Here is a 115,343-nt window from a genome sequence, read left to right on the forward strand (position 1 = left end):
GGAATATTATAGAATCAATTTCTTTATATTTGCCTATCATTACTCCTGACTATAACGGTTATACGTAATCAGGTTAGCATTACGGTTAGCAATAAACGCTCACCACTCTAAAACACAGACTCTACAAAACATTACGAACATACGTGATACTCCCAAGGGGATCACTGGAAATTTTCAAAGCTCGCGCTGGTCGCGGGCTTTGTTGTTTTGATCTATTTGTTAGTCTATCAAAGTGCGGGTTCGCATTTCGGCTTACTCGGGCATAAAAAAGGACGCAGCACACTGCGTCCTTTTTATATGCTATAAAATAAAGTTATTCCTTAGGCTCTATCCTGATATTGCCATCCTTCAAACCGGTAGAGATGGAGATGTATTCTTTACCACGGACGATATAACTGCGTACAAAATTTGGGTCCTTAGGCGCAAATCTGCTGTTAAAAATCGTTTTATAAATCTGGGCAAGGAAATCTTTTTTGCCATAAAGGAGAATTTCCTCAACAAGCCCTGTTCCGGTATTGACAGCATACCTGATGTAGAAGTCAACACTGCTGCTGTCGGTAGCATTGTAAAATGAATACAAGTAAGTTCCGCCAGATCGCTGCTCAGGGTTGTCAGTAGCAAACAGATTGAGCATTTTGGTTACTTGTTCATTTAATACCAATGCCTCCTTGTAAGGGACTCCAATAAGCTTGTCGTTGTTAGTTTGTGCTTTTATGTTACTACAGATGAGTACAAACAATGCGGCCAACATAAACCGACATGCTACAGCGTAAAATTTCATTCTAAGTAAAAATTATATTAAGTATAAGATAATGGATAATTTATTAACAATGTACTATACTTAAAAATATCATTTCCCTTTTTCCTCTATCCTGATATTACCATCGTCGAACCCTGTGTTAATAGAGATGTATTCATTACCGCGGGTTACATGAGCGAGTACAGAATTAGGGTTTTTAGGTGCAAATTTTTTATCAAAAAGTGTTTTGTAAATCTGGCTGAGATAGTCTTTTCCACCATATAGATAGACTCCGCCAACGAGCCCTGTTTTAGGGTAAATTGCATATCCGATGCGCATGTTGACCCGGAGGCTGTCTGAAGTATTGTAAAATTCGTACTCATAATATCCTTTTGTTCTCTCTTCTGCTTCATTGTCAACAAGCAGGTTTAACATTTTTGCTACCTGCTCATTAAAGCTTAACGCCTCCTTGTAGGGAACGCCTATGAGTTTCTTATACGTTTGTGCTTTTACGTTACCACCCGTGAGTACAAACAATGCGGCCAACATAAACCGGCATACTACAGAATAAAAGTTCATTTTAAGTAAAAATTATATTAAGTAAAGTTAATGAATAATTTATTAACGGTATGGATACCGTTTTTATGAAATGTTTATGCGCGGAACAGAAACTCACTCCCTCCGTTAGTCAGTTCCTTCACTTTTTGAAAGTTCGTCGTCTGCCCATTCACCGTCTGCCTTTTTTAGAAGTGTATTTTGATAGCGCTTGTTCAATGTGTCAATCTTACCTATGATACTGGTGCTTTCCTACGGCCATTGTTTTATAAATGCGGGAATGCCCCGACTTACAATACTTAATACAGCAATAAAATCCAGGTATATACCACCATAATCAGCTAGAAAATTGGATAAGGGTTTTGGTATATCGATTAATCCATCTATCGTCATTTTGGATACAACGTAGCTCAATCTGGCAACAGGAGATTAATAATTCATGTGCAATTTTGTATTGTAAAATTCAAACAAGAATAGAAATCAAAAAAAATGAAAAAAACAATTGCATTATTAGGCGCAACCGGAAAGGTGGGGGGTAAGATTTCAGAAATCCTTTTGAAAGACGGATTTCATTTAAAACTAATTGCGCAAACGGAGAGCAAGTTCGAAAGGTTTAAGGATTTGGGTGCTGAAGTAATTCCGGCAGACATTATGGATGTGAGTGCATTAACTGAAGCATTTCGTAATGCCGATGGTGCGTATGTAATGACACCGCCTGATTTTGGTGCTGTCAGCTATCGGGCGTTTCAACGAAAAGTTGGAGATGCTGTTATTGAAGCCGTTAAAAAGTCCGGGATACAATATATTGTAAACCTAAGTAGTTGCGGAGGCCATATGCACGAAGGTAATGGGCTTATTGGCGGTCTTGCCGAACAGGAGGTAAAATTGAACCAGTTAGAAAATGTCAATGTATTGCATTTGCGCCCGGCTTATTTTTTGGATAATTCTTTGCTAAATGCGCCACTAATAAAACAACTGGGGATAAATGGTACAACCGCCGATGCAGACCACGAAATTCCAATGGTGGCAACAAAGGATATTGCGGCGGTTGCGGCAGCTTATTTGGCTAAGCTGGATTTCGAGGGGAAAAGCGTTCAGGCTATACTTGGGCAAAGAAATTACTCATTTAATGAAATAACAGAAATTATAGGCAATGCGATTGGGAAGCCGGACTTACAATATGTTCAATTCCCGGTTGAGCAGTCTATACAGGCAATGGTTGAGCAAGGCCTTTCCGCGGATGTCGCTAAAGATATAGCTGGTATGGAAACTTCTCTGAAAAGTGGCGTGATGAACTATGAAAAAAGAACTGCCGCAAACACATCACCAACATCGGCGGAGGTTTTTATTCAAGAGGCATTCCTGCCATGGTATAATTCTCTATAATTTTTGACAGCATAATTTTTTTACAATGGAAAAGAAAATAACTGAGCAGGGAAAAGTAGATAGAAATCATCCCGCATTTAATGAAAATTCAGAACCATTTTACAGAATTGTAATGGAGGGGTTGAAGGAAGAAGTTGACGGAGAGCATTTTTGGGACGCCGTGGCTGAAAATGCCGTGTTTGAATTTCTGTACTATATTCCTGGATTTACTAACAAGATTAAAGGACGCAATGCATATATGGATTGGTTTGGCGGATATAGCAATGTTCTTCGTTCTTCTGACAATTTACGGATATATAAATCTGCAAATCCTGAAAATGTAATCATATTAGAGTATCAGGTTCATGGAACTGTTCCATCGACAGGAAAGGCTTATGATAATCGTTTCTGTTCTATCGTAACCATTAAGGATAGGAAAATAATTCACTGGCGTGATTATATGGACTCGCTTGCGGTGATGCTTTCAGTTTCTCCTGATTAGGTTGTGAAAAAATGCAGGATCTATTGGCGAGTTTGGGCAATAATGTTTGGGGGTACTGGAAGAAATACCAATAACATTATTGCCAAATATTTTGTACATTATTAATGGTTACTTGGTATAGCTTATTCGTCATTTCTGGTACAACGCAACTCATTTTAGCAACAATGGACTTATAATTTCTTTAGAGATTTACATTGTAGAACAGAGACGGTGCATAAAACGCGAAAAACAGGCATATCATTAAATAATGTTCTATACAAATAGTTTAAATTTATAGTAATGAAAAAAGATACCAATATACCCCAAAAAATCAGTTCCATTTCGGAATTTCATAAGCTGTTGGGCCTCCCAAAACCACTACACCCATTGGTTAGTTTAGTAAATTATGCAGATATAAAAATACCTTATAATGAACTGCCCAAAATCCTACTGCTGAATTTCTATAAAGTTTCTTATATGGAAAGCACTCCGGAGAGAATGAAATACGGCCAGGATTATTATGATTTTGACGAGGGAGGTTTGTCTTTTGTGTCACCTAATCAGATTATATCATGTGCAGAAATAGAGGAAAGCTATTCTGGTTTTACTTTGCTTATACACCCTGATTTTATTCGTAATTATCCGCTTTTAACGAAGATGAAAAATTACGGTTTCTTTTCTTACTCGGCAAATGAAGCACTATTTGTATCTGACAAAGAAAAGCAGATTATTTTCTCCGTTTTTGATAACATAAGAGATGAGCTGAATACCAATATTGACGATTTTAGCCAGGATGTAGTTATTTCTTACATAGAAGTTTTGCTCAATTACAGTAAGCGGTTTTATAAACGGCAGTTCATTACAAGAAAGGCTGCAAACACCGATTTGGTTGTGCGGATGGAGAATATATAGAACTACCATTTTGAGCAGGTGGACACGTCACAGGATAGGCTTCTTACAGTTGAATATCTGGCAGGTAAGTTAAATGTTTCACCACGTTATTTAAGTGACATGTTACGCTCTCAAACAGGGCAGAATGCCCAACAACACATTCACGATAAATTGATTGAAAAGGCTAAGGAGTACCTGACAACGACAAATTTATCTGTTTCAGAAATTGCTTATCAATTGGGTTTTGAATATTCGCAGTCATTCAACAAGCTGTTTAAAAAGAAGACAAGCCAGACACCTATGGAATTTAAACAAACCTTCAATTAACGTTATGGATGCAAAATCACTCATAGTCCGCTAACGTTAATAGAAAATGTTTGTTTCCCGGTCGTTTTATCTTGGATTGCCATTGCTGTGACATTATTGCGCGCGAGCAAGTCTGTGGCAAAATCATTTTGCAGCCAGACGCACATAAAAAAATATAAGTAGAAATCGAATAAGATAGAAAAAAAATAGTATTTTCCAATAGGAAATCCGGTACGTTAAACCCGTCACCCCTTAATCTACTGGCATTCCTTAAAAAGGCTTGTCAGGCTTTGATTTTCCAATCTAAAGCGCGATAATAAATCATTGCGAAAGAAAGTACGGATAAGCCCTTCTTGTCTGTTCATTCTCCCTAAGTTTATAAGTATTAATATTTTGCATTGGAGCGCGAAACAGTGAATAATTACTAAATATGGTTAAAACTATGACAAACTCGATTGCACACAAAGAACTCACAGTGAACGATGTAGGCCTGCTTTCTCAGGATTGACCCTTCTTGAAAGTATATTGTATAGCATCGCATTAACAAACCCTATCAGCCATACGCTCATGCTGGTTAGAGGCTGGTATTTTATCAATCAATCTATTTCCACAACCCTAAGAACTTGTACCCTTATGATCAAAAAAACTATCCTTACAGCGCTATGCGTTGCAGTATTTCAATTTGCCCATTCACAACAAAAGGTTCAAACTAATTATGAAACCGAAGAGAATGAGCAACATGACCAGGAATTTAAAAATACCCAATGGTATAAATTAATGCAAAAGCCACATGCCAACTATTTCAGTATCCGGAAAAAGTTTGACCGGTACATGGAGCGGCATCCGCTGGGGGAAGGCCCTAAAGAAACAGGCGAAGAATGGTTCAGGAAAAATATTTATTACCTGGATAGTAAGGGCAGGGTACAAGCCCCTCCTGCCTTTAACTACGTGGGCCTTCGTGGAGGTATTGTCCCCACCTCAAATGTTACGGACACGATGGTGGGAGACTGGCGTATGATCGGCCCGCGTAATCAAACATTACCAGGTGGTGGTGCAGGTGTAAAGGGTGGATTCTCTTATTGCGTACGGATGGACCCCACCAATCTGCAAAAAATGTTCATCAGCTTTCAGACGGGTGGTCTTTGGGTATCGGCTAATGGTGGAATTGTATGGCATCTGGTAGATGGCAACATGCCTGATAACCCTTACTTTGATATCGTTGTTTGCCCCGTCAATACAAACATCGTATATGCCATTTCAAAATCCGCCGTTATCAAGTCTACCGACGGAGGCTACACCTGGGCGGTAACCGGACTTAATAGTACCGCTTATCCTTCAGGCCAGGGAGTCGATGTGGCAGTATCTCCTTCCGATGCCAATATTGTTGTGGCTCGTTGGGGCAATTCATTGTACCGGTCAACAGATGGTGGAACTTCATGGACTTCGATTGTATCTTCCCTGAATACCATTAATGCAGATGGTTATGTCAATAATACCGGAGGTATCCTCGAATGGAGCAATAACGACCAAAACCGGGTTTTCTTCATAGATGCAGCATGGGATGGCACCTCTGCGGCCATTTATGCCTCTGCTAATAAAGGAGCATCCTTTACGAAGTTGACAACAATTACTATTCCAACAGATATTCCGAGCCAATACCAAAACTTAAAGTTCATAAAAATTGCGACTGCAACAGACAACACCTCTGCTGTTTTTGCTTTTTTAAACTGTGGTTATAACTATATGCAGTTATATCAAACAGATGTGAGCAATGGAGCTACAACGCTTCTGCGGAAAAATATGGTTAATAATTCAGGAGCTGATGCCATAGCGATGGATATCAGTAATTCCAGTAACATTATTTATGGTACCTATGGCGAAACAAATGTTCATTACTCAACAGACAACGGGCAAACTTTTGCAACCTCCAACCCGATGCACTTCGATATCAGGTCGATACATATTGTCAATGGTAAAGTGATGGTGGGAAATGATGGGGAAACCGTGGTGTCGAACGACAAAGGCGCCACTTTTTATAATGTTTCCGGAGGTATTTCAAATATTGAACTCTGGGGTTTTGGTGCTTCTTTTAAGTCTGATATTCTGGCTGCCGGCTGTAACCACGGTCCTCTTACTATTCGTGACTATGCGGGGAATGGAGGCTGGTACACTGTATTCGGCGCCGATCAGCAAAATACGGATGTGAACCCGCTCGACAGTATTCATGTGATTACCCGGGGATATGGTACCTCTTTAGTATCAAGGACAGGGATTGGCACATTTACATCCGCTCCTACCCAGGTGGACCCTGGCAGGGAAGACTGGATCAATAACCTGACCTATCATCCATATCTGTTTAATACGATCGTAAGCCATACGGCGGGGGACTTCCCGGAAGATACTCCTGTGGCCACGCGGCAAATCTGGCGGAAATCCCTGGTCAGAAGCGATGACAATGGTCTTACGCTCAAGGTGGTGTATACATTCAACGACAGGTTAATGAGCGAAAAAATCTGTATGAAAGATACCAATCGCATTTATTGTATCGTTTCCCCTTCCAATAACCATTTATGGAAAACTTCCAACGGTGGCGTAAACTGGGCAGAAATAACGCCCAGTACATCAATAACCGGATCGGGTGTAACAAATATCAGTGATGTGGCAGTGAGCGATACCAATCCTGATGAGATATGGGTAACTTATTCGGGCGTGCAGGGTACCTGCAAAGTGTTGCATTCAACAGACGGTGGTGCCAGTTATACTAACCTTACTACCTCCACGCTTGGCACATATCCTATTTTCAAAATAATTTTTCAGCGCGGCACCAACGGTGGCGTTTATGTAGGGAATAAATCAGGTGTTTTCTACCGGAATAATAGCATGGCCGACTGGCAAAAACTGGGTACAGGACTACCGATGTTGGAGGTACATAACCTGTTTATCAATTATTATAAAGGAAAATTGTTGATCGGTACCACCAGGGGGGCCTGGGATCATGATCTCTACGAACATTCCTCCACGAAGGCACAAATATCTGCCAGCACAAAAAATCCCAGTTGCCAGTCCCCAACTGTACAATTCCGGGATTACAGTGTGGTGAGCAATGGAGGCACCGGCGCCACCTATTCCTGGAAATTCCCCGGAGGTACGCCCGCTACTTCTAACTCAGAAACACCGTTGGTCAGCTATGCAGGTGCTCCGGCAGGTAGTTATGATGTTGAATTAACCGTTACAGACCAGTATGGGACCAATACGCATAAACTTACCAGCTTTATCACTTATGATCCTGCCATTTGCTGTCAAAGCACTGCTCCGGGCTGGACATCGGAAGACATTGGGGGCCCGGCAATAGCCGGATCGACCTGTTATAATTCAGGCCTGAACCGTTTTACAGTGAAGGCATCCGGTACCGATATCTGGGATTATTCAGACCAGTTCAGGTTCAATGACACGGCACTGAACGGTAATGGACAAATTGTTGCAAAAGTAGTAAGCCTTAATGGTACCAGCGCCTGGACAAAGGCTGGCGTGATGATCCGGGAAACCACCAATGCTGATAGTAAACATGTGTACATGGCAATAACGCCAGGCTTCGGGGCTAATATGCAGTGGAGGGCTGTTGCTGGTAGTAATTCTTCAAATGTACAGGGTAATCCTAGCACGCCTACGCCATATTGGGTAAAACTTGTTCGCTCAGGTAGCCAGTTCACTGGTTACAGCTCGCCCGATGGAGTTAACTGGGATTCAGTTAGTACTATTAATATAACGATGAATGCTGCTGTAAGAATCGGGATTGCTGTTACCAATCATGATAACACCCAGCTCGCAACTGCTGTTGTCGACAATGTGAATGTCTCGTCTTCCTGTATAACGATCACGAAACAACCACTTTCGACAACCACTTGTCTTGGTAACAATGCCACTTTTACTACCACCGTATCAGGAACAGGTAATACCTATCAGTGGTTGACAAATAGCGGCGGTGGCTGGTACAATGAAGGTGATGGCAACTGGCCCAATGGTGCTGTTACAGGTTCTACTACCACAACGCTGGTGAAAACAGTGAATGGGTCTACTAATAATGGCCAGCAATGGCAGTTGAAAGTGACCAATCCTACCTGCGGTACCATCCTTTCCAATCCGGCAACACTTACCGTAACCGGGGCTGCTATCACATCACAGCCGGTGTCTGCAACAGTTTGCATGGGCAATAATGCTGTCTTTAGCGCAGCTACATCAGGAGCAGGCAATACTTACCAATGGCAATCCTATCAGGGTGGTAGCTGGATTAATGAAACCGATGGCCCCAAGTCTGATGGAGACGTTACAGGTTCAACTACACCCACCCTGACAAAAGTGGTGAATACTTCCACGCCAAATGGCCGGCAGTGGCGCCTCCTGGTTAACAATGGAACTTGTAGTGCGCTTACTTCTAATACCGTAACACTTACCGTTGCAGGTACAGCCATCACTACGCAACCTGTTTCTGCAACCGTATCCATTGGCGGTACAGCCACTTTCAATGCCATAGCTGCCGGTACTGGCAATACCTATCAATGGGAAACCAATCAGGGAAACAGTTGGTACAATGAAGCCGATGGCTCCTGGTCTGATGGCGCTGTTTCAGGGGCTACCACGCAAACGCTTACGAAAACAGTGAATGCCTACACGCAAAATGGCCGGCAGTGGCGCCTCAAGGTCACCAATGGCGCCTGTAAGGTTGTTTCCAATATCGTTGTTTTAACGGTTGCATCAACAGCACGGATAGCAAATACGCAAGCCTCCGCGATCAATGTAAAGGAAAAAATATCCTTGTATCCTAACCCTACGCATAATATGCTCACCATTACAGGAATGACCGGCAGAAAATTAATTGCTGTTTATAACAGTATTGGCGTGTGCATTTATTCGGCAACAATTACTGAAACAATGAAAACCATTAGTACAAACAACTGGACAAATGGTGCATATGTTATAAAAATCACAGGAACAGATGGTCAGATACAAAACTTTGAGGTCATTAAGAACTGATAATGACCAGTTATAATCTTTAAAAGCACAAAACCAGCTATAGTAGCTGGTTTTGTGCTTTTAAAGATTAGGTTGTATGTTAAAGTGCGGATCCGCTTAGTTTTACCGTATCGTATAATCCCTCACATCCACTTCCGATAACCTGAAATAGCCAAAAGCAAAGTTTTCGAAGTGGCTTTGATTAATGATATTTCCCCTCACCGAGCCCGGGGTTGTTTGAAACGGCCCGCTCTGTGATCCGGATGCCGCCAACAGTTTCCTGAAGTAATCGTAGTATCTCCTGGAAATCCCATACAGACTGATATGTATTGAGTCTCCGGCCTTCAGGTCTTTGTCAGAAAAATATTCCTGCATTAGGTTGCCTTGGCTGTTCTGGTCATCCTGCGCTTTATAATCCGGATACGCTGATACAGGTGATTCAATACGGTGCAGGTAGTAATTTTCCTCATTACCATTGTCCTGGTAAGCATATTTGATTTCCACTTCATCCCCTCCGAATCCGCCTTTGTCGTTCTGTTCAATATTATCTTCGATATCTGGTACGCCTATACAGGTTTCGGTGGCGGTATAGATCTCCTCGTTTAAAACTACTTTTAATGTATAGGTTTCCCCGATAACCGGATGGAAATTGGAGCAGATATATTCTCCCGTACCGGGCTTTTCCATAAAGCTAAAAGCGGTATTTGCTGAGTTTGTTATAACAATGTCCGCTCCCGAAACCGTTGGAAATGTGGAATTGTAATAGCCCGTGGTGGTGGAGAGTTTGATTTTCTGCTCATTGCCTGCCGTGCCTTTTATCCAATCGATGGATGCATCAATTACTAATTTCGGCGGGGCTGTTTCCAGATCCACTTCCACTACTTTTGTGCAGGACAGCAGAAAAAAGCAGCATGAAATAACCAGGTATTTAAGTATGTTTTTCATTTTTACACTATTAGCATTAGAATTTGAAATTGTAGGTCACACCGGGTACGATACCGAAAATGGAAATCCGTTTTGCTTCACTCAATCCTGTTTCCCTGTTTTGCTCAAACATAAGAGATGCGGCATTGTTTCTACCGTAAACGTTATAAATACTGAACACCCATTCACCTTTCCACCTTTTCTTGCTGTCAGGCTTGGGGGTATAGCTGGCTGATAAGTCCAGGTGGTGATAAGCCGGAAGCGAATTGGCATTCCTCCGTCCGTAATTTGCAGTCGTGATTCCCTGGTACTGGTATTTGCCGATGGGATAGGTGGCAGCTTTCCCTGTCTGGTAGGTAAAAATGCCGCCAAAGCTCCATTTTTTTGTCAGTTGATAGGCGGCGGTAAGCGAAAGGTTATGTGTTTTGTCGTAATTGGCTCGATACCATTGGCCGTTGTTAATGCCAGGTTCTGCTGCATTTCTTCCTGGGGTGCGCTGCTCTGCTTTTGAAAGTGTGTAAGAAAGCCAGCCTGTCATCCTGCCGGTATTTTTCTTTAACATTACCTCCAGTCCGTAAGCTCTTGCTTCCCCATTTAGCAATACCTGTTCTATGGCTTTTTGTGCAATCAGTTCGGCACCATCAATGTAATCTGCTTTGTTCTTAATTTTCTTATAGAAAGCCTCTGTTTCCAGGGAGTATTTTCCGTTAGGGAAATTTCTGAAATAGCCCAATGCGACCTGGTCAAGTATTTCGGGCTTCAGGTATTGATCGCTCGGGGCCCATATATCCAATGGAGATACGGAAGCGGTGTTAGAAATTAAATGGATATACTGGCTCATCCGGTTATAGCTCGCCTTAATGGATTGATCGTCATTTAAGGCATAAGAAACTGCCAGGCGGGGTTCTAAGTTTCCAAATTCAATGATTTTTTTATTTTTATTGTAATAGGTTATACTCGTTGGTTTTCCTTCTTCATAAATTTGTAGTTCAGGATTGAATAACACCGCCTGGCTATTGGCATAGTTATTTACATGCTGTTCCCCTAACCGAAGGAAATAGCTGTATCGCAGCCCATAAGTCAATGATATTTTATCCGTGAGTTTTTGATCGGCACTGATATATAGGGCATTTTCCCAGGCATATTTCTTTTCAATCTGGTCGGGATTGATAGCCGATGTGGAGTCCATGGGTTTTATGGTGCCTGGATTGAATTTGTAATAAGTGGAATTGATACCGTAATTCAGCACTAGTTTGTCCGACAGGTGATGGCTAAAATCATACTTAAAATTAAAATTGCGGATGTCCGATACCCAGTCAATGCCAACATATTTTATCTTCAGACCATAATCATACCTGCTGTAAATGATCGATGCATTGGAAAAGAATTTCTCAGAAAAAATATGATTCCAGCGAAGGTTAAAGAAGGAGTTCCCATAATTGTTACTGAAGAAATTGCTGAAATCCATTTTATCCTTGCCGAAATACCCCGAAAGAAAAATCCTGTTGTTGTCATTGACCTTAAAGTTCAGTTTAGCATTCAAATCATAGAAAGAAATGGAATTGGGATTGTCTGCCAGTTTCATAAATAAGTGAGCATAAGAAGTACGGCCAGCCACCACGAATGAGCTTTTATCTTTTACTATTGGTCCTTCTGCCAATAACCGGCTTGAAATTGCCCCAATTCCACCTGTTATATGAAACGTTTCGTTGTTTCCTTCTTTTTGATAAATATCTAAAACTGATGAAGTACGCCCACCGAAATTAGCAGGTATTCCACCTTTATACAATTTCAGATCTTTGATTACGTCTGCATTGAAAACGGATAGAAAGCCGAACAGGTGCGAGGTATTGTAAACAACCGCCTCATCTAATAATATCAGGTTGCCGTCTACCGAACCGCCCCTGACGTTAAAGCCTGTTGCTCCTTCCTGTGCAGTGGATATTCCCGGAAGCTGCAGGATAGCTCTCAAAATATCTACCTCGCCCATCACTGCCGGCATCTTTTTGATAGTGGAGATAGAAAGTTTATTTACACTCATTTCAGGTTTTCGGATGTTGTTGGCTGATCCATTGTATTTTATCACCACTTCATTTAGGTTTTTGCTTTTTTCAGGCATTGAAAAATTCTTCCTGGTGTTTGCTGCCAGGACGATATGTTCTTCAATGGTCTCAAATCCCACACAGCTGATAACGATGGTATATTCACCTTTGGGTAAGGTAACGGAATAAAAACCGTAAGCATTGGTGATGGTTGAAACTTTTGCTCCGGGAATGAAAATGCTTGCCCCGATGATCGTTTCGGTACTTGTTTTCATGTTGATTATTCCACTCAATGTGACTTTCTCCTGTGAATAGGCCCCAAGTGAAATGGTTATGAGCAGCAATGTATAAATGATCTTGTGTCTCATCCTTTAAAAATCGATTTAACAATTACAAATTCGACACAAAACTATTTCTTTGGATAACCGCCTTTTTGTAATTATACCAAACGCGGTATCTTTTATAGCAAAGTATGCCAGGGTACTACAAAATATATTGCTTATTTTATTCATTTTTTCGAGGCGCCTGTTTTCGTATAAAAAGCACACACTTTCGTATAAAAGCAGTGCAGACCACGGCATTTATTGCTAAGTTTGTACTATACAATTTGCTAAATGAATGATTTTACCCATCAACAGCTTATCAGCGAAAACGTGCTTTTCCGTTTCCTGATTTCACCAAACCTCAGAATATTACGGCACCTGCTGCTCATTGTTTTTATAGGTGCGGTTTTATACAATAGCACATCCGTCATTGATAAGCCGATCGCTGTATTTTTTTATTTTATTATATTGTTCTATGTAAATATGTATGTGCTGGTGCCCAGGCTTTTGTTCAGGAATAGAAATATCGCTTACTGCTTGTCTGTGCTCGGCATCCTTGCTGTGGTGGCTTTTTGTGGCTATTTTTTCAATCCGTTTAATAGAGAGAATGAGCTGAATATTCCGCTTTTTTCCTTCCTTACCGTGCTGCTGCTGGCATCTTCCGCTTCCATAAAACTGTTTCAGAAGGGTATGAAGGACAAGCAATTGATATACGAGCTAGAACAATCGAAAGCTTATGCAGAATTGGAGCAATTAAAGAATCAGATTAATCCGCATTTCTTGTTTAATATGCTAAACAATGCAAATGTTTTAACGAAGAAGGACCCCGAGAAAGCCTCGCAGGTTTTAATGAAATTGAGCGATTTACTTCGCTACCAACTTTATGATAGTGCAAGAGATAAGGTGCTGTTGACTTCGGATATTCATTTCCTGGAAGATTTTTTACTTTTGGAGAAAGTAAGGAGAGACAGGTTTGATTTCCTGATTTCAAAAGAAGGCGATTTGAGTGGCGTGCAAATTCCTCCTTTGTTGTTCATTTCGTTTGTGGAAAATGCGGTGAAACACAACAATGATGCAACAAGATCGTCTTATGTAAATCTGTATTTCGACGTTAGCAACAATGAGCTTTTCTTTAGATGCATCAACTCCAAGCCAATGCTTAAATCCGCCAATAATACAGGGGGATTGGGGCTGACGAATGTAAAACGAAGACTGGAACTTTTATTCCCTGCAGCACATAGTTTGAATATCGAAGATGATTTAGAAAGGTATTGTGTAACCTTAATCATAAAATTATGAACTGTATTATCATAGATGATGAACCATTGGCAAGAGAAGCCATAGAGATGTTGATTAACCAAAGTGGTGATTTGAATTTAATCGGTTCGTTCAATAGTCCCGAAGCGGCTATGGATTTTATAGCAAGTAATACAGTGGAATTAATCTTTCTTGATATACAAATGCCAGGAATTAGCGGGATTGAATTTGCCCGGACCATTCCGAAAGAAACATTTGTGATTTTTACAACCGCTTATGCTGAGTTTGCGAGCGACAGCTATGAAGTGGATGCGATTGACTACCTGATAAAACCCGTAAAATCAGCACGTTTTCAAAAAGCGGTTGAAAAAGCCCAGACCTACTCCAGATTATTCAAGGCTGATTATGCTAATAACAACATAGAACAGGTAGCAGACGACTTTTTCTTTGTGAAAGCTGACCGTAGAATTTTTAAAATCTATTTCAATAACATACTTTTTATCCAGGGGTTAAAAGATTATGTCGTGATGCACAGTGAAAATCAGAAGGTGATAACGGCAATGAATATCAAAACGATCTACGATCAGCTACCAAAGGATATGTTTGTGAGAGTGAGTAAATCCTATGTTATCAATGTTAAGCATATCGATGCTGTGGATAATAACACAGTATATATAGGTGTAAACGAAATTCCTATCGGGAGTATCTACAGGGATTTCTTTTTTAATGAATTTGTAACGAAGAAGATCGTGGGCAGGTAAGCTGACTTACGCGGGCTTAGTGCTGCAACGATAGGACACATTGGGCGTTCGTATGGCCATATGGTGAAACATTAAAAAAAAGCGTAAGTGGACATATTATATGTTTTCTGATGAGCGTACATTGTTATGGTTCAACCGGCAGGTGATCAGTCCGGAAAGGGCCAACAGGCAGACCTTCAGCAGAAAAAATATTGCCGATCGCAGTATTGGAAAAACTGTATCTCACCGACGCTGGTTTTGCTACTTTTTTGCTCCAAACAATCAATGCATCTTTTTCCACCTTTGCGGATGCTTCATAGAAAATATTGTCTGCTCCGGCTATATAAAGCGCTGCCGGTACTTTACCATTAATCCTGAGAGAAGTGGGAACGTTGCTGAAATGGAGCACAGCTTTGTTGCCATTGATGCTTATTTCTTTGAATGCCGGGCTTTTCCAGGTAAATCCTGTTTTGCCATAATTTTCGCCAAGCGCCCAGGCGGCAAGCCTGTTTCCAACTGTTCTCTTATCTTGTGGATGAATGTCTTTCACGTTATCAGTTACATCGGATATTACCACCATCCCGGTGCCGGCAAGGACGCTGCTGTGTGCCTGTGCCTCACGAAGCAGTGCGCTTTCGTTTTCTTTTTCGTAAGAAAACGGTGCTATCTGGACATAATAAAAGGGCAGCTGTTTGTTCCATGCAGCGCGCCAGGCGGCTATCATGCCGGTGAACAGTGGGGTGTAGGTAGCTGCTGTTTTCACATTTGCTTCTCCCTGGTACCAGATAACTCCCTTGATATTGAAGTTGAGAAGAGGGGCTATCATTGCATTGTAAGCATAACCAGGTTTGTGCGGCCACCAGGCGGCAGGGGCTAACCTGGCAGCAGCGGCAGAAAGTTCAGGCTGATCGGTAACAAGATGTTCCGGCGCCCATACCTCTGCCGGAGTTCCTCCCCAGCTGGCGTTAATGAGGCCCACCGGTACTCCCAACGATTGCTGCAGCTTGAGGCCGAAAAAATATCCCACTGCACTGAAAGATTTCAGGCTATTGCTATCACACACTTCCCAGGCTCCCGGGCAGTTGGCCTGCGGATAGGTGGCGGTAGTTTTTGGGATGTTAAAGAACCTGATGTTATTGTTACTGCAAACCGGCAGTTCTTCTGCTATTTGCCGTATGCCGTTATAATAGCTGAATTCCATGTTCGACTGCCCTGAACACAACCATACTTCACCGATCAGGATATTTTTCAGTACAATTTCGTTCGATCCTTTCAGTTTTATTTCATATGGTCCTCCTGCGGCAGGGGTATGTACTTTCAACATCCACTTTGCATCACCATTGGTGGTAGCGACAGCTGTTTTGTTGTCCCAGCCCGTGTACACGGTAACCTTTTCCATTGGGTTGGCCCATCCCCAGATCGCCACACTATCGTTCTGCTGCAGCACCATGTTACTGCCAACGAGTGCCGGCAACCTGATAGCGGCGTGAAGTAGAGTAGGCAGCAGCAGTGCGAGGCTGTAAAGGAGATACTTTTTCATAAACGTACGTGATATTTTTCGAGGTTAAATATAAAAACTATAGCCGTTTTTTTCCGTTTCTTTTTTGAAGGGGATTTCCTCTGCCTGTATACTACTGGAAATTTCCGGGTACAAGGACGGTAGCAGGAATACTACCGCCCCGTCCCGGAATAAGTGTTATACTATTTGTAATTGAACTAGCGTTTCACAAACGTTTTGGTAATGATCATCCCCCGGTTCTTGATCTGTATATAGTACAGGCCTGCCGCTAATCCGCGAACCGGAATAGCCTGGGATATGCCGGTTGCCGTCAGATTTTTCACCAGCACCCCGTTTTGATTGTACATCATGATGGCAGATCCCGCTTCAATCCCGGTTAACTGTATGTTTAATACATCGGCAACAGGGTTGGGATAAATAATTACATTTTCTTTCGGTGTCTCCACGAATACTTTTTTGCTAATGGTCCAGCCAGCGGCTGCTGCACAATCACCCAGTTTGTCGCCGTGATTCAAATGATCTTTTACATCTTCGGATGAAATACAGATCATTTTGTTGTTATGGCATACCATTACCTTATCGCTATAGTTACCACAACGTACATCTGATGTAATAATAACAATAGCGGCCGTTGAAGCACATCCTTTGCCATCGGTGGCAACAACGGTATACGTTCCTGCTGTATTTACGCTGATGGATGGGGTGGTTTGCCCGCTGTTCCACTGGTAACTATAAGGTGCAGTGCCGCCAGTAATGTTTGCTGTTACAAGCAAGGAGGCAGGTCCATAACCGGTGTAAATGGTGTTTTTTACACCTGCTGCTGCATTTATGGTATATACATCCGGGATGTTTAACTGCAGTGCTGTATTTACTGTTACGGTAGTTGCAGCGATATTTACATTGCCATGAGTGTCGGTTACCGTCCAGGTAATGGTTGACTGACCAATGTTGAATGAGCCACTTGCATTTATCCCGGAGCCGTTTCGTATAGTTGCTCCGCTTATATTGTACGTAATTGAGGCAATACCGCAGTTGTCTGACGCAACCAGCAACGGGATGTTATAAGAATCATTATTGTCATAGCAGAAAAATTGCGCCGGAGGTGCATCTACAATTGGTTTCAATGTGTCGGTAACTGTTATTTTCGCTGTTGCCGTACCTGAATGTCCATCTGCATCCGTTGCGCTAAGTGTTACAGTGACTGTCGAGTCAATATCAGCGCAGGTGAAATTACTCTTATTTAACCTTAATACCAATGCCCCGGAATAACTTACAGAACCATCATCTACTTGTTGAGGCGTAATGGATGCATTTCCATTTGCGTTGATCGGTGCGTTAATACTTTTTGCCTTTACAGCCGGTGGTATATATACAATAAGTTGGCGCGAAACGGGTGGAGCTGCCTTGTACATACTATCTCCGGCTTGTGTGGCGGTAACAACGGTAATGCCTTTGCCAGCGACATGTACCATCCCATTTACAATAGTGGCTACATTTTCATCTGAACTCCGGTAGGTAACGGGCAAGCCGGATGATGCCATTGCGCCGGCATTAAAGTCATTATCTCCAGCTTGTTTTTGTGATAGGGGAGCAAAGCCGATGGTTTGATTTTTTTTCATGCCTTCTGCAATCTCCGCATCGCTTAAAGCACGCTTGTAAATCTTAAATTCGTCAATAGCGCCGTTGAAGATCGGATCCGAAAATTGAGATTTGCCCAGGTAGTTTAAAGCGGTGCCGGTAGATGTACCTGTAGGGGTAAGCTGGGAAGGCCTGATATTAAGTGCCGAATTGCTCGACACCAGCACGCCATTTATATACAGCCGGGCGGTATCTCCCGATTGAGTAACAGCCAGGTGCACCCACGAATTTATTGGAAAGGTATAGGGAGCGCTGACGTTTAACTCTGTTCCCCCGTTTTTTATAGCATACCGGACTATTGAAGAGCTTATGTTATTGACAGTAGTCGTTCCTGCCTGAACGGAAAGGAACATATATTGTGTGGTACTGTTACCAAAGTCAAATACCCGCATCCAGTTTGCCATTGCATCCATTTTTACCCAGGCAGAAACGGTAAAATCAGATAGGGAACTTACGATTCCGGCTGGGAGAGTAGCATAGGCGTTGGCCGTACCATTCAGCTTAAGTGCGTTCCCATCTTTTCCGGGCATACGGGTTGCAACGGCAGCCAAGGTACCGTGTGTTGCTCCCCAACTATCGATAGCGCGATCTCCACTTGTTTCATCAAACTTCAGGTAGGTCATCTGACCCACATTCGGTAAGGCCGCCACTTCCGGACTTAAGGCAGTACTATCTGTGGCTGCAACCATGTAGTAATAAGCCGTTCCGTTATTCACGGTGGTGTCGGTGAACCTGGTGCTGGTTTGGCTGGCAATGGTGGTATAAGGTCCACCTGGTGTAGCCGAACGCTGTATATTATAAGTAGCATTGAAAATAGGACCCCATTCCAGGATGTTTTTAGCGTCGCCCGCCGCTACTGTCAGGTTTATAGGAATAGTCCCCACAGGCACGAAACGAAATGGGAAGCTATATGGAACCGGATCATTATCGCTTCCAACGATATATTGTATTTGCGCACCACTTATATACCAGTAGCCATTTCCGGCGGTTTGAGCTCTCTGGATCGCATACGAGGTACCGTCAGCATAGATATTCATTGAATTCCATGCATCTGAGTAGGGCGTGACACTGCGGCCAAATTGTGCGCTTTCATTGATATAATTGCTGAAGGAGGTAGGGGCACTTAGACAAATAATTTTATACCTGCCATTGCCCTGCTTTGTAACGTTCCATATCTGAAGCAGGGGATCGGTATTCTCTATATCGAATGTAGGGGTGTTGGTGGTATTCCTGGTCCATAAGGAATCATTGGTGAGCGGCTTGAGATAGTAGTTGCCATCAGCAAGTGAATTGGTACCATAAAGCATAGACGCTTTATACCGTTTGATGGCGCTTTCCAACACCGCCACATAGCTGCAAACCTCGATAACCGTTGATTGAGAATTATACAATGACTGCACGTAGGTAATGCTATCATTTAATTGCGCTTTGGCAGCTACCGGGAATTTACCCAGTTCATTTGTTGTGGTCACCATCGTGGTATCACGTAATTTAATAGCTTCGGCGAGCTTTTGGAGGTAAACAGAATCTATTTCTGCGCTCACGATGGGTTCTATCCTAAAGATCTGATTTGTTCCATCAAGCCATCTATTGAGGTTCATGGCCACGCCATCTGCGGTATTTGAACCAGGGACTTCCAACGATTTCTGACTTGGTTTTCCAACAATGCTGAAAGTACCGTTACCCCGGTCTTTAATAGACCAGACCTGGGATTCATCTGTATTCGAATAGGTGCGCTGTTCGATCCCTGCGCCATTGGTTGTGGCATTACCCACTACATCCATGGCTTTTCCACTTAGCAGGTTAATTACCTTGTAATCTATACCGGATAGGGGGCTTATCATCCAGTGCTGGTTACTTGAAAAAGAATATGTTTTTTGTCCCAGTAGCGCACTGTCGGCCAGCGAACTGTTTTTAACCTCCACTGCTTTGCCGCTATGCGTTGCAATAATACGGTACAAACCATTTAGTGTTTGTGGTACGTATGGCGCTTTGGGAGTGGCGGCATCAGCAGGAGAATCCGCACTTGTTCCGGCAGCATTTACGGCGCAGACCTTGTAGTAGTAGGATTGCCCGTTTGCCGCCTGGGTGTCCATAAAGCTATTCCCGGAAAGGTTAGATGCAATTGCCAGGTATGTACCATTTTCTGAGGTGGCCCGTTTAACCGTATAACTCTCTGCACCAAACGATGAAAGCCATCGAACCTGGACCTGGTTATTTCCCGCATATGCATATGTAGAGTGTGGAGCTTCGGGTGCGATAAGAATGCCTCCCTGTCCTCCGGTAACGCTCACATTACTGAAAGTAGCTGTATCTAAAACGCCATTGGCGTTGGAGCAAACTGCCAGGCCTATATATGCTTTGCCATTGAAGCTGGCAAACCTTCCCTGAACTTCCGAAGCCCAGCTTGTGCCATCTGGCGAATAGTACATCACGATTACGTCTCCTATTCTTTCAATCTTTACCCAATAAGCATCCTGGGGGATAGTCCTTTCGGCTTTTTCCCAATTGGATCCGCCTCGGACCTCTGTCCATCCATGCATAAATGCTTCAGCCCTTTTTCCTGTTTTAATTGCGATCCATGCCCTTTGCGCTGAGGTAGCTGTCAAATCAGAGCGAATCATTAGTCCTGCTCTTGCATTAAGCGCACTTGTTCCAACTGTTTCCACTTTGGCGATAATAGAACAGTTGCCGGTCACTTCCTTGTAAACGAAGTGAAAACCATCGGCGGCATGCGTTAGTATATCGGTTCCACTTCCATTTATTGTCCAGACATTATTGTTGAAAGAGCTGCTTCCTGCGGGGGAAGCGGTTCCGATATCCAGGTCTGTCAGGCCACCTGTTCCCACTTTGCCGGGAGTAGGAACAATTTCGGTTTGCGGGGGAACTGTAGCCGTGGAGTTGTCTTCCGACTTATAAAACCACGTATATACAGGATCAAATCGTCGTGGTATGTCCGTAAGCCGTTTTGATATGTAAGCGGGACTTAAATTTTTGCGTACAATATAAGCTCCGTGCAATAGGGTTAATCCCCATCTACCACCATCCCAAACGCCGGTTTGATCCGTTAAATAATACCAGTCGGTAGGGCCAAAAGGGACAAACCCGATGGGTTCACCTGCATTTTTCCGGGAAAAATATTCTCCTGTAGCAAGAAGCCGGTTATCCAGTTCAGAATAGAGGTCAAAGCCCTGCTTCCACAAGACTTCTGCTGCAAAGGCGAGGGAGCTCCACATACCATGGGAATGGCCCTGATCTCTTCCACTTTCTCCATTTTGTCCGCTGGGCAGGGTATTTTTAAACCCGGTGGCGCCTATATATCTCATCAGGAAAATTACATGTGCTACTTTCTCGGGATCATCAGAGAAGGCGGCGATAGCCGCTCCTGCCGCTATGCTCAGAGTGCCTTTATTGGCAGGTCCTAAAGCGTAGCCGGCAGAACCTGATGCTGGCCAGTATACGTTGTTAAAGAGATTTTGTACTGCCGTTGTATTGGCTAGAGTCCAGCCACCCCAGGTTCCCCGGAGGATGGAGGCGGCGCCGCCGTATGCATAGGCGAAATCACCTAAGTCAAGGTTTGCTTCCTGCCCAACAAATTGCGTTTGGGTATTTGCCCATGCCAGTAAAATATCCCGCGATTTTATGGCATAAGCATCATTGCCTGTGAAATACCACATCAGGGAGAGGTTAAATGCAGCGCTCATATCGCTCATCCATTGGTTACGATTGATGTGGGGATTACGGCTAACCGAGGCAAAAGGCCCTTGCATCTGGTAGGTCAATTGAGACTTTCCATCTGCGGCCATGATATCGTATGCCTGTTTCCAGGGATAGTCTCCGGCCTGCACATGAGCTTTCAAAATACTGAGGTCAGAGCTGGAAAGCGGAATACCAGGGTGTACAAAGGTTTGTGCCCTGGCATTTGAGGAAAGTAAGAAGATAAAGATTGCTGCCCAAAGGCAGTTGAACTTTCTGGTCTTTGGTATAGTACCAGGGGTAGAAAAATTCGTCATAGGGTCTATTTTGTGAGGGTTAAAAAATATGTATCATTAGAAAAATTCTGAAAAATACCATCTTATGCCTGCCGGCTTGTCATTCATCTGCCGAGTGGCAGCCTCCCCGCTACTGTTACACTATCGAATGTGGCGGTGTTTAAATTGGAACTGTTGGAAGAAACAGCCAGTCCAACATAATAAGTGTTTGTCATTGAAACTGTAACCGGAGTACCCACGGCAAACCATGTTTCCCCATCGGTAGACTGGTAGGCAGTGACGGTGTTGCCAGCTTTTTGTAAACGGAACCAGGTAGGGGTGCGGGTGTATGCATTACCAGTTTGAAAGCTCATAGAACCGCCGGTGGAAGTACGGCTTCCAAATCTTGCTTCACGAATACCTCCATCTCCTGATGTCATACTAAAAGCGATGGCGTTGGGAGCGAGCGACTCCCGGATCATGATGCCTGATTTTTGTGAACCACCGCCAGTCCAGGTACTTGCTGCCATCCGCGCTGAGATCGTCGCATCGCCCGTTATGCTTTTATACACATAGCTCAAACCATCTGCGGAGGCGCCAATACCTGTTCCGGTGCCACTTACTACAAATGTGCCGTTACTCACATTTGCATATCCTGCCGTGCCTGTGGGGGCAACCGTTCCAATATCCTGTTTTATCCAGCCGGCAGGTAATGGACCGGTAGCCAGCGGCGTTGCATTTACCGCGGAAGAATTGGCGCTTGTTCCTGCCTGGTTAATGGCAGATACAACATAGTAATACCTGGTGCCGTTAATCACGCCAGTGTCTTCATATACAGGTGAAATTCCTTTGAAGGTGGCAATCGTCGTATAGGGGCCAGCGCTTGTTGTGGCACGTAATACGTTATACCCGTTTGCTGTAGCAACAGGTAGCCATTTTAACCATACTTTTCTTACACTTGCCGTTGCTTGCAGGCGGGTGGGTATGGACGGAGCAGGGGAAGGGGGATAAGGTGAAGCACTTGCATTTAAAGTATAACACAAGGTACCAAATCCAAGGTTGTCGTCATGCTCAAAACCTTCCGGGCGGTTGATTGCTGCCATCGCTTTTACATAAGGGGCGATTAGCCCTTTTCTAACCACATAGTGGTTATAGATCATTTCCCAGATAGGGCGTTGTAACCTGCCACGGCCAAAGCTGTTTTGTTCTGATGCCCAAAAGTTCAGCACGTTATCACAGTTGTTATACGTTGTGTAGGGAACATCTTTCCATAGATTGTATCTGGCAATGTATTCGGCGCCCGCCAGCAGGCGGTTATTATCATATCCGTACATATCCTGACCCTGGTTCCAGGCTATCTGGCAAAAGCTGGCGAGCATACCTACGCCTAACAGTGCATGCTCCTGATCACGGCCAGTCTCCTGCCACTGGCCCAGTCCGCCGGGATATAGAAAAGGGACTGCTTTGGCAATGTTGCCATTGCCCGCTCCGGATTTAAAGTAAGTGATGGCCTCATTGAATTTGGCGGTATCATCGCATAATACACCAATGCTCAAAACGGCAGTGATATTACAGATGTCCCAGTTAGCCCAGTAGTGGCTGATGCAGGCGTTGTTATGACGGCTCAAAAAATCATGACAGTTCGGGTACAGGTAGGTTGTCATCATGTTTTTAAATTGATTGAAATCTGCCGGCGACCAATTAGGATAAAGGCGCAGTATCTCTCCTGCCACGGCAAATTCATAAGTTGCTATTCCCATTAACCCCGGAATGTCCTGGCCAGTTGGCACCTGGTTTACGGCGTAGGCCCATGCATTCAAAATTTTCCGCGAGCAGGCTGCATAGGAAGTATCCCCGGAGATATACCAGCGAAGCGCATTAAGGTAAGCAGCAACGGCGTCGGCGGAAGCCCGCTGGCGGCTAACACCCATGTTGGCGCGTGCTGCTGCTATATACGTGTTTTGTGCTTTCGGGTGTGCAATTAATGCGTTCCAGCTATCAATCCAGGGATGGACTCCAGCCGCCACCTGGGTTTTCATCCTGTCCAGGTCAGTTTGCGTATGCAGGCCGCCGGGATGTACAAAGGATTGCGCAGCTGTGGTGATACTGGAAAAGAATAATAGAAAGATGGACAGGTATTTCAATTTATTCATGGTAAGATTTGTTTTATTATTTGTTATTAGATGGGTCGTCGTTTTTAAATGAGCAGGTTTATTGTTTTGTTGCCGTCAACTGCCCCCTGATGATGCCGTTGGGATATTTTTTTGTATTGATGGTAAAGTAGTAGGCTCCTGCGAGGAAGCTTTTCTTTTCGCTCATAGTAAAGCCATCTAAACCAGCTAAACCGAAGTTGGCATTTGCTTCATTGTTTGTGCTGACGAAGGGCAAAGAACGTACTAAGGCGCCATTTTCTTTTGCCCCGGCAGGGCCGTAGAAATTTACTGAGGTGATGGTATCCTTATTTGTTCGCCACAAGTCGGTCCACGACAAGGTGAAGGTCAGGATGTTCAACTGCTCATCATAAAAGCCAGTGAACGTTCCACCGGAAGTCGTGTCAATGGCTGGCACCATTTGCTTACTGCTTGCAGTGGACGTAATCGTATATTGGTCGCCGTTAGCCCTTGTGAGTGTTCCCCCTTTTGTACAGCCAATAAGTGAAAGAGCGGTAGTAAAAATAAGTGCAGTTATAATGCTTCTCATGATCTGAACATTAAAATTGGTTTAAACCTTTTTATTAATAACCGGGTGTTTGTCTTAAGGCAGGCGACTTTGTTAGTTCGCTCTGTGGTATAGGCCAGAAATACATTGCCTCCGTAAACACGTGCTTTCTTATAGGAATGACACGGTAGGAAAATCTTCCATTCGCGGCCCTTGTAATCTCCATTCCGTGCGTTTCTGCATTTTCAGTCTGGGGCGCAATCTTCCAGCGACGGATATCCCAGAAACGGTGTTCTTCGAAAGCCAGTTCTATACGCCGCTCGTGCCGGATAGCTTCCCGCATTTCGTCTTTGGTCATTCCTGCTTTTAAACCATACAAGCCGTTTTCGCCCTCAATAATCCCTGCACGGCTGCGTATCATCTTTAGCCAGCTATATACTTCAGTGGTTGGACCGGCGTATTCGTTCGTTGCTTCGGCGGCATTCAGCAGCACTTCTGCATAGCGCATTACCACCCATGGGCGATATAGTTCGCCCCCCCCGCCGTTGCACATCTTATACCTGAAATAACCGGTTATTGTGCCCGTAGAGGTATAAATGCCGTCAACGCTGGCGCTGGTAACTGCTGCATTCCCTGTTGGGATTACGCCTGTATAGGTATTGACTGGCTGGTCGCCGAAGGAGCCCATATTGCGGATAGCGCCATTATAATGGATCGTATAGGTAAGACGTGGATCCCTGTTCTTATACATATCGTTGCCGATGCCGGGATAACCAGAAGCCGGATCTGTTATCCGCCGTCCGTTGATCATATCAAATTCATCTACTAATTCCTGCGTTGGGAAATATTTGGTTCCTGTCCACCCGTTCATGCCTCCCCTGGAAGTAGGGTTGGCGCTGGCTTCAACATAAAAATTATTGCCGGTAGTCCAGGGCTGCCAGTAAACGAGTACATGCTCCGCCTGGGGCGTGTTTTGCAGGAACAGTGTATAAAGTGGCGTAGCAGAGGCGGTATATAGACTATACACACCCAGGTCAATTACAGCTTTCGCAGCGTCGGCAGCTTGCTTCCAGCGTTCGGGATCTGCACTGGAAAATGAGAGCAGGTTTTCAGGATCATTTCCTTTCGGCCCACTATTGAACAGTGGGCTGGCGGCATATAAAAGCATTCTTGCCTTTACTGCCAATGCAGCGCCTTTTGTCACCTTCAACTGATTTACATCTCCGAGGCGATAAGAGAGGGGAAGCGCTGCAGCGGCTGCATCCAGCTCATTAGTGATGTATTTAATACAAGTCTCATAAGAGCTGCGTGCCACATCGATTTTTTCATTGTCGCTAAAAATTTTATCGCCAATCATTGGTATGCCACCGTAATGTTTTGTCAGTGTGAAGAGATACCATGCTCTTAAAAACCGTACCTGGCCTACCCAGTAATCTCTTGTTGCATCCGTTACGGGTATACTGTCTTTGTTCTTCAGAAAGATGTTTGCCGACCTGATCATCCGGAAGGCAGTTGCCCACAGCCCGCCATCGGCATTGTTGGCATTGATACCGCCGCTTGAAATTCTATACGTGTAAAAAGTGGGGTCGGGGAGTGGTTCTGATTCATCGCAGGCCGCATCCAATCCTGTATTATTGAATCTCCTGGGGTTAAAAGATATTCCCAGGCTTGAGTAGAGGTTATTAATTACGCCCAGTGACCTGGTACTATCCTGGAAGACCGATGTTTCATCGATCGCTGATAATTTTTTCTGATCCAGGAAATCTTTTTTGCAGGCGGTAAAGCAAGTAGCAGTTGTTAATCCTGCAAATAGGATACTCCCATATATTTTTTGTCTGGTCATAGTGATTTTTTAACGTTAAAAGCCTAGTTGCAAGCCGAAGATGTAGTTGGCAGTATTAGGATAGGCGCCACCTGTGCCGTTTGCAATTTCAGCGTCCTGCTGAAACTTGCCCATTTCCTGTATATTCACCAGGTTATACCCTGAAAGGTATACTCTTGCATGCTGAACTGCCTTCGTGCGTTTTATCCATCCGCGGGGAAGCTGGTAAGACAGTTCAAGGGACCGTAACCGGACATACCACGTATTGGCCATCCAAAAATCGGAGATCGTTAAGTAGGAGATATTGTTTATGTTTGAGTTCAATCCAATACGCGGATAAGTAGCGGTAGCAGCTGTTGCCGGCGTCCAGCGCTCCAGGTTCCAGGGACGCAGGTTGCCATTGAAAGCATCACCGGCGCCTTCGGCCGTTACCTGTACGGCATAACCAAAAGATCCTTGCAGCAGCGCTCTTAATGATAATCCCTTATAACCAACTGTAAATTCAGCTCCCAAAACAGTGCTGGGTAGATTCGGTTTCGACAGCCAGGTTTTATCAGCATCCGTAATAACGCCATCCCCATTCAAATCAGCATATTTCAGATCTCCCGGCTGTATTACACTCCATTGTGGAGCAGGAACGCCCTTTTTCACTTTCCCGTTGGCATCAAAATCGTCCAGCTGGTAGAAACCAATATTATGGTAACCCTGCGTTAAGCCCAGCCTGTTTCCTGTTTGAGCCAGGTAAGGATAATCCGGCGCTTCACTGATATAAATGATACGGTTGATGGCATAAGAAGCATTTGCACTGATCGTGTAATTGATCTTTCCTCCGTCATTCCTGTAAGTGATAATCCCATCGAATCCCCGGTTCTCTGATTTACCAATGTTCCTGTTTGGAAGCCCTTGCCCTATTAATAAGGGAACGTCTTTCTGCGGGATTAACTGGTCATAACGGTAGTTGTAAAAGTAGCTGCCGCTCAGTGTAAGTTTTCCCTGGAACATGTTCAGCTCCAGGCCCAGGTCTGTTTTCTTCTCTTTTTCCCAGGTAACATCGGGGTTCACCAGTGATCCTTCTACCGTGGTATTACCATAATAATTTGAGCCGGTGGTTCCGTACTGAATAACAGAGGTTACAACGCCCGGATAACTTACGTCTGTTCCTACGAGGCCATAAGATCCCCTGATCTTAAACATGTCGAAAAACGGAAACATGTTTTTGAAAAACGGTTCTTCTGCCAGGTTATAGCCCCATGATATTGCCGGAAATATTCCATACCGGTTATTTTCCTGGAACAAATCATTGCCGTTGCGGGCAACGGTAATACCCAGGAGATATTTACGCCTGAAGTCATAATCCAGTCTCCCGGTTGTACCGCGGTAGTTGACAGGGACGGCGGCAGCATTTATAAAATTCCGTTGATTTAGCAATAAGAGCCCACTGAAATGATGGCCCCCAAAAGTGCGATCGTAATTCAGAGAAGCCTGAAGAATAGTGGTAGAATTAAAAGCGCCGCCTGGAGAGGCAACGGAATATGGCAACATGCGGTATTGCCCTGCATCTCTTATAGCGTAAGAGTTGGTAGCAACATCATATTTATAGACCGGCAACCCGCTACGGTTAAGGTTGCGACCTTCATTGTTATTGCCGGCATAAGAAATATTTACTTTTGCAGACAGACCTGGCGTTACAAAATCAAGCAGCTGGTCTGCGCCTACAATGATGTTATAGTTGTTCCTGAAATTCCTGATGTATCCACCGTTACCCAACCGGAAAGCGGGATTGATAGCGCCGTTATTAGTGGCGGCTCCCAGGTGTGATGCATAGCTATAACTGCCATTAGGATTTATTACCGGCATGGCATAAGGCGCCATGTAGCGGAATGCACCCAGTTCATAGAAAAGCCCAGCGTTTTCCACGGTTCCGCTTGGGTTGTTAACCGTTTCAAAGCGGCCATTTACATCGAACCGGATCTTTAACGTTTTGGTAGGAGTGATATCAAGGTTTGACCGGTAGTTAAAACGCCTGTAGAAGTAATTGGTATTGACATCATCTCCCACCGGCTTAAAATCTTTTAAAATACCATTCTGGGAAAAATAACCTAATGAAGTAAAATATTTCACGAGCGCGTTTCCTCCGCTTATATCCACGTTATAACGGGATTGGGTAGACGCTTTTTTAAACAAAACGTCTGCCCAGTTAACATTCGGATGGCCATAAGGATCGGAGCCGTCTTTAAATTTCTGCAGGTCGTTGGGTGTAAACGGGAGTACAGGGGTTTGCGACTGACCGTATGCGTCATTGATGGTGGCTTCATTCCTAAGCAGGGCCGTAGTATATGAATCGAGGAAAGTTGGCATCCTGATCGTTTGATTAATTCCGCTTTCCGCTGTGAGGTTAATCCGTGGTTTCCCGATACGTCCCCTGGTGGTAGTAATTACCAGTACACCGTTGGCGCCCTTTAATCCATAAATAGATGTGGTAGCTGCGTCTTTGAGAATGGAAACGGATTCAACTTCATTCACGTTTAATTGTGAAAGTTGTGAATAATCGTACTCGATGTCATCTACGATAATCAGCGGTTTGTTATCGTCAGTAAGAGAGTTAACGCCCCTGATATAAAAATCGGCGGCATCTGCTCCGGGTTGTCCGCTGCGCTGCTGGCTGAAGAAGCCGGGTAAGCGGCCGATAAGGGTATTTTGAATGCTTGCTGTAGGAACAGTTCTGATCTCTTCACCTTTTACTGAGCTGACAGCTCCCGTACTTGTAATCCTTTTCTGGCGTCCGAAGCCTACCACCACCACATCTTCCAGCCCTTTTACATCCGGGGTGAGGTGAACAACCATTGGGGTCCCTGCAACCGCCGTAATGGTTTGAGGCAGGAAGCCTACGCACGTGATCATCAGTTTCTTTACACCACCCGGCTTCAGTGAGAGGGTGAAATTGCCATGTTCATCAGAAACGATCCCATTCGTCCTGTTGTCCAGTTCTGAAACAGTAGCTCCGCTTATTGCCTGGTTTTTATCATCTACCACATGTCCTCTTATCATTAAATGCTGAGACCATGCAGCCGTTGACATCAGCGAAAGCCATATCAATATGAATATCTTTATTTTCATTTTATGCTGTTTATTGTAACAAAAAGTTTAGTACCCCGGATTTTGTTCTATTCCCCGATTTACCTGCGTTTCTTTTACAGCAATAGGAAATAAGTACATGGCATCTGTAAAAAAAGGAGTGGTAACCACCTTCGGCGCATAGTTGAATGTGCCATTGGTATTTTTGGTAATGGTAACGCCATGGAGTGTGGTTCCATAAACGGCTTTCGCAATTTTCCATCTGCGTATGTCCCAAAATCGTTGTTCCTCAAATGCCAGTTCTATGCGCCGCTCATTACGAACGGCATCCCGCATCTGGGCCTGCGACAATCCGGGAGCCAATGTACTAGGAGAAAGCCCGGCTCTCTGGCGGATTTTTTCAACCGCCGCATACACGGATGCATCAGGCCCGGCATATTCATTTTGCGCCTCGGCATACATTAAAATAATGTCCGCATATCTGATAATGCACCAGGGCGGAATGAAGCCGCCATCGCGGTAAAAAGTGGTGGTATAATTTGCGCTGCTGCTATCATTGGCACAAAACTTTTTGGCATAATAGCCTGTTTGTGTTTGTACAGGAGCAAGGGTAGCATTATTCGGTTTGTCTTTTCCTCCTTCAAAAGTTTCTACCGGTCTTTGCAGCCATTTAGCGCCATTATAAAACACGGTTTGTTCCAGGCGGGGATCACGGCCGGCGTATGGATTCAACTGATCATAACCAGAAGAGGGGTCAGTGATTTTTTTCCCATTTTTCATCGGGAAGGCGTCAACAAATTCCTGCGTTGGACTTACACGTCCTTCACTATTGCGGTTTGCGGGCTTATATCCGGGCGGAGACATATAATAGGAATAGGCATTGTCAATACGTGGATCACTCATCCGGAAGAAAATATGTTCCTTGTTGGCCCGTTGTAACATCAGGGTATACCGATTGGGCTCCAGGTCATAAATACCCAGATCCATCAGGGCTTTCGCCGCATCGGCGGCTGCTTTCCATCTTTCTGCACTGTAGGCGCCGTAGCCAGTATAACTTCTGCCGGGCGTTGGCGACGGATTAAATAAAGGGCTGGCAGCCAGGAGCAATACCTTCGCCTTAATGGCCAATACAATGCTTTTACGCATTTTCCCGAAATCGGCATCGGTTGTTCTTCCAGCAAGGGGTGCGTCAGGACGCAGGCTGTCTTTAGCGATATCAAGTTCTGATACGATGTAGTTCACGCATTCTTCGAAGCTGTTACGTTTTAAATTCAATAATTCTTTATCATTGGAATCGAAAACGTTATTACCTATCAATGGTACGCCACCGTATCGCTTTACCAACTCGTAATAAAAATAGGCCCTGAGTGCACGTGCCTCATTAGGCAGCCATACTTTGCGCGATGAATCTGCCCAGGGCACGCGCTGGTAATTATTCAGGAAAATATTCGCGGCTCTTATAGCGCTGTAACAGTTGCCCCAGTTATCATCAAATGTAGTAACAGGACTATATCCGCCACGAATGATGTTCCACGCTTCGTTCCCATCTGCGCTTGGAACAGCATCATCAGAAAAGCATTCCAGGGGCACCAGGGAGAGGTTGGTTTTCACTCCGCCATTGAGCCCCCAACTGGAACCTCCCAACATCCGGTTATACCCGGAAGGGATTTTCCCATATATATTGGTCACCCATTTATATGCCTGATCCCCGGTAGGATCATTCTCATCGAAAATATAATCTATAGTAAGCAGCTCAAGCGGTTTGTCTTCAAATGCCTTTTTACAGGATGATATTGAAGAGAAGATTACCAGGAATATAAAACAGCACCAGCCATAATTCGTTTTCATACAGTAATGCATTGTCGGTTAAAATTTAATATTGATACCGAAATTGAAGATTTTCATAATGGGGTAAGCGGCGCCCCAGGACTCCGGATCCAGGTCTTTCCTCACGTCATAAATTTCCGCCCAGGTAAGCAGGTTTAATCCATTGGCAAACAGGCGCACAGAAGGAAGGCCAATTTTACGGGATAATTTCTCAGGGAAAGTGTAGCCTATCTCAACGTTTTTGAGGCGTATAAAATCATTATCCCTCTGCCAGAAAGAAGAAATCTGGGTATTATTCGTGTTGTTGCCCAGCCACAACCTGGGTTGTTGCGCTGTTGCAGCCGTTGCTGCAGTAAACCGGCCCAGGTTGTACTCATAGGCATTATTTTGTCCGCTGTTGCCAAAGCCGTTCATAAAATCACCACTTAAATAACTCTGGCGATTTAATGTGCCCTGGATAAGTATGGAGAGGTCAACGCCTTTATAACTAAACCCGGTATGGAGGCCGTAATAGATGGTAGGTTTCGTAGTGCCAATGGGTCCCTGATCATCCACTGTAATCTGGCCATCTCCATTGCGGTCCAGGTACCGTATATCGCCAGGTCGAAGGGAAGACTTGGGGGAGGATGGCATTACTGCAGTAGCCGGATCATTGATTTCATCATAGGATTTAAACAAGGCAATGGCGGTGTAGCCGTAGAGTAGTCCTACCGGCTTTCCTGTTGTAATCTGGTAATCGTAGTTTTTAGGTAATTCTGCATTATAAACTACTTTTGATTGAACAAGCGAGAAGTTACCGGTAACAAAATAGTTAAACGCTTTTATCTGCTGTTGCCAGCTCAGGGAAATATCAGTACCCCAATAGTTGAAACGCTGGTAGTTCTGATTCGGGTATCCCCCGCCAAATATAGCTGTGGTTAAGGTAGGGGGGGCTACAAGATCATAAAACTTATGGAAGAAATAGTCAGCAGTGAATGTCAACTTATTGTTCCATAGACCGAGGTCGATGCCGGCATTGAGTTTTTTTGCTTTTTCAGGAGTGAGACCTGTGTTGGCAATGGCATTTTCTCCGGAGCTCTTGTCAAGTGAAGATCCAGAGCCAAACCAATAGCCATTGGCATTAAAGTAGGTTTGTATATACGAAAAGTAGCCGGCATTTACCTGCCCCGTCAAACCATAGCTGGCTCTTAACTTCAGGTTGCTGATAAAAGGCAGGGTGTGGCTAATGAATGGTTCCTTATGCAAGTTCCAGCCAAGCCCGCCCGCCCAGTAGGTAGCCCAGCGTTTTGTTGGCGCCAGCCAGTTGTATCCTCCATAGCTGACGGCGCCTTCAGCTACATATTTTTCATCAAAGGCATAGTTTACTTTACCTGAATAGGCGGTATAGTTTTCCGGCAGGTTGGTGGTATTGAAGGCTAGCCTGCTTTGCTGGTTGGCAACTGCCAATGCGGATATGGTATGTTTTTTAAAGGTTCTGTCATAACCCACAGATCCTTCCAGGTACACAATGCGGTATCGCTCATTTGGACCACCCCCGGTCGTTTGCTCGGTTGTTGATCCATACTTGGTGTAGGTATTATTCAGGTATTGATATACTTCAAAATTTTTATCCCGTTTCGTGGTAAAGTAAGCGGTGTTATTGTTGGAGGCTTTTGCTTTGGCCCATAGCCCTTTTGTAAGTGCGTCGAATTTTTGAGTGACCTCCAGGTCAACCGCAATGTCTCTAACATCCTGGAATTGATATCCCCGGGCAATGGCCTGGCCCCAAATGTTGGTGTTACCCTGGTATTTGTCACTCCCCCCAAAAGTCCCGTCAGGGTTAAAAACAGGATAGGCAAGTTGCGGAGTATTTAACATGGAGGAGAAGATTCCGGAAACACCTCCCCCGGGCTGGTTGTAACGTTGGAAACGACCAAACAGGTTTAATTGTACAAAAGTAGTTGGTGTTACATCCACTCCCACATTCGAGCGCAAAGCATATCTATTTAATTGGGCATTGGTGTTATATTTATTTTCGTCGCTGGTTCTGATGATTCCTTTTTCTCTCATATTATCCAGGTCAACGAAGTACCTGAATCCTTTCCCGCTTCCCTGAATGTTAAGATTGTAACGCGAGATACCCGCTCTTTTATCCAGCACAGTGTTGTACCAGTCTATATCAGGATAGGTATAGGGATCTGTATGATGTCGATATGCATCAATTTGAGCCTGTGAATATTGGGGAGTAACCGGTGTTGTGCCAGCATCGTTTTGCTGGGCCTCATTATACAGGGTAGCATATTGCCAGGCAGACAAAGGCTTAGGGAGGGCGGTGGGTGTTTCAAATCCCGATTGGGCAGTAAATGAAATACGGGGTTTGCCAACATCCCCTTTTTTAGTCCTGACGGAGATTATTCCATATGAGGAACGCTGACCGAACATCACTGTTGAAAGCGCATCTTTTAATACTGTAATAGATTCAATCTGTTCCGGATCGATGGACTGATACCCCCTTTCAACGCCGTCAATCAGGATGATTTGTGCCCTTGCTCCGCGGATGTTGAAGCCCATGCCATTGCCGTCCAGGCCAGGCCCGCCACTGCCGAAAGTGATATTTAAGCCGGGTATGCGGCCTGGTAGCGCCTGCAGGAATTGAGGGCTTGGCGTTGTGATGAGCTGATTGGTGTAAACTGTTGCCGCCGACTGGAGCAACCTGCTTTTTGCCTGTTCTCCATATAAAACAGGGACAATTGTAGCGTCTTTCGACATCTCAATTGCGGCGCCAGGTTTAGAATTAACCTTCGTGGTATCAGCCACCTGCGCCCTGGCAGAAGAAAATAACAATAGGTTAGAGGTAAGGAAGACCAGGTTAACCTTACAGTAAACGTGCCTCCAGATACCGGAAGGTAGCAGAATATCTGCGGTTCGATTTTTTTTCATAGTGGACATTTATAAAGACAAAAAGATTGCCGCCAGGATAAAACCGCTTTTACCCTGTTAGTTATTATTGAAATTTTGATTGATTACTTCAGTTAACTGTTTTTCATAGTGGATGATGCTGCTTTATAGGTTTTGCCTTTTTGCGCCTGTATTTCGTAGATATAATAACCTGGTGTAGTTACGCCCTTCGTAATGCTTTCGGTGAATATCACAGGAACGGTAGTACGAATTTTGCATGGTTCACCATTGGCAGACCTGATACTGAAGCTGGTTAAACGGCCATTGCTCCAGTTAATGTTTACCTCAAATCCTCCCCTGGCACGTAATCCTTTTACGGACCCATTGGGCCATGCCGCCGGAAGGGCAGGGAGAATATCAATTACGTAGGCATATGTGCCGTCGTTGGTGGTGTAAGTTTCCTGGCTCTGCAACAGCATTTCTGTGATGCCGCTGACTGCGCCGAAATTGCCATCAATCTGGAAGGGGGGATGTGCGTCGAAAAGGTTGGGATAAGTTCCCCCGGCATCAGCCATGATAGTTTTCAGCTGTTTGGTAGGCCTGAGCTGGTAAGATAACAGGCGGTGCGCATGATCGCCATTGCGCAGCCTGGCCCAGAAATTCTCTTTCCAAGCAATAGACCATCCGGTACCATCATCGCCCCGTAATTCCAGCGTTTTTTTTGCTGCGTCGGCCAGTTCAGGTGTTTTGAAAACAGTGACCTGGTGACCCGGATGAAGTGGAAAAAGATGTGATACATGCCTGTGGTGAGGATCGTCAGTATTGAGATCCCAATCCCTGTTCCATTCTTCTAACTGCCCTTCTTTGCCTATCCTCAGGGGGCTTATGTTGTCCCGGGCGGCGGTTACCTGCTTTCTAAATGCTTCGTCGGTATGGAGGATAGTACCCGCCATGGCCACATTGTCGAACAAATCCCAAATAATAGCTTTTTCCATAGTGGCGCCTTCTGTAACATTTCCTTTTTGTTTACTGTCTGTAATAAAATTGTTTTCAGGAGATGTGGAAGGAGAGGGGACCAGATGTCCCTCATTATCGGTGATCATAGTGGCAAGATAAAATTCGGCGGCGCCTTTCAGTACCGGGTAAATTTTTTTGAGATAATTGGTATCTCTGCCGAATGCATAGTGCTCCCATAAATGTTGGCATGCCCAGCCACTACCACCGGCGAATACGCCCCATGGCAGCGCTGCTCCGGGGCTTGTCCATCCCCAGCCATTAGTAGTATAGCCATAGTACCAGCCAGGTGTATCCGGTCCGAAATAGGCTTTGGCAGTTTTGCTCCCAGGAGCCACAAGTGCAGTAGTGAGCCGGATCATAGGCTCATGCAGTTCTCCCAGGTTGGTGGGTTCTGCAGGCCAGTAGTTCATCTGGTAATTAATGTTGGACTTATAATCACATTTCCAGGGCAGATCAAACCCATCGCCCCAGAGGCCCTGTGAATTGGATGGCAGCAGGTTGCCCGGACGGCTGGAAGATATAAGCAGGTACCGGCCATACTGGTAAAACAGGGCGGCAAACCCAGGATCTTTTTTTCCATCACCGTAATTTTTAAGCCGCTCATCTGTAGGGAGTGAGTCTGCAGCTGCGCCCAGGTTGATCCTGACCCTGTTAAAAAAAGCTTTATAATCGGCTACGTGCCTTGCTTTTAAACGGTTATAGCCTATACCCATAGCTTGTTGCAGTTGCCGGGCCACTTTCTCGTGCGGGAGTTCTCCTTTAAAACCTTTATCATAGTCCAGGATGTAAGAGGTGCCGGCTGTCACGTAAACAGTAAGCTCCCGGCTGTTTCTAACTGTAATGCTATCGCCGCTGCCACTGATAATCCCATCTGTAACTACTGCCAGCTGCACTTCAAAGTCCAGCGTTGCCCCGGTATTACCCGTCATAACCAGTTTATTGGGGGCTTCGAACCGTGTTTGTGACCTCTCTTTCCGGTGTAGGAGAATGCTGACCGTAATGGGCGTATGCCCGGTAGCTTTTATGTGATGAACCAGTACACTGTTGGGAGCACTGGAAAATGTTTCGCGTGTGTACCTCGTTCCGGATTGATCGAACGCTACACCGGAAATGGCCTCTTCTATATCCAGCCAACGCCTGTATGAACTGGCAGCGCCCACCGCATCTTTATAATGAAGAAAAATATCTCCGAGAGTTTGATAGGAAGAGTAGTAAGGAGCTGACGAAGTCATGAAACGGGCGGTGAGTTCCTGGGCCGCTTTATATCGTTCCTGTCGTATAGCCGTCCGGATGGTATCCAGGAATTTATAGGCATCTTTTCTATCGGCCGCTGGTTGCGGGTCGCCGGACCAAACGGTAATGTCGTTCAGCTGCAGACGGTCTGTCCCCGTACCGCCAAATACCATGGCGCCCAATGTGCCATTACCCACTGGCAATGCTTCGATCCATTCCTTTGCAGGAAACCGGTACCAGAGTGATAGGGGAGGCTTTTGCCCTGAAGCTTTCCAGGAAATTATCAGCAAAGAGAAAACAGCAATAAAGGTTTTAAATGTCAAATTGACCCTTAACATGGAAATTTGATTTTCTAACGTGAAAAAGGTATTAATCCCCGGAAGAGGCGTCCTGGCATAAAAGACAGGCTGATTTACCAACGACATTTTAAAGCCTGATACGAATTGGTCCTCCCGTTTTGGACAACCACATCGATGGAGCTTTCGCCGGCAAAATACACAGGAATGAATTAAAAATTGTCAATTAGACAAGAATTACTATTGTGCACCCTGAATTATGAGAGTGCCTCCCCCTGGCGCTTGTTTTTTGCCGCGTGAATGATCCCCAGGGCGAGGTATAAATCCCTTATTCAACCTTATTTTTAGTTTCAGGAGATGAGTAAACCGGTAGTGGGCTGCCGCCACCTTCAGGTGCAATGTTCGGCGGTATTTCAGCACGCGGGGTTTCATGATGAAAGGAAATGAATTGAAGGCTGCATGAATTAAAAAGTGTCATTTAGACAAAAATTACTATTATACACCCTGAATTATCAGAATACCCCCCCTCGACACTTGTATTTCCCGGAGTAAATTGTAGCAAAGAACAGGGGGGTAAACTCGTAATTCAGCCGGTCAACCAAAGCAATGTAGTATTTTAATTTCACGGGATGAGAAAACTTGTAATGTGCTGTCTGCTATTTTGGGGGACAGCGTTCCACGTGCCGGGATTCGCCGCTGGCGACAACCGCTATTATGTAATTTCATACCTGGGTATAGAACAGGGGTTGTCAAATAATGCGGTCCGTTGTGTGTTTCAGGACCATAAAGGGTTTATGTGGTTCGGTACCTATGATGGTCTGAACCGGTATGATGGCAATGTATTCAAAGTATTCCGGAACAGGTTCAACGACAGCAGTTCCCTTGTAAATAACTGGGTTTTTACGATCAACGAAGATTTACAGTACAAACTATGGATTGGTACCAGGCAGGGAATTAATATCTATGATAATGTTTCCGGGAAGTTCAGCAGTGTGCAATACCGGGTGGCAGGGACTACCAGATTAGAGCGGGTAGCTGCTGTGGTACGGGATATAAAGAGAGATGGAAAAGGAAATATGTTGATTGGAACCGAGAACCTGGGCTTGTTGTTTTGCCCTGCGGGCACCTATACCGCCGTGCAGTTGCCGCTATCTATCGGCAGTCAGCGCCTCACATCCTATGACGCAGGCAGCATTGAGATTGCCGGCAATGGGGACGTGTGGTGCTTTGTACAGGGCAGAGGGCTGTGCCGGCTGAACAAAAATGCTTCCGTGGTAAACCTGGTAAACGGCACTTTCGCAACAGCAGATTGCATCAGGTCCGACAGGGATCTGCTATGGATAGGTACGCCCAATGGATTGTTAAAATATTCAGTATCCTCCAATCAATACCAGGAATCGTTTACGGAAGAGAACGGGAAGTTGTCGTATAACAAAGTATTGGGCTTATACCTGGACAAACACAGAAGGCTTTGGATAGCCACGAATGGCGGCGGTATAAATATTATTCGTACGGAAGACGGAACCCCGGTGGAGAGTATTCCTGCCGGCAATAGTAACAATACCCTCGCCAGCGCCTCTGTAAGTGCAATTTATGAAGATACCGATGGCCGCAAATGGATTGGGACACTGAGAGGCGGGGTCAATATTATAGATCCGAAAAAGGATAGATTTCAATCGGTGTTGCACGATCCATTGAACAGCAATAGCCTGGTAAGCAATTTTATTTATGCATTTTGTGAAGAGAAGGATGGTACGGTTTGGGTAGGTACAGACGGAGGGGGAATAAGCAGGTGGCAAAGGAAAAACGCACAGTTCACCAATTTTAGCCATCAGCCTGGTGTACCGGCATCTCTTAGTGATAATTTCGTCACAAATGTACGATGCGACAATGAGCAGCACATCTGGGTGTCTACTTTCTGGGGAGGAATCAACCGGTTTGACAGGAAAACAAATACTTTCCGGCATTACAGCCTGGTATATAACAGCAGCCAAAAGGAGAGCAAAACCGTGTACCTGCTGTATGAAGATAGCCATAATACCTTATGGGCCGGCACTTTCGGCAGAGGAGCGTTATCTAAAGGCGCACTGTATCAATACGACAGACAGCAGGACACGTTTAAGCTGGCCGACGACAAGCTGACGGACCTCTTCACGATGAAAGAAGACAGTTCCGGGCAGCTATGGGCAGGGAACCTTCGCAGCCTGATAAAAATTGACCCGCAGCATCATAACGATATATTTTATCCGCTTGGTAACCCGGTGAGAGCCATTCATGAAGACCGCAACGGCCGCTTCTGGGTTGGCACAGAAGGTGGAGGATTGCTGCTGTTTGACCGCACACAGGGCAAAATACTGGAGCGCTATACAACGGCAGAAGGGCTATGTAACAATGCGGTGCTCAATATCCTGGAGGATGAAACAGGCGACCTCTGGATAAGTACTTTTTACGGCATCTCCAGGTTTAATACCCGCAGGAAAATTTTTACGAATTTCTACCAGGGAGATGGGCTTTCCAGTAACCAATTTAACTATAATGCCGCGCTGCAGCTGCAATCCGGTGAATTAATGTTTGGCGGTATCAAAGGCCTCAACATCTTCCGGCCATCCAATATCCTGGCGTCTAGAGGAAAACTTAAAATGCTGTTCACTGATATTCATATTAATAATATGCCTATCGGACAACGGACAGGGTATATTGAAGAACAGCAGGGCGACGACATTAGAAAAATCAAAGTGCCCTACCGAGAGGCCGTTTTAACCTTCGATTTTACTGCCCTGGATTATTCTACCGCCGAAAAAATTTCCTACGCTTATTATATGGAGGGATGGGATAAAAACTGGAACTATACCGGCAATACAAGAACAGCCACCTACACACACCTCGCTGCAGGGCAGTACACATTCCGGGTAAAAAGCACCAATGCTGAAGGACAATGGATAGATAATGAGATCAGCCTGACAATCATAGTGTTGTCTCCCTGGTATGCCTCCTGGTGGGCGTATTTGTTATACCTGTTTATCGTCATAGCCCTGGCGGCAGTTTACATCACGTACCAGACAAAGCAACGCCGGCTCAGGTATGAAGTTGCACTTGCCAACCTGAATACCGAAAAAGAAAGGGAGCTCAACGAAAAAAAGATCGCTTTTTTTACCAACGTATCACATGAATTCCGTACGCCGCTTACCCTGATCATCAACCCGGTGAAAGACCTGATGCTGGAACAGGACCCTGATGGAAAGCACCGGCGGGAGCTTACCACCATATACCGCAATGCACGCCGCTTGCTGCGTTTGCTGGATCAGTTGCTGCTGTTCAGGCGGGCAGACAGTGATATAGATAAGTTGAAGCCAGCTCGTGTCAATTTCACCGAATTATGCCGGGATGTGTTTCAGTCGTTTGAATCGCAGGCACAGTCGGGTGGCCTGATATATTCATTTGATAGCAGCCAGGAGGAAGTATGGATTACCGGCGACCGGGAAAAGCTGGAGATAATTCTTTTCAACCTGTTATCGAATGCCTTTAAATATACGCCTGCCGGCGGCAGTATTGCTATGAAGCTGTATAGCGCCGGCAACCAGGTAGCAGTAACTATAGCAGATACCGGGTGTGGCATACCCGAAGGAACCGGTAACCATATATTTGAAAAGTTTTATAGGTCCGAAGAGAGCGGATCTGCAGAGAAGCCGGGATTTGGCATTGGGCTGTACCTGGTGAAAAAGTTCATGGAGCTGCACCAGGGGATAGTGAGCTTTGAAAGCAGGGAAGGAGGAGGTACCTTGTTTACCGTTGCTTTACCGTGTGGTACTGATCAATTGAGCGAGGAACCCTCTGATAGTGCTCCAGCTGATAAAACCAGCTTCCTGAAAGCTATGACAGCAGAGAAGCTGGAGGACATTTCGCCGGAAGAGCCGGAGGAAGAAGTGATCAGCACCATAATTACCTCCAGGCAAACTATGCTGATCGTAGATGACGATGCACAGATACGTCAATACATTTCAGGCATGTTCCGGTCAGCTTTTAATATTGAAGAAGCCAGTAATGGAAAAGAGGGATTGGAAAAAGCGATGGCTATGTTGCCAGATGTGGTGATCAGTGATATCAGGATGGAAACGATGTCGGGCCTGGAACTATGTAAAGAAATCAAACAAAATACACTGTTGAACCATATCCCGGTTATCCTGCTTACCGGCTCCTCAGCAGAAGAAGGGAAGTTGGCAAGTGCTGAAGTAGGCAGTGACTATTATATTACCAAGCCATTTGAAAAGGAACTGCTGATAGCAACGGTGCATAGCGTGCTGCAAACAAGAGACAATCTGCGTAACTATTTCCTGAATGAAGTAACGCTCCGTAAGAACGATTTTAAAGTTTCAGGCCAGTATAAAGAGTTCGTAGAAAAATGTATTGCTATTGTAGAAGCAAATCTGGACAATGACGAGTTCAATATTAAAGTATTGGCGAGGGAAATTGGGATGAGCTATTCTTCGGTATATAAAAAGATCCGGTTGGTATCCGGGGAGTCACTGAGAGGATTTGTCCGCTTCATACGCCTGAGAAAAGCTGCTGAACTAATGATCAATACAAGTCTCAATGTCAATGAAATAGGTTTCCAGGTGGGTATTAATGATGTTAAGTACTTCCGGGAACAGTTTAATAAGGTATTTGGTATGAACCCTTCCGGGTACATCAGGCGTTACCGGAAGGTATTCGAAGATAAATACAAGCTGGAAAAAATAGAGACACGGAAAAAGGAGTCAGGCAGGAAGAAAGTCTGATCGTCAAATGTGTTAACCTCTTGCCCTCCTCCGTGCAAATCCGCCGGGGGAGGGGTAATCCTCCATAAAATTCACACTTCACCCCCCTTTTTATGCGATTACTCCCCCTTATAGTTGGGGGGTGTTGTTGTTTACTTTGCATACTGGCCAGCGGTATTTATCAATCAAAAATTTAATGACACGTTATGACAACCATTCTATGTTTTATGAATGATCGACGAGTCGATTATCCTTGATTATTTGTCAGTGAATAAACTGTATTGAAGATTTATTATCCACGTTCAACGCCACTAAAAAAACTGGTATGCGTAAAAACAGACTATTACCAACATGCGCCGGATTCCTCGGGACATTGCTATTGCTTTCATCTGCCAATCTCCTGTCGGCCCAGGTAAAACCAACCATCACCGTTTCCGGTAAACCAATCAAAACTATTTCCGGCAAGGTTGTAAGCGCCGAAACAGGGGAACCGCTGATAGGGGCTACTATCATCCTGAAGGGTTCCAACCAGGGAGCAACTGCCGATAAAAACGGCTTTTTTTCCCTGCCTGCTGCTGCTCCGTATACCACCCTGGTGGTAAGCTATCTGAATTTTGAGAAACAGGAAGTATCCATTACCACGGGCGTCCTGGATATCAGGCTAAAGCCATCCGGGAATATGAGCGAGGTGGTAGTGGTGGGTTATGCCAAACAGAAAAAGGCGACGCTCACGGGCGCGGTAGAACAGGTGTCCGGAAAAACCTTTGAAAGCCGGGCTGTTACCAATGTGGCGTTAGCCTTGCAGGGGCAAACGCCGGGACTGATCGTTACCAGGAGTTCTCCCCGTCCCGGCAACGAAGGTATTGCCCTCCGTATCCGCGGCGCTTCCTCTGTAAATGGCAGCGACCCCCTGATTGTAGTGGACGGTGTTCCCGTTCTCAATGCCTACTCCTTTCAGAACCTCAACCCGGACGATATCGAAAGCATATCCGTACTAAAAGACGCATCTGCCGCCATTTACGGTTCCCGTGCAGCCAATGGGGTTATTCTTGTAACCACCAAAAGGGGCCATGGTAAACTTAAAGTAGACTACAACGGCAATATGCGCTTTGTTACGAATGGCATCACCGGCTATTCTCCCAGCATGCAGGAATATGCTACCATGTGGCTGGAGGCAAATAAGGAAGAAACCATGCCTAACTGGTGGGTATGGGGAAGTGAGGAAACCCTGAAGAAAATGCAGCAGGGCATTGAAGGCGCATACCCTTTGTACGGTACCGACTTTTACATCTATAACGCCAACAGGATAAAGGAAATGTTTGCACCCCGTTATTCTTATCAGCATAATTTAAGTCTTTCCAACAGCTCGGAGAAATCTTCCTACCGCCTGTCCTTTGGTTATGCAGATAATAAGGGTAATCTCGCTACCGCTTACGATGGCCAGAAACAGTACAATGCCAGGTTTAACTACGATTACAACCTGACAAAATACCTGAAGCTGGAAACTAATATCAGCCTGATCGATGCTAAAACGAGCGAACCAGCCGTAGGATTGGATAATACGCTCTATGCCTACGATATGCCTTTCTATCCGGCTAAAAATCCCTATGGCAATTGGTTCGCGACTTTCAATGGGGTGGATGCAGGCGCTAACAGGAATGCAGCAGCCATGACTTCCGCCGGCGGAAGAAGCAACAAAAATTCCCTGACAGGTCGGGTAGACGTGAAAGCAACTTACCAGATCACTAATGACCTGTCGCTAGAAGGATTAGCCTCCCTCCAGAACGAAAGGTTTAACCAGGAACGCTACGTACTGCCGGTGCAGTTATATAATTGGTACAATGTACCTACCAGTATCGGTCTTAATACCGGCGGCACCAATAATGTTTACTATACCTATGCCTGGCAAGGGATGTATCAGTACTATTCAGGATTGTTGCGCTACAATAAAACGCTCGCATCGAATCATCATCTTGCCGCCATGGCGGGCATCAATGCCGAAAAAAATAACTCACAATGGGTATCGGCACAGCGTGTAGGCTTTACCGATATGGGCGTGTACGATATCAGCCTCGCATCTACCACCACGCAAACGAACGCAGGATCCAAAAGCCTGAATGGCCGCTACTCTTATCTCGGCCGGTTGAATTATGATTACAAGGAGAAATACCTGGTAGAATTGGTGGGAAGAAGAGATGGTAATTCCAGGTTCGCCTCCGGATATAAGTTCAAGAACTTTGGAACCCTGCAGTTGGGATGGGTGTTTACCAACGAGGCATTCATGGAAAACCTCCATTCTGTTGTTAGTTTCGGTAAGGTACGCGCCACCTACGGTACTACCGGAAATGAAGCATCCGGGCTGGGGGCATTCGACTACCTGTCTACCGTCAATATCGGTACCGCCGTACTGGGATCACCCGCCACACAGCAACAGGGAACAAGCCTGAATAATAATGGCCTGATCAGCTATAACAGGACCTGGGAAAAAGTAAAGCAGCAGAATATTGGGGTGGACCTGAATCTCTTCTCCAACAAGCTGTCTACCAACTTCGACTATTTCGTTAAAGAAAATATCGGTATGCTGGTGGATGTAACCTATCCTTCCGTGTTGGGCGGCGCTGCACCGAAGACGAACAGCGGCAGGTTCAAAACCAAAGGCTGGGAGTTCATACTCGCCTGGAAAGATTCAAAGAAAGACTTCAGCTACAACGCTTCATTTAATATCAGCAATACCCGTACAGCAGTGAGCGGAGTACAGGGACGCGACAGCTATAACGCCGGACGTAATGATATCGTGAATGGGTATCCCTACCAGTCGTGGTTCGTTTACAAAACCAACGGATACTTCCGGGATCAGGCAGAGGTAGACGCCTACTATGCTACCTATGGCGGCAGTACATTGTTGGCCGGTCTGCCACAAAACAACCAGGCGGTGGCGCTACGTCCGGGAGATACTAAAAAAGTAGATGTAGCCGGCACAAAGAATATTACCAACATCGGGAATGAAAAAAGCTCACTCGTATATGCCGGCGATGGTACTCCCCATTTCACCTTCGGCCTTAACCTGGGCGCATCCTGGAAAGGCTTCGATTTGTTCACCACTTTCCAGGGACAATGGAAGCAAAACATCATGCGGGATGGGTATATGTCTTATCCTTTTGCAGCCATATGGACCAACCAGAATCCGTCATTCCTTGGAAAAACCTGGACAACCAGTCATACAGATGCCATATATCCACGCCTGACCACCAACGGAGCCCGCGCCAACTGGAATTATGGCTATAATGATTTCATGCTGCAAAACAACCGTTATATCCGCCTGAAATCGTTGATCCTGGGTTACACATTGCCGCAACGATGGACCGAAAAAGCAAGACTCAACAGGGTTCGTGTATACTTCTCCGGTAATGACCTCTGGGAATGGACTTCTATCAAAGACGGTTTTGACCCTGAAATGGGAGAATCGTCCATCAACAGTGGTTATCCATTTGGAAGAACCTGGTCCTTTGGGTTAAACCTGGGATTATAGGGCATTTATCATCATAACGGCAACTTGCCAAAAACTGAATTCATGAAAACGATACTTAACAATATTATCATAGGAGGCCTCTGCCTTGCCATGGTGGCCTGCCAGAAGAGTTTTATTGACCTGAATCCCAATGCACAGTTTACCGATGCAGCGTACTTTAAGAAGCCATCTGATTTCAAAGATTTCGCCACGGGGTTATACGGCCAGATGCCCCGCTGGAGCTTCGGCTCTATGGATAACGGGTCTGACATCTCCGCCAATTCCAATGGTAATGGCAGCGATATCGGTACCGGCACCATCGCAGTGGGCAGCACAAACTGGAGCTACGATGGCATACGCAGCTGCAACATCCTGTTATCAAAGGCGGCGGCATACACCGGTACCGGCGACATCAGTCAGTACGTATCAGAAGCCTATTTCTTCCGTGCGTTCGCTTACTTCAACCTCCTTAAAACCTATGGCGGGGTACCGCTGGTAACAACGGTACTGGGTGTAGAATCGCCCGAGCTGTATAATAAGCGTAGCAGCCGTTACCAGGTAGTGGCCCAGGTATTGGCCGATCTCGATCTCGCCATTGCGGGATTGCCGACAGAACAGAATATTGGCGCGGTAGACAAGGGTAGAATCAGCAAATGGGCTGCCATGGCGTTCAAGGCACAGGTAGAATTGTATGAAGCCACCTGGGAAAGATATGTGGGTCAGTCGACGGATGGCGATGGCAGCAGCAGCGGCGCCGGTACGACGGGATATGATCCTGCCAATGGCAGCAAGTACCTGAAAGATGCCGTGAACCTTTGTGAGCAGGTGATGGACAATGGCGGATATGAGCTGTGGAACAAAAACAGCGATACCAAAATGGCCAGTTTAAGTTCCTGGTATTTATTTAACCTGGAAGATGAAGGAAGTAATCCCGGTGGCTATAACAAGCAAAGCAACAAGGAATTTATTCTTTATACAGTGTATGACTATACGCTGAGGCAATCCGGCATCAATATATCATGGACTGTCTCACAGTTGTATCCCAGCAGAAAGTTTGTGGATATGGCAGTGTGCACGGATGGATTGCCACCCGCCAAATCCCCCCTGTTCCAGGGATATCATACCACCACCTCCGAATTTGAGAACAGGGACTTACGTCTGCTGAACTACCTGTACGCATCAACGACGGCGCCTTCTACTGTAACGCTCGACTATGGCGGTCTTGGGTTTGGTGGCTATGGCAACAGCAAGTATGGCGTATATGGTTTTGGCAGCCGCAGGATTGACCGTACAGAATCCGCTAACTGGCCAGTTATCCGCCTGGCAGAGGTATACCTGACCTACGCAGAGGCATTGGTAGAATTGAATGGTAATATGTCTGATGCACAGCTGGACGCTTCGATAAATAAGCTCCGCGACCGTGCTGGCGTAGCGCATCTGACCAATGCGCTGGCAGCGGCAAATGGCCTGGTGATGAAAGAGGAAATCAGGCGAGAACGTACCGTGGAGCTGTATCGCGAAGGCAAACGTTTCGATGACCTGAAGCGCTGGGGCATATTGGAGGCATCATTGAATCCATCCAGGCTTGGCAGGGTAGTGGGGGATGCATCCTATGAAACGCCATTCAAAGATGCGGCAGGCAATCCTACGGCGGCGTATAAGCCTTCCAGCTTTGTTTTCGGAGAAGAAACGGCGGCAACACCGGCAGGTATGCTGAAATGTGTAGTGGTGGGTAGCTCCCGGAATAACAGCGTGGCAAAAAAACACTACCTGTACCCAATCCCCACATCGCAGATGATTTTGAATAAGAACCTGCTGCAAAATCCGGGGTATTAAAAGTTTTCATTTCATTATCAACTGACCTTTTATGACAACTAGAAATATTTTCAGCAGCCTGCTGCTGCCAGGACTGCTCCTGGTCACAGGCAGCTTCCTTTCTTCCTGTGAGAAAGATGCCCAATTCAGGGAATTCAATTATCCGGCTCCCATAGTAAAGGACTTTTTACCAAAGCAGGGATATCCATTAGGCGATGTAACCATAACAGGACAGGACTTTGGAGAAGTGGTAGGTGCGGTAAGGGTATATTTTGGCAATGTACGGGCAGATACGGTGAGAAGTGTTACCAATAATAAAATTGTAGTGCAGGCGCCCGCCAAAGGCATTACCGGCATCATCACTGTTGAAATATTTGGCAAGCGGGATTCAATACCACAGGTGTTCACTTTTAAACCTGGCGCCCGTTTGGTATCTATGAGCAGCAATAAAGCCGCGGTGGGAGACGAGATCACCCTGACTGGGAGCAATTTCGGAACAGATAAGTCCCTGGTACATGTATTCGTGGGCGCCAAGGAAGCTGCGGTGGTGAGCGTTGCGGCAGACCAGGTAAAATTTCAGGTCCCGGATGCTCCCCCGGGAACGGTAGCCCTGGTGGTTGATGGGCAGCGCCTGCTGGGACAATACCTGTTGGTAAATGCTGAAAAGCTTACAGGTACACTGTTTGGGCATTCAGGTTCCTGGTCAAATAACCCGGCAACAGTAATTACCGCCGCAGTAGATGGCAATCTTAATACCTATGTGGATGCGCCCTCTGCCACCGGTTATGTTGGATACGATATGGGAGAAGGGAAATCAGCTGTCCTGAAATCGATACGTTATGCGCCAAGGAATGGCAGTGCGGGGAAGATGGTTGGTGGCCAGATACGAGGGGCCAATGATTCGTCATTATCCGACTACGTGGTGCTGTATACGATTGCTACCGCGCCCCCTTCTGGTACGTACACCGAAGCAACAGTTGCTGTTACTAACAGGTATCGCTATATCTATTATTATTCACCAGCCGGCAACTGTAATATCTCCGAAATAGAGTTCTACGGCAGCCGTTAATTCAGCTATTGCGCGGCTGGAAATGAAGCCGCGCAATCCTGCATAATACATTAAAAGCTTGCCTGGCTGGTATTTACATAATAAATTTCACACGGATGAATTTCGATTGGGCATTGACCAAACTAACTGGTATTATTACAGGGGTGTTGTTTTCAGCAATATGTATGGCGCAGCCACCGCAATTGACGGTTTACCCCTTTCCCGGGAAGGAATCGGGGAACGCTGTACACAATGGCGATTTTACGGTGAAAGTACGTCTCCCCGGAGGCCGGTGGCAGGACCTGTACGAGTATAATGTAAAGGTCGACGAGGTAAGAGGCGTGAACCACCAGGTAGAAAATGCTTCTATGGCAGCCTTTGATTTTTCGGGCAAGGTAGAAGTGGCTGTTTCCAGCAACAGGGAGAAGGTTACCCAGGCGGTAATACGGCCGCTTTCATATGGTATTCATCATAAGATAGTGAACAATACGGTTTACTTCCATCTTCTTCACCCGAAAAATCTCTCTATAGAAATAAATGGTGATAAATTTCATAATCTCCATTTGTTTGCCAATCCTATACAAACCATTATCCCGGACCCGAAAGATGCGCAGGTAATATATTTCGGGCCGGGTTTCCATGTACTTAAAGGCGGGGCCCTGAACATAGCCTCCGGCAAAAGCGTATACCTCGCCGGTGGGGCGGTGGTAAAGGGCCATTTTATAGTAGATAGTGTGAGAGATGTGAAGATAACAGGCCGGGGTATTATTGAATCACCCGGACGGGAAGGCGTTAGCATTTCGCATGCAAGAAATATATTGCTGGAAGGTATTGTACTTACGCAATGCCCCATAGGCGGCTCGGACAGCGTTGCCGTCAGAAATGTAAAAAGCATCAGTTCTTATAAATGGGGCGACGGCATGAACGTGTTTGCCAGCAATAATGTTTTGTACGATGGTGTGTTCTGCCGCAATTCGGATGACTGTACCACAGTGTATGCTACCCGAAAAGGTTTTACCGGCGGATGCCGAAATATTACCATGCAACATTCCACGCTCTGGGCAGATGTGGCACATCCTATACACATCGGCATCCATGGCAATACTCCGCACCCGGATACGATCGAAAATGTACATTATATCGATATCGATATCCTGGAGCACCAGGAAAGGCAGGTGGATTACCAGGGCTGCATGGCCATTAATGCGGGTGACAATAACCTGGTAAGAGACATATCCTTTGAGAATATCCGCGTAGAGAATATCAGATGCGGACAGTTGGTACACCTGCAGATTCCGTTTAATAAGAAGTACTGTACGGCGCCCGGCAGGGGAATAGAAAATATACTGTTTAAAAATGTAACCTACCATGGCAACAACCCTGAACTATCTGTTATCACCGGTTACAGCGAAGATCGCAGGATCCGTAATGTGGTATTCGAAAATCTGAATATCAACGGTACGCTGATGGCTGATAACATGAGCGGAAAACCAGGTTGGTATAAAACTGCCGATATGGCAAGGATGTTCGTAGGCGAGTTCGTGGACAGCCTGGTGTTCAGGAGAACAGAGTAGCTTTAGGCAGCAGTCCGTACAAGGCTTTCTGGCCCCGTAATTTATTAACCGATAAAAATTGGAAATGAGTAAAATGTTTTTTGGATTGAAGTCACTGGGCGTATTGAGCTTCACATGCCTATTGCAGTGTGGGCTGCTTTCCGCGCAAAAGATATATTCCATATCGTCTCCCGGCAACACCACTGTTTTGGCAGTAAGCGCTCCCGGTGGAAAACCAGGCTATCAGCTATCTTTCAAAGGTAAAAGAATCACTGGCTGGTCAGCACTTGATATAGCCGTTGATGGCGTTTCTTTAAGCAATGCTGAAATTACCCGCTATGATAAACCGGTACTGCATCATGACTCTTTTGCAAGTCCCCTGGGAGAACAGGATTCGCTTCATAGTATTTATCAGCAGGCGAGATTGCGTCTGAAGACTACTGCCGGCCTTTCTGTGACTATAGATTTCCGGGTAATGGACAGCAGCGTGGCATTCCGTTACACCGTTGCTGCCGGTGGCGCAGTGCCACATGAACTCCGGGAGTTCACCACTTTTGCATTCCCGTCTTCTCCGCTCATCTATCAATACAACCAGGAATCCGTTTTTACACCAACACGAGTAGATACTTTCAGCACTACGACGGATTTGCCGGTGACTATTAAATCGAACGGAAATTATTGCCAGGTAGGGGAGGCTGTAAACCTGGACTATACGAAAGCGGAATTGGTTCGTGGTGCAAATGGAAATACCCTGGTAATAAAGTTTCCACGGGATACGGCTGTACGGTTTTACAACAACATTGAAACACCCTGGAGAACCCTGAGTGTGGCTGGTTCCGCCATTGCGTTGGCTCATTGCCGTACGTTGAGTTTAAAACTGGCAGATGCTCCCACGCCAGGCGATTGGTCGTGGGTTAAAGGAGGCAAACTTATCCGCGCGCAGTTGAACACGCAGAGTGGTCTCGACTGCATCGATTTTGCCGTAAAGCACCATTTTCAATATATTATGTTTGATGCCGGCTGGTATGGCGCTGAGTTTCGGTCATCATCTGATCCTGGTCAGGTAATCCCGGCCATTGACTTGCCAAGGGTGATAGCGTATGGAAAAGAACACCATATCGGCGTTGTCCTTTACGTAAATTATATAGGGCTGAAAGCTAAACTGGATACTATTCTTCCACTGTATAAACAGTGGGGAGTGGCAGGCCTTAAATTCGGTTTTGTGGACGGGCTTACACAATCGGGCCTTACCTGGTTGTCACAGGCTATTAAAAAAGTACAGCAGTACGGCTTTATACTGAACATTCACGACAATTATAAACCCACCGGCCTGAGTAGAACCTATCCTGCCCTGCTGACACAGGAAGGTATCCGGGGAGATGAAAACAGCCCCGACGCATTTCATAATACCACGCTGCCATTTACCCGTTACTTTGCCGGCGCTGCGGATTTTACTTATTGTTTCCCCAACCCTAAAAACACTTTTTCAAAGAATATCAAAGTTTCAAAAGCACAGCAGCTGGCACTAAGCGTGGTTTATTACAGCCCGCTGCAGGCAATATTTTGGTATGGTCAACCTAATGATTATACGAATGACAGCGAGATAGAATTTTATGACTATGTTCCTACTACGTGGAATGAATCGCATTACCTGGCAGGAGATATCGGAAAAGGCATAGCAGTGGCAAGAAGGAAAGGAGATACCTGGTACCTGGGGTGCGCTGCGGGTTTGCAGGACTGGCAGGCGGTGCTGGAGCTGTCTTTTCTCCGGACCGGCGTTCCATACACGGTAACTGTTTATGAAGATGACGGCAACCAATCTATCCGGAAGAGAACCATACAGCTCAGCAGCAGGGATAAGTTGCCGCTTAAGCTATCAGCTAAAGGCGGACAGGCATTCATTTTCAGACCAGGCAATCATGAGTAGAACGTATATTTTACCGCTATTGTTTTTATTTTTTTGGGGGATGGTAATTTCATCGTCTGCCCAGGCGCCTGCTTTTGCGCACCCGGGTCTGCTGCATAGCAAAGCCGATTTGCAAAGGATGAGCGCCGCGGTTGCGCGGCAACGGTCACCGATATACGAAGGCTTCCTCGTTTTTCAAAAAAGCCCTTCCTCTCATTATGATTACCAGCTGAAAGGACCTCTGAAAGAAGTGGGAAGAAACCCTACCCGGGGGCAGGTGGATTATGACAGTGATGCCAATGCCGCTTATCAGAATGCCCTGATGTGGGCCATCACAGGCGATATGCGTTACGCGCAAACAGCGATACGTATTATTGATGCATGGAGCGATACATTACAATTAGTAACAGGGAGAGATGCGGTGCTGATGGCCGGCCTTGGTCCCTTTAAAATGGTGAATGCGGCAGAAATTATAAGACACAGCGGTGCGGGTTGGCCTGATGCGGCTGTAAAGCGCACAGCACAACATTTTCGCCGGGTGATCTATCCTGTTCTTGCTGAGTTTGCACCTTTTGCAAACGGCAACTGGGATGATGCGGCACTAAAGACGGTGATGGCTATAGGGATTTTTTGTGATGACCATGAAATTTTCGAGAAGGCTGTTCGCTATTATGTAAATGGTTGGGGCAATGGCAGCCTTACCCATTATATTATCAACGATGCAGGCCAGGTGCAGGAAACCGGACGGGATCAGGCACATACGCAACTTGGAATAGGTATGCTGGCAGAGTGCTGTGAAATGGCCTGGCACCAGGGATTAAATCTTTATGCCTATGCTAATAACCGCTTGCTCAAGGGGTTTGAATATACAGCCAGGTATAACTTAGGTTATAACGATATCCCTTATACACCTATGCTCGACCGCACCGGTAAATACTATCATACCCATCCCTCTGAAATGGCGAGGGGCAACCTGCGCGCGGTATATGAACAGGTGTATAACCACTATGTGCACAGAATGGGGCTGGAGGCGCCATTTACAAAAGCAGCCGCGGATAGGCTAAGGCCGGAAGGCCCTGGAATTCCCGGCGCAGATCATCCGGGCTATGGCACTTTATTTTACACTATTGATCCGGCAATCGACAAAATGGAATCGCTTAACCTCTCTGAGGAAAGACCCGCCGGTTTGGTATTGACGGCCAAAGCCGACGCCAGTATGCTGACGTGGGTAGGGCTTCATGGCATTTCGTCCTATGTTGTTAAACGCGCGGAAAACAAAGAAGGTCCGTATATAAAGATGGGCGTTGCTAACGGAAATTTCTTTAGCGACAGCAGTATGAAAAAGGGAGTTGTGTATTACTACACTGTTGCCGGCATCCGGGATGGAAGCGTATCTAAGGAGTCTTTACCGGTTTCTCTTGCTGGCGGCGGGCTTCCCAAAGGGTGGCGCAACAATGATATTGGAAATACCGGGGCGCCTGGCCATGCACAGTACGATGGCGACCTGGTTAGAATAGATGCCGGGGGAATGTTTACCGATAGTTTACCGGCTGCTGTAAATTATACCTACAGGGAGTTAAAGAAGAAGGACGAGATGATTATCCAGGTGTGCCCGCAACCCAGTTCTCAATTTACGACGGTGGGCCTGATGATTAGAGTTGATCTGCAGCCAGACAGCCATTTTGCAGCATGGATGCTTTACCCGGGTAAAACAAAGGAAATTGAAGCGCCGGGGTGGATGATGCAGTTAATTCAACGGCGAAATTCCGCGGCGGCAACAACTGTTATGACTAAGCAACTACTGAGGGTGCCTGCAGTAACCTATGGCCGTTTAACAGGATCTTACTGGTTGAAAGTTACCCGGTCAGGTAACAAAATAGCAGGTTTCGGGTCGTACGATGGGATTAGATGGGAACGGCTGGGAACCGTTCATTGGTCAACCGGAAGACCGGCGCTGATGGGGATAGCTGCTGCTGCTAATATTGCTGTAACCACAACTGTACGGGTTCGGCTGCGGCAGTAATAGTTCCTGGGAATACTTCGCGGGATGCATTCCCAGGAACCGGTGAATAGTTGTTACTGGACGATTAGCTTCTTCGTAAAGTTAAATGTTTTCGAATTGATGGTGACCAGGTAGAATCCCGCGCTAAGCCGTGAATTGATCTCTATTTTGTTGCCGCTACGGGCTATCTTTTCGTAAAGTATTTTGCCCTGGTTATCATAAATTCTTACGACTGTGTTTTCGGAAATTTCCGGAAGAAGAATCGTAAACCTGCCCGTACTTGCAGGATTCGGATACAGGCTAACAGCATCGGCATTAGTGTTAATCTTTGCCTGCAGCAACGAGCTGGTCATGGTGATGTTAAATGTCTGTGTGCTTTGGCATCCTCCGCTATTGGTATACGTAGCCACATAGTTTCCTGCCTGGTTGGCCTGGATATTTGAAAAGAATACTTCCCGCGTAGTGGCACTAAAATTATTCGGCCCGCTCCAGCTCCATGATCCTCCCTGTGTGGGCTGAGGGCCAAACTGTACGCTGCTGCCGGCGGCTACAGCTGCATTGGCTGTTTGCTGCCAGTTTCCGCCATTAACCTGTACGTATGGGGTAATGGCAGTAGGTGTACAGGCAGATGGATCCCAATAGATTAAACCTCTTCCTCCGCCGGCGCTCATATATACCCTGCCGGCAATGTTCATATCTCCTATCAGCAAGGGCGCGCCCGCGAACTGGTGGGCATCATCATTTATCCTGGCCCAGGTAGCGCCCTGGTCTGTTGATCTGAAAAGGCCGGTCACTCCAGACACGGTGCCCCAGATGAAAACAGTAGGATAGCCCGATCCGGGCATTGCCTTTCCTATACCAATGGTTTTACAATAAGTTACATTGGCAACAGTCGTGTAGGCGGTTCCGTAGTTGGTGGAGTATTTTAATCCATTACGGCCGAGAGGTACCCACACATGCCCTTCCAGGCCTGGCACGGTCCGGATCTGGGCGGCTTCCCATGGATAATTTGCCGTTGACGCACCTGGCGTACCTGCTACAGAAAAACTGATGCCTTTATTGGAGCTCCTCAACAACTGTCCGCTGGAGGGTTGGTATATATAAAAATAATTCGAATTTACCTGGTCGGCAACGGGGGCAGCGTCGCCGAGGGATACACCCGAACAGGCAGACCAGCTGGCTCCATTATTCGTAGTATAGTAGGTGGTGGTGGAACCTCCGGGGCAATGCAGTATCGTTCCTCCGTCGGCGCTGACGGCCACCTTTCCCTGGGAGCCCTTATTGGTAGCAACCCCCGTCCAGGTGGCACCTTTGTCGTTCGAATAATAAACAACGTTGCCTCCGTTGGAAGCTCTGACCACTTTATTGGTGTTGCCCGCCGCATACGCAATGCTTTGGTTGTTACCATCTGTGGGAGTTAATCTTTTGGCCGGATAGGACGTCAGGGGCTCATGTACAAAGCCCGTTACATCTCCAAAGGAAGAAATAAAGGAGCCTCCGGGAATGCTGACGCCGTCGAGCAACGCTGTTTCTTCAAGCCCGATCACGTCATATTTCCAGGAAGGATTTGCGGCGGTGATATCAGAACAGGTGTAAACACCTCCTCCGCCGATGACCCGCACTTTTGAAAGATTGGATTGGTCAAACTCGATACAGTCCATCCAGTTAACGGCGCCACCGTTGGTCCACGCCATCCCGTTGCTGTCATAGGTGGCATTTGTACCGTTTTTAAGGGTCCAGGTGGCTCCGCCATCAGTAGAGAGGAAAATAAAGTCTCCCCAGCCGGTACCAAACTGGTTGTTCCAATACATGCCACAAGTAGAAACGATTACCCGGTTAACATTCGTTGGGTCGATACTCACTCCCCCGTATGGATAATCCTTCGAAGAAACGGGGGTAACGTTTGTCCACACGCCGGTAGCGGTGTTGAGCTTATATAGCTTTCCATTGCCGCCACCGGATTGCGGGCCTGCGTCATCCGAATAGGTAACATACATGGTAGTTCCCTGCAGCGCTGCGCGGTGCGGCATAAAGCCAGTAGTGGCGGAAATGTCGGTAAAGGTAGCTCCTCCATCCGTGCTCTTATAGAGATTCCCGCTGCCGGTACGGGAAACGCCTATGTAAATGGTTTGGGTAGCCCCGCCCACAACGTTACTGGAAGGATCATAAACGACAAAACATATCCCGTTTTCATTGGTAGTAGTAGTAACGCCATTCCAGGCCAGGTTCCAGGTAACGCCGCCATCCGTACTTTTCCATAACCCGTTAGCCCTGGTTCCGCAGAATAGTATGTTACTGTTTTTGGGATCTACAGCAAGGCGTTCTCCGTTTCCACGTCCGTTGCCATTTCCATGCGCTTTAAATTTAGCCGTAACGTCGGTATAGGTGAACGTATTTCCTTTGTCGGTAGATTTCAATATGGCTGTCCTTCCGCCGTTGATATAGGAGGTCCCGCAGAGCATATAAACATTATTGGCATTCTGAGGGTCCAGTGCTAAGGCTTCCACGCCAATAAAGCCATTTTCAGATTCGTTAAGCCAGTCGAGCAGTTGAATCCATTTGTTATTCGCCGCATCCCAGCGGTAAGCGCCGCCTACGTCCGTCCGGCAATACCTGTCGCCGGAGGTTTTGTGGGTAATAATGCCCGTTACAAATCCGCCACCGCCAATAGGCGCGTTTTTCCAGACATAGCCGGTGGTTTGTGCATTCACTTGATAGGCTGGAAACGCCGTACCCAGGGAGAGTAAACAGAGGATGGCAAGTGCCTTTGGCCTGAACAGCGGACGCACTTTATCCGACATAAAAAATCCGCGAACAAAGGGTAACATTGCCCTGTGGTTAAATGGTTGCAGTAGTTTTGTTTTCATAAAGGTTAAGTGTTTTAAGTAAATCAAGCCGGAAAAGGCAAAGGCGACAAGATTGGTTGTTCGCTTTATCGCATAGAAAGCCCGTCCGGGGCGCCACCTCATCGGCAGCAACGGTACTGTGGGTGTTTTGTCAGTAATGAAAGCTCCTTAGGCTGGAGCTGCAGTGATCCTATCTGGTAACCCTTGCTTTAACAAAGGCATCGTCACTTTCGAAAGGAAGTAATAGGGTGTACATAGCAGCTACAATCGTAAGTGAGTCGTTTTGGATGATTTCATATTTATATATTGATTGAGTACATATTGAATATAGCGACGCCGTCCCCATTTCCTTCGAAGGGCCTTTGTAATTGGGAATGGAAAACCGAAATTCATGAGAATCCTGACAGCGTGGCATCACGCGGCGGACGCCCCGGAAGGTTAATGGCAATTGTGGGTTTTTCATAACTGGAAATCTTTCTCTCAATTTTTCATAACTGGAAATCTCTCTCTCGATAAGCTGAAGTGAAACTACAAAGATGTTCTTTACAATAGGGCCCCCGAATGTTACAGATTATGGGGAGGAATGTTACAGCCCGTGTTTTTTGGAAGATATTTTCAGGCTAAACCCCTTTTTTAGGGCCGTTTCTTTTTAAATAATGGCATATTGTGATTAAGATAGCGAAATTTCTATTAAAAGATTTGTTGAGGCCAGGAGCTTTTTGTATCCTATTTCTTCGAGGCTTCATAGGGAGCCAGTTACCAAAGAGTCTGAATTGTCCCGCGGTTTATTATTTAAACTCGGCTGTCATTATGTCGTGTTGGGGCTGGCTGAAATAAGCCGCTAAGACCGGCAGGTTTAAAGTAAGTATGTTTTACGGTATTGACTGGGTGTTTGCTGCTTTACTTCCGTGAATTGTTTACTGAAATGTGCCCAGCTTTTATAGCCACTTTCATAGCAAATATCCAATATTGGCTGGTTACCGGAAGTAAGCAATTTGCAGGCATGACTTATCCGCAGGTCTCTCAGGAAATCAAAATAGGTTTTTTTGATATTCTTCTTAAAAAAGCGGCAGAAGTTAGGTATACTCATGTTAGCGATGGCTGCCACCTGCTTCAGAGTAACTTTTTCCTGGTAGTGTTTAAAAGAGAAATCGATGACTTTTTCGATGACGGGATTTACCACGTTGCTGGTATCGGTAAAATCTTCCGTGAGTATTTTATATTGTTTGGAAAGGCCTATTTTTTGAAGGCACTGCAATAGTAGCATGAGTTTTTCAAATCCTTTTTTGTGATGCATCAGTTGCATACTTTCCATTACCTCTTTTTTCAGGTTTTTTTCCAGTTGTATCCCATTGTTTTTTTGCAGTAAGGATTGTATTGCCTTCATTTCGGCCATCTGTAGCAGTCCCTCTCCCCAGCAATCATTGGTGAAATGAACCACCAGGGCGGCGCCTGTCATTTTAGGGTGATTTTTCCTGAACCAATGCGGCAGGTTGCCGGCCAGGAAAAACAGGTCGTTAACGGAATAATCACATACATAATCTCCTATCATAGCGGTGCCGTGCCCCTTCAGAATTAGGATCAGCTCATACTCAACATGCTTATGCCAGTTGGTTTCAAACTGCGGTGTTTGATAAACCCGGCAGGCAAAGCTCTGGCTGGCATCATTGGTGATTTTTTGAAGAATTGTTTTCATTTTCCCGGCAGATAGCTCATTTTATCATATAAAATGGTAAATATCACTCATTATTGATAAGATAGCATATTTTATTTCAAAAATAGCGGTTGCCAACTTTTTAAATTCAGGCAATATTTGCCTAAAAATAAATCACGTATATGAAAATAGTTACCGGAAAGAAGGAGTTTTTTAGCGGCATTCCCGCTATTCAGTATGAAGGTCCACGTACAGACAATCCCCTGGCTTATCGCTGGTATGATGAAAACAAAGTAGTAGCAGGCAAGTCTATGAAAGAGTGGTTGCGTTTTGCGGTTGCTTACTGGCATTCTTTTAATGGCACCGGCGCTGATCCTTTTGGCGAAGCTACACACCTGTTTGAGTGGGATAAAAATGCTGATCCGGTTGAGCGGGCAAAAGACAAAGCAGATGCTGCTTTTGAAATGATCACCAAGCTTGGTCTGCCTTATTATTGCTTCCACGATGTTGACGTAGTGGATTATACCAATAACATTGAGGAAAACGAAAAGCGCCTGCAAACGCTGACGCAATACCTGAAACAGAAGCAGGAAGAAAGCGGTGTTAAATTATTATGGGGTACTGCCAACCTGTTCAGTCATCGCCGCTATATGAATGGTGCAGCCACCAACCCGGATTTTCATGTACTGACCCATGCAGCCGCCCAGGTGAAAGCAGCCCTCGACGCTACGATAGCCCTGGGAGGAGAAAATTATGTGTTCTGGGGCGGCCGCGAAGGATACATGAGTCTTTTGAATACCAATATGAAGCGGGAGAAAGAGCACCTGGCCAGGTTCCTGCAGGCATCAAGAGATTATGCGCGGAAGAATGGCTTTACCGGCACTTTCTTTATCGAACCGAAACCTTGTGAGCCTACCAAGCATCAGTATGACTATGATGCGGAAACGGTGATCGGCTTCCTCCGTCAATACGATCTGTTGAATGACTTTAAGCTCAACCTCGAGGTGAACCATGCTACTTTAGCAGGACATACCTTCCAGCACGAACTGCAGGTAGCAATTGATGCCGGTTTGCTGGGAAGCATTGATGCCAACAGGGGAGACTACCAGAATGGCTGGGATACCGACCAGTTCCCTACCAACCTCAATGAACTTACCGAAGCCATGTTGATTATCCTGGAAGGCGGTGGCTTTAAAGGAGGCGGTATTAACTTCGATGCAAAGATCAGGAGAAATTCCACCGATCCGGCCGATCTCTTCTACGCTCATATCGGTGGGGTAGACAGTTTCGCACGTGCCCTTATCACCGCAGATGCCATCCTGGAGAAAAGTGCTTATAGAAAAATCCGCCAGGACCGCTACGCGTCTTTCGATGGGGAAGCTGCAAAAACTTTTGAAGCCGGACAGGCTACCCTGGAAAGCTTGCGCGCATATGCGGTGGCTCATGGAGAGCCTGCAGTAACGAGCGGCAGACAAGAGTACATTGAAAATATCATCAATAATTACCTGTAAAATCTTATCATAAAACGATCGTCAACTCCGCCGGTATTTAACTGGCGGAGTTTTTTTGTGCTGTATATGGCCGCGGCAGAACATTTTTACTCCTCATTTCAACATTTGTGGCAGTTGGTTGAGTGGAAGGCTGATTACTTTGCATGCACAAAAAATATTTGCCAGATGTTTTTAAGAGTATTGATTCTTGTCGTTGCAGGTTTCACTTTGACGATACAAAACGGGCTTGCCCAGCAAAGTAGCGCTGCGTCATCATTTAATTCATCGCCGGAAGAGGAAGCGGCGGCTGCCCATTTTTATACCTCGGTTGCTACTTATGTGAACCCGGTTTTGCCTGGCGACCACCCAGATCCTACGTTGTTGAAGGTAGGAAACGATTTTTATCATTGTGGCTCTTCTTTCCATTTTAATCCCTATCTCCCCATTTATCATTCTACCGACCTGGTACATTGGAAAGTGATTGGCCGTGTATTGTCACCGGCAAGTACCAATATAGTAACAGACCGCCCTGGTGCTGGCGTTTGGCAGGGGGCCATCACTTATTTTTATGGCGTTTATTGGATTTATTTTTCCTCACACGGCCAATGGTTTTCGAAGGCGTCATCTCCGGCAGGGCCATGGTCTGCTCCCACACAGGTAAAGGAGAATGCACAGACGGGACCACTCGGCTATGACAACTCCATTTTTGTAGATGATGATGGTAAGCCTTATATGGTGATAAAAAACGGGCAAAAGGTAAACAGGCTGCAGGCACTCGGACAGGATGGACAGCTCACCGACTCGGTGATCAACCTGGATTGGGTGAATGCGAAATTGCAGTACAGCTGGGCAGAAGGACCGGTAATGTGTAAGCGGAATGGCTACTATTATTATTTTCCTGCCGGTGACGTATCGGGCGGCCAGTATGTTTTGCGAACAAAGGAGTTAACAGCCGATTCCTCCAAATGGGAACGGCTGGGCGATTTTTTCCAACCTATTACAGACCCCAACAACAGGTTCCCGCGTCCCAATCATATTGCTGCGCCCGTACGGCTGGCAGATGGTACCTGGTGGACCATCGGGCAGAGTTATGAAAAGCATGGTAATGATGACTGGTCTGGTATGGGACGGCAAACATCACTTTACCGGGTATTGTGGGAAGGCGACCGCCCCTGGGGAGCAGCACCGGTTAGTAGCCCTGTACTGAAGCCAGCACTGGATAATAATAACACCCCCTGGCGCAGTGTATATACAGATCGTTTTGACACCGACAGCCTGGGCCCCTGGTGGCATTTTCTAACAAAACCTGCAGCCGCAGCGTATTCGTTGTCGCAACGCAAAGGATGGATCCGCTTATCCCCGGATACAGGGCGAATACACCTGCTGCAAAAGGAAACAGATCATTATTATGCTGCCGTCACGCAGTTGCAGATGAGTAACAGTAATGCCGAAGCGCAGGGAGGTATCTATCTTACTAATGGGAAGCAGAGCGTGGTGGCCCGCCTTTATTATACTTCCGGGAAAAATCCACGTATTGTATTTCAATTAGATACCGCCCTGAGAGAATTGCCTTACCCCAACAGGAAAGATGTTTGGCTAAAACTGCAAAGGGTTGAACACCTGTTAACCGGCTTCTATAGTACAGATGGTAAAAGCTGGCAACAGGTGGGCGCGCCGGTGAGTGCCGTGCCCATCGACAAAGCGCAACCCGATTTTAACAGCTGGGTGGGCACCAGTATCGGGCTGTTTGCAGAAAGAGGCCCGGTTGACTTCCACTTTTTTGTTTGTAAAGATGGATTCTCTCCACTGCCGGCTATAGGAAGCAACAATTATTATGGTATCAGCAAAATAAAACGAGGGGAGGGTATGGGCGTTAGTAATACTTCCGTACACGGTGGATGGCTGATGATATCAGGAGTGGATTTTGGAGCTGCCGGCGAAGCAAAGACAGTCGAAATAGCGGGCCATGCTACCCAGGGTGGCCAGTTGGAACTGCTGACAGACGACCTGGAGAAAGGCAGGCAGATTGCAGTGGTGCAGGTGAAGCCTGGTGGGCGCCTCTTGCACACTGCCAGTTTGAGCCCGGTATCTGGTCAACATGATCTTTTTATCCGGTTCCCTGGAAAAGCTCCCGGAGATATTATCATAGAAAGCGTTCGGCTCTTAAGACGAGAAAAATAGCAGGTCGCCCTGGTGGCGAGTTCCTGTAATTATATTAACTGTTTAATTGACATTTATTATTTTACAGCATAACCGGTTAACAAATTTCTATAAAAATCCCACGATATGAAAAAAACACTATTTGGTCTTTCTATTTTTCTATGGGCGGCGATACCCGCGTTTACCCAAAACGTTGTCGAACACGCAGCACCTGGTTTTGACATTCCGCATGTAACCATCCCGCATGGCAGCATTGATACGATCAGTTACAACTCCACAACAGTGGGTAATCCACGCAGGGCGTTGATTTATACCCCACCGGGATTTTCCCGGCAACATAAGTACCCGGTACTATACCTGCTGCATGGTATTGGCGGCGATGAAAAAGAATGGTTAAACGGCGGTTCTCCCCAGGTTATCCTGGATAACCTTTATGCTGAAGGAAAAATTGAACCGATGATCGTAGTGATGCCCAACGGCAGGGCCATGAAAGATGACCGGGCTACCGGTAACATCATGGCGGCGGACAAAGTACAGGCATTTGCTACTTTTGAAAAAGATTTACTAAGCGATCTTATCCCGTATGTACAAAAGAAGTATCCTGTTTACACCGACAAAGATCACCGGGCAATTGCGGGCTTATCGATGGGTGGGGGGCAGTCGCTGAATTTTGGCCTCGGCAACCTGGATAAATTTGCGTGGATAGGCGGCTTCTCATCTGCTCCCAATACAAAAACACCGGAACAGCTGGTGCCGGATCCCGCGGCAGCTAAACAGCAAATAAAGCTGCTCTGGATCTCCTGCGGCGCCAGCGATGGATTAATTACATTCAGTAAACGCACGCACGAATACCTGCAAAAGAATAATGTGCCGCATATCTATTACATTGAGCCGGGTGTGCACGATTTTAAAGTTTGGAAGAATGGATTGTATATGTTTTCCCAACTAATCTTTAAACCGGTAGATACCACTACCTTCTCAAAATATCCAGCAGGCATACCCGCGGAAACCAATGTACGCAATGCAAAATATCCACAGATACAGGCCGATCACCGCGTAATTTTCCAGGTTAAGGCGCCGGAAGCCCGGACGGTGCAGGTGGACCTGGGCCGCAAATACGATATGGTAAAAGACGCCAGTGGTTTATGGACTGCAACAACAGATTCCATAGGGGAAGGCTTTCACTACTATTCATTGCTGATAGATGGTGTGGCTGTTGCCGATCCCGCCAGCGAAACTTTTTATGGCATGGGCAGAATGGCAGCCGGTATTGAAATTCCCGGCGCCAACTATTATGCATTAAAAGATGTGCCGCACGGAGATATCCGTACCCGGAAATATTTCTCTAAGGTTACTGGCTCATGGCGCCAGCTATATATCTATACCCCGCCTGGCTACGATGAAAGCATAGGCAGAAAATATCCTGTGCTCTATATTTTGCACGGTGGCGGAGAAAATGAAACCGGCTGGGCCAGGCAAGGTAAAGCCGACCTGATCATGGATAATCTGATTGCTTCAAAAAAAGCCGAACCCATGTTGATCGTGATGCCGGACGCTAATGTAGGCGGTATGGCCTTCGACGAAGCTCCGTTGAAAACATTCGAGTCAGAGCTGAAGGAGGTTATTATTCCCCTGGTAGAAAAGCAATTTCACGTTGAAACCGATGCAAGCAAAAGGGCATTGGCCGGTTTATCTATGGGAGGCATTCACACGCTTTACACTGGTATTAAAAACACGGAACTGTTTTCCTACCTGGGAGTATTTAGCTCAGGTTGGCTGCAACCCAGGCAAAGTAGCATTGCGGAAGCGCAGTATGATTTTATGAAGGCCAATGCAACCACTATTAACAACCATCTGAAAGTGCTGTGGATTTCAATGGGAGGAAAGGAGGACATTGCATTTAAGAACTGCCAGCTCATGCTGGCAAAGTTGGATGAACTAAAGATCAGGTATGCCTATAGTGAATACCCGGGTGGTCATACCTGGCCGGTATGGAGGAATAACTTATTCAACTTCGCACAGCAGCTTTTTAAATAAATGCCCTGCTGTTTATTAACAAGGCTGTTAAACGCCGGAAGATAAGGGGTTTGCAGCCTTTTTAGACATTATTGCTATCCTTTTGGAGATTAGTGCCATTGATATATACTTCCCTATTGTAGATTCGATTCATGTTTTTTGTTCCAATATCTTGTCACCCTTCTTCAATTATTACGTTATGAAAAAATGCGCTACTTAAAACGCTCAATGATTACTTATGAAATTTCAATGCGTCTGGGTCACCACGTCCCGTTACAACCACTTTCAGTTTCATCCTTAACCAGGTAGTATCAGCATCGCTATAGCGATACTTTCTTTTTATCGCATTGTGATTGTTTATGCCGGTATTCCGGCGCGATGGCCTTTTACAGGCTGTCAGCACCCTTATTGCCCTAACATTAAATTTTTTGAATTCCATGTTTAAAATGATTCTTTCGCAGATGTCATGGAAATGGCTGGTAATGACGGCGTTTATACTGTCGGCATTACCCGGTTATTTGCCGTTACAGGCCCAGGACGCAGGTCTCGTCCGGGGTGTAGTGCTGGATGAAAAAAAGACGCCCATCCCGGGTATAACAGTACTGGTAAAAGATACGAAGGTAAGTACCAGTACAGATGGGGATGGTAAGTTCGCCATTCATGTTCCGCCCGGCAAACAGGTACTTGTTTTTAGTTACATAGGAAAAGTATCACAGGAAGTAAATATCCAGAACAGATCTGATATAGCCGTTGTCATGAAAGACAAGGTGGTCGGCCTGGAGGATGTCATAGTAGTGGGTTATGGCCGGCAGAAACAGGCAAGCGTAGTAGCAGCAGTTTCACAAACTACCGGCAAGGTCCTCGAACGGGCGGGCGGCGTGTCAAATATTGGCGCCGCTCTCACCGGGAATGTACCGGGTTTGATTACCGCCCAAAGTACAGGCTTGCCCGGCGAAGAAGACCCCCAGCTGCTTATACGGGGTCTTAGTACCTGGAATAACAGTAACCCGCTGATCCTGGTGGATGGTGTGGAGCGTCCTATGACTAGTGTAGACATCGGGTCTGTAGAAACGGTGACAGTTTTAAAGGATGCTTCCGCAACAGCAGTATTTGGCTCTCGCGGCGCCAATGGCGTTATCCTCATCACCACCAAAAGAGGAAAAACAGGTAAAGCCTCGATCCGTGCTACCGTAAACACGATTATGAAAGCGCCGTCTAAATTGCCCGGCAAAGCAGATTCATATGACGCGCTGCGTACCGTAAATGAAGCTATCGAGTACGAGCTGGCGCTAAAGCCGGAAAGCTGGAACAACTATTATCCGCAAGCCATTTTAGATAAATACCGGCATCCGGCTAACCTGGAGGAAGCAGAACGCTACCCAAACGTGGACTGGGAAAAAGCCCTGTTCAAGAATTATGCAATGTCGCAAAATGCCAACGTAAATATCAGTGGGGGAACACATTTTGTCAAATACTTCACCAGTGCAGATTTCCTGCATGAAGGCGACCTTTTCCGAATTTATGACAATAAGCGGGGATATAAACCAGGTTTCGGCTTTAACCGGTTAAATGCACGGTCTAACCTCGACTTTCAATTAACGCCGTCTACACTCTTTAAAGTAAACCTCGCCGGTTCGTATGGAGTACGGAAAAGTCCATGGGGATTTTCAGGAAACCAATACGGGTCCTGGATTGATGCTTATACCACCGCACCGGATGTATTTCTGCCGGTGTACGCCGATGGTTCCTGGGGATATTATGCGCCGAATGAAGGAAGAGCTGAAAATTCGGCCAGGAACCTCGCAGTAGGCGGTATTCAATACCAGACAACTACACGCATCACCACCGACTTTACGGTGGAGCAAAACCTCGATATGCTGCTTAAGGGGCTGAAGTTTAATGGCACGCTCTCCATGGACAATACTTTCGTGGAAAGCAACAGGGGAGTCAATGACCTTTACAATGATGTGCAACGCAAATGGATTGATCCTGCCACAGGAAATGTGTATTACAAAAGTGCCTTTGATGGCGTTACCAATTTCGATTTCCAGGAAGGGGTAAAATGGACGCCGGCAGGGGGAGCTGTAACGGACAACCAACGCCGTTTATTTTACCAGTTACAACTGAACTATGCCAAAACAATTGCAGACAAGCACAGTGTAACCGCCATGGGGCTCCTGAACCGCAATGTAACTGCCGCCGGCAGTATGATACCCTCATACCGGGAGGATTGGGTGTTTCGTACTACTTATACCTACAATGATAAGTATACGTTCGAGTACAATGGCGCTTATAACGGTTCGGAGAAATTTGCTCCCAACTACCGGTTTGCATTCTTCTCTTCTGGTGGCGTGAACTGGATCGTATCCAATGAAAATTTTATGAAGAATATCAGGTTCCTGGATTTGTTGAAGTTCCGCGCTTCGTACGGACAAACAGGATTCGATAACGTAGCGGGCCGCTTTCTATACCTCACCGAATGGGCATATGGCGGACAGGCACGGCTGGGCACTACCGGCGAAGGGGCGGAACAAAGCCCGTTTACCTGGTATCGGGAAGCTACAGTAGGTAATCCAAACGTACAATGGGAACAGGCAGAAAAGATCAACGTAGGTACCGACTTCGAATTATTCAAAGGATTCATAAAAGGTAAGGCAGATTTCTTCCAGGATAAGCGCTCTAAAATATTGTTAGCAAACAGGTCCTCTGTACCTTCTTATTACGGTACCACCCCGCCGGTGGCCAACCTGGGCCGGGTTACCTCTCACGGGTATGAACTGGAGCTACACTTCAACTACCAGGCTTCTAAACAAACCAGGATTTGGTCTGACCTGAATATGACCCATACAAAAAACAAAATCATTGAAGCAGATAACCCGGCATTGTTACCTGCCTATCAAAAATCCGAAGGTATGCAAATTGGCCAGGCTTATTCCTATGTGAGCCAGGGATATTATAATACCTGGGACGAGCTGTATGGAAGCACCATGCACAATACCAACGACAATCAGAAATTGCCTGGCAACTACTATCTCGTAGATTATAACGGAGACGGCGTCATTGACGCGCGGGATAATATTCCTTATGGTCATAGCGGATGGCCCACTAATACTTACAATGCCACTTTCGGGATAGACTGGAAAGGGCTAAGTGCGTTTGTACAATTCTATGGCGCCAATAATGTTACCCGCCAGGTAGTTTTTAATAGCTTATCCTCTCAGGGGCATACCGTTTATAATGAAGGCAGCTACTGGTCGAAGGACAATACCAGTGCAGACGTGCCTATGCCCCGCTGGTTGTCAACACCGGCCGGCTATTACCGGGGTACACAATATATGTTTGATGGCTCCTACCTGCGATTGAAGAACGCTGAAATTGCCTATACATTCAATACAGGATTTATAAAACGTATAGGGCTCGAATCACTGAGAGTTTATCTCAACGGCAACAACCTGGCCGCGTGGAGCAAGATGCCAGACGACCGCGAGTCCAACTTCGCCGGTACCGGTTGGGCCTCGCAGGGAGCTTACCCTACAGTGAAGCGCTATAATCTGGGCGCCAATTTTACCTTCTAAATATGCACGTTATGAATAAATATATAAAATCATTGCTGGCAACCGCCGGAGTAGCTACCGTACTTGGACTGGCATCCTGCAAAAAATTTCTCGATAGAGAACCGCAATCTATTGTTTCGGCCGACAACGCCTTTAATACCTTTATCGGTTTTCAAGGGTATACTGAAGAGCTCTATCATTGTATACCAGATTTTACCAACGCTTACTGGACAAATTCCTGGAATTGGGGTGAAGATGAAATTCAATCGACTGCGCGTGATTTTCATTTCATTATAAAAATAGACAATGGTGATTTTTGGGGCTGGCAATCAGAATTCGATGGCTGGCAGGCCGGTTGGATGGACAGAAACAACACCAGTACCAACGACGACCGAATGGCAAAATCATTATGGAAGCTGGGGTGGTATGGTATCCGTAAAGCCAATATGGGCCTCGAAAACCTCAATAAACTCACCGATGCCACCCAGGAAGAAAAAGATTTGATCAAAGGTCAGCTGTTGTTTTTCAGAGGTTGGTTTCATTTTATGTTCATTCAGTATTTCGGCGGCCTGCCCTATATCGATAAAGTACTTCCGGGCGATCAGAAGCTAACATTGCCCCGGCTGAAGTATAACGAATGCGCAGATAAAGCAGCTGCAGATTTCAGTGAAGCGGCAAAACTGCTGCCGGTAAACTGGGACAATACTACTGCTGGAAAAAGGACGCTGGGAAAAAACCAGTTACGCATTAATAAGATCATGGCGTTGGGTTATCTAGGGAAAAACTACTTGTGGGCCGGAAGTCCGCTGATGAATTACGTATCTACCGGCAGCAAAACCTACAACACCACCTACTGCCAGAAGGCGGCGGAAGCTTTCGGTGAGCTGTTGCAACGCTGCGAGTCGGGCGACGCTCCTTATAGCCTCGTGGATTTTTCAAAGTACTATACTAATTTCTATAGCGCCGGCCAAAACTGGCTAATGCCAGGAAGTACAGAAGCTATTTTTCGCGGTCCTTACTATGGTGCACATGGTTCTACCTATGGCACCGCCAAACAGTATGGCTCTGCTTTACTGACAGGGGAAACCATCACCTTTGCGCCTACTGCTAACTACGTAGATTATTATGGCATGGCTAATGGGCTGCCCATCAAAAACATTACACAGGCAGATCCGGAATCGGGCTACGATCCAGCATACCCCTGGAAAGGAAGAGATCCCCGTTTTTATAATGACATTATTTTCGATGGCGTGAAATGTGTGCAAGGCGCCACCACAGACGAAAAAAACCGCTACGCGAATCTTTTCACCGGTGGCAGTTACCGCGATGTTAGCAGCGCCAGCCGCACCGGTTATTTGCTCCACAAGTTTGTTCCAATGACTGCCAATAGATTTGACAACGGCTGGAGCTATGATAAAGCGCTTAACATACACCTGCCTTACATGCGCCTGGCAGACGTGTATCTGATGTATGCAGAAGCAGCGGCGGAAGGTTATGGAACCCCTGCCGGTAAATCCGGCAATTATACCAAAACCGCATTAGACGCCATAAATGTAATCCGCGACCGGGCTGGCGCAGGACATGTGGCCGCGCGCTTTACCGGGGCACTGGATGACTTTATGGGCGAGGTGCGGCGCGAAAGAGCGGTGGAGCTATCTTTTGAAGGTCATCGCTTTAATGATCTGAGAAGATGGATGTTGCTGATACATAGCCCGTATACCCTGAAAAAATCTGTTGAGTTTGACCGGTCGCCGGCATTCAGTACTACTGATCCCACGAATAATAAGGTACTCAACTTACGTGAAGCGGTCATCCTGGAACGCAAGTATTCAGAGAAACATTATTGGTTACCGCTGAAAAACGCCGATGCCAATATGTACCTGGAGTTCCCACAAAACCCTGGATGGTAAAACGTGCTATTGCTGCATGTATCGTTTACGCTAATTTCAAAAATTCATGAATCAGATGAAAGCTTTAATAGCCGCAATAGCATTAACTGGCCTCATGCCAGCGGTGCAGGCACAGGATACTACAGGCATTACGATATCAAATGTTCCTGACAACAATACAGCGCAGGTGGCATTCCGCAAGGTGGATAAGAAAGATCTGTTGGGTGGTATTGCTGTAGTAGATATATCCTCGCAAATGCCCCGGAACTATATGAATTATAGCCTCGAAAATATGGAAAGTTGGGCCAGTGGTTTTAACGGAAATAGTATGTGGGGGCTGGGTAGTTACCTGCTTGTCATTGACGGGGTTCCCCGCGACGCTACCAATGTATTGCCCACCGAGATAGAACAGATCTCTTTTCTCAAAGGGGTCAATGCCGTGGCATTATACGGTAGCCGGGCCGCGAAAGGGGTGGTATATATTACGACCAAGAGAGGGAACGCCGGTAAGCAGCGGATAGATGTAAGAGCAAATACCGGGATCAACGTTCCTAAGGCATATCCCGCCTACCTGGGATCGGCGGAGTATATGACGCTCTATAATGAAGCCCGCCGTAATGACGGACTCGCGGAACTATATAGTCCTGAGACTATTTACCAGTACGCTTCCGGTAAAAATAAATACCGGTATCCCGATGTAGATTATTATGCAGATGAATATCTTAAAAAGTTCTTTAGCCGGTACGATGTAACGGCGGAAATATCCGGTGGAAATAATAAGGCACGCTATTATACCAATATTGGTTACCAGGCTTCCGGATCGCTGCTCAACTTTGGAGAGGCACGGCAAAATGGAAAATCCGACCGCTTCAACCTGCGTGGCAATGTAGACGTTAACCTGAGCGATTATATTTCCTGTAACGTAGATGCCAGCGCTATTTTTTATACCGGCAGAGGGGTAAATACTGATTACTGGGCAAATGCGGCCACCTTACGTCCTTATCGTTTTGCACCGCTTATTCCTATAGACAGGATAGAGGCAGATGATGAGGCGTCTAATGTACTGGTAAAAAACAGCAATCATATTATTGATGGAAAGTATTTACTGGGAGGTACCCAACTGGATCAAACCAATCCCTTTGCAGCCATCTATGCCGGTGGTAACAACCGGTATATAAGCCGGCAGTTTCAATTTAATACCGGTGTGAATGCAGATCTGAGAAATTTGCTGAAAGGCCTTTCCTTTCATGCTACGTTTGCAGTTGATTATAATACTTCTTACAACCTGGCTTACAATAATAGCTATGCTGTGTATGCGCCTGTGTGGAATACGTATTCGGGGCAGGACTTAATCAGCAGCCTTACCCAATACGGGAAGGATGCTACTTCGGGGGTGCAGAATGTGAGCAATAGCTGGTATCGTCAAACCATTGCGGCTACCGGTCAGTTTAATTACCTCAATACCATTCGCGACAAGCATCATCTTTCTGCTGTTTTATTGGTGAATGGTTTCCAGCAATCAGAGTCGGCGGTGTATCATCGTACCAGCAACGCTAACCTGGGGTTGCAGTTAGGCTATAATTTTAAAAATACCTATTATTTTGACTTTAGCAGCGCTATGGTCCATAGCGCGAAACTGCCGGAAGGGAACCGGAATGCCTTTTCACCGACCGTATCGCTGGGATGGCGGCTGAGCAATGCTCCTTTCCTGCGTGAGGTTTCCGTTATCGATGAGCTGCGGCTGACAGCATCTGCCGGTATACTGCATACCGACCTTGATATTGCCTCGTATTATCTGTATCAGGGGGTATATACCACACAGGGAAGCTGGTTTGGCTGGAAAGATGGTACAGGCGTACAGGCTACTGAATCGCGCCGGGGCGCTAATCCAGACATGCGCTTTCCGCAAAGAAAAGAAATCAGCATTGGCCTGGATGGTTCCTTCTTTCATCAGTTAATTAAGCTGGAAGGTAATGTCTTCGTTAATAAAACTACCGGCAACATCATCCAGCCAGATGTGCTTTATCCTTCCTATTTCACCACCGGATTCCCGTCATCGTCTTTCATTCCATATATCAATTATAACGACGACAAACGGGTGGGATTCGACTTCAACCTTAGCTTCCAGCGTAAGGTGCGGGAGGTGAGTTATAGTGTCGGACTGGTAGGCAGCTATTATAAAACAACCGCTACAAAACGTGCCGAACGGTATGCCGACAACTATCAATATCGCCAGGGCAAACCGTTGGATGCCATATGGGGATTGCAAAGCCAGGGATTTTTCCATGATGCGGATGACATTAAAAATTCGCCGGCTCAGACTTTTGGCCAGGTAAAACCTGGTGATATTAAGTATAAAGATCAAAATGGAGATGGCGTCATTGATGCGCGCGACGAAGTGTACCTGGGCCGTGCCGGCTGGTTTGGCTCTCCGCTTACATTGGGGATTAACCTGAGTGCCAAATGGAGGAATTTTTCCTTTTTTGCGTTGGGGGTAGGACGCTTTGGCGCTTATGGTATGAAGAATAACTCCTGGTTTTGGGTAGATGGAGAAGATAAATATTCTGCGGTGGTAAGAGACCGCTGGACGCCTGAAACAGCGCAAACGGCCAAATACCCGCGTCTGACCACGTTTGCCAGCGACAACAATTTCCGCAGCTCAGACTTCTGGCTATATAAAACCAACCGTATAGACCTGGCGAAAGTACAGGTTTCTTATGATATGAGCGGGTGGCTGGGCAGGAAAAAAGTGTTGAAGGAAATGGGCGTGTACATCAGCGGTTTTAACCTGCTAACGGTGTCGGCAGAACGCAAAACAATGGAAATGAATGTGGGCAGCGCTCCACAAACACGCTTATATAACCTTGGTATAAAAGGATTGTTTTAATCTTTTTCAGTAGCATAACTAAGTTCCCGTTTTATGAAAAGAAATATTATCCTTTTGCTGGCCTGCCTCTCGCTGCTGGCCAGCTGTAAAGATCTGCTGGTACCGGATATTGAAAATAACCGGGACCTGAACGCAAATAAATATCCACCCAATGATGCGGCGCTGCCATTTGGCATATTGCTGAATGGTTATAACCGGATCCCCACTAATTCCTGGTCATTTAATGATGTAGCCACCGACGACGCAGTAACGAATGATCAGAGTAATGGTTTCCTGAAAATGGCAAATGGACAGTGGACCGCAAATAACAACCCGTTGAGCCAGTGGACGAATGCATATGCGGCCATCCAGTATCTAAATATCATATTACGTGATGTAGATACCGTGCACTGGGTGTCAGACCCCATCGTAAGTAAGTTGTTTGCAATGCGGATAAAGGGGGAAGCGGCTGGTTTGCGCGCCCTTTTCTATTATCACTTGCTGCAGGCGCATGGCGGCATGTCTGAAAGTGGCGCTGTGCTCGGAGTGCCGATCATCACCGAAGTGCAGGGGCCTACTGCCGATTTCAATAAGCCCCGGGCTACTTTTGAGGCCTGTATGAAGCAAATTTATACTGATCTGTCAATGGCAGATCAGTTGCTTCCACTGGACTACGAAAATATTGGCAGCGCGGCGCTCATTCCTGCCAAATATGGCGCTACCAGCGTGGAACAGTATAACCGCGCCTTTGGTGCCGCTTTCCGTGGATTTCTTACAGGACGTGTTGCAAAGGCGATTCGCTCAAAAGCGGCATTGCTCGCTGCCAGTCCGGCCTTTAGCACCGGCAATACCACCACCTGGGCCGATGCTGCCGACTATGCAGGAGAAGTACTTGCACTGAAAGGAGGGATAAGCGCATTGGCCGCCAACGGCCTTACCTGGTACGCCAATGCCGCTGAAATTGCAGGACTGGCCGACGGTGCCAACCCCGCAGAAATACTTTGGAGGAATAATTATGGCGACAACCGCGACCTGGAGCAAGCCAATTACCCGCCGGGATTATTTGGTAACGGACGTATCAACCCCACACAGAACCTGGTAGATGCTTTCCCTATGGCCAATGGAATGCCTATTGGCAGCGCAGGCAGCGGCTACGACGCCACCAACCCCTATACAAACAGGGATCCAAGGCTGCGTATGTTTATCCTGGTAAATGGCGGTACCGCCGGCCCCAATAATACAGTGATCAAAACAGCCGCAGATGGTGGCACCAATGATGGGCTTAACATAGTAGAAACATCCACCAGGACCGGATACTACCTGCGTAAACTGTTGCGACAGGATGTGAATCTGAATCCTAATTCCGCCAACAATCAGCGCCATTACAAACCCCATATCCGGTATACCGAAATTTTTCTCAACTACGCCGAAGCCGCAAATGAAGCCTGGGGCCCGTTAGGAGCCGGTAAATATGCATTCTCTGCCTATGATGTAATAAAGGCTATTCGCAAAAGGGCAGGTATAGGTACTACTAACGGCGACGCCTGGCTGGAAGCAGCGAAAGGTAATAAAGAGCAAATGAGGGATCTTATCAGGAATGAACGGCGGATAGAATTATGCTTTGAAGGATTCCGCTTCTGGGATCTGCGCCGCTGGAAGGTTAATCTTAGTGAAACAGCCCGCGGGGTAAGTATAAAAAATAATGTCCCTGCCGTGATGAATGTGGAAGACCGCCAGTTTCAGCCATTTATGACTTATGGCCCTATCCCTTATGGAGAGATACTGAAGTTTGGCGCCCTGGAGCAAAACAAAGGCTGGCGCTAATAATAGCCACGTGTAGCGATCATTTTTTAATTGATTTTTTGAAAACAGCAAAGATGAAAAAAATTCTGATACCCGCAATGCTACTGCTACTCGCAGCATGCAATAAGGAGGCAACATTTCCCGACTACGCCTATCAAACGGTATATTTCGCTTATCAATATCCCGTTCGTACCATCACTTTCGGAGAAGATATCTTCAGTACAGAGCTGGATAACCAGCGAAAATGTAAAATAATGGCTACAACAGGCGGCGTTTATTCCAGTAAAAAGACCCTGAATATCGGCATCGCTGTAGATAATTCCCTGCTGGGAAGCGGGTTGTTGTTTGGCACCGGTAAAGATGAAATCTTACCTATGCCGGCTAATTATTATTCACTGGCAGACAATAAGATCGTCATCCCCCAAGGGAGCCTGGCAGGAGGCGTGGAGGTACAATTAACCGACGCCTTTTTTAATGACCCCAAGGCCATCAAAAATACTTATGTAATTCCATTGCGTATTACAGATAAGTCTGGCGCCGATTCCATCCTCAGCGGGAAAAATTTTATCCTCTATGCCATCAAATACGTGAATGAATGGCATGGCAACTACCTGAGAAGAGGCAAAGATGTAATGTCAGGAGGCGTAAACCAAACAGTAACGCGGCATGCAGAGTATGTGGAGAAAGACGAAGTGAACAAATTAAGCACCAGGTCGATGAAAGAGTTGGAATTTCCTGTGGTATACAAGGACAAAGATGGTAATAACATCAGCTGCACTTTACTGCTCACCTTCCATGATGGCGAAAAATGTACCATCTCTTCAGCTACTGCCAACGTTAGCGCTACCGGCGAAGGGCAATTTGTAAAAAGAGGAGAAAAGAACAGCTGGGGAAGCAAGGACCGGGATGCGCTGTATCTCCAATACCAGGTTGTATTTCCCGGCATGCAGGCGGCTACAACAGATACGCTGGTGCTTAGAGACCGGTCTGTGACCATGGAAACATTTACCCCGGTGAGTAAATAATTTATTATCCGACATTAAAGTAATTGGTATGAATCCACTTCATAAAATAGCAGCCGGTTTCCTGGTATTTGTTACGATAACTTCCTGTAATAAATATCAGAAGCTGGACTTTAACGTAGATAAGCCGGAAAGCGTGGCTGTACAGGAGGACATAGATGCCTACCCGGCACTTAAAAGTTATATTAACCGCGCTTCGCAGCCAGGGTTTAAGTGGGGAGTAGCGCTTGGTTTGCAGGAATACCTGGATAAAGGCGTGAAGTACCGGCTGGTCAACCGGAACTTCGATGAAATTGTTTTGGGCTATGAAATGAAACATGGCGCCGTCGTGCAGTCAGATGGAAGCCTGGATCTGGCAAAGGTAAAGTCGTTGTTGCAAACAGCAGGACAGGCAGGGATGCAGGTGTACGGCCATACCCTGATGTGGCATGCCAATCAGAATGCCAGCTACCTGAAGGGACTGATCGCGCCATTGCTGGTCACTTCTCCTGCATATCCCAATAGTTTAAATGCTACCGGGCTAAGGGACAATAGTTTTGCAAACTGGACCAAGCTCAATGCCGGTAATGGTATTTCAGTGATCACCGGAACAGGTATGGGAACGGGCAATAACGCTGTGGAGCTAAAAGCCAGCGGAGCTGCTACAGACTTGCAGCTCGTTACGCCGGAGATACCCATCAATAAGGCCCACAAGTATGAAGTGGTGATGTATATCCGGTCTAATGAGGCAGGAGAAGGAAGGATATCGTTCGAAGGATTAACTAATAATTCGCCATTGGTAGACTGGACAAAGTCAGGAACACCTACCGCTACCTTTACCACTGGCATCTCATGGAAAGAAATCCGCTTTACCATCAATGATTTTGCTGCTGACAATATTAAGCTGCATTTCGATTTGAAAAATAAAGCGGGCGTATCGTATTATATCGATATCAATAATTTGTATGTATACGATACGCAAGGCGCCCCTGTAATCAACAACCTGGTGGCTAACGGCGATTTTGAATCCGGTGGTGGCTGGGGCGGCTGGGGAGGTGGCTCTACCCGTGGCGTGACCGCCGATGGCATGGGCGTAGGAAATAAAGGCAAAGCCTTTTATGTTACGAATCCGGCTAAATCGGCTAATTACTGGGATGTACAAACCAGCTATGACTTTGCGGCGCCTTTGGAAAACGGCGCTACTTACGAATTGAGCTTTTGGGTGAAGGGGACCGCAGCAGGAGTTATTCGCCCGGAATTGCAGAGTGCTAACTATTCCTCTAACGGATACGGGCAAGTGCAGGTGACACAGGATTGGCAGCTGGTAACGGTTTCTACTACAGCTACTGCAAGTGATAGAACCCGGCTCGTTTTCAGTTATGGCGAATTTGCCGGCACCGTTTATATCGACGACGTAGTACTGAAAAACGCGAAAGCAACGGGGGGAAGTACAACAGTGGTGGAGAAAACAGCTGCAGAAAAAAAATATATCCTCACCGAAGCACTGGATAAGTGGATGAGCGGCATGGTCGGTGCTGGTAAATCCGTGGTAAAAGCCTGGGATGTAGTAAATGAACCGATGGATGATGGCAAACCGTATGAATTAAAAACAGGGGTGGGAAAAACGAACATGGCATCCGATGAATTTTACTGGCAGGATTACCTGGGTAAAGACTATGCTGTAACCGCTTTTAAAATGGCCCGTCAATATGGCAATGCCACGGATATCCATTTTATCAATGATTATAACCTGGAGTTTAACCTGGATAAATGCCGTGGCCTGATTGCTTATGTCAATTACATCGAAAGCCAGGGTGCCAAAGTAGATGGCATTGGAACCCAGATGCACATTGATATTAATGCCAGTAAAGAAAACATTGCAGCGATGTTTAAACTGCTGGCAGCTACCGGGAAGGTGATTAAGGTGTCCGAACTGGATATGGGCGTTGGGGTGAAAACAACCGCCGCTACGGCCGAACATTACCAGGCCCAGGCCGATATGTATAAGTATGTTATCGATAAATATTTTGAGCTCATTCCCGCTAAACAGCGCTACGGTATTACCATCTGGAGCCCTGTCGACAGTCCGGCCGGTTCCGGCTGGCGTCCCGGCGAACCGGTAGGACTATGGACCGAAGGTTATGTGCGGAAGCTTGCTTACGCCGCCATTGCTAAGGCGCTGGAAGCTAATGCAAAATAACACGAACAACTGCTGAAAGCCCAATAGCAGCCCCCCATACGGTAAGTTTGGGGGGCTCTTTGTGGTCATATGGTTACTCGAGTGCCTCGTCTTTTTGCATCCTCGCCATAAATTCTGAAGGCAGCATCTGGTATTTTACTTTGAATGATTTGGCAAAATAGTTAGGCGTGGAAAATCCCACCTGGTAGGCAATTTCAGCGATGGTCAAGTCGCTTCTTTTCATGAGCATTGCCGCTTTTTCCAGCCGGTAAGACCGGATATATTCTACCGGCGTTTGACCGGTTAATTCCAGTAGTTTATTGTAAAGGGAACTTCTGCTCATCCCCACTTCTTTGCTCAGGCTTTCCACCGAAAGCTGGGAGTCTGTCAGGTTGGCTTCCAGGTGGCTTGCGATCCGCGCCATCAACTTTTCTTCTGCAGATACTTTTTCTATTTCAGGCGCCAGTAATTTTATTTGTTTGGTATAGGTGTTTTTCAGGGTATCGTTAAGATGCAGCAGGTTCCTGATTTTTGCATGCAGTATTTCGGAATTAAATGGTTTGGTAATATAATCATTGGCGCCTGTTGCCAGCCCCGCGATCTGTTCTGCTTCATTGGTGAGCGCCGTGAGCAGTATCACGGGTATATGGCTGGTTCTTTTATCCAATTTCAATTTCTGCAGCAGGCTGATGCCATCCATTTGCGGCATGGTGATGTCGCTGACAATCAAATGTGGATGTAGTAACAAAGCTTTTTGCCAGCCCTCTTTTCCATTGGTGGCTTCTATTACTTTGTAGTTCCGGCGAAGATTATCTTTGAGATAATCCCTGAAGTCTTCATTATCTTCCACGAGCAATATGACCGATGTTTTCGGGCCATCCGGTAATGCATCCCCGCACTGCGATGTCACTACTTCCTCCTCCTCCTGCAACATTGCTTCGGAAGGCGGCAGCAGTGGCGTAACAGCAGGCGTTTTCTGTGCCTGATCCTGTGCGGCTGCTTTTAAAGGAAGTTGTATGGAAAACGTAGCGCCTTGCCCAGGCTCGCTTTCTACCTCGATGGAGCCGCCGTGTATTTTTATAAATTCCTTCGTAATAGACAATCCAATACCTGTTCCATGGTTTAATATGGCGGAGGCAGTATCAGTCTGGAAGAAATGCTCGAATATCTTTTCTCTTTTGTCTTTGGGAATGCCAATACCAGTATCTTTTACTATTATTTGAATCCATTGCTCACCGGTCGCTTCATCTTTATTCAACAGCGTTAGCGCTACGGTCACTACGCCTTTTTCTGGAGTAAACTTGAAGGCGTTGGAAAGCAAATTGAAAAGAATACGTTCTATTTTATCGTGATCAAATAAAGCAGGTAAGGCAGCGGGGCCACTGATAAGGTTAAATTGAATGTTTTTCCGTTCAGCAAAATCGCGGAAGGAGTCTATTACTTCCTTAATAAAAGCTACCAGGTCTCCGGTTGTTAACTGTAGTTTTAACTCATGCTCTTCCATTTTCCTGAAATCCAGTAATTGGTTGACGAGGTTGAGTAATCGCCGGGAGTTTCTTTTGATCATGTTTAGTTTGTCGAGTCGTGGACGGGCCTTTTCCTCTTCAATAAGTTGTTGCACCGGGCCCATGATCAGCGAAATGGGTGTTCTGAAATCATGACTGAGGTTGGTAAGAAATTTGATTTTGAGCCGGTCTATATCCTGTAGCCGCTTTATCTCCAGTCTTTCCTGTTCTAACATAAACTTCTTTCTGATCCGCTTAATGCCGAGGTGCCGGCTGTATAACAGCGATAGGCAGATGATGCAAAGATAAAAGAGGTAGGCGTAAATGGTACGCCAGAATGGTGGCCGGACATATATTTTTATGGTGGTGTCCTGGTTGCTCCAGATGCCGTCGTTGTTGGCGGCTTTTACATGGAAGGTGTATTCTCCCGGATCCAGGTTCGTATAGGCGGCACTGTTTGCCGTGCCGGTATAGTTCCAGTCTTTGTCAAATCCATCGAGTTTGTAGGCGTAGAAGTTTTCGGTGGGAAGCGTATAGTTGAGCGCTACAAAACTGATCGCAAAGTTTTGTTTGTAGGCCAGCCGGATATTATCAGCTACAGAAATATGTACTTTAATGGGACCGTCTTCATCCGGACGTATCGATTTATTGGATACTTTTAAATCTGTTAGCAGCACCACCGGTGCATGTTTATTGACCGTTACGTCAGAAGGGGTAAAGTAATTAATACCTTCCAGCCCGCCGAACATCAGGTCGCCGTCAGACAGGCGTATTCCGGAATTATGAACGAAGTTATTATTCTGAACTCCGTTATAGCGGGTGTAGTTCCTGAATTTTTTTGACGCAGGATGAAAGCTGCTGATGCCCATGTTGGTACTTAGCCAGATAATGCCGCTTTTATCTTCCAGGATTTGATAGATGGTCACATTCTGCAGTCCATCTTTTTCAGAAAAATTGATGAACCGTTGTTGCGTTTTATCAAAGAGGCTCAGCCCTCCGAAAGTGCCTATCCACATACGGCCTTTGCTGTCGCGCAGTAGCGTTTGTACTTTGTCACTCGGCAGCAGGCTGTTGCTTTGCGTATAGATGTCCCATCGCCCCGTTGCCGGATGATAAACGCCAATGCCTCCACCATGGGAGCCCACCCATATATTCCCTTCCGCATCTTCTTCGATAGCCCTGATATATCCGTTAAATGGCAGTTTTTTTTCATTGGGCTGTGAAGGATTCGGATGAGGAGTGTACCTGGCAACTACCTGTTCGTTTTTGAGGACATCCAGGCCTTCTCCATTGGTGCCTACCCAAACATTGCCTTTACTGTCTTCTTTTATACAAAAAATATCATTGGCGCCAAGATGGTTAACGCCAGAACCTTTGGCGAAGTATTTATAAGTTCTGTTGGCGCTATTCATGATAAGCAACCCTAATGCATAGGTGCCTATGTATAATTTTTTGTCATGTGTATAATGGAGAGCCATGATGGACACTTTATTCCCTTTTACCGGAAATGGAATGTCGATAGGGCGGACTTTCCCGGTTTGGCGGTTAAATTCAAACATACCGCCGCCGTCGGTGGCCACAAAAGCATTGCCTTCGTCGTTTTCGGCGAGGGCAGTCACAATCGATGACTGGCGGCCATTTTCATGGAAAGCAGTACCCGGTTTAAAGTTAAAAAGATGTAGGTTTTTATCATATTTGTTGATGCCGCCCCGAAAGGTGCCTAACCAATAGATGTCCTGCCCGTCGTTATAAATACATTTGATCGATTTGTTGGTAAGACTGTAAATGTTTTCGTCGGTAGGAAGATAATGGTCTGCCGTATTTGTGCGGGTATTAAGCACTATCAATCCTTCCTCGGTGCCAATCCATAGCTGGTGGTCCTTATCTGGTTTAATACAGTTAATTAATTTATGGTCCAGCAGCGGAAGGGAATGGTAAGGGGAGATGCCGGCGCCATCGGGTTGAAGGGTATACAAACCAGTTGCAGTGCCTACCCAGATTTGCCCGTCGCTGTCACCGGTAATTGCCCTGATTTCATTGTCCTGGGCAGTAAATCCGGCTTTCTTGTTGGTTATCAGCTTTACAGTACCCGTGGAGGGAGTGTATCGGTACAAGCCATGGGTAGTACCAATCCAGATTTGTTGTTGCCGGTCCACAAAAAGACAGTGGGGACTAACCTTGGCTTCTGGTCCGTCTTCACCTGCCAGCAGGTTGATTTTAGAAACATGATGGGTACGGGGCACCAGCATAAATAAATGCTCAAACTGTGCTATCCATATATTGCCGGAGGTATCGCTTGAAATATCCAATATCACCGCATTAGGGGGTAATTGTGGCGCATCTGCGTGGAGGGGAAAATGAATAAAGGCGTCTTTTTTACGGTCGTATAGGCTAATCCCGCCACCGCTGGTACCTATCCAGAGGTTACCGGCTTTATCTTCATGTAGCGCCAGCACCTCATTGGCTCTCAGGCTTGAGGAGTCTCCCTGCCGATGCCGGTAAACCGTAAAGTGGGTACCATCAAATTTATTCAGGCCGTCGTCTGTAGCAAACCACATCAGGCCATAGTGGTCTTTCGTAATGGCATTCACCCCGTTGGATACCAATCCGTCTTTAGACGTGAGCGAAGTGAAGTTAATATGACCGGATTGTGTCCAACCGGTTTTAGCAAGGTATAGTAAACAGCACAGTAACGTGAAGGTATGTCTAAGCATATTGGGCAATCATTAAAAAACTAGCATTTTGGTTGCGTGATATGAACGTGGTCCTTTGTTTCCCCAATTTAAGTATTGTCATGAAATTTATTATCATTATGATACTAAATTGCCCTAATAACCTATTGTTGAGCTATGATTATTGTCTAAAAGACATTTTTTCTATCAATTTCAACAAATGTACTAACGGGAAAGTAGCCATCGACATATTTTTGTTTCCAGGCAGGCCGCCATATTTTTCGAAATGGTGACCTGTAAAAATCATAATGACTGAATAATGTTTTAAAGATGTATAAGAAATTCCTCGTTATAGTACTCATGTCCGTTTTTAGTATTTCACTTTATGCGCAGCAGTCGGACAATGAAGATGGCACCTATACCAATCCGGTTATCTGGGCCGACTTCCCGGATAATGATGTGATCCGCGTGGGAGATACCTATTACATGGTAGCTACTTCTATGTATTTTTTTCCCGGAGTACCCCTGTTGCAGTCGAAAGACCTGGTAAACTGGACTTATGCTGCCAATGTAGTGCAGCGGTTTAAACAACATCCCTTTTATGACTTAAAAGGAGGGAACAGGTATGGAAAGGGGCAGTGGGCCAGTAGTATCCGTTACCACAACGGGAAGTTCTATATACTTTTCCTGACCCTGGATGAGGGAGGCTTTTTATGCACCGCATCGAAAGCGGAAGGCCCATGGGAAATACGAAAGCTCGTAAGGCCCTACTATGACGCCGGATTGTTTTTTGATGATGATGGCCGGATCTATATTGTTCACGGATATTCCAAATTATCTGTGACCGCAGTGGATGCCAATCTGGCTCCCCTGAGCAGGGACAGCATTATATTTGACAAAGTGCAGCGGCCTGGTTTAGAGGGTTCGCATGTTTATAAGAAAGACGGGTATTATTATATTTACGCCACCTATGGGGGTGGAGATGGCTACCAGGTTTGCCTCCGGTCAAAAAGTATCTATGGCCCCTATGAGGAAAAAATTGTCTTGAAAGACGATATGAACCTCTATGGCAAAGGTGTTCATCAGGGAGCATTGGTTGAAACTCCCCGGGGGGAATGGTGGAGTGTTATCTTCCAGGACAGGGTCGGTGTGGGAAGGGTGCCCACCCTGCAGCCGGTACAGTGGGTGGATGGCTGGCCTGTAGTGGGGAAGGATGGCAGAGCAGTCGTTACTCACATTAAACCCCGTACAGAGGCCGTTAACCCGGTACAGGTACTTCCCGGCAGCGATGAGTTTAACGACGATAAACTGGGCATGCAATGGGCATGGAATCATAATCCCGACGACAGCGCCTGGTCTTTAGGTAAACGGAAAGGATACCTGCGGCTAACTACCACTGATATTGCCGCCGATTTGCTGCATGCACGAAATTCACTCACCCAACGCATATTCGGTCCATTTTCTGATGCCACCGCCGCATTTGATATCAGCGGCATGAAAGCAGGCGACGTTGCCGGGCTGGCCGTTTTGCAGCTGCCTTATGCCTCCATCGGTATCCGCGCAACGGAAGCTGCGAAGTTTATTGTAATGGAGCATGCCGGCAGCAAGGTAGATAGTATTGCGGTAGGGAAGGAGCCGCGGGTGTTCTTCCGGGCATCCGTTAACACACAGAAGAACCAGGCTTATTTCTACTATAGCTTTGATAATAACACGTTTATACCCCTGGGAGATACGCTGAATATGCAGTTTAACCTCAAGATGTTTACCGGTAACCGGTTTACGTTATTTAATTACGCTACCGCCCAAAGCGGCGGACATGTGGATGTGGATTGGTTCCACCTGGATACCCGGCAGGGGCCTCCCAATCTCTTTAAAGCCTCCTCGCGAATTGCGGCCGACAGATATGATGACATTTACAGTGCCCATGTGGTACCCGGAAATGACGGCAGCGAGCCAGGAGCGCAAGAAATTAGCCATTTGACGGCTGGTGCATGGATACGGTTTAACCAGGTGGATTTTGACGGGGAATATAAATACCTGTTATTACGGGTAGCGCCCCGCGGAGGACATATCCATGTATATCTTGATAAAGATTCATTGAACCCCTATGCTACCATAGCGGTGCCAGAACAGCCTTCACTGAAATACATGACAGTAAGCGTACCTGTGAAGCCGCTTACCGGCAGGCATCGGCTGACATTTGCATTTAAGGGAAATACACCATCCACGGCACGTTTTAACTGGTTTACTTTCGCAGATAGTAACCAACAGGCGTATGCATCGCCTCCACTGGTATCACATATCTATACCGCTGATCCATCCGCGCATCTCTTTAACGGAAAAATATATATATACCCCTCGCATGATACGGCTGTTCAAACGAAAGAAAGCGATAATGGTGATCATTTCCAGATGGCCGACTATCATATCTTCTCTATGGACTCCATTGGAAGCAAAATAACAGACCATGGGGCAGCGCTTAGGGTACAGGACGTGCCATGGGCGGCTAAACAATTGTGGGCTCCGGATGCAGCATTTTCAAAGGGGAAATATTATTTATATTTTCCTGCAAAGGATAAACAGGGAGTATTCAAAATAGGAGTAGCTACTTCAAAACAGCCAACAGGCCCGTTTGTGGCGGAAAAAGAGCCAATTGCCGGCAGTTATAGCATCGATCCCTGTGTATTCAAAGACGACGATGGTTCCTTTTATTTGTACTTTGGTGGCATCTGGGGAGGGCAGTTGCAAAACTGGGATAATAACCGCTATGATGCCACTGCCAGGCTGCATGAAAAGAAGGAAGTAGCCATTCTTCCCCGAGTAGCAAAACTTTCTGGAGATATGAAAAGCTTTGATAGCGCTCCGCTGACAGTAAAAATAACAGACAGCACCGGCCGCCTGTATAACGAACAGGAAAACGACAAGCGCTTTTTTGAAGCGGCCTGGATGCACAAATACAAGGGCAAATATTACTTCTCCTATTCAACCGGTGATACGCACAATATTGTTTATGCCATTGGAGACAGCCCCTATGGCCCTTTTACCTACCAGGGCGTTATACTCCAACCAGTGGAAGGCTGGACCAATCATCATTCGATTATCCAGGTCGGCGATAAATGGTATTTGTTTTATCATGATACACAGTTGTCGGGTAAAACACACCTGAGAAACATCAAGGTAATGGAGCTGAAGTATAACAGCGATGGTACTATTCAAACATTAAGCGCATTCAAATGAATGCTGGTAATCCCTTTCCTAAACAAATAATCAAGATATCATATGAAGTATCTCAGTCATGTTATTGCTATTTTGCTAGTCGTAACCATAAGTCTGTCCTGCGTGGCTTATCGCGGTCGTTCTGCTGCTTTACAGGAAGCGCCGGGATTAAAAGATTATTACAGGGATTATTTTCCTATAGGCGTAGCCGTTTCAACGCGTGCGTTGCATACAGAGGAAGCGGGGCTGGTGATCCGGCAATTTAATAGCGTTACCCCGGAGAATGCCATGAAAATGGGTGTGATCCATCCTGGCGAACAGCAGTATAACTGGAGGGAGGCTGATTCTATTGCAGCTTTTGCACGCCGCAATGGGATGAAGCTCAGGGGACATACCCTGGTTTGGCATAATCAGGCTCCGGGATGGATTTTTAAGGATGCCAATGGACAGCAGGTATCTAAAGATGTATTGTTGCAACGTTTGAAAGAGCATATTACGACGGTTGTAAAAAGATATAAGGGAATCGTATACGCCTGGGATGTAGCCAATGAAGTGATCAGTGACCGTAAGGACGAATTTTACCGGAACTCTTTGTGGTACCAGATCTGTGGGGATGAATACATAGAGAAAGCCTTTCAGTGGGCACATGAAGCTGACCCTGATGCACTGTTGTTTTACAACGATTACAATGAAATCAATACCGTGAAGCGGGAAAAAATTATCCGTATGCTTAATAGCCTGATCAGCAAAGGAGTGCCTGTTCATGGGGTAGGGTTGCAGGCGCATTGGGCAGTAAATGAACCATCGGCGGCACAGCTGGATAAAACGATGGCAGATTTTGCCAAGCTGGGACTCAAAATCCAAATCACTGAATTGGATGTTTCCGTTTACCGCAAAGAACACGAGATGAGGGGATGGGCAACGGGCGACAGCGCCATGGCATTTACTGCTGAAAAGGAACAGTTACAGCTCGAGCAATTCCGCCGCTGTTTCGAATCTTTCCGGAAGTACCGTAGTGTTCTTACCGGTGTAACGTTTTGGAATATCTCCGACCGGTATAGCTGGCTTGACAATTTTCCCGTACGTGGCAGGAAAGACTATCCATTGTTATTCGACAAAGCATTGCAACCCAAGAAAGCATTTTGGGCGGTTGTTAAGTTTTAAGGTACAGGCGTAGATCTAAAACCCACCTGTATCCATCTGTTTTTTATAGCTCCCGGGCGACATTCCTGTTATTTTTTTAAAGATTTTAGAGAAGTAAAATACATTGTCAAATCCGGTTTGCAGGGCAATTTCAGCGAAGGTCATCTGGGTGGTTAACATCAGGTATTGAGCCCGTTCGATTCTTTTTTCATGTACATATTTAATAGGCCTTTCGCCGGTGTGCTGATGAAAAAGGCGCGAAAAATAGTCAGTATGCAGGTTCACCCTTTTCGCCAGGTAAGCTACAGATAAGTCGCGGTGCAGGTTCAGCTGGATATAACTGATTACATTCAGGATTTTCGCCGGTACATGTCCCGTGTCCATTTGTTTAAAGGTCTCTTGCGTCAGAAAGCGTGAAACCAATTGAAGGAGAATACCATGCGTTTCTGTGAATATGGACAGGCTTTGGCGGTTATTAAGCTCCTGGTATTCTTTATAGAAAATATTTTTTTCATATACCCTCGGATTGTCAGAACGGTTAATGCCCCGCCCGGGATTTATCTCCAATAGCCGCCTGAAGTTCAGGATATCAATGTCAGTTGCCTTTACTTTGGCAATAGACCTGTTATTTTCAAACAGGGAAATGCCGTCCGACGATTCCTCGAAAAACTGGACAAAGTATTGGCTGAGATAGTCCGGGCATATCAGGTTGCATAAGGTGAAGCTCGGTATAATATACAAAAAGCCGGGTTCAAGCCTGATCTTATTGGAGGCATCCCAGATTTCTCCTGCTCCTGCGTCGATATAGTATATCCTGAAATATGGACTGATCACATTTTTATAGTTCCACCTGGAATCAAGCTTTACATGGTCAACGTTCAATAAGGTGAATGTTTGTTTAAGTGCTCTTTTAATCATGCGGTACAGTTATTTAACAATATGCCATGTCCTTCCAAGGTGAAGATTTTGACATAGCAATAATAGGCAAATAGTCGGTTTTGTATAAAAGAAAGTCCTATTAAGCCAAATATTGGGTAAATATTTCGGAGTAAGTTTGATTTATCAATTACTCATTGCCATCATAGGCATTCCGCTACGCTGAAAAGCAGGTGATGTCCCGCTTACAGGGAGAGTCGGTAAAATTAAATTCCATGGAAAGAAGAACGTTAATAAAAGGCTTAGCTACAGGCGTATCATCCTTATACCTATCCAATCTTTTTGCACACGGTTTATTGAGGACCCCGCCAATTCCACGCACGGCGCCGGGGCCATTTAAGCCCAGCTGGGAGTCGCTCGGGCAGTACCAGGTACCCGACTGGTTCCGTGATGCAAAATTTGGTATCTGGGCGCATTGGGGACCGCAATGCCAGCCGGAACGTGGCGACTGGTATGCCCGTGGCATGTACCAGGAGGGAAGCGACCAATATAAATATCATATCCAGAAATATGGGCACCCGTCAAAGTTTGGCTTTAAGGATGTAATAAACGACTGGAAGGCAGAGAACTGGCATCCTGAAGAACTGGTGGCCTTATACAAAAAAGCCGGGGCCAAATATTTTATGGCTATGGCCAATCACCACGATAATTTTGACCTCTACGATAGTAAATACCATCGCTGGAATGCGACTAAGCTGGGGCCGAAAAAAGATCTCATCGGAGGCTGGGCAAAAGCCGCCAAAGAACAGGGTTTGCCCTTTGGCGTGTCGGTACATGCTTCACATGCCTGGTCATGGTATGAGGTGGCACAACGTTCCGATAAAAGCGGGCCGTATGCAGGTATTCCCTATGATGGTAAATTAACTGCATCCGATGGCCATAATAGCTGGTGGAGTGGTTACGACCCGCAGGAACTATATGCTCAAAATCATGCTTTGAGCAAGGATAGTCTGAATGACGGCAGCATGGGAGAGCATTGGGACTGGGGAAATGGGGCAAGCATACCTGACAAAGCCTACTGTGACAAATTTTTAAACCGGACCATTGAACTGATTGATAAATATGGCCCTGAACTCATTTATTTTGACGACAGTGCGCTGCCGCTTTGGCCGGTAAGTGATGCGGGATTGAAGATAGCGGCGCACTTCTATAATACCAGCATCAAAAAGCATGGAAAACTACAGGCTGCCTTGTTCGCTAAAGTATTGAACGAGCAGCAACGCAAATGCATGATATGGGATATAGAACGGGGACAAAGTAACGAGATAGAACCACTTCCCTGGCAAACGGATACCTGTATCGGCGGCTGGCACTACGATCGCCGTTTGTTTGATAATAAAAGATATAAGAGTGCTAAAACAGTTATACATACCCTGGCAGACGTTGTCAGTAAAAATGGCAATCTATTGCTGAATATTCCTGTGCGCGGCGATGGTACTATTGATAGTGAAGAGCGCAATGTCGTTGAACAGATAGCAGCGTGGATGCATATCAACAGTGATGCGATTTATGGCACACGTCCCTGGAGAGTATTCGGAGAGGGACCTGCAATGGAGGCAACGGTAGCTTTGAGTGCCCAGGGCTTTAATGAAGGAAAAGGTAAACCATTTGTGGCCGAGGACATTCGTTTTACAACAAAGGGTAAAACACTTTATGCGGTCATGTTGGGATGGCCGGCCAATAATGCCGCATTGGTGAAGACCCTGGCTGCGGATAGCCGGGTAGGATCCATCAGCCAGGTAAGCCTGCTGGGAAGCGGCCAGCTGAAATTTCAACAGGTATCGGAAGGCCTCAAAGTACAATTGCCGGAACAACCGCCTTGTAAAGAAGCATTCGTGTTAAAAATTGAAGGGGCCATTGTCTGAATATACCAGATGCAAAGGGCACCGCACAAAGAAAAAAAATCATTGGCTTCAACGATGCAGAAGTATGGATAAAATCACATGGCCGAAGGTAATTTTTGGTACCAGCGGATTAGGAAATTTATATGTAGCGCTTCCGGATGAAATGAAGCTATCTATTGTGGAAGAATGTATAAAGCGTTCGCCGGGGACAGTGATATTTGATTCGGCGGGTAAGTATGGAGCAGGACTGGCATTGGAAGCACTGGGACGGAGTTTGGAACAGTTGAAAGTCGATCCCTCGCAAGTACTGATCAGCAATAAGCTGGGCTGGCTGCGTACGGCTTTAAAAACGCCCGAACCTACGTTTGAACCAGGGATATGGCAAAATATTGAACATGATGCTGTTCAAAAAATAAGCTATGACGGTATCCTGGAATGTTATGAACAGGGAAACAAGTTATTAAGCAGTTATCACGCGGCGTTGGTATCCGTACACGATCCGGATGAATACCTGGCGGCGTCGGGAAATGAGCAGGAATATCAGCAACGTTACCTGGATATATTAGATGCTTACCGGGCCTTACACGAACTAAAACAGGCGGGCAAGGTCAAATCCATTGGCGTGGGAGCAAAAGATTGGCAAACCATAGCGCGTATAGCTGGTGATGTAAAACTGGACTGGGTTATGATTGCCAACAGTATGACAATTCATAGTCATCCAGCCGGATTGGTGGATTTTATGTGCAAGCTTGAGCGGCAGGGTATCACCATTATAAATTCGTCTGTTTTTAACGGCGGATTTTTAACAGGATCTGCTTACTATAATTACCGGTTAACAGATCCGGTAAAAGATAAGGCTTTATATGATTGGCGGCTACAGTTTAACCAGCTATGCATCGATTATAATATAAAACCGGTAGAAGCATGTGTCATTTTTGGCCTGAATGCGCCAGGGGTAAGTAGTATTGCTTTAAATACCACGCAGGCGGCAAGGGTCGCGCAAAATGTGGCATTACCCTATTCGACGATCCCGGATGGATTTTGGAGAGAAATGGAGAATAATGGATTGATTGACTCCGCCTATGCTTCCAGCTATTTGTAAATGATGAATGATATGATGAAAAGACACTGTTTAGCGCTTGATCTGAAAGATGATCCAAGGCTAATTGAAGAATATGAATATTGGCACAAAGCAGAAAACGGGTGGCCGGAAGTAAGAAGAAGTATCCTTGACGCAGGAATTGTAGAAATGGAGATTTACAGAACCGGTAACCGCCTGATGATGATCATGGAAACGAATGAGCTATATAATGAGGTTGCAAAGGCGGCATCTGATGCAGCAAATCCTAAAGTGCAGGAGTGGGAGCAATTAATGTGGAAGTTCCAGCAACCATTGCCCTGGGCAAAAGAAGGGGAGAAATGGATATTGATGGAACAGATTTTTCAATTGTAACATCAATAACGGCAATAATCATTACAGTGGTTATTGCCGTTATTGAGTCAATATGCTATTGTTTGATAATCTTGAATGATGTTATTCCCTTACTTCCTGTCACCTTAACGATATAGGTATTGGGCTGGAGTGATCCGCCAAATGCCAGCCGGTTTTTAGTTGTGGCAGGTTTTATGGATTCAACTAATTTACCTGATATATCGAATATCTCGACAAGCGTAATATTTTCATTATTGTCAGGTACCAGGTTGAAGTTTGAAGAGGAGGGATTGGGATATATCACCACCTGCGATGTTTGTTTGTCAATAGTGGAATTGTTAACAAATGCAGATGGTGCCGCGGTTCGGGCATTGGCCGTTGCAGAAGAGGTCCACTGCTGATTGTAACTGGAACTGGTGCTCCATTGTCCTAAGTCGGCTCCGTTGGCAGTTTGGCCAAGTCCATCGAGGTATAAACCGGTGGCCCTGTTCTTAAATTTCACAAAGCCGCCTGCGCTTTCCATGGTCCATTGCTGGTTGTTACTGCTGCTGGTGGTCCACTGTCCGGCAATTGATCCGTTGGAGGTTCTGCCCATTCCATCTAGATAAAGTCCTGTGGCGCGGTTTTTTAGCTTCACATAACTTCCGGTGGTTTCCAAAGCCCATTGCTGGTTATAGCTTCCGCTATTGCTCCATTGCGAACAGTTAGATCCGTTGATTGTGGTGCCCATTCCATCCATCAGTAGGCCGGTGGCGCGATTCGCCAGTGTGATATAGCCGGAGGAAGCACCACCGGCGCCTTGCATGATGGCGTTGATGACACCCTCGTCGCTGGTAGCTGCTGTACTGCGGTTAAACAGGCCAAAGTCGGCTGCGCCATTATCCCAATATACGGGGATCATACCCTTGTTTTTGGCAGAGCTGGTAACGTACTTATTAAAGTACTCCCTGGAAGCCAGGTGTAGGGAAAGATCTGAGGGATTAGTTCTTTTAATGGCGCCAAATTCACCAATAATGACAGGAATGCCATTATCTACAAATTTTGTCTTCATTAATCCTAATGCGCGTTCCACCTCGCTCTCTTCTCCCCAGGTGCTATTGCGGTCTGTTTGTGTGGTAGAATGGTAGCCATTCCCCCAGTAGTAAAACATGGTGCCCCAGGAGGCGTCTGCTGTCAAACCGCAAAATTGCCAGGGTGCATAATAGTGGACTTCCACCATTAAGCGGTTGGAAATCTGGTCGGTAGGCATCGTATTCATCAGGTTATAGGTATTGTCAATGTTTGTTGACGGTCCTTGTATAATAAGGCTGCGGGAGCTATTATTTCCACCGGTGGCACGAACTGCATTGATAAAAGTCTGGTGATAGGATAATAATACCGACATCCCCGTTGCGTCGCTGACCGCCGGTTCATTGGCGCTGGCAAAAAGTAATCGTTCATTATAGTTTTTAAAATAATTGGCGATCTGCGTCCAGTAATTTTGTTGTTTGGCGTTTACGGCATTTTGTGCGGAGGGAGTACAATTGTTCTCCAGCCAGCCTCCATCCCAGTGAATGTTGATAATTACATACATATTATTGCTGATGCAATAGTCTACCACAGTTTTTACACGGGCTATCCAGGTGGCATCGATTACGCCGTTGTTGGTATGGCAATCCCAGGCGCAGGGGATCCGCACTGTATTGAAGCCGGCTGCTTTTACGGCATTGATAAGCGCCTGGCTGGCATTGGGATTGCCCCAGGCATTTTCGCCGCAAATAGCTTCCAGCGTGTTGCCAAGGTTCCAGCCCACTTTCATCTGGCTGGCAACTTGTTGCGCAGTAGGTAATTGGCACCATGCGGGAACAGATAAAGAAATACAGGTTGCTGCAAGCAGCCATCTGCAGCTGCGTTTTAACAGCGCTGACAAGGATAAATGGTGTTTCATGTGTAGTTGTTTTAGATAGGTTGAAAAAGGAGATTAACCATATTTTTATGCTGGAATGGTCGCTTGTTTGAGTGAGGAAAGTGATATTTGCCCAGGGGGACGGGTGTTGTATGAATGTTTGAAGGATCTCTGACTTTCGCGTGATTTGTTGTAATAAAGTTTATGTGTTATATTGACACTTAAATAGAAGCCGAGACGGCAAGCCTTTTGAGTTAGGCGCGCAAAACAGATAGCCTGTAAGCCGGGCAGCAGTATAGATGTTTTCATAACGAGGAAAGTTGACTACGTGGAATAATATGATAAAGTTATTTAGTCTGACTCATACAAAAGGGTATGAAACAGGTCGGATTAGGGTATGGAATGTTACAGTACCCGGGAAAAGTATCTTTCCAGCGACCAGGAATGGAAAGCAATGCCAGCAAGAAGTGCATGAATGCCTGGGCGGGCGAATTTATTTATACCTAAAACCTACTGCAATGCGTTACCTTTTGGGGCTTGTCTTATTGCTGTCATCCCTTATCGCTTCATCACAAAGTATACGTTTTAATTTTTCAAAGCTTAATACCTATAATGGACTGTCTCACAACGAAGTAAAAGCAATATTAAAAGACCAGGATGGTTTTATGTGGTTTGGAACTACCTATGGACTCAATCGTTATGATGGTTATTCCTGCAAAATATTTCGTAAAGATCATAACGACAGTACTTCTCTGAAAGGTAATAACGTCATTAGCCTTTATGAGTTGCCTGGCCGGAAAATGTGGGTGTCGACCATGGGGGGAGCCTGTATTTATAATGCGGATACAGAAAAATTTGATGGCGATCAGGACAGGTATTTATCTTCTCTGGGTTTGCCGGCAGGATCAATTTCCAATATAGTAAAAGGAAAGGATGGCCGGTATTGGTTCCTTTACGTGGACAAAGGACTATACTTATATTCAGCCAATGATAAAAGTGTAAAACCATTTAATCCGCCGGGGACTAGCCTTCCTGCTGAAAAGATTACTGCTGTTAAAGAAACAACAGACGGAAAAATATGGCTGGTATACCAGTCCGGATTCTTACAGGAATATGATATAAAATCGGGGAAAGCTGTTTTTTCCAGTACAGCTTTACAGCAACTGCATAAAGGCGAACAATCTTTTAACATTTTTATTGATAGCGATGGAGATGTATGGTGCTGGGCTTATAATAACGGGCTCTTTTTTTTGCATGCGGGGGATAGCAACTTCCTCCTTATAGGTAGAAATTCTTTTCCCGCCAAGCTGAATTCGGAATTGGTAAGCCAGGTTGCCCAAGACGATAATGGTCTGATCTGGGTAGGCACCGACCATGGAGGCATTACCCTGATTGATAAAAAGCGCCATTTCAGCACTAGTTACCTGTTGAATAACCCTAATGATCCCAAGAGTATCAGCCAAAACAGCATCACAACAATTTATAAAGACAACCAGGGCATTATCTGGCTGGGAACTTACAAACAAGGTATAAACTATTACAATAGCGGTATTATCCAGTTTCCCTATTATCATCACCGCGAATCAGACCCAAAGAGTTTGCAGTTTGATGATGTAAACCGGTTTGTTGAAGACCGTTTGGGTAATATCTGGATAGGTACCAATGGAGGGGGGCTGATTTATTTTGATAGGAAGAATAATTCTTTCAAACAATACCTGCACGACCCTAATAACAACAATAGCCTGAGTAACAACGTGATTGTGAGCCTGTGGGTCGACCGGGGAAATATACTTTGGGTAGGCACTTATCTCGGGGGGCTCAACAGTTTTGACGGCAGGAAATTTACCCACTACCGGCATCAGGCTAATGATTCTTCCAGTTTGGCAGATGACACCGTATGGGAAATATTTGAGGACAGGGAACAGCAGCTGTGGATAGGCACTTTAGGCGGTGGCCTGGATCGCTTTGACAGAACCGCAAACCGGTTTATGCATTATAAAAGCAGTGGAGGAGCCAATTATATTACCACTATCATACAGGACAAAAAAGGCGACTTGTGGATTGGTAGCAGTGGCGGCATTACTGTCTTTGAAAAGGATAAATCGGTTACTACCTACCAGCACACCGGCAAAAAAAACAGCTTAAGCGATGATGGCATTTTTTGCCTGTTGGAAGACACCAAAGGACGGATTTGGGTGGGAACGAGGGAAGGACTTAACCTGTTTAACAAGCAAACAGGGGAATTTCAGACTTTCACCACATCGGATGGTCTGCCAGACAATATGATATTGGATATCCTGGAAGACGCTCATCAAACTTTCTGGATTTCTACGCCCAGCGGCTTATGTAATGCAATTCCCAGGCAAAATAATAGCCATATTACTTTTTCTGTTATTAATTATGATGTCACCAACAACCTGCAGGACCGGGAGTTCAATGATAATGCAGCGCTGAGAACACGGTCGGGAGAATTGATTTTTGGAGGGCCATCGGGGTTTAATATTATTAATCCAACTGCTATCAAGCAACCTGTTGGACGCTCAAAGGTTGCTTTTACCGGTTTTCAGATACTGGATAGAAATATAGAACCCGGTGAACAGGTCAACAACCGGGTACTGTTGGAACGTGCTTTATCACAGTTGCAAAGTATTAATCTGAAGTATAAAGAAAATGTTTTCTCCATCGACTTTGCCTCCCTCGATTTTTCGCATAACCGCAATGATAAGTACGCCTACATGCTGGAAGGATTTAATACCGACTGGCTATATACGGGCGATGACCAACGAAGAGCTACGTATACCAATCTCAGTCCGGGGCATTACACTTTCAAAGTAAAAGTACTGGACAGAACAGGGGCATGGAGCGAAGTAAAAACCTTACAGGTCAATATTCAACCGCCATTCTGGCGAACGCCTATCGCCTGGTTTATATATTTGCTGATTGCGGGAGGTCTCTTTTTGCTTATCCGGCGCATTACGTTAGAAAGGATTCATATGCGTTTTGAAGTCAAACAGCAACGTAGGGAGGCAGAAAGGGCGCATGCACTGGAGCAGTTAAAAACAAAATTCTTTACCAATGTAAGCCATGAGTTCCGCACGCCATTAAGCCTTATTATTGCGCCGTTGGATAAGATCATTAAATATGCTACTGACCAGGAGCAGGTGGAACAATTGAACCTGGTGCAACGGAATGCAAAGCGGCTGTTGAACCTGGTAAACCAGCTGTTGGATTTCAGGAAAATGGAAGTGCAGGAAGTAAGATTACACCCCGCCGTCGGAGACATTGTCAGTTTTTGCAGGGAAACCAGCCTGTCTTTCACTGATATTGCGGAAAAGAAGAAGATTCAATTCTCCTTCGCGTCTGATATTGACTGCCTCGAGATTTATTTTGATAAGGATAAAATAGAGAAGATCTTATTTAACCTGCTCTCCAATGCTTTTAAATATACCTATGACCATGGAAAGGTGAGTGTTAACCTGACATATAATATGCCTGCCGCCAATGATACAGAGGGAACGTTTGCCATCAGCATTAAAGATTCCGGTATTGGTATTCCGGCGCAACAGCATGAAAAGATTTTCGAACGGTTTTTCCAGACAGAGGTGCCGGAAAGTATGGTGAACCAGGGAACGGGCATAGGGTTGGCCATTACAAAAGAGTTCGTAAAACTACATAATGGCACTATTACCGTGGAAAGTGAGCCGAATCAGGGCACTTGTTTTACCGTGCTGCTTCCCGCAAGGAGGATGTATGTGTCGCCACAGCCCATAGCTCCAGTGGCGCCTGCGGAGGAAGGAGAGCAAATAATGATAGAAGAGGAGAAAAAGGGAAATAAGAAGAAAACAATCATGATAGTAGAAGACAATGAAGACTTGCGCTTTTATTTAAAGGATAACCTGAAGGATCAGTATCACGTGGAGGAGGCTACTAATGGAAGTGAGGGCTGGGAGAAAATAAAACGGTTAAATCCCGACCTGGTGGTAAGCGATGTGATGATGCCCATAATGGATGGCGTAGCGTTGGCGGGAAAAATCAAATCAGAAATGCTGACGGCACATATCCCCGTCATTTTGCTTACCGCCATGGGCAGTGAAGAAAAACAACTGGAGGGACTGAAAGCGGGCGCCAATGACTATATCACAAAACCCTTCACTTTTGAGATTCTCGCCTCCCGTATTAATAATCTCCTGGTACAACAACAACTTTTGAAAAAGAGATTCCAGAAGCAGATAACCGTCAACCCGGAGGAAGTAACTATAACGCCCGTAGATGAAAAATTTCTGAAACAGGCACTGGAAATAATTGAAAACCAAATGGATAACCCTGACTTTTCTGTGGATGAATTCAGCAGGAAGCTGTTCATGAGCCGGGTGACGCTATACAGAAAGATAAATTCCCTCACCGGCAAGTCGCCTTTAGATTTTATCCGTTCTATTCGTTTGAAGAGAGCTGCTCAATTATTAAATAATAGTGGAATGTCTATTGCGGAAGTGGCGTACCAGGTAGGATTTAATAACCCGAAAGTATTCAGCAAACTTTTCAAGGAAGAGTTCAGGGTGACGCCGTCAGAATATGCCGCGAGTCTTAAAAATAAAACGCTTGAGTAGGTGGCAGGCAGCCTGCGGACCTTGATATTTCCGTATTTGTAACATTCGCCACCCCTTGTTGAATCATTTCAGTCCCCGGCTACTGGCCGCAGAGCAATAGTTTTACAGCATCTAATCCACGTATATGAAATTGCGATTATTGCTGTGTTGCCTGCTAACTTTGGGCTCGATAAATGACTTGCTGGCGAAGCCGCCTGCCTATATCACACTACCTGATGGTCTGTTGCTCTTTACAGACTCCCTGCTTACAGGTTCTCCACATGCTGTTAAACTGGAAGTAATAGCAGATAATATTATAAGAGTAATTGCTGCTCCAGGTAAAGAAATAGTACCTGGAAACAGCCTGGTCACTGTTTATCAGAAAAGGCCAGACCTTGCCTGGGACATCATTCCTTCTAAGGAGAACCTGGTACTTAAAACAAAAAAGTTAATCGCCACCGTCAACCGCCAAACCGGCGCCGTTACTTTCACAGACCTAAACGGCAAAAAGATACTGGCAGAAAAGCAACCCCTTGGACGGAATTTTCAGCCTGCCGTATTTGACGGCAAACGATATTATACACTGACGCAGTCATTTGAGTCTGCCGAAGGCGATGCCTGGTACGGGCTTGGCCAGCACCAGGATGGTATTATCAACTACCGGGGGCAACAGGTTACCTTCTTCCAGAATAATACAGAAGTGGCCATTCCTTTTTTGATATCCAATAAGAACTACGGCATCCTGTGGGATAATTATTCCCTGACCAGGGCCGGCGATATCAGGCCCCTTCATCCTCTTTCTTCCCTGCAGCTTTTTTCAAAAAAAGGGGAGCCAGGATGGCTAACCGCCTCCTATGTCAACGATTTGCATAAGCCGCAGGAGGTAAGTACAGAAAAAGCGGAAACCAATATTAATATGGAGTTCCTGGGGGAATCAAAAATCCGGCTACCACGGGAGTTTACACCTGCCACCGGCATGGTCACCTGGGAAGGTATGCTTTCCAGTAACCTGGCAGGTATCCATCAGTTTAAGTTTGTTTATGGCGGCTCACTGAAATTATGGTTGAACGGAAAATTAGTGCTGGACCGCTGGAGAAAAGCATGGAACCCGGCGTCTGCATTAATTCCATGCGATTTTGAAAAGGGGGTAAAGGTACAGGTAAAAATTGAATGGATACCTGAAGGGGGCGAGTCCTATCTTTCTTTAAAGTGGCAGGAGCCATTAAATAGCGACCAGCAAAATAGTTTTGGATTTAGCTCTGAAGCCGGTAAACAAGTGGACTATTATTTTGTGTACGGTGATAACATGGATGAGGTCATCTCCGGCTATAGAACGCTCACGGGGAAAGCGCCTATTGTACCCAAGTGGGCACTGGGTTTCTGGCAAAGCCGGGAAAGATACAAAACACAGGAGGAGATAGTAGCTACGGTTGACGAATTTCGGAAGAGAAAAATTCCTATTGATAACATTGTACTCGACTGGAGTTATTGGAAAGAAGCGGAATGGGGCAGCCAGGAATTTGACGAGAAACGTTTCCCATCCCCCGATAGCATGATTGCTATGTTGCATAAAAAATACAACACGCAGATTATGATCTCTGTGTGGCCTAAATTTTATGACGGGATAACCGCCTATAAAGAATTTGATAAGAACGGCTGGCTTTATAAAAGAAACATCGCGGATCAACAAAGAGATTGGATAGGGAAGGGATATATTTCTACTTTTTACGATGCTTTCAATAAATCTGCCCGGAAAGGATTTTGGGACCTGATCAATAAGAAAATTTACAGTAAAGGAATCGACGCCTGGTGGATGGACGCTAGTGAACCCGATATCCTTTCTAATGTAAGCCCTGAAAAAAGAAAGTTGCAGATGACGCCCACTGCTTTAGGGAGTGCGGCCGAATACCTGAATGCTTACCCACTGCAAAATGCAAAAGGAATTTACGAAGGACAGCGTTCCACAGATCCAGATAAAAGGGTATTCTTGCTCACCCGCTCTGGCTTTGCAGGTTCACAACGTTATGCTGCGGCTATATGGAGTGGCGATATCGGATCTACCTGGGTTGACATGAAAGCGCAAATAGCTGCCGGCGTTAATTTCTCTATGTCCGGGCTTCCCTATTGGACGATGGATATAGGTGGTTTTGTAGTACCTGAGAAATTTGAAAAGCCGGACAGCGAAAGCCTGGAAGAGTGGAGAGAGCTGATGACCCGCTGGTCGCAGTTTGGCGCATTTGTTCCTTTGTTCCGTTCACATGGACAATTTCCTTACCGGGAGGTATTTAATACGGCTCCCGAAGATCATCCCGCTTATAAAAGCTTTTTGTATTATGATAAGCTGCGTTATCAGTTGCTTCCCTATATCTATTCATTGGCGGGAGCGGCGTACTATGATGACTATACCATCATGCGTGGCCTGGCCATGGATTTTCCAAAAGATACTGCCGTATTAAATATTCCCGATCAATATATGTTCGGTCCGGCGCTATTGGTAAATCCTGTTTGCGAATACAAACAAACCCAACGTACGCTGTATTTACCTAAGTCAGCAGGATGGTATGATCTCTACACCGGTAAGTGGTATAAGGGTGGCCAGAAAATGATAGCGGCTGCACCTTACGAACGCATGCCTTTATTTGTAAAAGCAGGATCTATACTGCCTTTTGGCCCGAACCTGCAATACACTACAGAAAAGCAACCCGACACGATCACGTTAAATATTTATACCGGTGCAGATGCTTCTTTTAACCTGTATGAAGATGAAGGTACCAATTACAATTACGAGAAAGGCGCCTTTGCTGTTATCCCGATAAAATATGATGAACGAACCGCCACCGTTACCATTGGGGACCGGAAAGGTTCATTTAATAACATGTTGAAGAAAAGAACATTTCGTATCAATATAATCACACCAGGTAACACTAACAAAGGCCTGGATTTAGATAGACCATCTGATAAAGAAGTGGTTTATGAAGGGAAAATTATAACTGTAAAAAAATAGCCAATTTAAATTCACACGTATGAACTCAGCCAAAATTGTTCACTTGCGAGTATTGCTGCTCTGGGGTATTTTAATTTTTACTCTCGGCAGAAACGCCTACGCACAAAATACAAAGGTGAGTGGAACAATCACCAGTCAAATTACTTCCCAGCCGGTTGCGGCCGCATCAGTAGCGGTAAAGGGAACCCAAACTTCTACGATTGCTGATGCAACAGGAAAGTTTACCATCACAGCATCCATTGGAGATGTACTGATTATTTCTTCAGTTGGTTTTGTCCCTAAAGAAGTGAAGGTAACTTCTCATGAGTTGAAAATTCAATTACAGGATGCAGAAAGTCAATTGGAAAATGTAGTGGTGATTGGTTATGGTGTACAGAAGAAAAAACTGGTAACCGGCGCCAACGTACAGGTGAAAGGTGCCGATATTCAGAAACAGAATACCACTACGGCACTGCAGGGATTGCAGGGACAAGCGCCGGGTGTGCAAATTACTACTTACTCCGGACAGCCCGGAGCTGGTATGAATGTGATTATCCGTGGTAAGGGTACTGTAGGTAATTTTGCGCCTTTATATATTGTGGATGGTGTTCAAACCAGCGATATTTCTTACCTGAACCCCGCGGATATTGCATCTATAGATATCCTGAAAGATGCTGCTTCTGCCGCCATTTATGGTTCTCAGGCAGCGAATGGCGTTATACTGGTAACCACCAGAACCGGAAAAGTAAATCAGAAGCCGCAGGTAACGCTGGATGCTTTCTATGGTGTTCAGAATGTGGCGCGTAAAGCAAAATTGCTGAATGCAAAAGAATACGCCACTATCATTAATGAAGCGGCAACCAACTCCGGTAAGTCGCCTTACTTCAGCAACGATGTAGTCAACAACCTGCCGGTAAATACCAACTGGATGGACCAGATGTTTAAAAGCAATGTGCCGACCCAAAACTATGTGCTGGGGATACAGGGTGGTGGAGCTAACTCCATTTATTCTATGTCTCTGGGATACACCAGCCAGGGGGGTATTGTTGGTGGCTCTGATATTTCTTATTTCGACCGTTATAATTTCAGAATAAACTCTGAGCATAATTTATATGATAATATAGTTAAGATAGGAGAACACCTTACGTTCAATTATCAGAACAATCATGGTATTCTGGTAGATGGACAATACAACAATACATTACGCAGTGCTTTTGGTGTTAGTCCTTTTCTGCCTATGTATGACTCTGCTGGTAATTACTTCAGCAGCGACAGGAAAGGCTGGTATCCGGGAAAGCCCGACCAGTCCTGGAATAATGGAGAAGCCAATCCTTATGCCGTTATGGATTATACCACGAGGAACCGGAACAGTAGCCAGGGGTTATTCGGGGATGTGTACATACAGGTAGAACCCATTAAAGGGCTTAAGTTCCGGTCAAGCCTCGGTTTGAATTATTATTCAAACCAAAGCCATGGCTATACGCCGGTGTATCACCTGTCTATTTATTCGTTTAATGATACCGCCAAGGTAACCCAGTCTATGGGAAATGGACGCACTATCCAGTTTGATAATTTACTCAGTTATGATTTTAATGTGCATGCAGATCATCATTTCAGTGTCATGGTGGGTAGTTCTTCGCTGAAGCAACAAACGGTGGCGATGAACGGTAGTAACTGGGACCTGCGTATTGCCGATATGCAGCACGCTTATTTATCTGTTGCCCAGAATGTGAACAGGGGTGCACCTTATATGAGTGTTGGTGGCGGTCCCTCTGCCAGCGCGTTGTTGTCTTTTTTCGGAAGGCTTCAATATGATTTCCAGGAAAAGTATTTATTGAATCTCACCTTCAGGGGAGATGGATCATCGAAGTTTGCGCCGGATAAGCGCTGGGGTTATTTCCCTTCTGTGTCTGCAGGATGGGTAGCCAGCAGGGAAAACTTTATGCAGGGTGTTCAATGGCTTGATTTCCTCAAAATACGTGGTAGCTGGGGACAGGTGGGTAATCAGAATGTTGATGCTTACCAGTTTTTATCTCCTATCAGTTTCGCCAATGCAGGTTATATATTCGGACCTGTTGAAGGGGTAAACACGCAGGGAGCTTATCCAAGTCGCATTGCCAACCCGAATGTAAAATGGGAAACCTCAGAACAAACCAATATCGGCTTTGACGCTACAGTGTTACAGCGCCTGAATGTAACTTTTGACTACTACATTAAAAAAACAAAAGACTGGTTAATCAGAGTTCCCATCCTGGCTACTGCCGGCGCTGATGCCCCGCTTATTAATGGTGGTGATGTGAAAAATACCGGCGTTGAACTGGGCCTTAGCTATAGCAACAGTATTGGTAAAGACTTTAATTACAGTATTGGTATAAATGGCGCTTATAACAGAAACAGAATAGGAAATATACCTACCAACGATCATGTGATCCATGGTAGCACCAATTCGCTGTATGCCAATGCGGGAGAGTTTTATCGTGCTGCCAACGGAGAACCTGTTGGTTACTTCTGGGGTTATAAAACTGCTGGTCTTTTCCAGACAGAAGATGAAGTACAGGCTTACAAAGGTAAAACAGGAGCGCCTATTCAGCCTAATGCCAAACCTGGCGATGTTCGCTATGTTGACTTAAATGGTGACGGTGTTATTGATGCCAACGACAAAACAAAAATTGGAGATCCCAATCCTGATTTTACATTCGGTTTTAACATCACCCTCGGCTGGAAAGGTTTTGATTTCTCCGTACAGGCATCAGGTGTAACAGGTAATCAATTGGTTCAGTCCTGGAGAAGCCCGGGTGGTTTTGCTAATTACTCCACTGAAATCCTCGGTCGCTGGCATGGTGCGGGAACATCCAATAGAATTCCGAGAGTAACGGAAGATGGTGTTAACTGGGCACAGTTTTCCGACCTGTATGTTTATGATGGGAAATTCCTTCGCATCAACAATATCACGTTAGGCTATGACTTTTCCAGGTTAGCGAAGAAAAGCTACCTGGGTAAAGTGAGAGTGTATGCATCTGTTCAAAATGCTTTCATCCTTACAAAATATAAAGGTATGGACGCTGAAGTGGGGTATAATGAAGGCTTTTCATCCGGTGTGGATGTAGGTTATTATCCACGGCCCAGAACTTTTATGGTAGGCGCAAACTTCCGTTTTTAATTTAAAATGAATTGGCGATGAAAAATTTAAAATCTTATATACTTGTTACAGCCTTGTTGTCATTAGCAGCCTGTAAAAAAAACTTCCTGGATACAGAAGATGTAACCGCCGCTACAGAACAGAATTTTTATAAAACACCCAATGATGCCTGGAAAGCCCAGGTAGGTGTTTATGATGGATTACAACGGGTTTGGTCTGGGGGAATCGCTTTCCCGGTGGCGTCTACCATCATGTCTGACGAAGCATTTGGTGCTACCGGTAACGCCGACGGCTTTGGTTTTCAGATGATGGATGAATTTGATAAGCTCCGTTCTCCTTCAGACCAGGACTTGTTTGGTGATTCGTGGAGCCTTTATTATAAGGCCATCTACCGTGCTAATATGTTGTTGTCGCACCTGGACGGTGTGAATTGGGGCGGGGATCCGGGTTTGCGTAATACTTATGAAGCGGAAACAAGATTTATCCGTGCCTATTGCTACTTTGATATGGTGAGGTTATGGGGTAATGTTCCGTTGATTACAAAGCCTACCACGGATAATGTGCCACAGGCCAGTGCCGATGATGTTTATAAGCTGATTACCGATGACCTGAAATTTGCCGCTGCTAACCTGGCGGCTACCAGTTATACCAGCCAGCCTGCTTCCACCCATGGACGCGTAACCAAATGGGCTGCTGAAGCCTTGCTGGGCCGCGTATTCCTGTACTACACCGGTTATTACAACAAACCAGACCTGGTAGGAGCGGTATCGAAAGCGCAGGCCCTTGCTTACCTGGAGGATGTTATTACGAACGGTGGATTTGGCTTGGTCGACAAATTTGCCAACTTATGGCCGGCTGCTTCGCTGAATAACTATGTAGGCGAGGATAATAAAGAAACCGTATTTGCTATCAAATATACCTATACCAGCGACTGGAACGGAAACGTAGATGGCAATAACTGGATGGTAATGTATGGTATTCGTATTCAGAGCATTTATCCTTATGGAATGGGCTGGGGGGGCGCCACGGTAAATCCAAAGCTCTGGAATGCCTTTGACGCGAACGATAGCCGCAGAAGTGCTTCCATCATTTCTTTCAGCGATGAAAAGCTCAATTTCCAGAATATAAAAGACCAGAGAGAGTATACGGGCTACACAATTAAAAAGTATACACCCATGGCAGATGAGGCAGGAAGAAGTTTGGCAGAAAAGATGGGAGGGGCCAGCTTTATGATCAGCCAGTTCCAGGATTATGTGTCTATCCGTTATGCCGATGTATTACTAATGGCAGCCGAATTAGGCGCGGGGAACGCACAAAAGTACTTTGATGATGTTCGCAAGAGAGCATTGGGCGCCGCTTTTGTTCAGATCCCGGTAAACCAGGCAAATATTATGAATGAAAGGAGACTGGAATTTGCTGCTGAAGGAATCCGTTACTGGGATTTGCTTCGCCAGGGAATAAACGTGGCTGCTGCGGCCATTGCGGAATCAACAACGGTTCAAAATGGCGGTGTAAATACTACTAAAACCATTCTTGCATCCAAAGTGGTGGAAACCAAAGGCCTGGTACAAATACCCAATACACAAATTACGTTGTCTAACAATGTATTGAAACAAAATGCAGGGTGGTAGCATAGCTGCGTTACCCTTCGCCATTTAAATCATCCATTCTAATAATATAATCAGGAAAGCCGGTTCGGGAGAAATTGTCGATGTTGGATGAATGCAAATAAGGAGCTACCGGCTTTCCAGATTTTTACAGCCCGCATTATTTCTATAATGCCGTCACCAAGAGAAGTGCCATCGTCATACAGCGATGTACCCGGCGTGCGACCAATTGTAACATTTAACGCCCATAGTTGAATCAATCCGGTCCCGTGATTGAGCCGCCATCACTATAGCTTTACAACATCAATCCACGTATATGAAACTACAATTACCACCACTTTACACGCCAGCCCATACTCGCTTTAGGGAGGTGCTGGAAGGTTATTCCAGGACAGGGCCCAGTCTCCCTTTTACTGTTATGATGGCTTTACTATTTCGTTCACCTCAAACTCATCTACTTTAAAGTACCAGGTCATATTTAATAAATGGATAATGAATTTACTGCCTGAAAGCATTCCCATTTTAATAGCTGGTTCTGTCACAAATGTGCTGACCTAATGAAATGTCTTCTCCCTCTGCCGGAGATAATCGTCCACTTATGTAAAAATTTTAAAATGAAGTCAACCAAAATGATTCGCGCGCGAATACTACCGCTATTGGGTATCCTTTTGGGATTCCTTTCCAGCACATCCCTCTTTGCACAAACAATAAAGGTAACCGGTAGGGTTATTAATAAAGGTACCGCCGCTGCTATCCCCGGGGCAACTGTTACCTTAAAAAATACGAATCGCTTTGCTATTACCGATGAAGCCGGAAAATTCGCCATTGATGCTTCCACAGGAAATACCCTGGTAATTACCATAGTCGGCTATCAGAAAAAAGAAGTAGTTATAAATAAAAGCGCAGCTATCGACGTAGCACTGACTGAAAATATCTCTCAGCTGGGAGACGTCGTGGTGATTGGCTATGGTAAAGTAAGACGCCCTGATGTAACCGGCGCCATATCATCTGTTTCGGGGGATGAAATCCGAAAAACACAACCTGTTACCTTTGACCAGGCCCTGCAGGGAAAGGTGCCCGGCCTGGTAGCCCAGCAAATATCTGGTCAGCCCGGTGGAGCGGTGTCTGTTCAAATCCGTGGCTTGTCTTCCTTTGGAGGAAGCTCGCCTATGTACGTTATCGACGGGATTATTATTGGCGGCACGGCGGCATTAGGCGCCGGTGTGAATCCACTGGCCGGTATCAATCCTTCTGAAATTGAATCTATCGATGTATTAAAAGATGCCTCTGCAACAGCTATTTATGGTTCCCAGGCTACCAATGGCGTAGTGGTAATAACCACCAAGCGGGGACAGGTGGCGCCACCCAGCATTACCTACGACATGTACACCGGCTACCAGCAAATACCCAAAAGGTTGCCCCTGATGAATTTAAGAGAGTATGCCAGTTTTATAAATGACAGGAACACCGGGTTAGGCTGGGGATTTGATACCCGTCCGGAATTTGCCAATCCCAAGTACCTCGGCGATGGCACCGACTGGCAGAAAGAACTTTTTAGAAATGCCCCCATGTCTAATCATACGCTCACCATTAGCGGGGGTGATCCCAGAACACAATACCTGCTGTCCGGTTCGTATTTTAACCAGGAAGGTATTGCCCTGGGGTCCGACTTTCGCAGAATGTCATTAAGATTGAATCTTGACAATAAAACAACCAATTGGCTGAAGATAGGTACCAGCCTGCAATTGGTGAATATTAAGGAAAACGTAAATTCTACCGGCTCTAGCGTCATTAACACGGCATTAAGCCAAACACCCGATATAGCGGTGAAAAATGAGGATGGCAGCTGGGGCGGCGCCTATAACCCTAATGGATGGGTAAACAGCACCGTAAACCCTTATGCTATCGCTCTGATTAATAAAGATGAGGTAAAAAGAAACCAGCTTTTTGGTAATTTATATGCAGAAATTGCATTTACTAAAGACCTGACCCTTCGGAATGAAGTAACCGGGAGCTTTTCGATGGCTACGGAAGACCGCTTTAATCCCTCTTATACCTTTGGGCTTGTAAAAAATACGCTTAACAGCGCCTCTTATAATTCTTCCCAAAACTCATTTACTACCCTCAGAAATTTTCTGACCTATGCGCATTTGTTTAAAAATAAATACAATGTAAATGTATTGCTGGGACATGAAGCACAACTGAGCACGAATGAAAGCTCCTCTGCCGGCAGGAGTAATTTTCCTTCCAACAATGTGCAGGTTATCAGCAGTGGAGATCCTACCACAGCCACCAACGCTGGCAGCAAGGGACAAAGTGCCCAGGAATCCTACTTTGGCCGTATCAACTTTGGCCTCGATGATAAGTACTTGTTTACCGCCAACGTCCGCGCAGATGGTTCCTCCAAGTTTGCGGCCAATAACCGCTGGGTAACTACCTACTCAGGCGCCTTTGCCTGGAAGTTAAATAATGAAGAGTTCCTGAAGCAGGTGAAAGAAGTCAACGAGTTGAAACTGCGACTAGGATATGGTTTAACGAACAACCAGAATATCCGCGATTACGCTTATACATCAACATTGGCTACTGTAGCGACCGGGCTGACGGGTATCGCACAATTGACGCAGAATGTGGGTAATCCATTTGTACAATGGGAAAAAACAAAATATGCGAATATAGGACTGGATGGTACACTTTTTAACTGGAGGATCAATTTCTCCGTGGATTTTTACAATCGTAGAACAGATGGATTAGTGCTGCAAATTCCTCTGCCGCTGTATTCCGGAACGTCTATTGGCTATGCGCCGGGAGCGCTGGATGCCCCCTATGTCAATGTAGGTACTGTTAACAACAAGGGCTTCGACTTTAGAATCAGTTCTACCAATATTAAAAGAAAAAATTTCACCTGGAAAACAGACCTGACCGTTTCGCGTAACATTAACGAAGTGTTGAAGCTTAATACGGATGGCGCTTCGCTGGATAGGACGTATAGCAAAACCGTTGTAGGCAGGTCTATTGGCGAGTTTTACGGGTATGTAATTGATGGAGGTGTATTTGCAACGAGAGAGGATTTTAAGACACATGCATTACCTACAAAAAATGGGGTGCCATTGCCAGTCGGCGCTGCCGGCGGTAGTATCTGGTATGGCGATCTGAAATTCAAAGATTTTAATGGCGATGGCGTGATCGATGAACATGATCAAACTTTTCTCGGCTCCCCCATACCTAAATACCAGCTTGGTTTCAACAACACCTTTTCATATAAAAATTTTGACCTGAATATTTTTTTCGCTGCCAACGTGGGCAACAAAGTATATAATCAAATGCGTATAAATGGCGAGTATCCGGGTACCAGTTATGGATACATGAAGGCGCTGACGAACTATGCAAAACTTACTTTGATTGATCCAAACGGAAGCGCCACGGATATTGATAATATAAAGGTGACGAATCCCGATACCAGGATTGTGGGTATCAGGAACGATAATACCAATGATAATAACCGGAACTCTGATAAGTTCGTGGAAGATGGAACTTTTCTGAGATGTAAGAATATTTCTTTGGGATATACCCTCCCCGAAAGCCTGATTTCAAAGGTCAGCATTAAGTACCTGCGGGTTTACGTCAATGTTTCCAATGCTTTCATTATTACTAACTACAAGGGAATGGATCCTGAAATTGGGTCATGGGACCCGCTGAGTGCCGGTGTAGATAATGGCTATTATCCACAGCCCAGGGTATTTACCATTGGCGCTAACATTAAACTGACCAAATAAAATATTCATCTGTTAATATCAATTGTTATGAGATCAATATTGGATAAAATAATTGCATTCCTGTTCATAATAATAGTGATGACGGGATGTTCCAAAAGTTTCCTGGATCGTCCGCCGTTGTCACAAATAAGTGCTGATAATTTCTATCAAAGTACCGGCGATTTAAGGCTGGCAACAGCGGCATTGTACGCAGGCACACCCTGGGCCGACTGGAACTATAATTGTTATTTACCGGTAGGTGATGTGCTGAGTGGAAATATGGCGGTGGGCTACTGGGGAGATGCGGTGCAGTTGAATACTTTTACCGTTACCGGCCTCAATGGGATTATGATTTCCAACTGGAAGTCGATGTATAAAGTCATCGCGCATTGTAACGTTACCATTAATGCCATTCAGCAAAAAGCGCCTGACTCCATCCCAGCTAAAAACAAAGATGCAGCTATAGCGGAAGCCCGGTTTATACGCGGGTTTGCCTATTATAATCTCGCGGTGCAATGGGGCGCTGTTCCGATTATTGAAGATAACAGCAAGTTGATTATATCTCCGCTGGTTAACCGGGTAAAGACGGAAGACGTATACAAATTTGCGATCAACGATCTGACATTTGCGGCCGGACACCTTCCCGCAGCTGATGTGGCGGGGAGAGTTACCACCTGGTCTGCACAAGGCATGCTGGCGAAAGTTTATTTAACCGCTGCCGGATTGAACCGGCAAGGTTCCAGGAATCAGCAGTTCCTGGATAGTGCGGCAAAATATGCAGGAAATGTATGTAAGAACAGTGGACTGGCATTGTCTGCTAATTATGCCGATCTTTTTAAAACCCAGTTTAATGATAATCCTGAGTCTTTGTTTGCCTTACAATGGGCGCCAGGTGGCTCCTGGCTGGAAGGTAATATGCTGCAGATCTATTCCACCAGTGCAGAAATATCTGCCAACGGGTCGGCTGGCTGGTTTGGCATAGGGCCAACGGTAGATATGTACAAGTTATACGCTACAGGGGACTCCATCAGGCGTAAAGCTACTTTTATGATCAACGGCGACTATTACCCGGAGCTGAATGCCGCCGGTGGCGGATTTAAATTTACCGGATCGTGTGCATTGAAAAAACATATTATCGGCACCAACAAAGATAATAATGCGCCTACCATGACGCAAACAACTTCTACAGAGCATAACGCATTGCTAAGGCTGGCAGATGTTTATCTCTTGTATGCGGAAGCCATACTGGGTAACAATGCTTCCACAAGTGACGGAGACGCGCTTTTATATTTTAACAAAGTTCGCACCAGGGCAGGAATGCTTCCGGCTCCAAAAATAGATGCCGACAGCGTGTTACTTGAAAGAAGAATTGAACTGGCAGCAGAGGGCCAATATTGGACAGACCTCGTGAGATTGTCTTACTATAATCCGGCAAAGGCGATCAACATGTTAAAGGGTGAAACACGGGTAACCTTTACAATTTCAGGCGGGGTTTTAACACCTGCCAGTCCATATGGAGTGATTACGCCGCCCACTATCCAGAGCTTTACTTTCCCTATACCTTCTTCTGAGGTGACTGCTAATCCGAAACTGCAGGAACCTCCGGTATCATATTATTAAAAAACCAAAAATTATTATACCGTGAATAAAGTAACATTCCACCATATATATAAAAGCTGGGCGCTTTACATACTTGCAATGATTTTTATGGGTATGCCATCCGCCTGTAAGAAGGATGTAACGGCCGGAGCACCGGAAATAACAAGCGTTAGAAACTACGCAGCATCTCCCGCAGATACCCTTGTCAACACGATCACTACCGGCCAGCGGGTAGTACTGATCGGGCATAACTTAAAGGATGCCGTACAGATATCTTTTAATGGCGTACCAGCTTCTATCAACAGTGTGCTCTTTTCCGATACCAGTGCTACGGTGCTGGTTCCTGCAGTGATACCATTCCCATCGGTACCTGCGGAAAGTCTGAACACGATCCGCTACATTACCCGGCAGGGAGCCACTACGTTCTCCTTCAGCATTGCTGCACCGCCGCCATCCATCACGGCAATTTCCAACGAAAATGCGAACGAAGGTGATTCTGTGTATATTTCCGGCCTCAATCTGTTTTTTATAAAGCAACTCACCTTCGCCGGCACTGCAATTACTCACTTTGCAGAGTCCAGCGATGGTACGTCTGTCGGATTTATATTGCCGGCGCTTAGCCAGGCCGGACCAGTAGTAGTTACCACCAAATCAGGAACTGCCACTACTCCCTACAACGTGAATGACGATAAAACAGGTGTGCTCTGCAATTTTGATAACGTCAATACTTTTAGCTGGGGCACCAGTACCGATAACAGCAGCACCGCATACCCGGGAAACAGGGGCTATTATGCCGTATTGAAAAATGATGTATTGCCGGCAGGCGATGGTACCTGGTGGGGTGCTGGTCGCAGTATCAATACCAACGATGTAAAGTGGGTGCCTACCGATAGTTTGAGCGTTGCAGTGGATGATTATGCCATTAAGTTTGAGATCAATGTTCGTACCGCCTGGTCCGGTACATCTATTTATGTAGTAAAAGGTTTTTCATTTGATTACCTGGCTCGGTATGAGCCATGGCAGGGAGCTGACGGTACGGTTACTCCATTTACAACAAAAGGCTGGCGTACGGTAACAATTCCTTTATCGATGTTTAGAACCAATGATGGTAAAGGCACAGCAGCCGGGAGCCTGACTACTTTACTGGGCGCTACAGCTACCGGTGCTGTAAATATCCAGACCAAGAACTTTTCCGGTTCACCGTCGGCTTCCGGTTTACAGGCGGCTATTGATAATATCAGGGTAGTGAAAATTAAATAGCATCAGAAAATTTTAACCAATTATATGAATATGAAAATCAGCAGAAGGTATGCGATGGTGAGCTTACTCTTTTTTGCCGTCACGGCTACGTGCTGTAGTAAAAAGAGTGCTGTTACACCTGAGTTGTCAGTTTCCTCGTCGGAAATTGTTTTTCAGCCCGATGGAGGCACTACTAACGTATCTATTGCCAGTAACGTAGATTGGAATATTAGTAATCCTGCGTCGGACTGGATACAGGTAAGCCAGGCAACCGGCAATAGCGGCCAGGCGGCTGTGATGGTCACCACTACAGCTAATGCTACCGGTGCAAGCCGGTCAGCGGTACTGGTGATCAATGCTGGAAACAGCCAGGTGCGCAGGGTTAATATAAAACAGGCCAGCAGCTTATATCCCGGCTATAACACATCACCGGCGCCAGCCGATGCCAGTGGCATGGGAAGCAATGCCGTGCAGCTGGCGGCAAAATTTAAACTGGGCTGGAATATTGGAAATACTTTAGAAGCCATTGGCGGAGAAACTGCCTGGGGAAATCCTTTGATTACGGAAAGTTATATCCAGGCTGTAAAACAACAGGGATTTAACGCCATCCGCCTGCCTTGCTCATGGGACCACTATTCAGATAAAGCTACTGCCAAAATCCAGGATGAATGGCTCAACCGCGTAAAACAGGTGGTGCAGTATTGCGTGAATAACGATATGTATGTGTTGCTCAATATACACTGGGATGGCGGCTGGCTGGAGAACAATATTACCAAAGCCAAACAGGATTCTGTGAATGCAAAGCAAAAGGCATTCTGGGAACAAATAGCCACCAAAATGCGTGATTTTGATGAGCACCTGATGTTTGCCAGCGCCAACGAACCGGCAGTGGAAAACCAGGAGCAGATGGACGTACTGGCCGGCTATCATCAAACCTTCGTTAGCGCAGTCCGCTCCACCGGCGGCCGTAACAGTTACCGGGTGCTGGTAGTACAGGGGCCCTCAACAAATATTGAAAAAAGTAATGATTGGATGAATACACTTCCTACCGATGCGGTGAAAGACCGTATGATGGTAGAAGTACATTATTATTCTCCCGCCCAGTTTTGTATACTGATGGATGGCGATGCCTCGTGGGGTAAAATGTTTTATTACTGGGGCGCCGGCCATCATTCTACGATCGAGCCTGACCGGAACGCTACCTGGGGCGAAGAAAGTGACGTAGATAAATCCTTCAGCCTGGTAAAAACGAAATTTATCGATAAACAGATCCCTGTAATATTGGGCGAATACGGCACTTATCGGCGCGGTAACAGCAGGTATGTACCTAAAGACCTGGCTACGCATAATGATGCGGTAGACTACTGGCTTACTTACGTTACCAAACGGGCAATTGCCAGCGGTGCGAAGCCCTTCTATTGGGATACCGGCGGCGCATTGGACAGACGTAACAATACAGTGCTGGATCAGCGCACTATGAATGCACTCAGGACAGGCGGTAACTAATAATTAAGTACAAACATGGTAAATATGAAATTTGCGATTGGAGTTGTTTTCTTTTTTTCTTTTAATGCGTTGACATCGTTTGCCCAAAAAGTAACGGTGCAATCGCCGGATCAGCGGATCAATGTTGGTTTATTTTCTACGCCGGATAACGGTACAGGAGGATGGTATCTTAAAGCATCTTACAATAACCAGGGAAAGATGGTGGAAGTAATTCCACGAATTGATATCGGACTAGTGCGCAGTGACCAGGAGTTTTCAAAGGAGCTGAGATTGCTGAACACAGGTAAAATCCGGTTAATCCATGAACAATACACGGTATTGCATGGTAAGAAATCGGTTTGCACCAATGACGGAAATGAAGTTATTGTTTCTTTCGAAAATCCTTCCAAAGCAAAAATGAACGTTATCATCAGGGCTTATAACGATGGTGTCGCCTTCCGTTATGAGTTCCCTGAAAAACAAGGAACGTTTGTGGTGAAAGATGAACTTACTGCCTATGGCATTCCTAAAGAAACAAGCCGCTGGATGGAAAAATGGAATACACCCAATGAAGAATTTTATACTTCCATGAGTGATAGCAGCATTCAAAAACAGCAATGGTGCTACCCGGCGCTTTTTAAGTTAAAAGATAATGCCGGCTGGTTCCTGTTACATGAAGCCGATGTAACAGGAACCTATTGTGGTACTAAGCTCAGTAACACAAATGATGCATCCATCTACAAATTGACATTTCCGGATCAGCGGGACGGGAAAGGGCTGGGTGCATCGCAGCCAACCATCACGCTACCCTGGCAATCGCCCTGGCGTGTAATCATTGCCGGTACGCTGGCGGATGTGGTGGCATCTACATTAACCGACGATGTGGCTGCCCCGTCTGTGGTAAAGCATACCGACTGGATTAAACCTGGCATTGCTTCCTGGAATTACTGGTCTCACAATCACGGCACTATGGATTATAAAGTGGTGTGTGAGTTTACCGACCTGGCCGCAGAAATGAGCTGGCCATACACCTTGCTCGACTGGGAATGGGATGCCATGGGCAATGGCGGAAACCTGGAGGATGCACTCCGATATATCCATTCAAAAGGAGTGAAACCGCTGATGTGGTACAATTCAGGTGGCCCCCATACCGACGTTAGCGCTACACCGCGCGACAGGTTATTGACGCATGAAAAGCGGGTAGAAGAATTTACAAAATTGAAAAAATTAGGTATTGCCGGTATAAAAGTAGACTTCTTTGAGAGCGAGAAGCAGGAGATGATTCAATATTATCTTGATATCCTGAAAGATGCCGCTGCCTTTGAAATAATGGTTTATTTCCACGGTTGCCTGGTACCAAGGGGCTGGACAAGAACCTATCCGAACCTGATGACACAGGAAGCGGTACGCGGTGCGGAGTGGTACAACTATGACCCCAATTCTACGCTGGCTATGCCGGTACACAATGCCATCTTGCCCTTCACCCGCAACGTGGTAGGACCAATGGACTACACACCGGTTACCTTTACCAATTCCCAGCATCCACATACTACCTCCTATGGACATGAACTGGCATTGAGCATTGTGTTCGAATCCGGTATTCAGCACCTGGCAGACCGCCCGGAAGGCTATCGTGAGTTGCCCGATGCCGCTAAAGCATTCCTGCGGGAAGTTCCCGCTGCATGGGATGATACCAGGTTACTGGCCGGTTATCCCGGTAAAGATGTGATGCTGGCACGCCGTAAAAATGATACCTGGTTTATTGGAGGCATTAACGCTGAGATACAGGAAAAGAAAGAGACGATAAATTGCAACTTTCTGCCGGAAGGTATAAAATATAAGCTGACATTAATTAGCGACGGAAAGCACGATAAAGCATTTACCACCAGGTATTTGGTGGTCGACAAATCCAGCATGGTAAACGTTCCCGTGCTACGCCGTGGCGGATTTGTGGCAGTAATGAAACCAATGCCATAACAAAGGAATGTATTGAAATAGAAAATAGATGGAAATGAAAAGAATAGTAAGGCAACTGGTACTCGGAGTTACTGGCCTGTTGATAGGAGGTATAGCCAATGCACAACTGGCGGCAAATGGCAATAAACAGGAGGGGAAAATCCGCTCCCTGATCCACCGTATGACCTTGGCTGAGAAAGTTAGCCTGCTGCATGCCAATTCAAAATTTTATGTGTCAGGTATTAAAAGATTGGGCATCCCGGAGTTGGCAACCAGCGATGGCCCGCATGGGGTGCGTGCGGAAATTAACCGGCACGACTGGGGATATGCCGGATGGACCAACGATTCAGCCACCTGCTTCCCTCCAGGGACAGCATTGGCGGCTACCTGGAACCCGAAGCTGGCTTATGAAAGGGGAATAGTATTGGGAGAAGAAGCCCGTTTCCGGAAAAAAGATATTTTACTCGGACCAGGTATCAATATTATCCGTTCGCCGCTTTGCGGACGAAATTTTGAGTACATGAGTGAGGATCCGTTCCTCATTTCAAAAATGGCGGTGGCCTATATTAAAGCCCTACAGTCGAAGGATGTAGCCGTAAGTGTGAAACACTGGCTGGCTAATAACCAGGAAACCCACCGGGATTCTGTAGATGTGCACATGAGTGAACGGGCATTGCGTGAAATTTACCTGCCGGGATTTAAGGCGTCGGTGATGGAAGGTGGCGCGTATACGGTAATGGCGGCGTACAATAAATTCAGGGGCGACTGGTGCTCGGAAAATGAATACCTGGACAGGGAAATTCTCCGTAAGGAGTTTGGCTTTAAAGGTGTGCTGATGACCGATTGGGCAGCTGCGCATACAACAGTAAAAGCTGCTTTGGCCGGCCTCGACCTGGAAATGGGAACTGATAAGCAGGATTATAACGAATGGTATTTTGCCGATCCGTTAATCCAGGCAGTAAAGGAAGGGAAAGTACCTGTTGCCGTGGTGGATGAAAAAGTAGCGAATATATTACGGGTGATGATGGCTACGAAAATGTTTGAGGAAGGAACGCGCGAAAAAGGTAAAATGAATACGCCGGCACATCAGCAGGCAGCATATAACGATGCCGTCGAAGCAGCGGTATTATTGCAGAATAATAGAAACATACTTCCGATTGATTTCAAAAAAATAAAATCGGTGGCCGTTATCGGCGATAATGCTACACGCCGGCACTGCAATGGAGGGCTTAGTTCTGAAATAAAAGCCCTGTATGAAGTTACGCCGCTGGAGGCTATCCGGAAAAAATTCGGAGCGGATGTGAAAATTAATTTTGCCCAGGGCTATGAGAAACAATCTTCTTTCAAAGAAGGTAGCAATACAGGCCAGGCAAATGCTGACAAGATTGATTGGAAGTTGATTGATGATGCAGTTAAGGCAGCAAAGGAATCAGATGTAGTAATTGTTTTCGGAGGGCTAAATCACGATTTTGATACAGAGTCTTCCGATAAGCAAAATATGGATTTACCTTATGGACAAGAGGTGTTGATCCAGGAAGTAGCAAAGGCTAACCCTAATACCGTAGTGGTTATTATAGCCGGGTCACCGGTAAAGTTATCCGGCATTGTTCAACGGGTACCTGCTATATTGTGGTCATGGTTTGGAGGAATGGAAGCAGGCAACGCCGTGGCAGATCTCTTAAGCGGTAAAGTAAATCCTTCCGGCAAACTGCCATTTACCTTGCCGGTATCGCTGGATCAGTCGCCCGCGCACG

General features: G+C 45.8%; 57 protein-coding genes (1 of these 57 running past the window's edge). 39 read left to right on the forward strand and 18 right to left on the reverse strand.

All coding sequences use genetic code 11. The features are described 5' to 3' along the window. Positions 1-313: 313 nt before the first annotated feature. Both HGH90_RS25545 and HGH90_RS25550 read right to left on the reverse strand, forming a co-directional pair. Positions 314-781 (reverse strand): hypothetical protein, encoded by a 468-nt coding sequence (locus HGH90_RS25545; RefSeq protein WP_168762591.1) that lies wholly within the window; start codon positions 779-781, stop codon positions 314-316. A 69-nt stretch (positions 782-850) separates the two neighbouring features. Continuing rightward, positions 851-1,318: a hypothetical protein gene (locus HGH90_RS25550; protein WP_169192174.1), complete on the reverse strand. Its 468-nt coding sequence runs from the start codon at positions 1,316-1,318 to the stop codon at positions 851-853. A gap of 465 nt (positions 1,319-1,783) precedes the next feature. Here HGH90_RS25550 and HGH90_RS25555 point away from each other — a divergent pair, with 465 nt between their 5' ends. From HGH90_RS25555 to HGH90_RS25570, 5 genes are all read left to right on the forward strand, one after another. After that, positions 1,784-2,680, forward strand: a complete 897-nt coding sequence (locus tag HGH90_RS25555; RefSeq protein ID WP_169192175.1) for an NmrA family NAD(P)-binding protein — start codon at positions 1,784-1,786, stop codon at positions 2,678-2,680. A 25-nt stretch (positions 2,681-2,705) separates the two neighbouring features. Beyond that, positions 2,706-3,161 (forward strand): nuclear transport factor 2 family protein, encoded by a 456-nt coding sequence (locus HGH90_RS25560; protein ID WP_168762594.1) that lies wholly within the window; start codon positions 2,706-2,708, stop codon positions 3,159-3,161. 279 nt (positions 3,162-3,440) lie between these two features. Next, positions 3,441-4,052: a hypothetical protein gene (locus HGH90_RS25565; protein ID WP_317166177.1), complete on the forward strand. Its 612-nt coding sequence runs from the start codon at positions 3,441-3,443 to the stop codon at positions 4,050-4,052. Positions 4,053-4,070: 18 nt separating this feature from the next. Then, entirely contained in the window at positions 4,071-4,358 is a 288-nt protein-coding gene (locus HGH90_RS32150) for a helix-turn-helix transcriptional regulator (protein WP_317166178.1), read from the forward strand. Between the two features lie 612 nt (positions 4,359-4,970). Next, on the forward strand, positions 4,971-9,368 hold the full coding sequence (locus HGH90_RS25570) for a T9SS type A sorting domain-containing protein (protein WP_169192176.1): 4,398 nt from the start codon (positions 4,971-4,973) through the stop codon (positions 9,366-9,368). A 102-nt stretch (positions 9,369-9,470) separates the two neighbouring features. On the opposite strand, the gene HGH90_RS25575 is transcribed toward HGH90_RS25570, so the two are convergent. Both HGH90_RS25575 and HGH90_RS25580 read right to left on the reverse strand, forming a co-directional pair. Then, positions 9,471-10,292 (reverse strand): DUF4249 domain-containing protein, encoded by an 822-nt coding sequence (locus HGH90_RS25575; RefSeq protein ID WP_168762597.1) that lies wholly within the window; start codon positions 10,290-10,292, stop codon positions 9,471-9,473. Positions 10,293-10,308: 16 nt separating this feature from the next. Continuing rightward, positions 10,309-12,681 (reverse strand): TonB-dependent receptor, encoded by a 2,373-nt coding sequence (locus tag HGH90_RS25580; protein ID WP_169192177.1) that lies wholly within the window; start codon positions 12,679-12,681, stop codon positions 10,309-10,311. A 246-nt stretch (positions 12,682-12,927) separates the two neighbouring features. Here HGH90_RS25580 and HGH90_RS25585 point away from each other — a divergent pair, with 246 nt between their 5' ends. Next, complete coding sequence (locus HGH90_RS25585) at positions 12,928-13,935, forward strand: sensor histidine kinase (protein WP_169192178.1); 1,008 nt, start codon at positions 12,928-12,930, stop codon at positions 13,933-13,935. Further along, positions 13,932-14,654, forward strand: coding sequence for a LytR/AlgR family response regulator transcription factor (locus tag HGH90_RS25590; RefSeq protein WP_168762600.1), 723 nt, complete (start codon positions 13,932-13,934; stop codon positions 14,652-14,654). Before HGH90_RS25585 ends, HGH90_RS25590 begins: the two co-directional genes overlap by 4 nt. Before the next feature lie 124 nt (positions 14,655-14,778). Here HGH90_RS25590 and HGH90_RS25595 read toward each other — a convergent pair whose 3' ends face one another. The 9 genes from HGH90_RS25595 to HGH90_RS25635 all read right to left on the reverse strand — a co-directional run bounded on the left by HGH90_RS25595 (position 14,779) and on the right by HGH90_RS25635 (position 36,608). After that, complete coding sequence (locus HGH90_RS25595; RefSeq protein ID WP_168762601.1) at positions 14,779-16,173, reverse strand: sialate O-acetylesterase; 1,395 nt, start codon at positions 16,171-16,173, stop codon at positions 14,779-14,781. Between the two features lie 176 nt (positions 16,174-16,349). Continuing rightward, positions 16,350-21,803, reverse strand: coding sequence for an RICIN domain-containing protein (locus HGH90_RS25600; RefSeq protein ID WP_169192179.1), 5,454 nt, complete (start codon positions 21,801-21,803; stop codon positions 16,350-16,352). Between the two features lie 83 nt (positions 21,804-21,886). Further along, positions 21,887-23,914, reverse strand: a complete 2,028-nt coding sequence (locus HGH90_RS25605) for an alginate lyase family protein (RefSeq protein ID WP_169192180.1) — start codon at positions 23,912-23,914, stop codon at positions 21,887-21,889. Positions 23,915-23,972: 58 nt separating this feature from the next. Beyond that, on the reverse strand, positions 23,973-24,461 hold the full coding sequence (locus HGH90_RS25610; protein ID WP_169192181.1) for a CHRD domain-containing protein: 489 nt from the start codon (positions 24,459-24,461) through the stop codon (positions 23,973-23,975). 34 nt (positions 24,462-24,495) lie between these two features. Next, positions 24,496-26,262, reverse strand: a complete 1,767-nt coding sequence (locus HGH90_RS25615; RefSeq protein ID WP_169192182.1) for a RagB/SusD family nutrient uptake outer membrane protein — start codon at positions 26,260-26,262, stop codon at positions 24,496-24,498. Positions 26,263-26,277: 15 nt separating this feature from the next. After that, complete coding sequence (locus HGH90_RS25620; protein WP_169192183.1) at positions 26,278-29,358, reverse strand: SusC/RagA family TonB-linked outer membrane protein; 3,081 nt, start codon at positions 29,356-29,358, stop codon at positions 26,278-26,280. 27 nt (positions 29,359-29,385) lie between these two features. Next, the gene (locus HGH90_RS25625; RefSeq protein ID WP_168762607.1) at positions 29,386-31,164 is read right to left on the reverse strand and encodes a RagB/SusD family nutrient uptake outer membrane protein; all 1,779 of its coding nucleotides are present in this window, start codon (positions 31,162-31,164) and stop codon (positions 29,386-29,388) included. An 18-nt stretch (positions 31,165-31,182) separates the two neighbouring features. Next, the gene (locus HGH90_RS25630) at positions 31,183-34,062 is read right to left on the reverse strand and encodes a SusC/RagA family TonB-linked outer membrane protein (protein WP_169192184.1); all 2,880 of its coding nucleotides are present in this window, start codon (positions 34,060-34,062) and stop codon (positions 31,183-31,185) included. Between the two features lie 92 nt (positions 34,063-34,154). Then, positions 34,155-36,608 carry a glycosyl hydrolase family 95 catalytic domain-containing protein gene (locus HGH90_RS25635; RefSeq protein ID WP_169192185.1) on the reverse strand — a complete coding sequence of 818 codons (2,454 nt, stop codon included), beginning with the start codon at positions 36,606-36,608 and terminating at the stop codon, positions 34,155-34,157. Between the two features lie 587 nt (positions 36,609-37,195). Between HGH90_RS25635 and HGH90_RS25640 the strand changes: the two genes are divergently transcribed. The 7 genes from HGH90_RS25640 to HGH90_RS25670 all read left to right on the forward strand — a co-directional run bounded on the left by HGH90_RS25640 (position 37,196) and on the right by HGH90_RS25670 (position 53,173). Further along, positions 37,196-41,341 (forward strand): hybrid sensor histidine kinase/response regulator transcription factor, encoded by a 4,146-nt coding sequence (locus tag HGH90_RS25640; RefSeq protein WP_169192186.1) that lies wholly within the window; start codon positions 37,196-37,198, stop codon positions 41,339-41,341. A 304-nt stretch (positions 41,342-41,645) separates the two neighbouring features. Beyond that, positions 41,646-44,849 carry a SusC/RagA family TonB-linked outer membrane protein gene (locus HGH90_RS25645; protein ID WP_169192187.1) on the forward strand — a complete coding sequence of 1,068 codons (3,204 nt, stop codon included), beginning with the start codon at positions 41,646-41,648 and terminating at the stop codon, positions 44,847-44,849. 42 nt (positions 44,850-44,891) lie between these two features. After that, complete coding sequence (locus tag HGH90_RS25650) at positions 44,892-46,664, forward strand: RagB/SusD family nutrient uptake outer membrane protein (RefSeq protein ID WP_169192188.1); 1,773 nt, start codon at positions 44,892-44,894, stop codon at positions 46,662-46,664. A gap of 31 nt (positions 46,665-46,695) precedes the next feature. Next, positions 46,696-47,712: an IPT/TIG domain-containing protein gene (locus tag HGH90_RS25655; protein WP_169192189.1), complete on the forward strand. Its 1,017-nt coding sequence runs from the start codon at positions 46,696-46,698 to the stop codon at positions 47,710-47,712. A gap of 95 nt (positions 47,713-47,807) precedes the next feature. Beyond that, positions 47,808-49,265, forward strand: coding sequence for a glycosyl hydrolase family 28 protein (locus tag HGH90_RS25660; RefSeq protein WP_248277064.1), 1,458 nt, complete (start codon positions 47,808-47,810; stop codon positions 49,263-49,265). A 64-nt stretch (positions 49,266-49,329) separates the two neighbouring features. Beyond that, complete coding sequence (locus HGH90_RS25665; RefSeq protein WP_169192190.1) at positions 49,330-51,171, forward strand: glycoside hydrolase family 97 protein; 1,842 nt, start codon at positions 49,330-49,332, stop codon at positions 51,169-51,171. After that, positions 51,164-53,173 carry an alginate lyase family protein gene (locus HGH90_RS25670; protein ID WP_169192191.1) on the forward strand — a complete coding sequence of 670 codons (2,010 nt, stop codon included), beginning with the start codon at positions 51,164-51,166 and terminating at the stop codon, positions 53,171-53,173. Before HGH90_RS25665 ends, HGH90_RS25670 begins: the two co-directional genes overlap by 8 nt. Before the next feature lie 53 nt (positions 53,174-53,226). Here the strand turns inward: HGH90_RS25670 and HGH90_RS25675 are convergent, their stop codons facing one another. Both HGH90_RS25675 and HGH90_RS25680 read right to left on the reverse strand, forming a co-directional pair. Then, positions 53,227-56,019 carry a T9SS type A sorting domain-containing protein gene (locus HGH90_RS25675; protein WP_169192192.1) on the reverse strand — a complete coding sequence of 931 codons (2,793 nt, stop codon included), beginning with the start codon at positions 56,017-56,019 and terminating at the stop codon, positions 53,227-53,229. 835 nt (positions 56,020-56,854) lie between these two features. Further along, positions 56,855-57,694 (reverse strand): AraC family transcriptional regulator, encoded by an 840-nt coding sequence (locus HGH90_RS25680; RefSeq protein ID WP_169192193.1) that lies wholly within the window; start codon positions 57,692-57,694, stop codon positions 56,855-56,857. A gap of 140 nt (positions 57,695-57,834) precedes the next feature. Here HGH90_RS25680 and xylA point away from each other — a divergent pair, with 140 nt between their 5' ends. The 9 genes from xylA (at position 57,835) to HGH90_RS25725 (ending at position 76,631) form a co-directional block, all read left to right on the forward strand. Further along, the gene (xylA, locus tag HGH90_RS25685) at positions 57,835-59,163 is read left to right on the forward strand and encodes a xylose isomerase (RefSeq protein WP_169192194.1); all 1,329 of its coding nucleotides are present in this window, start codon (positions 57,835-57,837) and stop codon (positions 59,161-59,163) included. A 165-nt stretch (positions 59,164-59,328) separates the two neighbouring features. Beyond that, positions 59,329-61,323 carry a family 43 glycosylhydrolase gene (locus HGH90_RS25690; RefSeq protein WP_169192195.1) on the forward strand — a complete coding sequence of 665 codons (1,995 nt, stop codon included), beginning with the start codon at positions 59,329-59,331 and terminating at the stop codon, positions 61,321-61,323. Positions 61,324-61,428: 105 nt separating this feature from the next. Then, positions 61,429-63,339 (forward strand): alpha/beta hydrolase-fold protein, encoded by a 1,911-nt coding sequence (locus tag HGH90_RS25695; protein WP_169192196.1) that lies wholly within the window; start codon positions 61,429-61,431, stop codon positions 63,337-63,339. Positions 63,340-63,755: 416 nt separating this feature from the next. Beyond that, positions 63,756-66,893 carry a SusC/RagA family TonB-linked outer membrane protein gene (locus HGH90_RS25700; RefSeq protein WP_211092878.1) on the forward strand — a complete coding sequence of 1,046 codons (3,138 nt, stop codon included), beginning with the start codon at positions 63,756-63,758 and terminating at the stop codon, positions 66,891-66,893. A gap of 11 nt (positions 66,894-66,904) precedes the next feature. Beyond that, a complete protein-coding gene (locus HGH90_RS25705; RefSeq protein ID WP_169192197.1) occupies positions 66,905-68,782 on the forward strand; it encodes a RagB/SusD family nutrient uptake outer membrane protein in 1,878 nt (625 codons plus the stop codon). Between the two features lie 55 nt (positions 68,783-68,837). Continuing rightward, positions 68,838-71,648, forward strand: coding sequence for a SusC/RagA family TonB-linked outer membrane protein (locus tag HGH90_RS25710; protein ID WP_211172681.1), 2,811 nt, complete (start codon positions 68,838-68,840; stop codon positions 71,646-71,648). 33 nt (positions 71,649-71,681) lie between these two features. Next, positions 71,682-73,451, forward strand: a complete 1,770-nt coding sequence (locus HGH90_RS25715; protein WP_169192199.1) for a RagB/SusD family nutrient uptake outer membrane protein — start codon at positions 71,682-71,684, stop codon at positions 73,449-73,451. Positions 73,452-73,504: 53 nt separating this feature from the next. Beyond that, positions 73,505-74,455, forward strand: coding sequence for a DUF5627 domain-containing protein (locus HGH90_RS25720; RefSeq protein ID WP_169192200.1), 951 nt, complete (start codon positions 73,505-73,507; stop codon positions 74,453-74,455). A 28-nt stretch (positions 74,456-74,483) separates the two neighbouring features. Continuing rightward, the gene (locus tag HGH90_RS25725; RefSeq protein WP_168762625.1) at positions 74,484-76,631 is read left to right on the forward strand and encodes an endo-1,4-beta-xylanase; all 2,148 of its coding nucleotides are present in this window, start codon (positions 74,484-74,486) and stop codon (positions 76,629-76,631) included. A gap of 73 nt (positions 76,632-76,704) precedes the next feature. Here HGH90_RS25725 and HGH90_RS25730 read toward each other — a convergent pair whose 3' ends face one another. Further along, positions 76,705-80,829 carry a two-component regulator propeller domain-containing protein gene (locus tag HGH90_RS25730; protein ID WP_169192201.1) on the reverse strand — a complete coding sequence of 1,375 codons (4,125 nt, stop codon included), beginning with the start codon at positions 80,827-80,829 and terminating at the stop codon, positions 76,705-76,707. A 288-nt stretch (positions 80,830-81,117) separates the two neighbouring features. Here HGH90_RS25730 and HGH90_RS25735 point away from each other — a divergent pair, with 288 nt between their 5' ends. After that, positions 81,118-84,024, forward strand: a complete 2,907-nt coding sequence (locus tag HGH90_RS25735; RefSeq protein WP_169192202.1) for a family 43 glycosylhydrolase — start codon at positions 81,118-81,120, stop codon at positions 84,022-84,024. A gap of 42 nt (positions 84,025-84,066) precedes the next feature. After that, entirely contained in the window at positions 84,067-85,167 is a 1,101-nt protein-coding gene (locus HGH90_RS25740; protein WP_169192203.1) for an endo-1,4-beta-xylanase, read from the forward strand. Positions 85,168-85,182: 15 nt separating this feature from the next. Here the strand turns inward: HGH90_RS25740 and HGH90_RS25745 are convergent, their stop codons facing one another. After that, positions 85,183-86,064 carry a helix-turn-helix domain-containing protein gene (locus tag HGH90_RS25745; RefSeq protein WP_168762629.1) on the reverse strand — a complete coding sequence of 294 codons (882 nt, stop codon included), beginning with the start codon at positions 86,062-86,064 and terminating at the stop codon, positions 85,183-85,185. A gap of 233 nt (positions 86,065-86,297) precedes the next feature. Here HGH90_RS25745 and HGH90_RS25750 point away from each other — a divergent pair, with 233 nt between their 5' ends. The 3 genes from HGH90_RS25750 (at position 86,298) to HGH90_RS25760 (ending at position 89,379) form a co-directional block, all read left to right on the forward strand. Next, on the forward strand, positions 86,298-87,947 hold the full coding sequence (locus tag HGH90_RS25750; protein ID WP_168762630.1) for an alpha-L-fucosidase: 1,650 nt from the start codon (positions 86,298-86,300) through the stop codon (positions 87,945-87,947). Between the two features lie 64 nt (positions 87,948-88,011). Further along, positions 88,012-89,028 (forward strand): aldo/keto reductase, encoded by a 1,017-nt coding sequence (locus HGH90_RS25755; protein WP_169192204.1) that lies wholly within the window; start codon positions 88,012-88,014, stop codon positions 89,026-89,028. 12 nt (positions 89,029-89,040) lie between these two features. Then, the gene (locus HGH90_RS25760; protein ID WP_247679808.1) at positions 89,041-89,379 is read left to right on the forward strand and encodes an L-rhamnose mutarotase; all 339 of its coding nucleotides are present in this window, start codon (positions 89,041-89,043) and stop codon (positions 89,377-89,379) included. Between the two features lie 55 nt (positions 89,380-89,434). On the opposite strand, the gene HGH90_RS25765 is transcribed toward HGH90_RS25760, so the two are convergent. Further along, positions 89,435-91,285, reverse strand: coding sequence for a cellulase family glycosylhydrolase (locus HGH90_RS25765; protein WP_169192205.1), 1,851 nt, complete (start codon positions 91,283-91,285; stop codon positions 89,435-89,437). A 333-nt stretch (positions 91,286-91,618) separates the two neighbouring features. On the opposite strand from HGH90_RS25765, the gene HGH90_RS32020 reads away from it, so the two are divergent. The 11 genes from HGH90_RS32020 to HGH90_RS25815 form a co-directional block, all read left to right on the forward strand. Continuing rightward, positions 91,619-91,750, forward strand: coding sequence for a hypothetical protein (locus HGH90_RS32020; protein ID WP_262888607.1), 132 nt, complete (start codon positions 91,619-91,621; stop codon positions 91,748-91,750). A gap of 11 nt (positions 91,751-91,761) precedes the next feature. Continuing rightward, entirely contained in the window at positions 91,762-95,850 is a 4,089-nt protein-coding gene (locus HGH90_RS25770) for a hybrid sensor histidine kinase/response regulator transcription factor (protein ID WP_169192206.1), read from the forward strand. Between the two features lie 124 nt (positions 95,851-95,974). Continuing rightward, positions 95,975-98,833 carry a TIM-barrel domain-containing protein gene (locus tag HGH90_RS25775; RefSeq protein ID WP_168762634.1) on the forward strand — a complete coding sequence of 953 codons (2,859 nt, stop codon included), beginning with the start codon at positions 95,975-95,977 and terminating at the stop codon, positions 98,831-98,833. 19 nt (positions 98,834-98,852) lie between these two features. After that, complete coding sequence (locus tag HGH90_RS25780; protein WP_169192207.1) at positions 98,853-101,972, forward strand: SusC/RagA family TonB-linked outer membrane protein; 3,120 nt, start codon at positions 98,853-98,855, stop codon at positions 101,970-101,972. 17 nt (positions 101,973-101,989) lie between these two features. After that, positions 101,990-103,582 (forward strand): RagB/SusD family nutrient uptake outer membrane protein, encoded by a 1,593-nt coding sequence (locus tag HGH90_RS25785; protein WP_168762636.1) that lies wholly within the window; start codon positions 101,990-101,992, stop codon positions 103,580-103,582. Between the two features lie 590 nt (positions 103,583-104,172). After that, positions 104,173-107,331 (forward strand): SusC/RagA family TonB-linked outer membrane protein, encoded by a 3,159-nt coding sequence (locus HGH90_RS25790; protein WP_211172682.1) that lies wholly within the window; start codon positions 104,173-104,175, stop codon positions 107,329-107,331. A gap of 27 nt (positions 107,332-107,358) precedes the next feature. Beyond that, positions 107,359-108,930: a RagB/SusD family nutrient uptake outer membrane protein gene (locus HGH90_RS25795; protein WP_169192208.1), complete on the forward strand. Its 1,572-nt coding sequence runs from the start codon at positions 107,359-107,361 to the stop codon at positions 108,928-108,930. Positions 108,931-108,951: 21 nt separating this feature from the next. Continuing rightward, complete coding sequence (locus HGH90_RS25800; RefSeq protein ID WP_169192209.1) at positions 108,952-110,169, forward strand: glycan-binding surface protein; 1,218 nt, start codon at positions 108,952-108,954, stop codon at positions 110,167-110,169. A gap of 24 nt (positions 110,170-110,193) precedes the next feature. Continuing rightward, a complete protein-coding gene (locus HGH90_RS25805; protein WP_211092881.1) occupies positions 110,194-111,654 on the forward strand; it encodes a cellulase family glycosylhydrolase in 1,461 nt (486 codons plus the stop codon). 24 nt (positions 111,655-111,678) lie between these two features. Then, complete coding sequence (locus HGH90_RS25810) at positions 111,679-113,610, forward strand: glycoside hydrolase family 97 protein (RefSeq protein ID WP_168762640.1); 1,932 nt, start codon at positions 111,679-111,681, stop codon at positions 113,608-113,610. A 34-nt stretch (positions 113,611-113,644) separates the two neighbouring features. Next, positions 113,645-115,343, forward strand: partial view of a glycoside hydrolase family 3 C-terminal domain-containing protein gene (locus tag HGH90_RS25815; protein ID WP_168762641.1) — the 5' portion only. 485 nt of this gene lie beyond the right edge of the window; only the first 1,699 of its 2,184 coding nucleotides appear in the window; the start codon lies at positions 113,645-113,647; its stop codon lies beyond the right edge, outside the window.

This window comes from Chitinophaga sp. Ak27 (assembly GCF_012726295.1).
In the GTDB taxonomy this organism is placed as follows: Bacteria; Bacteroidota; Bacteroidia; order Chitinophagales; family Chitinophagaceae; genus Chitinophaga.

What these genes read in the sequence shown, in the direction of transcription:
- HGH90_RS25805 (WP_211092881.1), top strand. Translation starts at nt 110,194, where the DNA reads ATGAATATGAAAATCAGCAGAAGGTATGCGATGGTGAGCTTACTCTTT.
- HGH90_RS25775 (WP_168762634.1), top strand. Translation starts at nt 95,975, where the DNA reads ATGAAATTGCGATTATTGCTGTGTTGCCTGCTAACTTTGGGCTCGATA.
- HGH90_RS25610 (WP_169192181.1), bottom strand. Translation starts at nt 24,461, where the DNA reads ATGAGAAGCATTATAACTGCACTTATTTTTACTACCGCTCTTTCACTT.
- HGH90_RS25570 (WP_169192176.1), top strand. Translation starts at nt 4,971, where the DNA reads ATGATCAAAAAAACTATCCTTACAGCGCTATGCGTTGCAGTATTTCAA.
- HGH90_RS25660 (WP_248277064.1), top strand. Translation starts at nt 47,808, where the DNA reads ATGAATTTCGATTGGGCATTGACCAAACTAACTGGTATTATTACAGGG.
- HGH90_RS25790 (WP_211172682.1), top strand. Translation starts at nt 104,173, where the DNA reads ATGAAGTCAACCAAAATGATTCGCGCGCGAATACTACCGCTATTGGGT.
- HGH90_RS25705 (WP_169192197.1), top strand. Translation starts at nt 66,905, where the DNA reads ATGAATAAATATATAAAATCATTGCTGGCAACCGCCGGAGTAGCTACC.
- HGH90_RS25680 (WP_169192193.1), bottom strand. Translation starts at nt 57,694, where the DNA reads ATGAAAACAATTCTTCAAAAAATCACCAATGATGCCAGCCAGAGCTTT.
- HGH90_RS25600 (WP_169192179.1), bottom strand. Translation starts at nt 21,803, where the DNA reads ATGACGAATTTTTCTACCCCTGGTACTATACCAAAGACCAGAAAGTTC.
- HGH90_RS25590 (WP_168762600.1), top strand. Translation starts at nt 13,932, where the DNA reads ATGAACTGTATTATCATAGATGATGAACCATTGGCAAGAGAAGCCATA.
- HGH90_RS25700 (WP_211092878.1), top strand. Translation starts at nt 63,756, where the DNA reads ATGTTTAAAATGATTCTTTCGCAGATGTCATGGAAATGGCTGGTAATG.
- HGH90_RS25795 (WP_169192208.1), top strand. Translation starts at nt 107,359, where the DNA reads ATGAGATCAATATTGGATAAAATAATTGCATTCCTGTTCATAATAATA.
- HGH90_RS25710 (WP_211172681.1), top strand. Translation starts at nt 68,838, where the DNA reads ATGAAAGCTTTAATAGCCGCAATAGCATTAACTGGCCTCATGCCAGCG.
- HGH90_RS25625 (WP_168762607.1), bottom strand. Translation starts at nt 31,164, where the DNA reads ATGAAAACGAATTATGGCTGGTGCTGTTTTATATTCCTGGTAATCTTC.
- HGH90_RS25770 (WP_169192206.1), top strand. Translation starts at nt 91,762, where the DNA reads ATGCGTTACCTTTTGGGGCTTGTCTTATTGCTGTCATCCCTTATCGCT.
- HGH90_RS25550 (WP_169192174.1), bottom strand. Translation starts at nt 1,318, where the DNA reads ATGAACTTTTATTCTGTAGTATGCCGGTTTATGTTGGCCGCATTGTTT.
- HGH90_RS25690 (WP_169192195.1), top strand. Translation starts at nt 59,329, where the DNA reads ATGTTTTTAAGAGTATTGATTCTTGTCGTTGCAGGTTTCACTTTGACG.
- HGH90_RS25615 (WP_169192182.1), bottom strand. Translation starts at nt 26,262, where the DNA reads ATGACCAGACAAAAAATATATGGGAGTATCCTATTTGCAGGATTAACA.
- HGH90_RS25785 (WP_168762636.1), top strand. Translation starts at nt 101,990, where the DNA reads ATGAAAAATTTAAAATCTTATATACTTGTTACAGCCTTGTTGTCATTA.
- HGH90_RS25745 (WP_168762629.1), bottom strand. Translation starts at nt 86,064, where the DNA reads ATGATTAAAAGAGCACTTAAACAAACATTCACCTTATTGAACGTTGAC.
- HGH90_RS25740 (WP_169192203.1), top strand. Translation starts at nt 84,067, where the DNA reads ATGAAGTATCTCAGTCATGTTATTGCTATTTTGCTAGTCGTAACCATA.
- xylA (WP_169192194.1), top strand. Translation starts at nt 57,835, where the DNA reads ATGAAAATAGTTACCGGAAAGAAGGAGTTTTTTAGCGGCATTCCCGCT.
- HGH90_RS25655 (WP_169192189.1), top strand. Translation starts at nt 46,696, where the DNA reads ATGACAACTAGAAATATTTTCAGCAGCCTGCTGCTGCCAGGACTGCTC.
- HGH90_RS25555 (WP_169192175.1), top strand. Translation starts at nt 1,784, where the DNA reads ATGAAAAAAACAATTGCATTATTAGGCGCAACCGGAAAGGTGGGGGGT.
- HGH90_RS25760 (WP_247679808.1), top strand. Translation starts at nt 89,041, where the DNA reads ATGATGAAAAGACACTGTTTAGCGCTTGATCTGAAAGATGATCCAAGG.
- HGH90_RS25720 (WP_169192200.1), top strand. Translation starts at nt 73,505, where the DNA reads ATGAAAAAAATTCTGATACCCGCAATGCTACTGCTACTCGCAGCATGC.
- HGH90_RS25750 (WP_168762630.1), top strand. Translation starts at nt 86,298, where the DNA reads ATGGAAAGAAGAACGTTAATAAAAGGCTTAGCTACAGGCGTATCATCC.
- HGH90_RS25715 (WP_169192199.1), top strand. Translation starts at nt 71,682, where the DNA reads ATGAAAAGAAATATTATCCTTTTGCTGGCCTGCCTCTCGCTGCTGGCC.
- HGH90_RS25810 (WP_168762640.1), top strand. Translation starts at nt 111,679, where the DNA reads ATGAAATTTGCGATTGGAGTTGTTTTCTTTTTTTCTTTTAATGCGTTG.
- HGH90_RS25595 (WP_168762601.1), bottom strand. Translation starts at nt 16,173, where the DNA reads ATGAAAAAGTATCTCCTTTACAGCCTCGCACTGCTGCTGCCTACTCTA.
- HGH90_RS25585 (WP_169192178.1), top strand. Translation starts at nt 12,928, where the DNA reads ATGAATGATTTTACCCATCAACAGCTTATCAGCGAAAACGTGCTTTTC.
- HGH90_RS25755 (WP_169192204.1), top strand. Translation starts at nt 88,012, where the DNA reads ATGGATAAAATCACATGGCCGAAGGTAATTTTTGGTACCAGCGGATTA.
- HGH90_RS25635 (WP_169192185.1), bottom strand. Translation starts at nt 36,608, where the DNA reads ATGTTAAGGGTCAATTTGACATTTAAAACCTTTATTGCTGTTTTCTCT.
- HGH90_RS25545 (WP_168762591.1), bottom strand. Translation starts at nt 781, where the DNA reads ATGAAATTTTACGCTGTAGCATGTCGGTTTATGTTGGCCGCATTGTTT.
- HGH90_RS25735 (WP_169192202.1), top strand. Translation starts at nt 81,118, where the DNA reads ATGTATAAGAAATTCCTCGTTATAGTACTCATGTCCGTTTTTAGTATT.
- HGH90_RS25605 (WP_169192180.1), bottom strand. Translation starts at nt 23,914, where the DNA reads ATGAATAAATTGAAATACCTGTCCATCTTTCTATTATTCTTTTCCAGT.
- HGH90_RS32020 (WP_262888607.1), top strand. Translation starts at nt 91,619, where the DNA reads ATGAAACAGGTCGGATTAGGGTATGGAATGTTACAGTACCCGGGAAAA.
- HGH90_RS25650 (WP_169192188.1), top strand. Translation starts at nt 44,892, where the DNA reads ATGAAAACGATACTTAACAATATTATCATAGGAGGCCTCTGCCTTGCC.
- HGH90_RS25645 (WP_169192187.1), top strand. Translation starts at nt 41,646, where the DNA reads ATGCGTAAAAACAGACTATTACCAACATGCGCCGGATTCCTCGGGACA.
- HGH90_RS25675 (WP_169192192.1), bottom strand. Translation starts at nt 56,019, where the DNA reads ATGAAAACAAAACTACTGCAACCATTTAACCACAGGGCAATGTTACCC.
- HGH90_RS25565 (WP_317166177.1), top strand. Translation starts at nt 3,441, where the DNA reads ATGAAAAAAGATACCAATATACCCCAAAAAATCAGTTCCATTTCGGAA.
- HGH90_RS25730 (WP_169192201.1), bottom strand. Translation starts at nt 80,829, where the DNA reads ATGCTTAGACATACCTTCACGTTACTGTGCTGTTTACTATACCTTGCT.
- HGH90_RS25765 (WP_169192205.1), bottom strand. Translation starts at nt 91,285, where the DNA reads ATGAAACACCATTTATCCTTGTCAGCGCTGTTAAAACGCAGCTGCAGA.
- HGH90_RS25630 (WP_169192184.1), bottom strand. Translation starts at nt 34,062, where the DNA reads ATGAAAAAAAATCGAACCGCAGATATTCTGCTACCTTCCGGTATCTGG.
- HGH90_RS25580 (WP_169192177.1), bottom strand. Translation starts at nt 12,681, where the DNA reads ATGAGACACAAGATCATTTATACATTGCTGCTCATAACCATTTCACTT.
- HGH90_RS25695 (WP_169192196.1), top strand. Translation starts at nt 61,429, where the DNA reads ATGAAAAAAACACTATTTGGTCTTTCTATTTTTCTATGGGCGGCGATA.
- HGH90_RS25725 (WP_168762625.1), top strand. Translation starts at nt 74,484, where the DNA reads ATGAATCCACTTCATAAAATAGCAGCCGGTTTCCTGGTATTTGTTACG.
- HGH90_RS25640 (WP_169192186.1), top strand. Translation starts at nt 37,196, where the DNA reads ATGAGAAAACTTGTAATGTGCTGTCTGCTATTTTGGGGGACAGCGTTC.
- HGH90_RS25620 (WP_169192183.1), bottom strand. Translation starts at nt 29,358, where the DNA reads ATGAAAATAAAGATATTCATATTGATATGGCTTTCGCTGATGTCAACG.
- HGH90_RS25670 (WP_169192191.1), top strand. Translation starts at nt 51,164, where the DNA reads ATGAGTAGAACGTATATTTTACCGCTATTGTTTTTATTTTTTTGGGGG.
- HGH90_RS25560 (WP_168762594.1), top strand. Translation starts at nt 2,706, where the DNA reads ATGGAAAAGAAAATAACTGAGCAGGGAAAAGTAGATAGAAATCATCCC.
- HGH90_RS25575 (WP_168762597.1), bottom strand. Translation starts at nt 10,292, where the DNA reads ATGAAAAACATACTTAAATACCTGGTTATTTCATGCTGCTTTTTTCTG.
- HGH90_RS25780 (WP_169192207.1), top strand. Translation starts at nt 98,853, where the DNA reads ATGAACTCAGCCAAAATTGTTCACTTGCGAGTATTGCTGCTCTGGGGT.
- HGH90_RS25665 (WP_169192190.1), top strand. Translation starts at nt 49,330, where the DNA reads ATGAGTAAAATGTTTTTTGGATTGAAGTCACTGGGCGTATTGAGCTTC.